Source organism: Jiangella mangrovi (genome assembly GCF_014204975.1).
Taxonomy (GTDB): domain Bacteria; phylum Actinomycetota; class Actinomycetes; order Jiangellales; family Jiangellaceae; genus Jiangella; species Jiangella mangrovi.
Genome location: NZ_JACHMM010000001.1, coordinates 3,133,446 through 3,248,788, shown reverse-complemented (window position 1 = coordinate 3,248,788; position 115,343 = coordinate 3,133,446). Strand labels below are relative to the sequence as shown.

Sequence of the window (115,343 nt, the reverse complement as noted above, 5' to 3'; positions counted from 1 at the left end):
TCGCCGCTGTCGCCGAGCTCGTCGAACACCCCCGCGAGGCGCCGCGAGAAGCTCGGGTACGACGTGAACGGCGCCACCGCGGCGATGCGGTGCACGCCCTTGCGGGCCCGGACCACCGCGCGCTCCTTGGGCACGAAGCCGAGGTCGTCGGCGACCTGCAGCACCCGTTCCAGCGTCGACCGTTTGAGCCGCCCCGGGTGGTTCAGGGCGAGGGACACCGTCGAGATGCTCACGTGCGCGCGTTCGGCGACGTCGTAGATGGTCACGTCCTCCACGGACCAGAGCCTAGCTCATCGAAGTGCTTTATCGAAGTGCTTGACAAAGTGCTTCGATCGGGACGACCGTAGGGCCCGTCACCGACATCGAGGTCGAGGAGAGCGCCATGAGGACGCCCCAGAGCCACGCCCGGACGCTCGCCGCCACCGTCGCCGTCATCGCCGTCACGACGGTGTCCGCCTGCGGTTCCCCGGGCACGGACGCGCCCGAGTCGGCGCCGGACGACGCGGGCACCGACCTGGGCGAGGACGCCGTCGTCGTCGACATCACCGTCGACACCACGCAGGTCGACGGCCTGCGCGTCATCACCGACGCGTTCACCGCGGCCCACCCGAACGTCACCTTCGACATCACCGGCGAGCAGTTCGACGCGCTGCAGCAGAACGCGCCGCGGCTGATGACCGGCGACGACCCGCCGGACCTGATCAGCCTGCCCACGCCCGGCAACACCGTCGAGGACGGGCTGGTCCGCAACCTCGACGAGTACGCCGACGCCTACGGCTGGACCGACTTCCCGGCGTCGCAGCTCAACCAATGGCGGGTCGGCGACGACGGCGTGCGCGGCACCGGCTCGCTCTACGGCATGGGCATCGGGTTCACGCTGACCGGCGTCTACTACAACAAGGCCCTCGCCGAGCAGGCCGGCATCGACGGCCCGCCGGCCTCGGTCGCGGAGTTCGAGCAGGACCTCGCCGCGGCGGCGACCACCGGCGCCACGCCGCTGATCACGTCCGGCAAGGACGGGCTGGTGTTCTTCCCGTACCAGTCGCTGCTGCTGGCCCACGGCACCGCGCAGCCCATGACCGAATGGGTGTTCAACGCGCCCGGCGCGACCATCGACACCCCGGAGGCGGTCGAGGCGGCGCGCACGCTCCAGGACTGGGCCGCGGCCGGCTACCTCGCGCCGGACGTCGCCGCCGTCGACGCCAGCACCGCCGCCGCGCAGTTCGCCGAGGGCGACGGCGTCTACTTCGTCAGCGGCAACTGGCAGGCGGCCACGCTGGGGCAGCAGCTCGGCGACGACGTCGGGTTCTTCCTGTTCCCCGCCGCGGACGACCACCCGCGGGCGGCGATGTCGGACCCGGCGAACTTCGTCATCCCGGCGGGCGCCTCCGACGCCGACGCCGCGGCCGCGTTCCTCGACTTCACCTTCACCGACGAGGGCCGCGAGCTCGTCGTCACCATCAAGGGCCTGGTCCCCGGCGGTCCCGCCGACGCCCCCGTGCCCACATCCGACGTCGCCGTCGTCGCCGACACCTCGCAGGCGTTCACCGAGCTCAGCGCCGACGACGGCATCGTCCCGTTCATGGGCAACGCGACCGCGTCGTTCTTCTCCGCCACGCTGACGCCGCAGCTGCAGCTGCTGCTGGCCGGCCGGGTGACGCCGGAGGACTTCGCCGCGACCCTGCAGGCCGACTACGAGAGCCAGCTCGCCCGGTGAGGGCTCGCTACGGCGCCTCGGGCTGGTGGTGGGTGCTGCCGGCGCTCGCGCTGTACGGCGCGTTCGTGCTCTACCCGCTGAGCCAGACCGTGCGGTACTCGTTCTACGACTGGGACGGGTTCGGGCCGGCCACCTGGGTCGGCCTGGACAACTACCGGTCCGTGGTGACGGACGAGCGGCTGCTGGACTCCCTCGGCCACGCGCTGGTGCTGATCGCGTTCTTCACGGTGCTGCCGATCACGCTGGGGCTGGCGCTGGCCGCCGTCGTCGCCGACCTGCGCTCGGCCGGCGCCCGCGCCGCCGCCCGGGCCGTGCTGTTCCTGCCGCAGGTGGTGCCGCTGGCCGGCGCCGCCATCGCGTGGTCGTGGATGTACTCGCCCGACGGCGTCATCAACCAGTCGCTGCGCGCCGTGGGCTTGGACGCGCTGGCCCGGCCCTGGCTGGCGGACTTCGGGACGGCGCTGCCTGCGGTCGGGCTGATCGGCACCTGGGTCGCCACCGGCCTGTGCACGCTGCTGTTCACGGCTGGGCTGCTGCGGATCGACCCGGCGCTGCACGAGGCGGCCGCGCTGGACGGCGCCGGGCGGGTGCGCCGGTTCACCGCGATCACGCTGCCGGCGCTGCGCCGCGAGATCGTGGTGGCCGCGACGATCCTCACCATCGCGGCGCTGGCCAGCTTCGACATCGTCTACGTGGCCACCGCGGGCGGGCCGGGGTACTCCACCATGGTGCCTGGCGTGCTGATCTTCCGGCTGGTCTTCACCGACCAGGCGGTCGGGCTCGCGTCGGCGCTGGCGGTGGTGCTGGTCGTGCTGGTGCTGGCGATCATCGCGCCGCTGCAGCGACTGGGGCGGGACGAGTGACGCGGCGACGGGTGGCGGGGCGCAGCCCCGTCGGCGTGCTGGTGCTGACGCTGGCCGCCGTCGGCACCGTCCTGCCGCTGGTCAGCATGGCCCTGACGGCGTTGCAGCCGCGCGGCTCGGCCCCGGCCGGGCTCAGCGTGCCGGCCGACCCGCAGTGGGGCAACTTCGTGGACGCGTGGGACGCCGCCGTCATGGGCGAACTGCTGCGCTCCAGCGCTCTGATCGTGCTGGTGGTGGTGCCGTCGGCGCTGCTGCTGGCGACGCTGGCCGGCTACGGGCTGGCGCTCGTGCCGTTCCGCGGGGCGGCGCTGGTCTACGCCGCGTTCCTGGCCGGGCTCGCGCTGCCGTACGAGGCGCTGATCGCGCCGCTGTACCTGCAGATCGGCGACCTCGGCCTGCTCAACACCCGCTGGGCGATCATCGTGCCGCTGACGGCGCTGTTCATGCCGTTCAGCGTGTTCTGGATGCGCGCGCACTTCTTGGGGCTGCCGGCCGAGCTGCTCGACTCCGCGCGGGTCGACGGCGCCAGCATGCGGCAGGCGTTCCGGCACGTCATGCTGCCGCTGGCGGCGCCGGCGTGGTCGGCGCTGGCGATCCTGCTGTTCCTGTGGACGTGGAACCAGTTCCTGCTCGCCGTCACCCTGGTCGACGAGCCCACGCGGCGGACCATGGCCGGTGCGCTGGGCGCCTACCAGGGGCAGTACGGGACGGACATCGTGCTGCTGTGCGCCGGGTCGCTGCTCATCATCGTGCCGACCATCGCGGTGTTCCTGATCTTCCAGCGCGGCTTCGTGGCCGCCATCCTGCAGGGGGCGGGCCGATGATCGACGGTGTCGACGGCGTCTGGGCGGCGGAGTTCGCGCCGGTGGCCGAGGTGCTGGCGGAACTGCTGGCCGAGGACCCGGCCGCGGGTGCCGCCGTCGCCGTCCATGCCGGAGGGCGCCCGGTGGTCGACGCGTGGGGCGGGCTCGCCGACCCGCGGACCGGCGCACCCTGGACCGGGCGGACGCTCGCGCTGACGTTCTCGTGCACCAAGGGCCTGCTGGCCGCGTGCGCCGTCCTGGCCGCACAGGAGGGACGGCTGGACCTCGACGCGCCGGTGGCCGACGTGTGGCCCGCGTTCGGCGCGCACGGGAAGGACGCCGTCTCGACCCGCATGGTGCTGTCGCACTCGGCCGGGCTGCCAGCCCTGGACGCCGACCTGAGCCGCGCCGACGCGCTGGCCGGCACGCCCGTGGTCGCCGCCCTGGAGGCGCAGCGCCCGCTCTGGACGCCCGGCACCGGGCACGCCTACCACGCGATGACCTACGGCTGGCTGGTCGCGGAGATCCTGCGCCGCGCCACCGGCGAGCCGCTGTCCGCGCACGTCGCGCGGCTGGCCGGCGGGCCGGACCTCTGGCTCGGGCTCCCGGCCGCGGCGACGGCGCGTCTGGCGGCGGCCGGGTGGGACCGGGCGCGGTCGCAGCTGACCTTCCCCGCCGACGCGCCGACGACGCCGTGGCGGCCGCGGACGATCACCCGCGCGATCACGCTCGGCGGGGCGTTCGGCCCGGAGCTGGTCGGCGACGGCGCCGGGCTCGACGACCCCGCCGTCCTGGCCGCCGGCCTCCCCGCCGTCGGCGTCGTGAGCACCGCCCGGGCGCTGGCCCGTACCTGGTCGCGCGTCGCCGTCGCGACCGAGGGCGAGCCCGCCCTGCTGAAGCCGGACGCCGTCGCCGATGCCACCCGCCCCCAGGCCGAGGGCCCGGGCGTGCTGGACCTCCCGCCGCCGCACGCCCGCTGGGCCACCGGGTTCATGCTGCGCTCGCCGATCGCGCCGATGCTGGCCGAGTCCTCCTTCGGCCACGACGGCGCCGGCGGTCAGCTCGCGTTCGCCGACCCCGTCGCCGGCGTCGGGTTCGCCTACCTGACCAACCGGCTGCGCAACCACGGCGACGACCGTGCGGACCGCCTCGTCACCGCTCTCCGCACGGTCCTGCGCTGACGGCGGCGGAGGTGTGGCACGATCAGGAACCATGCCCGCACCCCCAGGCGCCCGCACCGTCGACGTCCTCGACGTCTCGGACCTCCGCTTCCCCGGCGGCACGTCGCACAGCATCGCCGAGGAGATCACCGCGCAGGCCCGCGCCGGTTACACCACCGGCCTGATCAGCCTCAACGGGCCGCTGGTCGCCAAGGTGTCGCCGGTCAACCGCCTCATCCGCGCGGCGGTCGAGGCCGGCCGGGCCCACCTGTTCGTGGGCCGGACGCCGGTCCGGGCGAAGGTCGTCGTGGTCCGCCACCCGGCGGTCCTGCAGCACGCGGCGGAGCAGCTGCCGCCGGTCGAGGCCGACCACGTCGTCATCGTCGCCAACGCCGCCCCGTTCGACATCGACGGGCACGAGCACTACCGGCCCGAGGCGGTCCACGAGATCGCGCGGCACCGGTTCGGCCGCGAGCCGGTCTGGGCGCCCATCGGCCCGCTGGTCCGTGCCTCCGTCGAGGGCCGGGTGCCGGCGCACACGCTGGCCGAGACCGACTGGGTCAACATCATCGACGTCGACGCCTGGGCGGTCGACCGCGACGCGCACGCCGCCCAGCGGGACGCTCGCCCCGTCGTCGGCCGGCACAGCCGGTCGTCGCCGCAGAAGTGGCCGGCCGACGCCGCCACCCTGCGCGCCGTCTACCCCGTCGACGGGTCGTGGACGGTGCGCGTGCTCGGCGGCGCGGGTCCGGTCGAGCACCTGCTCGGGGACCTGCCGGAGAGCTGGGAGGTGTTCGAGTTCGGCGCCATGCCGCCGCGCGACTTCCTCGCCTCGCTCGACTTCTTCGTCTACTTCCACAACCCGCGCTGGGTCGAGGCGTTCGGCCGGACCATCCTCGAGGCGCTCGCCACCGGCGTGCCCGCCGTCCTGCCGCCGCACTTCGAGCCGGTCTTCGGCGACGCCGCCGTCTACGCCGAGCCGCACGACGTCCGCCGCGTCGTCGACGGCCTCTACGCCGACCGTGCCGCCTACGACGCCCAGGTCGAGCGGGCGCAGCGCACCGCACGCGAGCGGTACGGCCACGAGGCCCACATCGCGCGGCTCGAGCGGCTCATCGGCGCGCCCAGCGGCACCCCCGCGGAACCGCAGCGGACGCCGTCGTCGATCACCACGACCACCGGCCGGGCGCCGCGGGCGCTGTTCGTCACCAGCAACGGCGCGGGCATGGGTCACCTGACCCGGCTGCTGGCCTTCGCCGAGCGGTGCACGCCTGAGCTCGAGCCGCACTTCTTCTCGCTGTCACAGGCCGCACCCGTGGTCGGGCGGTTCGGGCATCCTTACGAGTACCTGCCGTCGGCGACGGCGACGGGGTTCGAGCCGGCCCGCTGGCACCGCTACTTCGCCGCCCGGCTGTCGGCGACCATCGAGCGGATCCACCCGTCGGTGGTCGTGTTCGACGGCACCTGGCCGTACGAGGGGCTGGGGCTGGTCCGCCGCGCCTACCCGGGCATCCGCTGGGTCTGGTCGCGACGGGGCATGTGGCGGCCGGGCATGAACCGCGACCAGCTCGCCAAGTCGAGCTGGTTCGACCTGGTCATCGAGCCGGGCGAGTTCGCCGGACCGGCCGACCAGGGCGTCACGGCGACGGCCGAGGCCAGCCGCGTCGGCCCGGTGACGCTGCTCGACCCCGACGACCTCGACACCCGTGCCGACGCCCGGGCGTTGCTCGGCCTGGACCCGTCGGCCCCGCTCGCGCTGGTCTCGCTGGGCGCCGGCAACATCAACGACACCAGCGGCGACCTCGGCGCCGTCGTCGCCGCGCTGCGCGACCTCGGGGTCGAGGTGTGCGTGACGCAGCCCGAGATCGCCTCCGGCCAGGGCCGTCTCGACGACGTCCACGTGGTGCGCGACTTCCCGCTGTCGCGGCGCTACCGCGCGTTCGACCTCGCTGTCAGCGCCACCGGCTACAACAGCTACCACGAGCTGCTGCGCTTCGGCGTCCCGTCGCTGTTCGTGCCGAACCGCTCCACCGCGCTCGACGACCAGGAGGCCCGGGCCAAGTACGCGGCGTCGCGGGGCTGGGCGCACGCTCTCGAGGTCGTCACCGTCGACCAGGCCAAGCCGCTGCTGGCCGACCTGCTGGACCGCGGCGAGCCGATGGTCAAGCACGTGGCCGACGCCGACCCCGGGAACGGCGCCGTCGACGCCGCCCGCATCCTCACCGGCCTCGTTCTGGAAGGGCAGGCCTGATCGTGGCCGACCGCCGCAAACCCCGCCGCGTCATGCGCCACGTGCGCCGCATCCCCGGCTACCGCTACGCCCGCCGCACCGTCGTCCCGCGCATCCGCGACAGCGCCACCGCCCGCGCCGTCGTGCACCGCCTCTTCGCCGTCGACTCCAAGCAGCACACGCCGCTCGACGTCACCGCCGGCCGGCTGCTCGCGGGCGTCGGCACCGAGCGACTCCCCGTCGTCGTCGTGCTGTGTCTGGGGCTGCCTGCCACGCAGGTACGGGACGTGGTCGACGAGCTCGCCGAGCTGCAGGTGCTGACCGCCGGCTTCCGCCCGGTGGTCGTCATGGACGTCGCCGAGCTGGCGACGGCGCGCGCCTACGGCTACCCCGCCGAGCTGCTGTTGCCGGAGGCGGAGTGGACGCACGCGACCCAGACCTGGGACGACTACCTGCGGGCGACCCTGGCGACGATCTTCGCGAGCTACCGCAGCACCGCGTCGGTGACGGTGGGCCCCGAAGGCCTCACCCCCACCGACAAGCTGCTGCTCGGCGCGCTCGCCCCGCGGGCCTGAGCCGTCGCCGTCAGGGCATCAGCGACGGACCCGGCGGCGGCACCGGCTCGGGGTAGCGGTCGCGGCGCTGCACGAACGGGCTGCCGCTGCCGCCGGGCGGGGCGATCACGAACCGGTACAGCGCCCAGGCCAGGATGCCGCCGATGACCGGCCCGGCGAGCCAGGCCGCGAGGCCGTCCCACTGACCGCTGACCACGGCGGGACCGAAGCCCTTCGCCGGGTTCAGCGCGCTTCCCGTGAGCGAGTCGGTGGCGAACGCACCGACGGCGACGGTGAGACCGATGCCGAACGGGTACGCGGACAGCGGTGCACGGTCGTCGACGACGGCCCCGAACACGACCAGCACGATGGCCATGGTGAAGATCGCCTCGAGGGCGATGGCCCCGCCCACGCTCATGCCGCTGGCGATGACGGGTGTACCGAGCTCGACGATTTCGCGGTCGGTGGTCAGCATCACGGCGACGGCGCCGAGTGTGGCGCCGGCGAACTGGGCCAGCCAGTAGGCCACCGCCGCGAGCACGTCGATCTTCTTGTCGAGCAGCATGGCCAGCGTGACGGCGGGGTTGAAGTGGCCGCCCGAGACGTGCCCGAGGGCGACCACCAGGCCCACGACGACGAACCCGTACGCCAGCGCCCGCGGGGTCGCGCCCGCGTCGAAGACGAGCAACGTGGCGCTGACGAGTATGAACACCCCAACCGCTTCGGCGACCGCGTTGCGGATCCATGCGTCAGTCATCGACGACACCACTCCTGTCGAACTCGCTCAGCTTCGGCCCGCGGCCGTGTCCACCCACGCGGTGATTGTCGAACGCCACCCTGTCAGGAGGACCCTATCGCGACCGCGCGCCTCGGCGGGTCAGTGCACAGGAGTCGCGGAGCCGGCCAGGATCTCGGTGTACGCGGCCTCGACCGCCATGCCGATCGCGTCGCGGCCCCGCTCGCGCACGACCCACTCGCGAGCCGCGCTGCCGAGCCGCCGGCGCTGCTCGGGGTCGTCCAGTAGCTGCTCCAGAACGCCGCGCAGGTCGTCGGCGTCGCCCTGGTGCGATACGCGCCCCGTGACACCGTCCTGCACGACCTCAGCCAGTACCGCGACGTCGGAGACGATGACCGCCCTGCCCGTGGCCATCGACTCGAGGAGCGCGATCGGAGCGATCAGCTCGCCGGCCGGAAGCGGCAGGCGCGGGAACGGCGCGATGTCGATGAGGGACAGGTAGCGCGCCACCTGCTCCTGAGGCACCCGGCCGGTGAACGTGACGATGTCGCCCAGCCGCAGGCGCTCGGCCTGCGCGCGCACCGTTCGCTCCGAGGGGCCGTCGCCGACGACGATCACGCGGACGTCGTCGCGTGTCTGCTTCAGGCTCGCGACGGCGTCCAGCAGGACGTCCAGGCCCTCGTGATCGACGAGGCCTCCGACGTAGCCGATGACGGTCCTGCCGGCCAGATCGAGTTCGGCCTCGAGCGCGCGATCGCGTTCGGCCGGCCGGAACCGGTCGACGTCGACGCCGTCGGGCACGACGACGATGCGGTCCTCGGACACGCCGCGGCGAGCCATCTCGTGGCCCAGGGCCTCGCTCGTGACGAAACAGCGGTCGGCCTCGAGGGCGACGCCGGTCTCGAGCCGGCTGAGGAAGCGGTACCGGTCGGAGCCCTCGAAGGCGGGATCGCGCGAGACCTCCGTCAGCTCCGCGAGCCCACGCATCTCGTAGACGAACGGCAGCCCGAGCCGACGGGCGGCGGTGAGCCCGGCCATGCCCGCGAGGTGGGAGCTCGACGCCTGGATCAGGCTCGCCCGGTGCTGGACGGCGAGGTCACGGACCCCGCTCTCGAACCGCTCGAGGTACGACGCCAGCGGGTACCGGGGGTACTGCCGGACGCCGTCGTCGAGCAGCCGGTGGTACGCGATGCCGTCGACGTGGTCGACATCGGGAACCGTCGTCGGGTCCGACGCCTTCCAGCCGTCATAGGGAAAGCCCCACCGGGTGACCGCGTGTGGGCGCCAGCCCTGCTCGGCCAGCGCCGTGAGGACGCCGTGCGCACGGGCGTCGTACCCGTTGGAGCTGTGGGGCGGCGACTGCGAGAGCACGGCCAGCATCGCGCGCGGCGCCGGCTCGTACGGCGTCGCCTCGGCCGGTGCGGGGAACGTCCAGCCCTTCCGGGCGATGGTCAGCTGGTCGCGTGCGTCGTCGAAGGTGGCGCGAAGGCCGGCGTTGTCAGGACGGACGACCAACGCCTTGGCCGCCATGATGGACGCGGCGGTGGCGTGGCCGGCGGCGAGCGCCAGCGACGCGGCCTTGCCGACCTCGGCCAGAGGGAACCCGGCTCGGGCGCCACGCGGGCCGATCTGCGGACTGTTGTGCGGTGTGGTCGCGACGAACACGGCCACGTCGTGCCAGGCCCGCCGACGCACCAGCGCCTGGATGACAGTGCGCAGCGGCCGGCCGCTGGTGGCCAGGACCCGCGCCAGCTCGGGCTTGAACCCGTGCGGTCCGGCCTCGTGCGCCCGGACCAGCCGGGCCTCGTCGAGCAGCTCGTCGAACCTCTCGCGGCTGGCCTCGCGCAGCTTTGGCAGCGCCGAGACCATGGCGTCGTAGCGCTCCAGCAGGTCGAGGTCGGCGCCGGCCAGTGCGTCGACGGCGCGGCCGAACTCCTTGACGCTGCGGGGCGGAGTGTCGAGGAGCAGTTGCCGAGACTCCTCGGCGTCGTCGGCGCGCTCGAGCCGCAGCGCCAGCCGTCGCCGCATCACCAGTGTGGTGACGGTCCGCTCACCGGCGTCGATGGCGCGTTCCACGGCCTCGAACGCACCGGTGTCGTCGCCGGTGCGTTGCCGTGCCACCGCGACGAACCGCCACGTCGCGCCGCCGTCGGACGCCCGCTCGGCCACCGGCTCGACCAGCCGGAGCATGCGGGCGGGGTCGCTCTCGACGAGAGCGCCGGCCGTGCGCAGGCGGGTGCGCACGACGAAACCGACCCACCGCGACGGACCCAGGGTCGGCGGAACGACCAGGGCCACCCGGCGGGCCAACCTGCGCGCCACGCCCCCGCGGCGGTGGAACTGCGTGCTCACGTACGAATCCCCGGTTCTGCCGATGCGTCGGCGACGATGATACCGAACGACGATGACAGCATCTGACAGATCGATTTACACGTCGACATGCGCGCGCGGATCACCGTAGAACGCAACCTGCGCGCCACCGATCATCAACTCTGTGTCGGTGACCTTCCAGGTGTGCGCCTCGCGGTCGGTGCCCCGGATGCTGACGAAATTGAAGCGATCGGACGAATAGGTCTTCACGCCCGATGCCCAGGCCCGGTTCAGGAAGTCCGTGTCGACCGCCCGGGGGATATCGCTGAACCGGAGATCCTTTGCGAGCTCGGTGTCGGCCATGATCGATCCCCCTTGGACGAGCCGGTGATACCGGTGCTGATATCCGGCGTATCGAAGCACGACCGCATTGACCGAACGCAACCAGATGTAGTGAGCCCACTTACCGACGATGCCGGCCCCGGTGCTCGAGAACGCGTTCACGAGATCGGTGAGATAGTGCCGGCCGTAGAAGTTGTCGTCGTCCATCTTCGCCGTATAGCGCCCACTCGCGGCGTCGACGCCGAGATTCATCATGGTGCCCAGGGGCGCGGACGCGTCGGCATCGATCACCTGGAAGCGCTCGACGCCGTGCTCCTTGGCCCGCGCGTGCAGATCGGCGTGGTCCAGCGGCAGCCCGTGCAGCACGAGGATGAGCTCGTGATCGCGGTGCGCCTGCCGGGCCACGTTGGCGAAGACGTTGTCCAGCTCGTGCTCGCGGTTCGTCGGCACGACGATCGACACCGAGCGGTCCTCGGTCGCCGGGCGCCGCCCGAGGGCAGCCAGCACCGTGTCGACCCGGTGGCCCAGGGTGTGACCGGCGAGCACGGCCCGGTGCAGTTGCAGTACCTCTCGGTCCCGCAGCTCCTGCTGGGCGACGCGGGCGATGATCTCGCGCTCGAACGCCGCGGGTTGAGGGGCGCTCGCGACGTGGGGTCGCAGGTCGGCCGGCAGCGCCGCGTGGTACTCGGGCAGGGTCACGACTGCCGTCTGTGCCGCCGCCGCGTCGAGCAGCGCCCACGTCGACTCCGGAGCGTTCCGTGCTGCATCGATCAGCACCCTGTAGTGGTCGACGACCGGCCTCGACAGTTCCGGGACGGTCGATTCGACGGCGATCGGCCTCACCGCCGCAGGCCACGGAGTGTCGGCGCCGACGGTGCCGCGCGCGCCGCCCGCGCGCCAGGTGTGCAGCTCGGGGAGCGCCCGCCTGCCGACGGCCGGCGCGACGAACGACTCGAGCCCACGAACGGACACAGGGTCGAGTGCACCTTGATCGGACACGACGGCGGCCGCGCCGGGGCGGCGGTCCGAACCGCCGGCGGTGACGGGAGAGTGCGCCATCGGCGCGGTGGCCGGTGCGAGCGGGGCCACCACGGTGCCGGGCCAGCGGGACTGCCAGCTCTCGGCCGCGGCCGCATCGGCGACGAAGACCACGTCAGCCGCCTCGGGCAGGGTACCGGCGGCCTCGGTATCGGCCGAGCCGCTCGTCACCCACACCACGACGGGCAGCCCGAGATCGCGGGCAGCGCCGACCAACCGGGCGGGCTCGCCGTCGACCGGCCCCCAGCCCGGCAGGTGGCCTGACTGGATCTCGAGGAGCAGGAGCTCGGCCTGCGCCGGTTCCAACCGCTCGGCCCACTCGGCTGGGTCGAGGACGATCTGCTCCCACTCCCACGCCAGACCATCGGCCAGCCGAGGTGCGGCTGCCACCGCCACCCGCAGACCGGGACGCGCCGGAACCGCTTCGGCGGGAAGCAGCTCGCCCAGCATGTCGCGGATCTGGCGGACCTGCGGATGACGATCGACGGGCGCCGCGGCCGCGACCGCGGCCGGTTCCGGGACGGGCCGCGGCGTCCCCCGGAGCTCGCGGGCGGCTCGACGCAGGCGCCCGGCAGCGCCCCGTGCAGTACGGATCATTGGACGATCTCCTCCAGCGCCGCCGCCAGGCGGGGAGCCAGTGTGTTCACATAGGTGACGGTGAGATGTGACCCCTGCCGGTAGACGAGCACGTTCCCGATGACGGGGGCGCACGAGTCGGCGGGGCAGATGTAATTGTTCAGGTTGATCCAGGTCGCGTCGCCGAACTCCTCGACGGCTCGGCTCTGGGTCTCGGCCGCACTGTCCTCGATGGCGGTGCTGCGGTCGAACGCGCACTTGGTCAGCTCGTCGGGGCGCTTGGCGACGCATTCGTACACGTCCCTGTTGGGCTGCGGGGTGTCGGCCAGGACGGCGACCTCGATGCCGGCGTCGACGAGTTGGCCCCACCGTTCGACCAGGCCGTCGACCATGGGCGCGACGGCCTCGCCCTCGCCGGGATCGTCCGGATCCCGGAGCGCGCGCTTTCGTCCTTGTGAGGTCAGGACGAGATCCGGCGCGTCATCGCGCAACTGGTCCAGCAAGGACTCGTTCCAGGCGCTGCACGAGTCGAACACGCCGCCGTCGGCACTCAGCGTGGCGGTCGTGAACGAGCAGGTCGACTTCGTGTAAGTGACGACCCGCCAGCCGTTCTCCTGGCCGATGGTGTCCAGCGCCGTGATCCATTGAAGCGCCTTCGAGTCACCGACCAGGGCGATGGTGACGTCACCGTCCGGGTCGCCGTACTCGCAGGCGACGACCTCCGACGAGTCGATGTCGACCTGGCAGCCGTCGTCGTAGGCGTCCGGGACGTCCTCCGGCGCGGACAGCGGGTCGGGGGTGATCCACTCGGATTCGTCGACGGGAACGCCGTCGGGGTCGGTGCGCGGGTCGGTCGCGTCGAGGACAGCCGCTCCTGGGGCGGCCTGAGCCGCCACCGGCGGCGCCGCAGCCTGCGGAACCGACGCCGTCAGCACCAGCCCCGCCACCACGCCGGCCAGCGTGAGATTGGCGCCCATGCTCAGCGCGAACCGCGAGGAGCGCACCATGGACCGCGCGTGCCGGACCGGGTTCTCGACGTACTTGTACGCCAGCCACGCCGGAATGAACGAGAACGCTATGACCAGCAACCCCTGCCAGGCCCGCAGCTCACCCCAGTGCGCTGTCGCCAGCACGATCAGCGGCCAGTGCCAGAGGTACAGCGAGTACGAGAGCCCGCCGATCCATACGAACAACGGGATGCCCAGCAGTACCAGCGGCCCGCGGCGACCGGCCGCAGCTCCACCCGCGATCACCGCGGCGGTGCCGGCCACGGGCAGCAGCGCCGCCGATCCGGGCCAGGCCGTGTCGGCGGTGATGAGGAACGCCGACAGCCCGACCGCGCCGAGTCCCGCCCAGGCACCCCAGGCGGCGATCGTCTGTGGCAGTCGCGCGAGCACGGGCATGCCCAGCGCTACGCCGGCGCCCACGGCCAGCTCCCACAACCGCGTCGTCGACACGAAGAACGCCGTCGACGGGTTCGTCGACGTGAGGTAGATCGACCAGGCGAACGACGGCACGGCGACCGCCGCGAGGCCGACCCCCATCCAGGCCCGCGGCGGCTCGTTGTTGCGGCGCACCCACAGAGCGATGAGCAGGATGAACAGCGGCCAGACCAGATAGAACTGCTCTTCGACAGCCAACGACCAGAAGTGCTGGACCGGGGACGGGCCGACGTCCTCGGCGAGGTAGTCGACCGAGCGGTCGGCCAACCGCCAGTTGACGAAGTACAGGGCGGCCGCGGCGATGTCACCGCCGAAGGCCCGCCGGTCGATGGTCGGTGCGATCAGGAAGGTCAGCAGCGCCGTGACGCAGAGCACCAGCGCCGCCGCCGGCAGCAGTCGCTTGGCGCGGCGCGCGTAGAACTGTGCCAGCGACACCGTCCCCGTCTGCTCGACCTCGCGGATGAGCATGCCGGTGATGAGGAATCCGGAGATGACGAAGAAGACGTCCACTCCGACGAAGCCGCCGGGGACGAAACCGACACCCGCGTGGTAGATCAGCACCATGCCGACGGCGACGGCCCGCATGCCCTCGACGTCGGGACGGAACCGCGGTGGCGGCGGGCGCTCGGCGACCCGCCGCCGGGCCGGCTGGTAGGTGGCGGCGCTAGTCACGACCCTCCCCAGCGGCCCCCTTGCCGTGGACGTATGCCTCGATGACCTCCGCGATGCGCTCGCCGGCCCGGCCGTCCCACAGCGGCGGGACCGGCCAGTCGGCCGCTCGTCCTGCGGACAGCACCTGACTGGCGACGAAGCCGAGCTCGGCCCTCGTCACCAGGCGGTTCGTCCCGTGCGTGATGGTCACCGGGCGTTCGGTGTTGGCCCGCAGGGTCAGGCACGGCACCCCGAGGATGGTCGTCTCCTCTTGAACGCCGCCGGAGTCGGTGACCACCGCGTTGGCGCCACGGACGAGGCCGAGGAACTCGACGTAACCGAGCGGGTCGATGACCCGCAGACGATCGTGCGAGAACAGTCCGGCCGCCTCCAGTCGAGCCCGTCCGCGCGGATGCAGCGGCACGACGACCTCGGCGATGTCGGCCACCGAGTGCATGGCTTTGACCAGCTCCGCGGCATCGTCGGGATCGTCGACGTTGCTCGGGCGGTGCAGCGTGGCGACCACGTAGTCCCCGTTCAGCCCGTGGTCACGGCGGGCCTGGTCGGCGTCGAACCGGTCGAGGTTGGCCAGCAGCGTGTCGATCATCGGGTTGCCGACGAAGTGCACCTTGCCGGCTCGCACGCCCTCGTTGCCCAAGTGGGTCAGCGCGTCGGGGCTGGTGGCGAAGAGCAGGTCGGCCAGTTGGTCCGTGACCACACGATTGATCTCTTCGGGCATCGTCCGGTCGAAGCTGCGCAGTCCGGCCTCGACGTGGGCGATGGCGATGCCGAGCTTGGCCGCGACGATCGCCGCCCCCACGGTCGAGTTGACGTCCCCGTAGACCACCACGAGCGCTGGACGGCGTGCGAGGAACAACTCCTCGAGGCCGGTCATGATCGCCGCGGTCTGTCGGGCGTGCGAGCCCGAACCCACGCCGAGGTCGACGTCGGGCTGCGGCAGTGCGAGCTGGCGGAAGAACACCTTCGCCATGGCGTCGTCGTAGTGCTGACCCGTGTGCACGAGCTCCTGCGCCACGCCCCGGGCCCCGAGTGCCCGGATGACGGGTGCGGCCTTGGGGAAGTTGGGGCGCGCGCCGGTGACGTGAATGACGAGTTCGCTGGACAATGGGGCCTTCCATGTCTTGTGACCGAATAACACAGCGCGCTTGCGAGGTCCGCGCACAGGGTATCCTCCCCAACCATGGCCCCGGACGGGAACAATGGCGAGTCGCCGACGCACGCCGCGGCGAGACTGCAGGTCGCCGACGGCTCTCTCGCGCAGATCCGCGCGCTCCACAGTCAGGTCGCTCGCCTGACGGCCACCGTCGAACGGTCCCGGCCGCTCCCGCAGCGGATCTCCCGCGGGGTGGCCCGGGCGCGCCGCAACGGGTGGAGGCTGCACACGTATCCGCGCGCGTTTTGGCGTGGCTTCCGAGCGACCGGCACCGGCAAACTCGCGGGCGCCGACCTCGACACCTTGCGGACCCTGAGCGACCAGGGCGCCCACGACCAGGCCATGGCCTTCGCCGCGGCCCTACTGCCTCTGAAGTCCGGCGACGCCGAGTTCCTCGACGTCGCCCGGCACGCGTTCGCCCGGCCCGGAGCGCTGAGCCTGCAGCTCCAGGCCACCGAGGCGCTGGTGCGTGTGGACGACTCGCCCTCCAGGCAGTCCCAGCTGCGCAACGTCGTCGGCCGCATCCGCGAGACCGAGCCGGACTGGTTGCCCGCGGTTCCCACCTCCTCTGCCCCGGCCGACCCGGTCCGCGGCCGGGTGGTGCACCTGTTGAAGGCCGCGATGCCCTATCGCCAGAGCGGCTACACGATGCGCAGCCAGTACATCGTCGACAGCCAGCGGGCCGCGGGGCTCGACCCCGTCGTCATCACCGCGTTGGGCTTCCCTGGTGACAGCGACACCACAGTCCCCGACGTCGAGGTCATCGCGGGCAGCCCGCACCACCACCTCGGCAACGCGACGAAGCGCCTGCTCAAGGGGCCGCCCGATCTGTACCTCGACGCCTACGCCGAGGCGGCGGCCGCCCGCGTGGCCGAGGTGTCGCCGTCGATCATCCACGTGCACTCGGGGCACCGCGGGTACGAGCCGGCGCTGGTCGGCCTGGCCCTGGCCCGTGAGTTCGACCTGCCGCTGGTCTACGAGGTGCGCGGCTTCTTCGAGTCGCTCTGGAGCCGTGAGGCGGCGTGGAACGAGCGCGGCGAGCTGTACGAGCGTCGCATCGCCACCGAGATCCGCTGCATGCGTGCGGCCGACGCCGTCGTGACCCTCAGCGAGTCCATGCGCGCCGAGATCATGTCCCGGGGCATCGACGGCGCCAAGGTCCACGTGGTGCCCAACGGCGTCGACGTGTCGGCGTTCCACCCCGGGCAGCGGGACGCGGACCTCGTCGCCGAGCTCGGTCTGCAGGACCGGTTCGTCTTCGGCTACGTCAGCAACCTCGACCACCGGCGCGAGGGTCACGAGACGCTGATCCGTGCGGCGGCCCGGTTGCGGGCGAACGGGGTTCCCGCGGTCGCGCTGATCGTCGGCGACGGCAACCGTCGCGCCGAGCTGGAGCAGCTGGCCGCAGCCGAAGGAGCCGGCGACTCGGTCCTGTTCGCCGGCCGGGTCCCGCACGATCGCGTGCTCGACTACTACCGGCTGCTCGACGTCTTCGTGGTCCCGCGGATCGCGGAGCGAGCGGCCCGTCTGGTCACTCCGCTCAAGCCGTTCGAAGCCATGGCCGCCGGCATTCCCGTGGTCGCGTCCGAGCTCGCTCCGCTGCTGGAGATCGTCGGCGACGGCGAGCGAGGGCGGTCGTTCCCGCCCGGGGACGCTGATGCGCTCACCGAGGTCCTCACCGAGCTGCGGCACGACGAGGACGCCCGGAACGAGATGGCCAAGCGAGCGCGCGACTGGGTGGTCGCTGAGCGGCAGTGGTCGAGCAACGCCGCACGGTACGCCGCCATCTACGCCGCCGTCACCGGCGGCGGAGAAGGGTGACGCCGCGCACGGGCATGACCACCGACACCGCCTTCCTCGACCAGCTCGGCGACCGGCTCCGGGGCAGTACGACGCCCACCACGCTGGCCACCGCCGTCACCCGCATCGACAGCCCGCAGGCGGCCGAGATCGTCGCGCGGCTGGCCGGTGCCCGATCGGGACGCGCGGAGCTGTACGACCAGCTCCGCGCGGGCACCGCCCCCGCCAGCCTCGACCCGGCCTGGCTGCTGGCCATCGCCAGGATCGCCGCGCTGGGTCGTGGCATGGCCGACCCGGACGTCGCGGTGTCGGCCTTCGGCCTGGTCCGCGACCGGCAAGGTACGGCGGTCTTCGATTCTGCGTCCGCCGATCTCTACGCTCAGCTGCTCCTGCGACACGCGCCGGACCGCCTGGCCGACCTGCTCGGGGAGCTCGAGCTGACGGATCCGGTGCTGTGGGCGCTGCAGACCGACGCCGTCAACCCGTTCACCGGCGCCGGCCGGTCGGCGGACGAGTGGGCGGCTCGGCTCACGATCCCCTTCACGGACGCCGGCCTCGATCCGGTCGGCGTCACCGGCGACGCCGCGGTTCCGTTCGAACGGCTGACCGCGACGCCGGCGACCACTGTCGAAGACGCGGGCACGGTCACCGTGGTCATGTCCGCCTACCGCCCGGACCGGGGCATCTTCGCGGCGGCCGCGTCGATCCTGAACCAGAGCTGGCGCGACCTCGAACTGCTCGTCGTCGACGACGCATCGCCGCCGGACTACACCGAACTCCTCGACGAGGTCGCCGCCCTGGACGACCGCGTCCGGGTACTCCGCGCGCCGGTCAACGGCGGCACCTACCTGGTGCGCAACCTGGCCCTGGACCATGCCCGCGGCGACTTCGTCACGTTCCAGGACTTCGACGACTGGTCCCATCCGCGCCGACTGGAGCGGCAGCTCGAGCCGTTGCTCGCCGACCCGCGTCTCCTGGCCACCCGGAGCCGCGCCCTGCGGGCGTTCCCCGATCTCAGCTTCACCTACCCCGGCTACCCGCCCGGACGTCTCAACGCGTCGTCACTGCTGTTCCGCCGACGTGAGGCACTCGAGCTGGCCGGGTACTTCGACGCCGTGCGCAAGTCGGCCGACGTCGAGTTCCCCCAACGACTGGCCGCGGCAGCCCCGGGCTCGTTGCTCGACCTGCCCGAGTCGCTGCCGCTCGCCGTCACCCAGCTGCGGACCGACTCGCTGTCGCGCGGGCACATCTCGCCCGGATGGCTGCACTGGACCCGAATCCTGTACCGCGACGCCTTCCGGTATCGCAATCGCCTGATCCGCGCCGGGTCGGTGCCGGCCCGCTACGACGGCAATCCCGGCGCACGGGTGTTGCCGCTTCCGGACCCGTCCTGGTCGGCACTGCCTTCCGCACCGTCCGAGCCGCGGTACGACGTCGTCGTCGTCAACGACTGGCGGCAGAAGAAGCGCAATCCGGACGGCGTCATCGCGGATCTTCGCATGGCCATCGGTGCCGGTCTGAGCGTGGCGGTCGCTCATGGCGAGACCTTCGATCCAGCACCGCGGCCCGGCGCTCACGAGGCCATGGACTCGCGGATCCTGGAGCTCTTCACCACCGGCGAACTGGCCGTTTCGCACCTCACTCAGCGCGCCCGGGCCGGCCTGGTGCTGGTTCACGATCCGGCGGCGCTGCAGTTCGTCCCCGATACCGGCGGATCGGGGCTGACGGCCGAGCGGGTGGCCGTCGTGGTCGATGAGGCGTCCGGGCAGGACGAGGGACGCAGCTATCGGGCCGCCGACGTCGCGGCGAACGCGAAGCGGCTGTTCGGCACGGAGCCCGTCTGGGTGCCACGGACTGCCCGCGCCCGTGCCCGCCTCGAGGCGGGCGGGTTCGGCGAGGTCTCCGCCCACACCCTCGTCAACGCCTTCGCCCCGTTCGGCTTGACAGTGCACATCCTGCGTCCGGGCCCGGGCCGGCCCGTCATCGGCCGTCACGTCCCGGACCATGCCAGCCACTGGCCGGCGACCTCAGCGGACCTCCTGGCCGCCTATCCCGACCACGACGACATCGACGTCCGCTTGCTCGGTGGTCACCGGACACCGGCTCGCGCCCTGGGCGGCGCCGCTCTGCCGCCCAACTGGCTGACCTACGACGACGACCAGATGGACGTCCGCACCTTCCTGGCCCAGCTCGACTTCTTCGTCTACTTCGACCGTGACGGTGCTGCCGTGCCCGGAGCCGCCGTCCTCGAGGCTGTGGCCAGCGGCTGTGTGGTCGTGCTGTCGCCGCAGCTGAAGCCGGTCTACGGCGACGGTGCGGTGTACTGCGCCCCCGCAGAGGTTCGCGACGTCGTCACCAGGCTGCACGGCTCGCCGGACGCCTTCGCCCAGCAGCAGCACCGCGCCCGCAGGTGGGCCGACGAGCACCACGGTGCGAGCGCCTTTCTGACGGCCCTAAGCGGACTCGCCGGCGGCTGACCGGTTCAGGACGAGAACCTTGAGGGCGTCGCCCGGCGGCACCGCCCACTCGTCCAACCCGTCGACCTCCTTGCACCAGCGGTGCCAGACCTCGCGCTCGTCCGGCCGCGTGGCGTCGTCGAGGGCGACCACTGCGTTGTCGCGCAGCTGGTCGGCCAGCTTCGGCACGGCAGGGTAGCGCGCCATCGGGCCCGTCGCCTTCGGCGGGCCGTCGACGACGAGCAGGTCGATGTCGCGGAGATCGGCCATGGCGGCGTGGTCGTACCAGAATGTCTCGTGCTCGGGCAGGCCCGGATCGGTGAGCCCCGCGACCCGCACCTCGACGACGTCGCCGAGGCCGTGTGCGGCCACATGGGCGCGAGTCAGCTCCGCGAAGCGTTCCTCGTGGTCCATGGCGACGACCCTGCCGGAGCCCAGCTGCTGCAACACGTATCCGAGCCAGAGTGTCGACGTGCCGGAGCCGAGTTCGACCACCAGCTCGGGGCGGCGCTGCCGGACGACCTCCAGGAGTGTGAGCACGCCGGTGGGGTCCAGCGCCCAGCCACCGGACGACGGCATGGCGGCTCGTGGCTGCACACGTTCGTAGAGCTGGATGAGCGCCTCGGTCTGCCGGATGTGCCGGGCGAGCTCGGCTGCCTGCCGCTTGTCCAGCGCCCGGCGGTCGCGCTCGGCCCCGTCCAGTGCGGCGCTGACCCGCTGCCCGGTCTCGGCGAGACCGGACCGAACCGCGGCGAGCTCGCCATGCCAGTCGCCCAGCTGCGCGTCGACACGAGCGCGATGTGCGTCGACGCCGGCGGCGACGTCGGAGAGCTCCTTCTGCAGGCTCGCCTCGGCGACGCGCCTCTCGTCCAGCGCATGCCCGATGGAGGCCAGCCCGTCCGCGGTCTCGACGCGGCCCTTCTCGGCGGCGGCCACCATGCGCGTGCCCAGGTTGCCGAGCTGCCGGTGCGTCCTGTCCACCGACACGGCGACCTTGCGGACCTCGTTGGAACGTGCCATGCGGCCCCGGATGTCCACCAGCAGGACGACACCCGCCACCTGGACGGCCGCGACGATCGTCAGGGCCACCTGCCACCAGCCCAGCGCTGCCGACACACCGACGACGACCACAGCGATGCCCGCGACGATCATGGCCGCACGCTGCTTCGTCAGCCTCATCGGAACCTCCAGGAGACTACGCTCGCCGAACCTCACCCCCCGAACCTTAAGCCCCAGGTCGGGCAGACCGAACATCGACGACGAGCGCAGTCGTCAGGACGAGACCTGGACATCGATCTGATCGACATCCATCGTTGCGGCCGGTTGGCGCTCAGAACCCGCTCCCGAGCACCACGGCTCGCAAGGTACGTTCGAGCCAGTCGCGGTAGTCCTGTTGGGTCCAGCCGGCGTCGAGGACGAAGTGTTCGTGGGTCTCGGGCGCCACGAGGTAGGTGTAGGTCTCGACCAGCACCTCTCGTTGCGCCGAGCTCTTCACCATCCCCCGTGCGGCCAGCGCGTCGATGGCATGCCCGCAGTCCGCCCGCCGCCGCTCCATGTGTTCGCGCAGCGCCTCCCCCAGCGCGGGGTCGGAGTTCGCGGCGCTCGTGAACGCCCGCCACAGCCGGCTCGAGGCGGCATTCGCGGCCGCGAGGAAGTCGACCAGGGCGGCGAGGAACTCGTCACCGTCCGAGATGGAGAGCAGCTCGAGCCCGACGTCCTTCTCGGCGATCAGGTCGCGACTGTCCGACCCGGTGAAGGCCTGGTGGAACGCGGACAACAAGAGATCGCGCTTCGGGCCGACCGCCTTGACGGTCTCGACGGAGACGCCGGCCTCGCGGGCGATGTCGGTCAGTGACGTGCCCGCGTAGCCCTGCGAGCTGAAGCAGGTCCCCGCGGCCGCCAGCACGGCCCGGCGGGTCGCCGCAGCCTGCCTCGCGCGCAGCTCCGAGTGGTAGGCCCGCCTGCCTTCCGCCGAACCTGCCAATTTGACTTGCCTCCTGAGGTAGTCAATACTCTCCAACGAATCCAAACATACGCCGGGGGGACGTCGCCGCATGCTGTCCGTGCTCATCTGCTCCACCCCGATCCACGGGCATGTCGTCCCGCTGCTGGCTGTGACCAGGCATCTCGTCGAACAGGGACACCGGGTGCGGTTCCTGACCGGCGAGCGCTGGCGGGCCGCCGTCGAGGACGCGGGAGCTCAGCACCTCGCCCTCCCGGCGGAAGCCGACTACGACGACCGGGACATGAACGGGGCGTTCCCCGGCCGGGCCGCGCTGTCCGGGCCGAAGGCGATGCGGTTCGACATGACGAAGGTGTTCCTGGCCCCGCTCGCAGCCCAGCTCGACGCCGTCGACGCCGCCTTGAGCACCCAACACACCGACGCCGTCCTCGCCGAGAGCCTGTTCCTCGCCGCCGGCGCGTTCGCCACCCGCCCACGAGCCACCAGGCCGCCGCTCGTCTACCTCGGCATCGTCCCGCTGCCGCAGAAGAGCCGGAACACCGCGCCGTACGGCCTCGGTCTCCCACCCCGCAACGGCCTCACCGGCAGAATCCGCAACGCCGCCCTCCACGCCCTCGCCGAGAAGGTCGTCTTCGCGCCGGTCCAGAAGGACTGGACGCGGCGTAGCGCGAGTCGCGAGTTCGTCATGAACTGGCCGGTCCCGGCCGACGCGATCGTGCAGTTCAGCGTCCCGGCCTTCGAGTATCCCCGCGACCCCGCGCCGAAGAACCTGCACTTCGTCGGGCCGGTCTCACGACCCATCGCAGGCGAGCAGCCGAAGCCCGGCTGGTGGGACGAGCTCGACGGCGGCCGGCCGGTCGTGCACGTCACCCAGGGGACCCTCGCCAACCAGGACTTCAACGAGCTCGTCGGGCCGGCCCTCGCCGGGCTGCAGCACGAGGACGTGTTCGTCGTCGTCAGCGCCGGCGGCCGCGATCCGCAGACCCTCCCGCCGCTGCCCGCCAACGCCCGCGCCGCGAGCTACCTGCCGTACGACGAGCTGCTCCCGCGCACCGATGTCATGGTGACGAACGGAGGCTACGGCGGCGTCCACTACGCCATGGCCTACGGCGTCCCGCTCGTGGTCGCGGGCAAGACGGAGGACAAGATCGAGGTGACGGCGCGGGTGGCGTGGTCCGGCGCCGGAGTGGACCTGCGGACGAACCAGCCGGACTCGAAGCGGATCGTCGACGCCGTCCGCACCGTCCTGGCCGACCCCCGTTACCGGGCCGCCAGCGCCGTCGTCGGCGAGCAGATCGCGGCGGCACCCGGAGTCGCGGCGCTCGAGCGCATCATCGCCGATCTGGTGGACGGCGACCCGACCGGCACGAGCGGCTCCGGCGGCGACCCGACCGGACTCGCGGTCACCCCCTGAACCCGCATGGTGTCCCGCGACGGGGGGCCGGGACACCATGCGGCACGAACTCGCTGCCGGATGCCGGCAGCTCCGGCGGCTGAATATCGACAATTCAGCCCGGCAGCTGTGGCGATCATCCATTGGAGATCAACGTCTCATGAAGCTCACTTTGTGCTGCTGTAGGATCCACGGGAAGCGCCGCCTGGGGCGGCCGACGGCCTCGGAGGGTGCCCGAGGTCCGACGGTGACGCGGTGCAACCGCACCAGTAGGTAGCGGCGTCATCTTCATGTGACGGCGTGGATGGGAATTCGGGGACCAAGGTGGGCGAACGACTCGAAGTCAGCGGGCGGGCCGGCTAGCGGCATGCGCGTTCTCGTCCTCACCGTCGTCCACGACCCGGAAGACGCACGCATCAGGCATCGCCAGATCGTCGCCCTCCGCGACGCGGGGCACGAGGTGACACTGGCGGCGCCGTTCACCGACTACGGCCGCGCCATCCCGCCGGACCTGGCCGTCGTCGACATTCCGCGCTCGCAGGGCCGGCACCGGTTCCTCGCGGTCCGCACGGCCCGCCGCCTGCTGAAGCGGCACGGCCGCGACTACGACATCGTCCTCATGCACGACCCCGAGCTGGTGCTGGCCACCGTCGGCCTCGACGTGCCGGGTCTGGTGTGGGACGTGCACGAGGACACAGCCGCCGCGCTACGCATGAAGCCGTGGCTGCCGCGGTTCACCCGGCCCGCGGGGGCGGCGCTGATCCGGGCCATCGAGCGCAGCGCGGAGCGGCGCATGCCGCTGCTGCTCGCCGAGGAGTCCTACGCCGGCCGCTTCCGCAAGGAGCACACCGTCGTCCGTAACAGCGTCGCCATCCCCGACGACGTCAGCGTGCCCGTCGACGACCGCGTCGTCTACCTCGGCCGGCTGACGGCGGCCCGCGGCGCCCTCGACCTCGTCGAGCTGGGCCGGCGGCTGGCGCCGGAGATCCAGGTGCACCTGGTCGGGCCGGCCGACGCCGACTGCGCCGCCGTCATCGAGGCCGCCCAGGCCGACGGCGCCGTCGTCTGGCACGGGTTCGTCCCCAACGACGAGGCCCTGACGATGCTGCCGGGCGCGCTCGCGGGGCTCAGCCTGCTGCACGAGCAACCGAACTACGCGCACTCCCGTCCCACCAAGATCGTCGAGTACATGGCGCACGGGCTGCCGGTCGTCAGCACGCCCAACCCGGCGTCGGCGGAGCTGATCATGCGGCACCGCTGCGGCACCGTCGTCCCGTTCGGCGACGTCGACGCCGCCGAGGCGGCCGTGCGCGAGCTCCAAGCCAACCCCGCGGAACGACGGCGCATGACCGAGGCCGGGCGCGCGGCCGTCATCGCGCACTACAGCTGGGACGCCGACGCCGACCTGTTCGTCCACTCGCTGGAGAAGCTGGCCCACGCGACCTCGCGCTGAGCCGCCGCGTCGGTACAGTTTCACCTTCCGGACACCACCTACCACGGAGATTCGATGCACCGGGCGATTCGCGCGCTTCTCGGCTCCCGCTGGCCCCTGCTCGGCTTGGCCGGGGCGGTGGCGGCGGTCGTCGTCGCCGTGGTCATCGTCGCCGACGGCGGCAGCCTCGCCCAGGCGGCAATCGCCCTGCTGCTCGGCCTGGCCCTCGTCGGGCTGGTCGTCGTCGGGGCCAGTGCGCGCGAGTCCGAGCAGCGCGCCCGCAAGCTCGAGAAGCAGCTCAAGGAGCTGAGCGCCGCCACCCGGACCATCGCGACCACCGTCGAGGCCATCGCGACCCGGCAGAACGACCCGTCGGGCGGGCCACTCGCCGCCATCATCGGCGCCCAGCGGGTCGACGCCGCCGTCCGGCACGACGAGCTGATCTCGCTGCACGACGAGCTCCGCACCGACCTGCACGCCACCCTGACCGAGCGCCAGCTCGGCGAGTTGTCGGCGCTGGCCAACCTCTACGCGATGTTCGGCGCCGACGACGAGGTCCCGGTGTTCGGCGGGTTCGCCGCCTCGCCGCAGACCGTGCTCCGGCTGGCGTCCCTGGTGCGCCGGCTCCCGCAGGACGCGCTGATCGTCGAGTGCGGCAGCGGCGGTTCGACGGTCTGGCTGGCGCTGGCCTGCAAGCGCGCCGGCCGCGGCCGCGTCGTCGCACTCGAGCACCACGAGCGCTATGCCGCCCGCACCCGCGACGCACTGGCCCGGCACGGACTCGACGGCGTCGCCGAGGTGCGGGAAGCGCCGCTCGAGCCGGTCACCGTCGGCGGCGAGAAGCACGACTGGTACGCGGCGTCTGCGTGGTCCGACCTGCGCGGCATCGACCTGCTCTTCGTCGACGGCCCGCCCGGCAGCGTGGGTCCGCGTTCCCGCTATCCCGCGCTGCCGCTGCTGGCGTCCGCGCTCGACGACGGCGCCCTGGTCGCCCTCGACGACGTGGAGCGGCCCGACGAGGCCGAGGTCGCCGCCGACTGGCTGGCCGAGGGGGCCGACGGGGTCCGGCTCACCGACGACGGGCTGGTCGGCCGGACCCGCTTCTTCACCGCGACGCGCGACTGAGCGCTCGCGCGGGGCCGCGCCCCTCCGTCAGCCCGCGATGGACCCGTCGCGGAGCATGCCCTGCTGGGTGACGGCGACGACGGCGGGCCGGACGCCGATCTCCGCGCCACTGACCCAGTGCACACCGAACAGCCGCCGCGCGGTCTCGTCCAGACCGTCGGCGCCGGTGTTGCGGCGGGACCGATGCAGTGCGCGGGTGGCCCACAGCTCGACCGGTGGGCCGGGTTCGTCAGAAACCGTCGCCCGCACCAGCCCCACCCCCTCGGAGCCGGACAGCGCGAGCAGGGTACCCACCGCCGACCGGCCGATCGCCGCGCCGGCCGGCACCACCAGCGAGAACGGCGCCGGGAAACCAGTGCGCACGGGGTCGGGAGCGAACCGGACCCGCGCGTCGGCGGCGAAGTAGTCCTCGACCCAGCGCGGCAGCTCCTTGCTGGGCGACACCGTCACGACGAGGTCGGTGTAGGCCGAGGCCAGGATGCTGTCGACGGTGATCTGCACCTCTTCGGGCGTCCCGCTGGTGGCGTCGACGACGGCGTTCACCACCGGCACCCGCCACATGCGCCCGACGTCGGAGGGACGGAAGAGCGGGATCGGCAGGTGGTTGGCGGCCAGGCCGGAGCGCTCACGCTTGATCTCGTCGCCGCGCGTGGCGAAGTTGCGGGCGCCCTGGTGGAAGCTGCGGGCCTCGGGCTCCGGGACGACCACGCCGCCGGCGGTGAAGATGCGATAGCCGAACTCGGTGTCGACGATGCCGCGCAGGCCGAAGGTCGCGAAGCCGCCGCTCTCGCCGTAGAGCGCGCGCGGGGCCGAGACGCTCGCCCCGACGACGGCGATGAATGTGTCGTCCGCGAACGTGGTGAGCCGGTCGGCGTCGCGGATGAAGTCCTCGACCCAGGCATGGCGCCGCTGCTTGCGCCCGTCGAGCAGCTGGTCGAACGTGTCGTCGCGGGTGGCGGCCACGACGTCCTCGGGCGTGATGCCGTCGAAGTCGACGAACGTCTTGTACCCGAGCACGACGGCGTCGGCGACGGCGTGGTGCCGGCGGGCGTGCGCCTCGACGTGCGTGCGTGTGGCGACGATGTCGGCGTCGAGGAACAGCACGATGTCACCAGTCGCGGCCTCGGCCCCGGCGTGCCGCGCGCGGCCGGAGCCGTGTCCGTCGCCGGCCGGCAGTCGCAGGATGCGGGCGCGCTCGGGGCGGATCGCGGGCAGCCGCAGCGGCTCGGCCGACGCGTCGTCGACGACGATGACGTCCATCAGCTCCGCCGGGTACGTCTGCGCCGCCAGCGCCGCGAGGGTGAGGTCGAGCTCGTCCTGGCAGTCCTTCGCCGGAAGCACCACCGTCACGGTCAGGATGGGCGTCCAGGTGCCGAGGCCGGGCACCGCGACGGTGGTCCATTCCTGCCGCGAGACGGCGACCGGCGTCGGGGCCGTGGTCGACATCATTCCTCCGCTGCAGCCGGGTAGGGTGGGGTCGCCGCTCACCGGGCGGCGACACGCTGAGAACCTACCGGGCCCTGTGATGCCGACCAAAACTGACCTCCGACCAGCAGCGATCCCCGACCCGTTCGTCCCGGACTGGGCCGGTCTCGCCGTACTCGACCCGTCTGCGCTGAGTGCGGCGGCGAGCGCCATCGTCGCGGCGCCGCTGCCCGCGGTGAACACCACGCTGGTCTCCCCCGCCGGTTTCGACGCCTTCGAGGATGACGGTGCGGGATCCTCGCCGCGCCGCACAGTGGAGCTGCGGACGCGGCCGTCCGGCGACCTGCGGTTCTATGACGGTCGCACGCGGCTGTTCTCGCTGAACCGGCCGGCCGCGGTGTCGGCCGCTCAGCTGGCCGCGCTGCGCCCGTACGCCGGCGTGCGGGTGCCGTTCGGCGACGCCGCCGGCCCGGTCGAGCTGGCCGGGCTGCTGCGCCAGCTGCTGGTGGGCGGCGTCCCGGTGCTGGCGCCGGACCTGCCGCTCGTCGTCCGGCGACTGCTCGGACCGGCTCTCGGCTCGCTCGTGATGGGCTCGACGCCGTCGATCCTGGCCGACCCGGACCGGCGCGAGCGCTGGTCGGTCGCGGCCCGGCGCGCCGCGTTGCGCTCCGCGACAGCTGCCGCGGGGGTCGCTTCCTCGCCGCCGTCGGTCACCGCCGTCGTTCCCCCCGGCGACGCCGCTCTGCTGCGCGACCTGCGGCACCAGACCTGGCCGGCGCTGACGGTCGTGGTCGCGTCCGATGCGGCTTCGCGGCGGAGAGCACTGGAGACGTGCGCGACGGAGCTGGCGACGCTGCCGTCCCCGGGGTTCGGCTACGCGCCGGAACACATCGAGGACCTCGTGCTCGGGCGCGGCTACGGCCAGCTCCCCGTGAGCGGCGCGGTGGTGCGACGGACCTTCCTGCCGGCGCTGGACGTGACGGTGCGCGCTGACGGCCCGGCCGGCGAGCGGCCCGCGTCGTCGCTGACGGCCGCGACGGTGCTCGGCTCGCCCGCCGACCTGCTGTCGCTGGGCCTGGACTCGTTGGACGGTGCCGCTGCGACCGCCGACGTCGGCGACGACGGGTACGCAATCCACGACCTCGGGGTTCAGCGGGTGGTCCGCGACGCTGCCGGTGTCGAGGCGGCGTTGCGGGCGGGTGGGCGGCAGGTGCCCGGCACCGGCCGAGTCGACCCGGGGTACGCGTCCTACTTCGCCCGCACCGCCTGACGAACCCGGCCCGAGCCGGCTGGGGAGTGTCTGACGGATCGACCCCTTCCTACCTGTTCGTGATCAGGTTCCCTCGCGGTCGCCTCCATGATCAACCGGGATCCGGGGCCGCGGACCCATTGATCCGTCAGACACTCCTAGTGGGCGGCCTCGCGCTCGGCGTGCAGCTTGCGCACCGTCTCGACCAGCTCTTCCGCGCGGGCGTCGAAGGAGTGCTCCCGCCGCACCAGTTCCGACAGCTTCTCGCGAGCCGCCGCCCGCTCGGGCGTCTCGGCCAGCTGCGCGTTCACCGCCGCCGCCAGCTCCTGCGGCGTCGTGTACGTCAGCACGACGTCGCCGAAGACCTCGTCGACGCCCGGAACCACGTCGGTCACGACTCGCGCCCCGCAGGCGGCCAGGTCGAACAGCCGGTTGGACATCAGGCCCTCGGCCTTCATGTCCTCCCAGTGGTCGTTCAGCACGACGCCCGCACCGGCGTAGACGGCTGGGAGGTCCTCGTTGGGGAGGTACTCGCCGAGCCAGGCGCCCTCGGGCAGCAGCCCGCGCCAGCGCACGCCGTAGACCGACGGCACGATGCCTGCCGCCAGCGCCGCGCCCACGGACGCCCGCATGCCGCGCGCGTTGCCCACGAACAGCACGTCGTGGCGGCGGCGGGGGTCGGGCGGCACCGGACGGAAGCGGTGAGCGTCGGTCGCCTGCAGCAGCGGCCGGACCGGCGCGCCGAGGTCGGTGGACATGCGTCGCGCCAGCCGGGTCGAGGCGGCGAAGACGGCGTCGTACGAGGCCAGCTCGCGGCGGGTGACCCGCTCGGGGTGGCTGATGACCCATGACAGGTTGATCTGCTGCGGGTTCACCGTGTAGACGCTGACCCCGCGCAGCACCAGCGCGACGTCGTCGAAGCGGGAGGTCGGGCGGTACCAGGCGCGCTTGGAGTCGATGACGGCCTCGTGTCCCAGCCGCTCCAGCGCCTCCTTGAGACCGATGGCGTAGTGCCAGTCACCCCAGTTGGTGCGCCGGGTGACGTCGGGTGCGCCGATCTTGATCGCCCACCGTAGCGGCCGCTGCGCGCGGTCGCGCACGACGATGGGGTCGAACCCCCAGTGCGTCGGTGCCTCGCCGTCGTAGCCCACGATGGTGTAGCCGTGCCCGCCCCAGACCGCGACGTCGTCCTGGCCGACGGTGTCCTTCCAGCGGCCGGTGAACAGCTCCTGGTTGTCCGTCGCGGTGGTGGTGGCCGATGCCGTCGTGCGGCGCTCCGGGGTCTCGGTCAGCGCGACCAGCGCCCCCGGCTCGTACCTCAGGGGCCGCCCGGTCTGCCGGGCGAGCCGCAGGCTGAGGTCGGCGTTGTCGATGTCGTTGACGAACAGCGGCTCGAAACCGCGGACGGCGGCGAAGTCGGCGGCTCGCACGGCCAGCGCGAGGGGCGACAGGCCCGACGGCGTCGACGGCGCGACCGCCTCGGGGGCGTCGCCGGGGAAGCGGCGGTAGAGGTTGTGGGGGTGGGCGCCCCGCGCGAACGCCACGCCGGCCGACCACACCGTGCCGTCGCGCAGCAGCACCTGCGGCTGGACGGCCGCCGCACCGTCGGCCAGTGCGGCGGTGAGTGGCTCGAGCCAGCCTTCCTCGACCCAGGCGTCCGGCGGGAGGAAGACGATGGTCTCGCCGGTGGCCTGCGCCGCGCCGATGGTCCGCGAAAGCTCCGTCGACAGCCGCTGGGTCTGGCGCAGCACCCGCACGCGCGGGAACCGGATGGGCAGGAACTGCAGCCGCATGGCCTCGGCCTCGGACGCCTTGGCGTCGACGACGACCACCTCGACGTCGCTCTCGGTGACCTCGAGCAGCCGCTCGACGGTGCCCGTGACCTCATGGGCGTCGTTGCCGGCGTGGATGACGACGGAGACCGAGCCGGCCGCGCGCGACGACAGCCCCGCGTCGACGGCATCCCAGTCGATCAGGTGCTTGGCGCGGATGACGAAGCGGTAGCCGAACAGCTCGTTGATGGTGATGCGGTCGCTGCGCTCCTCCCACGCGTCGTAGCGGGTGGCGATGAACGGCGCGAGCTCGAAGTCGGTGACCGCCGACATGCGGATGAACAGGTCCCAGTCGACGTTGCGGCGCAGGTGCTCGTCGAACGTGCCGACCTCGTCGAGCAGCGAGCGCTCGTGCAGGACGACGATGCAGTCGATGAAGTTGCGCTCGACCAGCGCCTCGCGGTTGAACTGCAGCGACCGGTAGCCGGTGCGTCCGTTCTTCTTCTCCTCGACCAGCTCCGAGACGGCGTAGCCGAACCGCAGCGACCGCGACCGCACGAACGCGACCATGACCTCGAGGAAGTCGTGCTCCCATAGGTTGTCGGAGTCGAGGTACGCCACGTAGTCGCCGCGCGCCTGCGCGAGCCCGGCGTTGCGGGCGGCCGACACGCCGCCGGCCTGCTCGCGGCGGATCAGCTCGATGCGCTCGTCGTCCAGCGCTTCGACTGCCTCGGCGGTGCCGTCGGTGCTGCCGTCGTCGACGACGATCAGCTGCCAGGTGCGGTACGACTGCGCGAGGACGGAGTCGATGGCGGCGAGCACGCCCTCGCGACGGTCCTTCGTCGGGATGACGACGGTGACCAGCGGCGGCTCCTCGCGGAGCTGCGCGTACGCGGCGAGCACGTCGCGCTTGAATGCCTGCGCCGCGTCGTGGTCGAAGGTGTCGGCGGTGCGCGGCAGGTGCTCCCAGCCGCGGGTCTCGAGCATGAGTCTGCGGGTGCGGCGGGCGAAGTCGGCCAGCGGCGGACCCTGCACGTCGCCGACGGTGGTGGTGTAGACCTCGACGTCGAAGGCCGCGCTGGGCTGCGCGCCGGTCTTCCAGCCGGTCTCGAGGTAGTGGCCGAGCGGCCCGCCGCGGTGGTCGGCGGCGCCGGGGTGCTGCTCGGTGTAGAACGCGGGGTCGAACAGCGGGTGCGGAGACAGCCCCCGGGCGATGCCGCGGTTCACGTAATGGACGAACGGTGCGACGTCGAGCTTCTTGGGGCTGTCGGGGTGGTCGCGGTACCACTCGCTGACGAAGCACGGGTTCGGCGACACGTCGGTGGCCGAGCCGAGGGTGACGTAGTGGTCGACCGGGTCGACGCCCGGCGGGATCGGCGCATCCAGCTGCTCGCGGTACCAGGCCTCGTCGAAGAGCCCGCTGGCCCGGATGGCCGCGGCGATGCGACGCCGCCGGGCGACATCGTCGAGGTACGCCTGCGGCAGCACCTTCTTGACCAGACGACGAACCCTGCCGACCGGCAGTTTCATGCCACGAACTCCTCGGGAACGATCATGACCCTGGTGCATCAGGCCTTCGGACCCAAGTGCATCGGCCGCGTACGGACCCTCGGTATCTTAGACGGTCGACGACGGCGGGAGGTGCCGCGATGCGGTGGTTGGTCACGGGAGCGGCGGGCATGCTGGGCCGCGACATGGTGGCCGTGCTCGGCGGCGCCGACGTGACGGCGCTGACGCGGGCCGGGCTCGACGTCACCGACGCCGAGGCCGTCGACCGGGCTGTCGCCGGGCATGACGTCGTCGTCAACGCCGCCGCCTGGACCGATGTCGACGGCGCCGAGTCAGCCGAGGCCGCGGCCACCGCGGTCAACGGGACGGGGCCGGCGCACCTGGCCGCGGCCTGCGCCCGGCACGGGGCCCGGCTGGTGCAGATCTCCACCGACTACGTGTTCGACGGCGTCGCCTCTGCCCCGTACGCCGAGGACGCGCCCACCGCGCCCCGGTCGGCGTACGGACGGAGCAAGCTGGCCGGCGAGCAAGCGGTGCTCACCACGCTGCCCGACGCCGGCTGGGTCGTCCGCACGGCCTGGCTCTACGGCGAGCACGGCGGCAACTTCGTGAAGACCATGGCCCGGCTCGCGGCCGAGCGCGACACCCTCGACGTCGTCGACGACCAGCGCGGCCAGCCGACATGGTCGATGGACGTCGCGACGCGGGTGGTCGACCTGGTCCGCGCCGACGCCCCGGCCGGCGTCTACCACGCCACCAGCAGCAGCGAGACCACCTGGTTCGGCCTGGCCAGGGCCGTCTTCACCCACCTCGGCCTCGACCCCGAGCGGGTCCGGCCCACCACGACGGACAAGTTCCCGCGCCCGGCGCCGCGCCCCGCCTACTCCGTCCTGGGCCACGACGGCTGGAAGCTCGCCGGGCTGCCGCCGCTGCGCCCCTGGGACGAGGCGCTGGCCGCAGCTGCCCCCGTCGTCCTCCCCCGCCCCTAGCCCACTAGTGTCGTGAGTCAATAGTTCGTATTTAGTGGGTAGGCTTTGCGGGTGCCGAGTCCGGTTGCCCCTGTTGTGACGTTGACTGATGAGGAGCGGTCGCAGCTGTTGACGTGGTCGCGGCGGCCGACGAGCGCGAATGCGTTGGCGGTGCGGTCGCGGATCGTGCTGGCCGCTGGTGACGGGCTGGGGAACACCGCGATCGCGCAGAAGCTCGGGATCGCGGTGTCGAGTGCGCGTAAGTGGCGCTCGCGGTTCGTCGCCGACCGACTCGATGGCCTGCTTGATGAACCGCGCCCTGGCCGGCCCCGCACGGTTGGTGACGAGCAGGTCGAGGCGGTGATCACCCGGACGCTGGAGACGACGCCGAAGGATGCGACGCACTGGTCGACTCGGTCGCTGGCGGCCGAGCTGGGCCTGTCGCAGTCCGCGGTCTCGCGGATCTGGCGGGCCTTCGGCCTGCAGCCGCACCGGCAGGAGTCGTGGAAGCTGTCCAAGGACCCGCTGTTCGTCGACAAGGTCAAAGACGTCGTGGGTCTCTACCTCGACCCGCCCGAGCGGGCCGTGGTGCTGTGCGTGGACGAGAAGTCCCAGATCCAGGCCCTGGACCGCACGGCCCCGATCCTGCCCATGCTCCCGGGCACCCCGCAGCGCGCCACCCATGACTACAAGCGCTACGGCACGTCCAGCCTCTACGCCGCCCTCGACCTCGCCACCGGCCAGGTCATCGGCTCGCTGCACGCCCGCCACCGAGCGATCGAGTTCAAGAAGTTCCTGGCCAAGATCGACGCCGAGGTGCCCGGAACTCGACGTGCACGTCGTGCTCGACAACGCCTCGACCCACAAGACACCGGCCGTGAAGCGATGGCTGATCGAACACCCCCGCTTCACGCTCCACTTCACCCCGACCAGCTCCTCATGGCTCAACCTGGTCGAACGCTGGTTCGGCGAGCTGACCACGAAGAAACTCCAACGCGGCACCCACCGGTCAGTCCGCGAACTCAACACCGACATCCGCGCCTGGATCGACACCTGGAACGACAACCCCAGGCCCTTCGTGTGGACCAAGACCGCCGACCAGATCCTCGAATCCATCGCCAGATACTGCACCCGAATTAACGACTCAGGACACTAGGACTCCGCGCGCAGCAGCAGGCTGATCGTGCTGTGCTGGGCGAGGCCACCCAGGGCGGCGAGCGCGCGGAACGTCAGCGTGACGTCGACGGTGGCGGGCGCGCCGAAGCGGACCCGGAAGCCGCCCTCCTGGCGCGGCTCGCCGGTGAGCACGTGCACCGGGAGGTCCAGCTCGACGCCGGGCACCGGGTCGCTCTCGATGGCCAGCGGGCCGGTGACGTAGCCGTCGTTGACGATGGTGACGTCGACGGTGTGCCACTCGCCCGGTGCCAGCGCCCCGATCTGGGTCGCGGTGCGGGCGACGCTCACCCGTGCCTCCGGGTTGATGGTGACCGCGATCGGGGCCGTGGTGTCGACGGGTGCGCAGCAGTGCTCCATCACTCAGCCTCGCACTCGTCCCTCAGGCCCAGGTAGACGGCCTGCGCGGCGTCGTACGCCGCCCTCGCCTCGCCCCGCTCACCCGGGCGGATGAACCCGGACTTGGCCGCCCACAGCGCGTCGACGGAGTCGTGCAGCCACTGCGCGCTGCGCCGGGACGCGCGGATCGGGCGGCCGCCGGCCTCGACGAAGATCGGCTGGGTGTGCACGCTGTGCAGGATGCGCAGCGCGACCCAGGACGAGCGCTCGAGCGTCACGTCGAAGCCGACCTCGTGCTCGGCGCCGTCGGCGACCAGCTCCTGAGCCGCCACCGCGACGCCGTTGACCACCAGTTCGAGCAGGACGGTGCGGCCGGCGCCGATGCGGGCCCGTTCCAGGTGCCAGCCCACCGGCGCGCTGTACGCCGGCCGGCCCGGCTCCGGCGCCGGTGGCAGGTCCGGCGGCAGCCAGGCCGCGACGGTCGCCGTCACCCGCACCGGTCCCGGCGACGCACGCCGCTGTTCTCGCCCCACCTCGCCGTCGACGGCCAGGTCGAAGACGTGGCTGCGGCCGTCGCCGAAGTAGGACGCGCCGTCCCGAAGACCGGCGATCCACGCCTCGAGCGCCCGCGGCCCCTGCGGCGGCGACGGCAGCCGGACGTAGGTGCGCCCGACGCCCGGGCCGTCGTCGTAGATGCACGGGTAGTCGGTCTCGCCCAGCATCAGCGTGCGGAAGCCGACGTTGAGCAGGTGGTACCAGACGTTCAGCTCGGCCGCGGGCGCCACCTCGGCGCCAGCCTGGAAGTCGGCGGCGCCCAGCGGCACGTCGACGATGATCTCGTTGGACCCGATGGAGTGGAACCCGGGGACGACGTGGTTGGGCAGCTCGTCGGTGCCGACCGCCAGCCCGAGCCCGCAGTGCGCGTAGCCGACCAGCGCGTTCTGGGCCCGGCCCCAGCGCATGATCGGCAGGTTCCAGGACGGCCAGTCCTCGATCAGCGCGGTGCCCGGGTAGTCCTGGTCGGTGAGCCCGAGCAGGATGACGTGCCCGGAGTGGCTGGACGGGAAGCCGGACACCTCGACGTCATAGCGCAGCAGGCTCTCGCCGTCGCGGTCGGTGGGCCGCGGCTCCCAGGTCATGCCCTGCGCGTGCTGCATCGCCGGGTTCTCCAGCAGCGCCGGCGGGCTGATCGACTCGCCGCTGAAGAACTGCTTCTGGTGGTAGTAACAGGGTCCCCAGGTCAGCACGCTGCCGAGCCACAGTCCCTCGCCGCGCACGTGCCGGATCATCGTCTCCGGCGTCACGCCCTCGCTCGGCACGTTGTAGTGCGAGCAGCCGCCGGCGTGGATGTGCGGGTCGCCGGAGTAGTAGCCGTGAGCGGCGGGGTCGACCCAGCGGTCCAGCCGCAGCTCGACGGCATCGGTGCCGGCCTCGACCCGCACGTCGCGGCGGGTCTCGCGGTACTCCGGCCCCCGCCGCGCCGAGATCTCGTAGTCGCCCTCCGGCAGCCGCAGCACCTCGCCGGTCGCGCGGTACACGTGCTCGTGGAAGAACATGTCCGGCGCCAGCCGCATCGCCGTCGACGGGTACGACCGGCCCTGGGCGTCGCGCACCGTGACGGCGGCCATGGAGCTGGCGCCGTCGGGCTCGCGGACGTCGAGCCGGATCTCCCGCGCCGGCGCGCAGTCGAACTCGAACGTCGCGGCGGTGTCGCGGGTGTCCAGCATCGTCCGGCGCCCGGCCAGCGCCAGCGGCGAGCGGGTCAGGCTCCCGGGCGTCTCCTGGACCGCGGCGGCGAACGTCAGCGCCCCGGTGCGCCTGCCGGCGTCGCGGCTGTACACGCTGAGCACTCGGTACTCGACCTCGAGCCCGGACAGCGCCGCGGGCGGTGCGAGCCGGGCCTGCAGCCAGGCCTTCTCGATCCGCGGCACGCTGTCGACGGTGTCGGGCAGCACCGTCCGGGCGGCGTGGCTGTGGTGGTCGAGGACCCCGAGCACCCCGGGGGTCTGGCCGGCCAGCTCGGCCTCGATGCGGTGCGGGTTCTCGATCCGGACCAGGAAACTGCGCCAGCCGTGCTGGACCAGCTCGGGCGGCGCGGTGCCGGGGCTGCTGATCGCCGCGGCGTACTCGTCCAGTCGCACCTCGACCAGCACGAACGGACGCAGCAGGTCCTCGATGTCGCCGACGGTGGTGAGCCCGGCCAGCCGGGCCGTGACACCGTCGGGCAGCGGGTCGCCGAGGTCCCGGAGCGCGCGGACGGCGCGGGTGGCGGAGGCGAGCAGGGGCTGGACAGCGGGCTGGGTTCCGGGCTCGGTCACCGAGTCCTCCAGACGACGGTCTTCGCGAGGGACGTCCGGACGACGCTACCCCGCGGCGAGCGACGCGTAGAGCTCCTTTGTTGCGGCGTAGTCGGGCAGCAGGCCGGCCTCGCGCGCGGCGGCCAGGGACGGCGCCGCACGGTCCTTGTCGGACAGGACCGGGGTGATCGGCCGCCCGTCGCGCCCCGTCGCCGGCCAGTCGATGCCCAGCTCCGGGTCCAGGGGGTCGACGCCGTGCTCGCGGCCGGGTGCGTACGGCGCGGTGCACAGGTACATGACGGCGGAGCCGTCGGCCAGGGACAGGAACGCGTGGCCGAGCCCTTCGGCGACGTAGACGGAGCGGCGGTTGACGTCGTCGAGCAGCACGGAGTCCCAGCGTCCGAACGTCGGCGAGCCGACCCGGATGTCGACGACGACGTCGAGCACCGCGCCGGACACGCAGGTGACGTACTTGGCCTGGCTGGGCGGCACGTCGGCGAAGTGCAGGCCGCGCAGCACGCCGGCCGCCGAGACCGACAGGTTGGTCTGCACGATGTCGGGCCGGTGCCCGAGGTGCGGGGCGAGCAGGTCGCCGCGGAAGGACTCGAGGAAGACGCCGCGGGGGTCGCCGAACTGCTGCGGCGTCACCACGAAGGCGTCGCCGACGGCCAGCGGCTCGATCTTCGGGCTCACGCGGGCGCCCCGTCGAGCAGGCCGATGAGGTACTCGCCGTAGCCGGACTTGCGCAGCCGCTCGCCGCGCTCGCGCAGCTGGTCGTCGTCGATGTGGCCCATGCGCCAGGCCACCTCCTCGGGGCAGCCGATCTTCTGGCCCTGCCGAGCCTCGATGACGCGGACGTACTCGCCGGCGGCCAGGAGGTTGTCGAAGGTGCCGGTGTCGAGCCAGGCGGTGCCGCGGGGCAGCACCTCGACGTGCAGGGCGCCGCGCTCGAGGTAGGTGCGGTTGACGTCGGTGATCTCGAGCTCGCCGCGTGCCGACGGCTTCAGCTCGCGGGCGATCTCGACGACGTCGCTGTCGTAGAAGTAGAGGCCGGGGACGGCGTAGTTGCTGCGCGGGGCGGCAGGCTTCTCCTCCATGCTGACCGCGCGCCCGGCGTCGTCGAACTCGACGACGCCGTAGGCGGTGGGGTCGGCGACGTGGTAGGCGAAGACCAGCCCGCCGTCGACCTCGGTGTACTTGCGCAGCTGGGTGCCGAGGCCGGCGCCGTAGAAGATGTTGTCGCCCAGGACCAGCGCCACGTGGTCCGAGCCCACGAAGTCGGCTCCGATGACGAACGCCTGCGCCAGGCCGTCGGGGCTGGGCTGCTGGGCGTAGGAGACGGAGATGCCCAGGTCGGAGCCGTCGCCGAGCAGCGACTGGAACTGCTCCGCGTCGCGCGGCGTGGTGATGACGAGGATGTCCCTGATGCCGGCCAGCATGAGGGTGGTCAGCGGGTAGTAGATCATGGGCTTGTCGAAGACCGGGAGCATCTGCTTGCTGACCGCCACGGTGAGCGGATGCAGCCGCGTTCCCGAGCCGCCCGCCAGGATGATTCCTCGCATGAGCGCCTACGATAGCCCGCGGAAGTGGTGGTTTCGGGAGGGGTCGACATGCGGTTGCTGGTCACGGGTGGAGCCGGCTTCATCGGCTCGCATTACGTCCGCCAGGCGCTGTCCGGCGCCTACCCCGGCCTCGAGGGCGCCGAGGTCGTCGTGCTGGACAAGCTGACCTACGCCGGCAACCCCGCCAACCTCGAGCCCGTCGCCGACGACCCCCGCTTCAGCTTCGTCAAGGGCGACATCCTCGACACCGGTCTGGTCGACGAGCTGATCGCCGCCGCCGACCAGGTCGTCCACTTCGCCGCCGAGAGCCACGTCGACCGCTCCATCCAGGGCGCGGCCGCGTTCGTGCAGACCAACGTCGTCGGCACGCAGACGCTGCTCGACGCCGCGCGGCGCCACGGCGTCGACCGGTTCGTGCACGTGTCCACCGACGAGGTGTACGGCTCCATCGAGTCCGGGTCGTGGACCGAGGACCACATCCTCGAGCCGAACTCGCCGTACAGCGCCAGCAAGGCCGGCAGCGACCTCGTCGCCCTCGCCTACCACCGCACCCACGGCGTGCCGGTCTCGGTCACCCGCTGCTCGAACAACTACGGGCCGTACCAGTACCCCGAGAAGGTCATCCCGCTGTTCGTCACCAACCTGCTCGACGGCCGCAACGTGCCGCTCTACGGCGACGGTCTCAACGTGCGCGACTGGCTGCACGTCGACGACCACTGCCAGGGCATCGAGCTGGTCCGGGCGGGCGGGGCCGCGGGCCGGGTCTACAACATCGGCGGCGGTCGCGAGCTGACGAACAAGGAGCTCACCGGCCTGCTGCTCGACGCGTGCGGGGCCGGCTGGGACCGCGTCGACCACGTCGAGGACCGCCTCGCGCACGACCGCCGCTACTCCGTCGACGACGGCCGGATCCGCGCCGAGCTCGGCTACGCGCCGCGCCGGGACTTCGCCGACGGACTGGCCCGCACCGTCGCCTGGTACCGCGACCAGCGGTCCTGGTGGGAGCCGCTCAAGAACCGCTGATCGAGGGTTGATCCCCCGCCCGGCCGGGGGATACTCGAAGCACCCTGTGGTCGATCGGGAGGATTCGAGGACTTGCGTCGTGTGGTCGGCATCCTTCTGGCGACGGTGCTGGCGGCGACCCTCCTCACCGGGTGGGCGCCCGGCTGGCTGACCGGACCCGACGGCGCCCGCGACGTCCGCCGTCCGGAGCCCAAGACCGTCGACGTCGGTGAGTTCACCGCCGGCGGCAGCAGCCACGCGACCGCCGTCCAGGCCGCCATCGACGCGTCGTCGCCCGGCCAGACCGTCGTGTTCCCCGCGGGCGTCTACGTGCTCGACCGCCCCATCCGGTTCGCGTCGCGCCGCAACTACGCCGCGGCCGACGGCGCCCGGGTCGTCCTGCGCGCTGCCGGCGCCGACGGCGTCACGATCGAGCAGGACCTGCTCCGCGACGTCACCATCAGCGGGCTCGAGTTCGACAACGTCCGCGTCGCGCTGATCGGCTCCGACGACTACAGCGCGGTCTCCGACGTCACGCTGCGCGACTGCTGGTTCCGCAACGGGCGGACGGGCAGCGAGTGGGGCGTCGCCTACGTGCTGCTCCGCCACACCAGCGGGGTCACCGTCGAGGGCTGTGAGTTCCTGCGCGATCGCGCGCACCCCGGCCGCGGCGTCGTCGCCGACACCACCCGCCTCACCGTCGTCAAGGACTCGTGGTTCGGCACCACCCCGGACCTCGACCCGGCCGTGCCCGACGGCTGGTTCCGCACCGCCGTCAACGTGTGGGGCCACGACCTCGCGACCGGCCGGGGCAACGACGAGGTGGTGGTCGACGGCAACGTCTGGCGGCGCACGCCCGGCATCGGCGCGCCGGCCGGGTGCGCGTTCTGCCAGGACCACGGGCTCTACGCGTGGGGCAGCCGGCGCCTCTCGATCGTCGGCAACCGCGCCGACGGCTGGGACGCCTCGCCGGCCGGCGGCTCGATGAAGCTGCGCAACCAGTACGACACCTTCGTCGTCGGCAACCGCATGCGCTCCTCGGGCATCTACACCTACGTCTACGCCAGCCAGAACATGCCCGAGGTGTTCCGGCGGGTCTCCATCCGTGACAACGGCATCGACATGCGCGGCGCCACCGGGTGCCGGCACTACTGCGGGGTCACGTACTGGCGCGACGCCGAGATCACCGGGCAGCAGGGCCCGCCCGAACGCGACGTGTTCATCGGCGGCAACTCGTTCCTGGACGGCGGCCTCATCTCGGTGTCGAGCAGCCGGGCGCGTGAGTTCTGCGTCCAGGGCAACCCGAGGGCCGTGCTGACCTCGCACCTGGGCAGCGTCCGCACCTCGAACTGCGGCGCGGCGCCGGAGTGGGAGGACCCGTTCGCCGGGCTGCACCGCGGCGACTTCGACGGCGACGGCCGCGACGACTTCGTCCAGCTGGTCCGCCCGCGCGACCGCGACCCGTACTGGCGGGCGCACCTCAGCGCCGGCTCCGGCGTCGACATCCAGCGCTGGCCGGCTCGGCTCGACGGCGCGCAGCTGGCGGCCCGGTTCGGGGTCCAGGTCGGCGACTTCGACGGCGACGGCCATGACGACCTCGCCTGGGCCGGTTCCTGCTCGGGCGAGACGCACTGCTGGCGGGTCGCGCTGGGCGGCGACGACGGCTTCGCGCCGCCGAAGCCGTGGGCCCGGCTCGGACCCATCACGGGTGAGACGACCGACTTCGGCGTCCAGGTCGGCGACTTCGACGGCGACGCCCGCGACGACCTCCTCTACCGCGCTCGCTGCGGCCCGTCGGACGAGCGCTGCTGGCGCATGCTGAGCAGCGACGGCGAATCCTTCCAGGCCGGCTCGTGGGGCGACGGCAGCGCCTGGACCGCCGAGAGCGCCGTGTACGGCCTGCTCGTGGCCGACTTCACCGGCGACGGCCGCGACGACGTCGCCTACCGCGGCGCGTGCGGCAACGACGGCGAGCCCTGCTTCCGGATGCACGTCAGCGGCGATCACGGCTTCCAGGTGCGCTCCTGGGGCGATGACTTCTGGCCGGCCGCCGACGGGTCGACGGCGCACTACGGCCTCTCCGTCGGCGACGTGGACGGCGACGGCGACGCCGACCTCGGCTACCGCGGTCTCTGCGGCGACGGAGAGTCGCAATGGCGGTACCACCTGAGCACGGGGTCGGGCTTCACCGTCACCTGCGCGACGCGGGCGAAGCTCCCGCCCGCGCCGTCGCCCCGGTGAGGTTCTGCCGGGGGTCCGAAGTTCTGCCGGGGTGATGAGGTGGGCTCCCCGTCCCCCTGGTGCCCAGTCTCTTAGCCGCGCACCTGCGCCTCAAGTCGGCGCCCACTGTGGTTACTTCGCCGCTGTGGTCGGGGGCTTCGACTTGACCCGCACGCACGCGGCCAAGAACCTGGCACCTATCAGGGGGACGGGGAGACCCTGGGCACGCCTCGCCGCTCCCGTTCGTCCGGTTCGCCGGGGTGTGGACAGCGATGATCATCAAGGATCGCGTACAGTGACGTCCGGCAGAGTGGTGTACCGATCCCGGTGAGCGTGTCGCTGTAGATGTGGGTGACGGCCACCGGGTGATCCTTCGAGTGATCTCTCACAACCGACTCGAAGAAGGACACCAACGATGACCGTCAGGACCAGTATCGACCCTGCCCGCCTGCTCGAGGAACAGCTGGCCCAGGCCAGCCCGGATCTGTTGCGCGAGTTGCTGCAGACGTTCATCAACACGCTGTTGTCGGCCGAGGCTGACGCGGTGTGTGGTGCGCAGTACGGCACGACCAGCCCGGAGCGGGTGAACCGGCGGAACGGCTACCGGCACCGCGACTTCGACACCCGTGCCGGCACGATCGATGTCGCGGTGCCCAAGCTGCGTCAGGGGTCCTACTTCCCCGAGTGGCTGCTCGAGCGCAGGAAGCGGGCCGAGCGGGCACTCACCTCGGTGGTGGCGACCTGCTACCTGCTCGGGGTGTCCACCCGGCGGATGGACAAGCTGGTGCAGTCGTTGGGCATCACGGCCCTGTCGAAGTCGCAGGTTTCGGAGATGGCCAAGGACCTCGACGCGCACGTGGAGCAGTTCCGCACCCGCTCGCTGGCCGACGCCGGGCCGTTCACGTTCGTCGCCGCCGACGCACTCGTGCTCAAGGTCCGCGAGGGTGGCCGGGTCGTCGCAGTCCACGCGCTGGTCGCGACCGGCGTGAACGCCGACGGGCACCGCGAGATCCTCGGCATCCACGTGACCACCAGCGAGGACGGCGCCGGCTGGCTCGCCTTCTGCAGAGATCTGACCGCCCGCGGCCTCACGGGGGTCAAGCTCGTCACGTCCGATGCCCACCGCGGGCTGACCTCCGCGATCGAGGCGACTCTGCCGGGTGCGGCCTGGCAACGCTGCCGCACCCACTACGCCGCCAACCTCATGTCAGCGACACCGAAGAACTCGTGGGGCTGGGTCAAGGCCCTGCTGCACTCCATCTACGACCAGCCCGACGCCGAGTCGGTGCATGCCCAGTTCGACCGCGTCGTCGACGCCCTGACCGAGAAACTCCCCGCCGTCGCTGACCACCTCGAACACGCTCGCGCCGACATCCTGGCCTTCACCGCGTTCCCCAAGGAGATCTGGCGACAAATCTGGTCGAACAACCCCAACGAGCGCCTCAACCGCGAGATCCGCCGCCGCACCGACGTGGTCGGGATCTTCCCCGACCGGCCCTCGATCATCCGCCTCGTCGGCGCCGTCCTGGCCGAACAGCACGACGAGTGGGCCGAAGGCCGCCGCTACCTCGGACTCGACGTCCTCACCCGCTCCCAGGCCGTCGCAACAGCCGAGCAGGAGGTGACCGACGAGGAGCTGACCCTGCAAGCCATCACGGCCTGAAGCACAACGACGAGGGATCAGACCTCGTACACCACGTCACCGGACTTGACCTCGCGTACATCACCAGGCTTTCTCCCACACCACTAGGCCTGCAGGCCTCATGAGGCACCAGAAACCCTGGTGGGCGGCCCAGAAAACGACGGGAGATCCCACATCGCGGACGCGACTTCACTATGCAGAGCCGACCTGACTAGAGCGTGTCTCCTATATGCGCGCCCATGTGATGCAGGCGGACAGCACGACGGCGGCGCGGTAGGTGATCGCGAGCTTGTCGTAGCGGGTGGCCAGTCCTCGCCATTGCTTGATCAGAGCGAAGGAGCGTTCGACGACGTTGCGCTGCTTGTAGGTCTGCTCGTCCAGGGCCGGAGGTCGCCCGCCGGCCGAGCCCTTGCGTTTGCGGGCGGCGATCTCGTTCTTCTTCTGCGGGATCACGGCCTTGATGTGCCGGGCTGCGAGCATCTGGCGGTTGACGCCGGAGGTGTAGGCGCGGTCGGCGATCACCGCGTCCGGGGTGGTGCGGGCCCGGCCCGGCCCCAGGCGAGGGACGCGGATGTCGGCCAGCACCTCGGTAAGCATCACGCCATCGTTGCGCTGCCCGCCGGTGATGACCGCGGCCAGCGGGCGGCCGTGTCCATCCACCGCAAAGTGGATCTTGCTGGTCAGTCCGCCACGCGACTTGCCGATACCGTGACCTGCAGGTTCACGTTCCCCGCCGATCGGGCTAGGAACGAACCCGTCAGGCTGACTCGTGTGATTCGCCCGCGCCCCCCGTGTCCCGCTCCGGGCGCGTGGTGTTCGTGGCGTGCTGGTGGGCACGGTTGATCGTGGCGTCCACCGACACCGTCCAATCGATCTGACCAGCGGCGTCCGCCTGGGCAAGCAGCCCGGCCAGCACCTTGTCCCAGGTCCCATCCTCGGCGTATCGGCGGTGCCGCTTCCAGACCGTCTTCCACGGCCCGAATGGCTCTCGGGGCAGGTCCCGCCACGGGATCCCGGTCCGGTACCGGTAGACGATCCCCTCCACCACCCGCCGGTTATCCCAGAACGGGTGGCCCCGCCGCCCCGCGTTCGACGGCAGCAACGGCTCGATCTGCTCCCACTGAGCATCGGTCAACGACTCAAACCGAGACGAACTCACACTGCGATCATGCAGCGCGACTCATCACAGATATGGGAGACACACCCTAGCCAGAACCGTCCTCTGCACCCGCACGGCCACGCAGAAGACGGTTCTGCGTAGTGAAGTCGATTGGCGCTAGTGAAGACGACCTCCCACCCGTCGCCAGACTCCCCCCGTCCCCCTGATAGCTGCCGAGTTCTTGGCCGCGGGGACCCGGGTCACGTCCAAGCGCCCCCGGGGCGCGCGGACTCGAGGCGAGTGCACGCGGCTAAGACACTGGGCAGCAGGGGGACGGGGAAACCCAGCGCAACCACACGAACCCAAGAAAAGGTCAGGGGAGCAGGTCGTCGAGCATGCCGAGCAGGAGGTGCATGCGCCGGTCGGCGGCCCTGACGCTGCCCCGTTTGACGGCGCGGAAGTAGCGGTTGCGCCAGCCGCTGAGGAACAGCACCAGCGCGACCGCCACCTGCGGCCGCCACGGGACGGCGCCGGCCGCCGCCAGCGCGGGCCGTAGTGACGCCGGCGCCTCGAGCTCGGCGACCAGGCCGCGCGGGTCGGGCGAGGACATCAGGACCTTGACGACGTCGTGGGCGACCGGCCGGTAGCCGGCGTCCTCCCAGTCGACCAGCGCCAGCCGGCCGTCGGTCAGCCGCAGCACGTTGCCCAGGCCGGGGTCGCCGTGGCTCAGCCCGACGGTGAGCGGACGGCCGTCGTCGAGGAGGGCCCGGACCCGCAGCCAGGTGTGGTGCGGGTCGAGGTCGCCCGGCCAGATGCCCGGCGGCGGGTCCTCGGCGAGGCCGGAGAACGCGCTCAGCGCCCGGGCGCGCTGCTCGCCGCCGAGCCGCTCGTGGGTCAGCCCGAGCCGCTCCCAGGTCTCGGCCAGCAGCGCGAGCAACTCGGGGACCGCGTCGGCGGCGTCGGCGGCCCTGACGGGGGCGCCGTCGAACGCCTCCTCGACCAGCCAGTCGGCGACGGCGTCGCCGTCCAGACCGCGCCGGGCCAACCCGCCGTCGAGCACCCGTGGGACGGCGAACGGCGTGCGGCCGGCCAGCGCTCGCTGGTGCTCGCTGCCGATGACCAGCGGCGTCGGCCTGGCGGGGGCGGAGCGCTGCTGCACGACGAGCGTCCGGTGCACCTCCGTGACGTAGAACGCCCGGAAGCGCAGCTGCTCGGCGGTGCGCATGGCGCCGGCCACGACGACGTCAGCGGCGGCCACCGATCGCACCGTCGGCCGACCGTCCGCCACCAGCACCGACGCGCCCGTGCGGTGGTCGACGAAGACACCACTGGTCGGGAAGGCCGTCGTGGTGTCGAGCCGGGCCGAGAACGCGATGCGGTTGTCGTGGAAGAAGTCGCGTCGCCGCAACCGGGCGACCCCCCGCGCGGCCGGCAGGCTGCCCGTCATCCGCTCGATCGCGGCCGTCCAGTCGAGGGACCGGACCGCGTCGGAGATGTCAGGAGCGTGGGCAGGCATCAGGCATGGTAACCAGCACAACGGCCCTGTTCAGGGCCCTTTGACCCGGAATTGAATGAGAGTGTTCTCATCTTCGGCGGCAACCCCGCCACGACAGCGGGGGTCATGCGTGCGAGGCTGCTGTAAAGTCGTCCGGTCACGTCCGCACGCACATCAGCAGCGGCGTGGCCCTCACGTAGTCGTACGGACGGGAACGAAGCAGTGTCGACAGATGTCGCGGTAGTTGGACTGGGTTACGTGGGCCTGCCCTTGGCGCAAGAGGCGAGCCGCTCCGGCCTGCAGGTCATGGGCTTCGACGTGAGCACCAGGGTCGTCGAGGGTCTGAACGAGGGTCGCTCGCACGTCGACGACCTCTCCGACGCCGACATCGCCGAGATGCGCGCCGCGGGCTTCCGCGCCAGCGCCGACGAGTCCGACCTCGACGGCGCCGACGCCATCGTCATCTGCGTGCCGACGCCGCTCTCCGACGACGGCGGGCCCGACCTCGGCGCCGTCAAGGCCGCCGTTGCCACCGTCGGGCGGCACCTGTCCGCGGGCATGCTGGTGGTGCTCGAGTCCACCACCTACCCCGGCACCACCGATGAGGTCGTCCGGCCCATGCTCGAAGAGGCCTCCGGGCTGGTCGCCGGCCGCGACTTCCACCTCGCCTTCTCGCCCGAGCGCATCGACCCGGGCAACCCGAAGTTCGGCATGCGCAACACCCCCAAGGTCGTCGGCGGCCAGACCCCCGAGTGCACCGAGCGGGCGGCCGCGTTCTACCGCCGCTTCGTCGACACCGTCGTCGAGGCCAAGGGCACCCGCGAGGCCGAGACCGCCAAGCTGCTCGAGAACACCTACCGGCACGTCAACATCGCGCTGGTCAACGAGATGGCGCGGTTCTGCCACGAGCTGGGCATCGACCTCTGGGACGTCATCCGGCTGGCCAAGACCAAGCCGTTCGGGTTCCAGGCGTTCTACCCCGGCCCCGGCGTCGGCGGGCACTGCATCCCCATCGACCCCAACTACCTGAGCCACAACGTGCGGGTCCGCCTGGGCTACCCGTTCCGCTTCGTCGAGCTGGCGCAGGAGATCAACGCCACCATGCCGGCGTACGTGGTCCAGCGCATCCAGAACATCCTCAACCTCGACGGCAAGGCCGTGAACGGCTCGACCGTCCTGCTGCTCGGCGTCACGTACAAGCCCGACATCGCCGACCAGCGCGAGTCGCCCGCCGTTCCGCTGGCCAAGCGGCTGATCTCACTCGGCGCCAACGTCGTCTTCCACGACCCCAAGGTCCCGTCGTGGAAGGTCGACGACACCGTCCTCGACTGCGAGCCCGACCTCGACGCCGCGCTGGCCTCGGCCGACCTCGCCGTCGTCCTGCAGCCGCACGCCGAGTACGACGGCCACCTCATCGCCAAGACCGCGAAGCGGGTCTTCGACACCCGCGGCATCACGCCGCTGGGCGACGGCGTCGAGCACATGTGAGCTGATCGGCGGTGTCCGCCCTGCTGCTCGGGGTCGACCGCGCCGACATCACCCCCGGCCGGCCGCTGCCGCTGGCCGGGTTCGCCTTCCGCGACGGGCTGGGTCCGGCGACGGGCACGGCCGGTCCGCTGCGGCTGCGCACGCTGGCGTTCTCCAGCGGCGACGGCGGCGGCAGCGGCGGCGCCGTCGGCGGCGAGCGGGCGGTGCTCGTCTCCGCCGACCTGCTCGGGTGGGGCTTCGACACCGCCGAGCGGGTGCACGGCGAGCTGACCCGGCGCTACGGGCTGCCGGCTCGCTCGGTGCTGTTGCACGCCACCCACACGCACTCCGCCCCGCAGGTGTCGAGAGGATTCGCCCCGGCCATCGGCGCGGTCGACGACGCCTACGTCGACCAGGTCTGCGAGGCGGTCGTCGACGGCGTCGGGCGGGCGCTGGCGGCACTGCGGCCGGTGACCGTCGACCGGTTCGCCGACCGCGCGGCCCTCGGTCACGACCGGCGGGCGGCCCGCTCCCCGTCGACGCTCCCGCGATCGTCCGTCGACCCCGCCGTCACCGTGCTGCGCTTCACGGGGCCTGACGGCGTGGCCGCCCTGCTGGTGCACTTCGCCTGCCACCCGGTGGTCCACCGCGACAACGTGGTCACGCCGGACTTCGCGGGCGCGGCCATGGACCTGGTGGAGCGCCGCTACCCGGGCACGGTGGCGGTCTACGCGCAGGGCTGCTGCGGCGACATCGACCCGCTGCCGTCGTTCGCGACCGTCGACGCCGCGGCCGGCGAGCTGGCGCTCGCGGTCGCCCGGGCGCTGAGCGGCACCCGCATCGACGTGGGACCGGCCGCGCTCGCGACCGAGCGCACCACCGTCGAGCTGCCACTCCAGGACGGCGCGGACCCGCCGTCGGCGCCCGTCGTCGTCTCGTCCCTGCGGCTCGCGGCGGACCTGCAGCTACTCGGTGTCTCCGGCGAGCCGGTGGGCGCGTACGGGCGGCGGGTGGCGGTGCTGTCCGGCGGGACGACCCTGCCGCTCGGCTACACGAACGGCATGACCGGCTACCTCGTCACTGCCCGGCAGCTGGCCCAGGGCGGGTACGAGGCGGACGAGGCGCCGTACTGGTTCGGGCTGCCCGGCCGGTTCGCGCCGCAGGCCGAGGGCGTGCTGCACCGCGCCCTCGCGGCGGCACTGCGCCCGCGTTAGGTTGTGCGGCATGACCGACGACGCCGAGGTCGTGTGGCGGCCCGACCCCCAGGCCGTAGCCGCCAGCCGGATGAGCGAGTTCCGCGCCTGGCTGCGCGACCAGGGCATCGCCGACACCGCCGACTACGACGAGCTGTGGCGCTGGTCGGTCGCCCAGCCGGGCGCGTTCTGGGGCGCCATCGCGCGGTTCTTCGAGGTCGGCTTCGTCGACCCGCCGACGGACGTGCTGCCCGACGTCGTCATGCCGGGCACCCGCTGGTTCCCCGGCGCGACCCTCAACTACGCCGCGCACGCGCTCCGGCCCGGTCCCGGCAAGGGCGGTGAGGACGTCGCGGTGGTCTTCCGGCGCGAGGACGGCCTGCGCACCGAGCTGACCTACGGCGAGCTGCGCCGGCAGGTCGCCGCCATGCGCGCCGCGCTGGCCGCCCAGGGCGTCGGCCCCGGCGACCGGGTGGCCGCGCTGGTGCCGAACGCGCCGCAGACGCTGGTCGCGTTCCTGGCCACAGCCAGTCTGGGCGCCGTCTGGTCGTCCTGCTCCCCCGACTTCGGCGTCCGCGCGGCGGCCGACCGGTTCGCGCAGATCGAGCCGGTCGTGCTGGTCGCCTGCGACGGCTACGTCTACAACGGCAAGGCGGTCGACGTCCGGCCGACGGTGGCGGCGCTGCGGGCGCAGCTGCCGACGCTGCACGCCGTCGTCGGCATCCCGTTCGGCGGAGAGGAGTTGCCCGACGCGCTGGCGTTCGACGACCTGCTCGAGCGGTACGACGGCGCCCCGCTGGAGTTCGACGCCGTCCCGTTCGATCACCCGCTCTGGGTGCTGTACTCGTCCGGCACCACGGGGCTGCCCAAGGGCATCGTGCAGGGACACGGCGGCATCCTGCTCGAGCACCTCAAGTCCCTGGGGCTGCAGCTGGACCTGAAGCCCGGCGAGCGGTTCTTCTGGTTCACCACCGCCGGCTGGATGATGTGGAACTTCCTCGTCAGCGGCCTGCTGGTGGGGTCGACGGTGGTGCTGTACGACGGCAGCCCGGGTCACCCGTCGCTGGGGTCGCTGTGGGACATGGCGGCCGAGGAGCGCATCGGCGTCTTCGGCACGTCGGCGCCGTTCGTGCAGGCCTGCCTCAAGGACGGCCTCTCGCTGAACCCGTCGGCGCTGTCGTCGCTGCGCGCCGTCGGCAGCACCGGGGCGCCGTTGTCGACCGACGGCTTCCGCTGGCTGGGCCGCAACCTGGGACCGTCCGTGCAGATCGCCAGCCTGTCCGGCGGCACCGACGCCTGCACGGCGTTCGTCGGGCCGGCGCCGGACGTCCCGGTCTGGCTCGGCGAGCTGTCCCGGCCCGCGCTCGGCGCCGCGCTGGCCGCGTTCGACGAGGCCGGTCACCCCGTCATCGGCGAGGTCGGCGAGCTGGTGCTGACCGCGCCGATGCCATCGATGCCGGTGTCGTTCTGGGCCGACCCCGACGGCTCCCGGCTGCGGGCGGCCTATTTCGAGGACTACCCCGGCGTCTGGCGGCACGGCGACTGGATCACCATCACGCGGCACGGGTCGGCGGTCATCCACGGGCGCAGCGACTCCACGCTGAACCGCGGCGGCGTCCGCATGGGCACGGCCGAGTTCTACCGCGTCGTCGAGGGCCACCCCGGCGTCGTCGACTCCCTGGTCATCGACACCTCCGGCGCCGGCGACACCGACGGCGAGCTGCTCTGCTTCCTGGTGCTGGCCGACGGGGTCGAGCTGGACGCCGTCGAGCCCGAGCTGCGCAAGGCGCTGCGCGCCGAGCTCTCGCCGCGGCACGTCCCCGACCGCTTCCTCGTGGTCGACGACGTGCCGCGCACCCTGACGGGCAAGAAGTGCGAGGTCCCGGTGAAGCGGATCCTCGCCGGGGTGGCGGCCGAGAAGGCCGTCAGCCGCGAGGCGCTGCGCAACCCCGCGTCCCTCGACCCCTTCGTCGCGCTGGCCGCCACCCGCTGACGACGGCTACTTGCGGCGGCGACGGCCCTCGGGGAGCGGGAGCGGGTCGACGCTCTGGTCGTTGGCCGTCAGGTCGATGCCGTAGTCGCCGGCGAACACCATGTGCGTCTCGATGTCGACGTCGTCGTCCTGCTGGGTGAGGTTGAAGACGCGGGCGCCGCGCAGACGGTTCCGCTCGGCGCCGCTGAGGCCGTAGGTGCCGAAGCCGGTGTTGCCCGCGTAGCCGAGCATGACGCCGTAGTAGTTGCCGACATAGGTGTTGACGTGGTCGTGGCCGCAGAACACGCCGCGCACGTCACCGCGGTCGAGGATCGCGGAGAACATGCCGGAGTTGAACGGGCCGGGGCACTCGGTCTCGTTGCGCTCGCCGACGATGCCGTGCTTGGCGACGGCGCGCGCGTGGTCGGCGTCGGTGCGGCTGTCGACGCTGGCGAACCACATGAAGCGGTACTCCCAGAGCGGGATGTGGATGAACATCAGCGCCGGGACCTTCTTGCCACCGGCCCGCTTCTCGACCAGCTCGGAGGTCTCGGTGTACCAGTGCACCTGGTTCATCCGCAGCCAGTCCCAGTCCGGGTAGCCGGCGAAGTCCTGCCCGGCGATGGTGTCCGGGGCGTAGCGGCCGCTGTCGAGGAGGAACAGGCCGAAGACCGGCTGCTGGCCGCGGGCGCCGCGGATCAGCAGGTTCATGTTGCCGCTGCCGGTGACGCCGTCCGGGCTGGGCTGGTTCTGGTTGTAGGGGTAGGCCCGGTAGAACTCGAGCATGTCCTCTTCGTCCATGCCGGTCTGGGGCGTGGAGTCCTCGTCGTGGTTGCCGTAGGTGATGACCCACGGGATCTCCCGCGACTCCATCGGCTGGACGATGTTGTTCATCGCCTGCTTCATCTCGGTGGCGTTCGCGCAGCCGCCGGTGATGTTGTCGCCGTTGTGCACGACCAGGTCCGGCTGCTCGGCGTCGAGCACCTCGTTCATCAGCTCGATGGTGCGCCGGTCGATGCGCTCGTCGTCCTGGGTGTCGTTGAACTGGACGATCTTGAACGTGCCGTCGGCCTTGAAGCGCAGCGGCCGGTCGGCCTCGGCCGCGCCGGCCGGCGCCGCGCCCGCGAGCGCGCCGGTGGCGCCGAGCGCGAGGGCGGCGGTGCCCAGGCCGCCCATGCGGACGAAGTCGCGACGGTCCCAGCCGGGGGTGTCCTCGGCGTGCTGCTGGTCGTGCTCGCTCATGGCGGCCTCATCTCCTGTGACGACGGGGGTGGTGCCGGGGACGCTAACGACCGACGGGCACGAACGGCCGTCGCGATGGTGGCGGCCGGATGAAGGGCATCCGAATAGGGTCGTCCGCGTGGAACCGTTCCGCATCGACGTGCCCGAGTCCGAGCTGGACGCCCTCCGCGGCCGGTTGCGTGCCACCCGATGGCCCGAGCCCGCCACCGTCGACGACTGGTCGCAGGGGGTGCCGCTCGACTGGCTGCGCGAGCTCTGCGCCTACTGGTCGACGGGGTACGACTGGCGGCGCGTCGAGGGCTGGCTCAACGGACTGCCGCAGTTCCGGACTGAGGTCGACGGGCTCGGGATCCACGGCCTGCACGTCCGGTCGCCGCACGCCGACGCGCTGCCGCTGGTGCTGACGCACGGCTGGCCGGGCTCGATCCTCGAGTCCCGCAAGGTCATCGGCCCGCTGACCGACCCGCCCGACCCCGCCGACGCGTTCCACGTCGTGGTCCCGTCGCTGCCCGGCTACGGGTTCAGCGACAAGCCCGCCCGCGCCGGCTGGGGCGTCGAGCGCATCGCTGCCGCCTGGGCCACCGTCATGGAGCGGCTGGGCTACGACCGCTACGGCGCCCAGGGCTGCGACTGGGGCACGACGGTGTCGACGTTGCTCGGGGTGGCGCACCCGGACCGCGTCGCCGGGATCCACCTCATGCCGCCGCTGGCGCCGCCCGACCCCGCCACGTTCGACGACCTCACCGAGGCCGAGCGCGCGGCCATCGACAGCCTGCGCGAGGCCGAGGAATGGGGCTCCGGCTACTCACGTCAGCAGGCGACCCGGCCCCAGACCGTCGGCTACGGACTGGTCGACTCGCCGGTGGCGCTGTGTGCCTGGATCGCGGAGAAGTACTGGACCTGGACCGACCACGACGACTCGCTCGACCCCGTCGTCGGCCGCGACGAGCTGCTCGACACCGTGATGCTGTACTGGCTGCCCGCCACGGGCGCCTCTGCGGCGCGGCTCTACTGGGAGAGCATCCGCCAGGTCGACGCCTGGATCTCCGACACCGCCGGCGACCCCGTCGACGTCCCCACGGGCTGCACGGTGTTCCCCCGGGAACTGCAGCGGCCGTCGCGGCGGTGGGCGGAGCGGCGCTTCACGAACATCCTCCACTGGGGCGAGCCCGCCCGCGGCGGCCACTTCGCCGCGCTCGAGCAGCCCGACACCTTCGTCGACGAGCTCAGGACGTTCTTCGCCCTGGTGCGGTGAGGGTCAGTCCTGCGGCTCGGAATCCGGGTCGGGGTCCGTCTCGGCGCTGGGTTCCGAGGGCAGCGGCGCGGCCGCGGGCTGGAAGATGTGCAAGCCCTTGTCCTTGCGCAGCCGCAGCCGCTCGTACCCGGCCAGCTCCTCGGTCCAGCGCGAGCTGACCGCCCACTCGTCGGGGCGGTTGGCGTCGTCGAGGGCGAAGACCGCGTCGCTCGAGGCGTGCGGCAGCAGCGCCGGAACGGCGGGATAGCGGGCCAGCGGGCCGAGGTCGCCGGGCGGGCCGTCGATGAAGACGAGGTCGATGCCCTCGAGGTCCTTGACCGCCTCGATGTCGTACCAGAGCCACTCGCGGTCCTCGCCGTCGCGGCGCCACGGGGTGAGCGGCGCGTAGCGCACCTCGACGACGTCCTCGAGACCGTGGTCGCGCAGCCGGCGCATGGACTCCTCGGCGAAGTTCTTGTCGTGCTCGAGCGCGACGATGCGGCCGGTGCCGAGCTTCTGGACGGCGTAGCCGAGCAGGATGCTGGAGACCCCGCTGCCGCACTCGACGATGAGTGACGGCCGGGTGGCCCAGACCCGCTCGACCAGCCACTGGACGGCGTCGGGCGAGGCGGCCCAGCTGCGCAGGGGCGGCAGCGGCGCACGCGGCTGCAGCAGCTCGCGGAGGTCGAGCAGCGCCTCGACCTGCCAGTAGACCTGGGCGACGTCGCGGCTGCTGACGGCGAAGCCGTCGGTGACCGACTTCTCGAGCCGGCCGGAGCTGTCGCGGACCGACGCCTCGAGCGCGTCGAGCCGGGCCTCGAGGGCGGCCAGGCGCGTGGCCTCGTCGCGATCGTGCGCGGCGCTGCGGCCGGCGGCGTCCTCGACGGAACGGAGCATCCGGTCGACCGCGTCGCCGACCACGCCGACCTGGCTGGCCCGGCGGGCGTCGGCGGCCAGGAGCTTGCCCAGCGCCGGCTGCTGCGCGTGGATGCGCAGGACGGCCGCGCCGATGACGGCCAGCGCGGCGAGGCACAGCACCACACCGGCCAGCACCAGACCGTTCGCCCAGCTCAGGGCGCCACCCGCGGCCGCGGCCAGAACACCTGCGACCCCCGCCGCGGCGGCGAGCGCCGCGGCCGGGATCAGCCTGCGCATCGGCAGAACGCGCATGTGCATCCACCTCGTGCTCGGTGCCGGAATACTCGTGATCCGGGCAAGGTCGGCCTACAGTACACCCTGTTGCGCCGGCAACGGACTCACGGGCGCAGGCGCCACCAGGTGCTCCTGATACCGGTGACGGAGCGGAACTCCTCACCGCTGACGGTGACGGCGCCGGCGCTGCCCCCGATGACTACCCGCCGCACCCGCCCGCCCCAGGCTCCGTTGCCGTCGCGCCTGGTCACCTCGATGGTGCGCAGGCTGCCGATGCTCGGATAGGCCCGCTCCAGCCGGTCCAGCGGCACCAGTGCGGACCAGTGGTGGGCCTGGCTGTCGACCACCCCGTCGTAGGGGTCGGCGAAGGCGCGCAGGTACGGCATCGACCCGGCGGCGGTCCAGCCGCCGTTGGCCGACCCGAACTGCGTGAACGCGGGCCGGCCGTCGTACATGAGCAGCTGCCCGGCGGTCGCGTCGACGGCCTCGTTGCCGCTGGGGTGCTCGTAGGCCGCGACGACGCCGCCCGACGGCGTGAAGTCGGCGACGCCGTCGAAGACCTGGCACGCCGTGGTGTCGCAGGTGTCGTACCAGCGCCCGGCGTTGGCGCGGCGCTCGAACGAGACGTAGGTCCGTGCGGCGACGGCCTGCGCGCGCACCGCCGCCTGCGGCCAGCTGGCCGGCATCTCCTGCGGCACGACCGACCGGAGATAGGACTGCATGGTCGTGATGACGACGGTGGCCAGCCCCGGCGCCGGGCCGACCCCGACGACACGCAGGGCGCCGCGGTACTCGCGATGGGTGCCGCCCAGCACCAGCCGGATCCGTCCGTCGGCGGTGTACAGCGTGGCCGGGCCGTCGTGCACGAGGTTGCCGCCGATGCGCACGTTCTGCCAGCCGCCGGCGATGCGGCCCTGGACCGCGAGCGTGCCGGCCTGCCGGATCACCCGCCAGTGGTCGACGGGGTACCCGCCGATGTCGCCCGGCAGCGCCGCACTGCCCGACGGCACCGTCACCCGCAGCCCGTCCTCGTGCACCACCTCGGTGGTGTCGTCGCTGTCCGCCCGGATGTGCACCCGCAGCAGCGGCTCGCCGCGGCTGCTCAGCGTCGTGCCCGGGTAGTAGTGGGCGAGGATCTGCGCGTGGCTCAGGCCGGAGGTGGCCGCCCCGTACGCGCCCCACTGCGACATGCCGCGCCCGTGCCCGAACCCGAGGCCCTCGAGGGCGAGGTTCCCCGACGCGGGCGCCACCATCCGCTCCACCTGCGACGACGGCGACGACGGCGACGACGGCGCGGACGACGGGGACGGCGTCGCGGCCGGCGCAGCCGACGACGTCGGCACACCGGTCAGGAGTGCGACCGCCGCGGCGAGCACGGCGATCGGCCGCACGTCAGGCCAGCCAATCGAAGATGGACCACCCGGAGGCCAGGACGCTGCTGCCGGAGAACGAGCCGGACCCGTTGCCGGTGTAGATGCGCGCGACGCCGTCGGGGAAGACCGCCACCAGGTCCGGACGGCCGTCGCGGTTCACGTCGCCGGCGCCGGCGACCCGCGCGCCCCGCCAGCCGCTGCCGATGGCACGCACCGCGCCGAACGCACCGGTGCCGGTGCCCGGGTACAGCCATAGCCGCCCGTCCAGGCCGCGGGCCAGCAGGTCGACCTTGCCGTCGCCGTCCCAGTCGCCGGGGCCGACCAGCATGTTCATGATCTGCCAGCCGCTGCCGATGCGCCGGGCCGAGCCCACGCCGCCGTCGGCGCGGCCGGGGTAGAGCCAGAGCGTCTTGTCCGAGCGCTTGCGGGCCAGCAGGTCCGGGAGCCCGTCGCCGTTCCAGTCGCCGACGGCGGTGACCATGTCGACGGTGTCGAAGCCGACGCCGATGCGGCGGGTGGCGAGGAAGCCCGCCGCGCCGTTGCCGGAGTACAGCCACAGCGTGCCGTCGGAGCGCCGCGTTGCGATGACGTCGTCGTTGCCGTCGCGGTCCCAGTCTCCGGGCAGCACGACGGTCGCCATGGTGTCCCAGCCGACACCCAGCTGCCGCGACGACCGGTAGCCGCCGGCCGGGCTGCCCGGGTAGAACCAGAGCGTCCCGTTCGTCCGCCGGGCCACGAGGTCGGGCGCCGTGACGGAGTCGAGGCTGCGGCTCGGCGAGAGGCCCATGAAGGCGGCCACCCCGGCCCTGATGCGGCCCAGCCGGGCGTACAGCTCGTCGCCGGGGCACTCGGTCGCGGCGGCGTCGCGGTGCCCGGCGACCGCCGGCCACCACTCGCCGTCGTAGCGGACGGCGTAGCGCGGATCGACGCCGTGCAGCCGGAACTTCCAGGCGAACAGCCGCTCGTACGCGACGAGGACGGCGTCGCTCGGGACGTTGTTCGAGTAGGTGCCCAGCGCGGACGCGGCGAACGCGTCGTCGTTGTAGCCGGCGGTGTGCGCGCCGATGACGGCCCGCTCCACCCCGCCGTAGCGGCCCTCCCAGATGGTGCCGAAGCGGTCGACGATGAAGTTGTAGCCGATGTCGTTCCAGCCGCGGGAGCGCACGTGGTACGTGTAGATCGACCGGATCATGTTCGGCACGTCGGCCGGCGCGTAGTTGTTCGCGCTGACCGTGTGGTGCACGAACGCGCCGTTGACCTCTCCGAAGTCCGGCGGGTCGGCGCGCAGGCTCTCGTCGGCGCCCCACTGGGCCCGGCTGCGGATGCCCGGGCGGGCGGCGATGCGGCCGGTCTCGGCGGCGTAGGCGGCCGGCGCGGTGACGTCCATGGCGGCGTCGGCTCGGGCCCGCTCGTCCGGGCGGACCAGGTCGAGGCGCAGGTCCTGGGGACTCGCGCCGCCGGCGGTGTCGACGCGCACCTGGACGGCGTCGGCGGTGGTCACCAGCAGCGGGTCGGTCCCGGCGCGCCGCCCGGCCGCGGCGGCGGCCTCGGCGGACCCCGGGTCGGGAGCGTGGTCGTCGCCGTGCGGCAGCTCGTACCACTGCGACCAGGCGCCGTCGGTGCGCAGCCGCACCCACGCGACCACGTCGGCGTCGCCCCGCCAGGTGACGGCGGCCAGGTTGAACGGGCGGACCTGCAGCTGCTCGGTCGAGGCGACGGTCAGGTGGCCGGACCGCGCGGCCGGGGCCCGATCACCGGGTGGCGGGGCGGCCGCCAGGCCGGTCAGCGGGATGGTCTGCAGGATCGAGCCGCTGGACGGTGTCAGCGCTGCCCGGGTCTCGGCGGCCGGCGTGGAGCCGGTCGTCAGGTCGTCGGCGGTGGCGATGCCCGCGACTGCCGTGAGCATCGACAACGCGGCCGCTGCGCTCGTGAGCACGAGCGGCGCGTGGTGAGCGCGTGGTCGTCCCATCCCCCGGTCCCATCGGCCGTGTGATTGAAGTTGCCAATGTGACAACAGTGACGACAGTACGCCTGAATGGCGGTTTCGGCAGTGAGATGGGTGAAACCGTTTGACGGAGAAAGATTCAGCCGAGTGGCGGTGCCGGGACGCGCTCGCCCTCGGTCAGCGAGCCCGCGGCGTCGTCCTCGGGGTGCGCCCAGGGCAGCTCACGACCGAGAAGCTCCTGGTAGAGCGCCCGCAACGACTCCTCCTGCCGCGCCCACGAGTAGCGCTCGCGGAAGGCGGGGTCGTGCACCGCCTTGCGGTAGGTGTCGAGGTCGTCGAGCACCGCCGACACCGCGCGCGCCATGTCGGCGGGGTTCTCGACGGCGAAGACCTCGCCGACACCGTTCTCGCGCACCAGCGCGGCCTGGGCGGTGAGGTCGCTGACGACCAGCGGCAACCCGGCGTAGAGGTACTCGAAGAGCTTGTTCGGCAGCGTCACCTCGTGGCTGCGGAACCGCAGGCCCGGGAAGCAGCCGATGTCGGCCTCGCGCAGGTAGTCGACCACCTGGCCGGGGTGGACGGGGTTGACGAAGTGCACGCGGTGGCCGATGCCGTCGCGCTCGGTGCCGGCCTTGAGCTGGCGGACGAACCACGTGCTGTTGTTGGGCACGCAGACGACGGCCAGGTGGACGTCCTCGGGCAGGTGCGCGAGGGAGTCGATGGCGGTGTGCAGGCCGCGCGCCGTGGTCAGCACGCCGGCGTACACGACCAGCCGCACGTCACTGCCGATGCCGGCCCGCTCGCGCAGGCTGGGTGCCTGCTGGGAGCCGTCGACGACCGGGGTGTTGATGACCACGGCCGGACGGTGCGGCAGGCGGTAGCGCTCGACCAGCGCGTCGGCCATGGTCGGGCTGACGGTGACCATGCGGTCCGCCTCGGCGACGAACTCCTTCTCATGGTCGGCCCAGGCGGCGATGACCCGCTTGGTGCGCGACCCGCTCTGGGAGAGACCCGCCACGAACTCGTGCGCGTCGTAGACGAACCTGACCTCGCGGCCGCGGGCGCGGGCCCGGGCGACCGCGCGGGAGGCGACGCCGAGCATGTCGACGTCGTGCGCGTGCAGGACGTCGAACTCGAGGGCGTCGAGCACGGGGCCCAGGGCGAGCTCGCGGTCGAGCTGCTCGGGCAGCTCACGCCGCCACCGGATGCCCCACTCGCGGTGCCCGCGGCGCTCGTCGCGCTTCGCCCGCCAGGCCGTGGCCCGGCGGTCGGCCGACGTGCGGAGCCGCACGACCAGCCCGGAGGCCTTCAGCCGCGCCTTGCGGACGGCCAGCGCCGGAGCGGCCGGGCGCGGGCGGCGCAGCGCGTCGGTGGCCAGCTCGGCCCGGCGGAACTTCAGCCGCAGCGCCGCCGCCGTGCGGTCCTGGTCGCTGCGCCAGCCGACCACGGGCGCGGCGGGCACCGCGGCCCGCTTGCGCTGTTCGGTCCGGGCCGCCTTGATCCGGGTCGGGATGGGCACCCGCAGGATCGTGACGTCGCCCATGGCCGCCGTCGTGGTGGCGCCGTCGGTGGCCCAGCCCACCACCGTCACCCGGCAGCCCATGCGCGCGACGGTCAGCGCCTCCTTCTTGACCCGGCTGTCGATCGTGACGTCGTTGGAGACGATCATGACGACGTTCGGGACGGCGGCACCCGCGGCGCCCGGACCGGTGGTCACTGCGCCGCGTCCCGCCCGCGGCCGACGACGATGCGCGTGACGCCCGGCCAGCGCGCCGGGTCGGTGACGTCGCGGCCGTCGACCAGGACCTTGGCGCCCGGCACGGTGTCGGTGTCGAACTCGGCGTACTCGGGGTGGTCGGCCTGGACGACGACGGCGTCGGCCTGCTCGCCCGGGTGGTAGGGCGTGAAGCCGTACGCGCTCAGCTCGTCGTCGGTGTACATGGGGTCGTGGACCAGCACGTCGGCGCCGCGGGAGCGCAGCTCGGCGACCACCGGGAAGACCCCGGAGAACGCGGTCTCCTTGACCTTGCCGCGGTAGGAGGCGCCGAGGACGACGACCCGGGCCCCGGCCAGCGAGCCGTAGGCGGCCTCGACCAGGCCGACGGTGTAGGACGGCATGCCCATGTTGGCCTCGCGGGCCGCCCGCACGATGGTGGCGTCGGGGTCGGTCCACAGGTAGAGCCGCGGGTACACCGGGATGCAGTGGCCGCCGACGGCGACACCAGGCCGGTGGATGTGGCTGTACGGCTGCGAGTTCGACGCCTCGATGACGGAGTAGACGTCGATGTCGTGCGACGCGGCGAACCGGGCGAACTGGTTGGCCAGGCCGATGTTGACGTCGCGGTAGGTGGTCTCGGCGAGCTTGGCCATCTCAGAGGCCTCGGCGCTGCCGAGGTCCCAGACGCCGTTGCCGCGCTCGAGGTCGGGCCGCTCGTCGAAGTCGAGCACGGCCTGGTAGAACTCCACGGCCTTCGCGGCGCCGTCGGCGGAGAGCCCGCCCACCAGCTTCGGGTAGCGGCGCAGGTCGGCGAAGACGCGTCCGGTGAGCACCCGCTCGGGCGAGAAGACGAGGTGGAAGTCCTGGCCCTCGGTGAGCCCGGACACCTCTTCGATGAGCGGTTTCCAGCGCGTGCGCGTGGTGCCGACGGGGAGCGTGGTCTCGTACGAGACCAGCGTGCCCGGGGTCAGGTGCTCGGCGAGCGAGCGGGTGGCGGCGTCCATCCAGCCGAAGTCGGGCTGCCAGGTGTCGTCGTCGACGAACAGGGGCACGACCACGACCACGGCGTCGCTGCCGGGGACGGCGTCGGCATAGTCGGTGGTGGCCCGCAACCGGCCGGCCGGGACCAGCTCGGCGAGCTTCTCGCCCAGGTGGGCCTCGCCGGGGAAGGGCTCGCGGCCCTGGTTGACGACATCGACCAGTGCCTGGTTGATGTCGACCCCGATGACTTCATGGCCCTTGCCGGCGAACTGCACGGCCAACGGCAGGCCGATCTTCCCCAGGGCGACGACGGTGATGCGCACGGATGACCTCGGTCGCGATCGTAGGATGACGAACGCCGTATAGGGTACCTGCGTCAGCGCGTACGGCCATCCGCCGACGCCGGTTCCCCGTCATCACAGGTGGTACCCACCATGAAGATCCTCAGTATCGTCGGCGCGCGCCCGCAGTTCGTGAAGCTCGCGCCCGTCGCTGAGGCCCTCGCGGCGACCACCCACACCCACGTCATCGTGCACACCGGCCAGCACTACGACGCCGCCATGTCCGACGTGTTCTTCGCCGACCTGCGCATCCCCGCGCCCGACGTGCACCTGGCCATCGGCTCGGGCAGCCACGGCGTGCAGACCGGCACCATGCTGGCGGCGCTGGACCCCGTGCTCGACCGCGAGCGGCCCGACTGGGTGCTCGTCTACGGCGACACCAACTCGACGCTCGCCGGCACCATCGCCGCCGTCAAGCTGCACCTGCCGGTCGCCCACCTCGAGGCCGGGCTGCGCTCGTTCAACCGGGCCATGCCCGAGGAGCACAACCGCATCCTCACCGACCACGCCGCCGACCTCCTGCTCGCGCCCACCGAGGTCGCCGTCAAGCACCTGGCCGCCGAGGGCCTGGGCGAGCGGACGGTGCTCATCGGCGACGTCATGACCGACGTCTGCTTCCGCGTCCGCGACGCCGTCCGCGACGAGCCGCCGCACCTGCCGGAGGGGCTGACCCCGGGCGAGTACGTCGTCGCCACCATCCACCGGGCCGAGAACACCGACGACGCCGGACGGCTGGGCGCCATCGTCGCCGCCCTGGCCGGGCTGCCGGTGCCGGTGCTGCTGCTGGCCCACCCGCGGTTGCGCGCCCGCTGCCAGGAGTTCGGCATCGCGCTGGACCGGCCGGGCTCGTCGCTGGTCACCGCCGAGCCGCTGCCCTACCCCGACATGGTCCGGGCCGTGCTGCACTCGCGCGGCGTCGTCACCGACTCCGGCGGGCTGCAGAAGGAGGCCTTCCTGCTGGGCCGGCTCTGCACCACGCTGCGCACCGAGACCGAGTGGGTCGAGACCCTCGACGACGGCTGGAACGTGCTGGTCACCGATCTCGACCGGCTCGCCGGCGCCGTCGAGCGCGCCGTCCCCCGCAACCCGCAGGGGACGCCGTACGGCGACGGTCACGCGGCCGAGCAGGTGGTGTCCGTCCTGGAGTCACGACGCCGCTGAGCGGTCGGTCCGCTCCGCGTTCTCCGGCGGTGCGGTGACCTCGGCAACCGGCGCGGCGGCCTCGGTGACGGGCGTGGCGGCCTCGGCACGCCGGGCCTTGCGTGCCTCGCGCCGCGCGATCCAGCGTCGCTGCAGGCTGCGCAGGTACTTCTCGACCGGGTGCTCGACGAGCGTGTAGCAGACGGCGGCCAGCGCGATGGCCGCGGCGGCGTAGGCCAGCAGGATCCAGATGCTGGAGTTGGCCGCGGGCTGCACGCCGTAGCGCTGCAGCAGGAAGTGCAGCAACGTGGCGTGGGTGAGGTAGAGCGCGTACGACCACTCACCCAGCTTGATCAGCGGCCGGGTGCGCCAGATGGAGCGTCTGCCGTCGAGGTCGCGCTGCGCCGCCGCACCGATGATCATGACGAAGAGCAGTGGGCTGACGACCCACCAGGTGGTGTTGAGCAGCTCCTGGCCGGTCGAGGACAGCCGTGGCCGGGTGTCGCTGAGGATGACGACCCAGAGCGCGAGCAGCGCCACCGCCGTCCCCATGGACCACGGCGGCCGCCAGCCGCGGCTGATGGCGGTGGCCAGCAGCATGCCGAGGATGAACTCGACCACCCGGAACGCCGGGTTGATGTAGAGCGGCCATTGCACGCGATCGGTGACGGAGTTGATCCAGATGCTGAACGCCAGCGCCAGCAGCACCAGCGACACGCCGATGACCAGCAGGGTGCGCAGCCTGCGGTGGCTGAACCGGAGCACCACGAACGGGAAGACCGCGTAGAAGAACGCCTCGCACGACAGCGACCACGCCGCCGGGTTGCCGGCCAGGTAGATCGAGGACTCGGGGAACCAGGCCTGCAGCAGCAGCACCGACAGCAGCACGCCCGTGACGTTCACGTCGATGTCGCGGCCCTGGTAGAACACCGGGACGGCGAGCACTGTCGCCACGGCCAGCATCGGCCAGATGCGCGCGAACCGCCGCCAGTAGAAGCGGCCCGCGGTGTCGCCCTGCCGCCGCGACCACACCAGCACGAAGCCGGAGAGCACGAAGAAGAACGAGACGCCGAGCTGCCCCCACTGCGTGTACGGCCGGATCGCCGGGATCGTCACCAGGTTCGGCGAGTGGTGCAGCAGGACCGCGAACGCCGCGGCGAAGCGCAGGCCGGTGAGGGAGTCCAGCCGGGGCAGCGAGGGGCGCGACGGCGCCGCCGCGGCGGCGTTCGTCGTGGCGGTGTCGGCGACCGGCGTCGAGGTCATCGCCCCGCCAGCCGCTTCCGGAGCTTGGTCAGGCGCCAGCCGACCGCACGCTTGGCCCGGCCGACCGGGTTGGCGCGCCACGACGGTGCCGGCGCCCGCGGGACGGGCGTGCCGACCGGGCGGAACTCGAGGACCTCGGCCGGCTCGGCGGAGCGCGCGAGCTCGGTGATCAGCCCGGCCAGCCGCTCCTCGTTGGAGGGCCAGACGAACTCGGCGTAACGGTCGGCGATGCGCTGCGGCATCTGCTCGTCGCGCAGGACGGCCTCGACGGCGGCCGCCATCTGGGTGGCGTCGCCGTCGGCGAACGTGGCGCCGAGCTGCTCCTTCTCGACGTAGTCGGCCGCGGCGGTGCCCTCGGTCGCGACGACCGGCAGACCGGCGGCGAGCGCGTCGAACAGCTTGTTCGGCATGGCCAGGCGCAGGTTGGCCGACGTCTTCGGGGAGTACATGATGAGCGAGGCGTCGGCGTCGCGCAGGAAGCTGACCAGCTCGTTGCCGGGCACCGGCGGGACGAAGTGCAGGCGGTCGCGCACCCCCAGCGGCTCGGCCAGCTCGTAGAGCTTCTCGTCCTGCTGCTGGCGGACCTCGCCGACGAACGCGACGTGCAGCTGCGGCGACTTCGCCAGCAGCTCGACCGCGAGCTCGGGCCGGCGGTTCGCCGGGACGTTGCCGACGTGGACCGCCAGCGGCGTCAGCTCCGGCAGGCCGAGCTCCCGGCGGATGCTGGTGGGCGACGGGTCGCCCGGCACCGCGAGGTTCGGGACGACCTCGACCCGGCGGGCGCCGTACCGGTCGCTCAGGATGTCGGCGATGCCGTCGCACACGGTCAGGACGAGGTCGGCCTTCGGGATGAAGGTGCGGGCGATCTCGTCCCAGTCGCCCAGTTGGGCGGGGTCGAGGTAGTCGAGCTCGGTGAACAGCTCGTGCGCGTCGAAGACCAGCCGGCTGCCCTCGTTGACCTCAGCGGCCCAGACGGCGGCCGGCAGCGCGTCGAGGTCGGCCGCCCAGTAGACGTGCGCGGGGCGGGCGACCAGCGCCTCGGCCGCGGCCACCCACTCGTAGGCGAGGATGTTGAGGTCGGCCGAGCGGGCCTGGAGCTGCGGCGTGGGCTGCTCGAGCACGGTGAGCCAGAGCTTGCTCTGCCGCTCGCCCAGGGGGTCCTCGCCGGCCCGGCGGATCTTGCGCTGCAGTGCGGTGCGCAGCGGGTGCTTGTTGCCGACGGCGGCCGGGATGCCCTCCATGCCCAGGCCCGTGACGGCGCCCGCGCGCGCGGGCTGGTGCACCGCGGCCACCTCGAAGCCGGCCCGCCGCAGGGAGTCCATCTCGCGTGCCGACCGCGTGGTCGGCACGGGGACCTCGTACAGCGAGATCGACAACGGACGCTCAGACACGCGCATTCACCAACTGTTCCAACCCGGCCACCGCGGGCGCCAACTGGGCGGACCGCTCGAACATCAGAGCATGATCGCGGCACTTGAGCCACACGTCCGGGTCGGACGCGTGCCCCGAGTGCACCGCCTCGGCCGCGGCGGTGATGGCTGCGGCGATGTCCTCGGCGGAGAGGCTGGCCGCCGGGAACCACAACGGGTACCCGTCGAGCACGTCGCGGACCGCGTTCTCGGGACCGTGCACCGAGACGATGGGCCGGCCGGTCGCCATGTACTCGAAGACCTTGCCGGACGTGATGAACCGGGTGCCACCGAAGACGAGCAGCAGCGCGTCGAGGGTGTTGTAGACCTCGCCGACCGCGGCCTTGGGCACCGACCCCTCGTAGGACACCCCGGTGTCGCCCGCCTTGGCCAGCGCGTTCGACATGGCCCAGTTGGGGGTGGTGTAGAAGCCGAGGTAGCCGTAGAACTGCGCGGTGGCCTCGGCGACCACCGGGTCGGTCTCGCCGGCCAGCCGCCAGCCGGCCAGGAACTCGTCGAGCGGGACGGCCCGCGTGACGGTGCCGAGGAAGCCGAACCGGACCGGGCCGTCGTGGCGGACCGGGGCCTGCACGGCGGCGACGGGCTCGCGGTCGAAGCCGTTCATGACGATGCGGGTGCGGCCGGTGATCTCGGGGAACACCTCTTCGTACCACTGCCGGATGGGCTCGTTGACGAACCACACCTCGGCCGCCTCGGCGAGGATCTCGCGCTCGGTGCGCTCGCCGCGCGACCCGGGCGGGTTGTTCCGCTCGCCGGTGAACTGCTGCAGCGTCCACATGTCGCGGTGGTCGATGACGTAGGGCACCCGGTGCTTGCGGAACAGCCGCCGGGCCGCTGTGAAGGTGACGAACGGGCCGCCGGACGCCACGGTGAGGTCGACCGCGTGCTCGCGGTGGATGCGCTCGACCGCCCGCGCGAGCGGCTTCTCCCAGCCGGCGTAGACGTTCTCGGGGAACTGCCAGCGCTTGGCGAAGTCGCGCCAGCGGGTCCACAGCTTGGGTGCCCGCACGCGCAGCGACGAGTAGCGGTGCAGGTCGGTCTCGGCCGCACCGAGGTCGAACGGCACCCGGACGACCTCGACCCGCGGGTCGATGAGGTCGGCCAGCGACTCGTCGACTCCGGTGTAGCGGCCCAGGTCGTCGACGTCGCAGGCGACGACCGTGACCTTCCAGCCGGCCGCGGCGAGCGTATTGGCGGTGGTCATCATGCGGTAGGCGCCACCGCCGCGCGCCGGCGGGAAGCCCCACGCGACGTACAAGCAGTGTCGTCGGCCCGTCGTCTCGACCATGGTCAGAAGCTGACCTTCACCGTCTCGTTGGTGTCGGCCGAGAGAAGCACGGCCTCGGCCACCGACACCGTCGCGAGCCCCTGGCGCATGGTGACGATGTCGGCCTCCTTGCCGAGGACGGCGTCGCGGAAGGCCTCGTGCTCGGTGCGCAGCGGCTCCGGCTTGGCGATGGCGTACCGCACGACGTCGCCCTCGCTGACCCCGCGGAACTGGGCGAGATCGGACCACGCCGTGGGCATGGAGCCGTTGGCGTGGAAGGTGAGGTCGGCGTGCAGGGTGTCGGCGACGAACGTTCCGCGGTCACCGGTGACGATGGTGACCCGCTCCTTCATCGGCGACAGCCAGTTGACCAGGTGGCTCGTGATGGTGCCGTTGGCCAGGCGGCCCGTGACCGCCACCAGGTCCTCGTGCTCGCGGCCGCTCTTGTACGCGGTGTGCGCCGAGACGGTGGTGTAGGCGTGCCCGACCACCCAGGCCGTGAGGTCGATGTCGTGCGTGGCGAGGTCCTTGACGACGCCGACGTCGGCGATGCGGGACGGGAACGGCCCCTGCCGCCGTGTGGTGATCTGGTAGATCTCGCCGATCTCGCCGTCGGCCAGCCGGGACCGCAGGTTCTGCAGCGCCGGGTTGTAGCGCTCGATGTGCCCGACCGCGCCGACGAGGCCGGCGGACTCGAACGCCTCGGCCAGCTTGCGGGCACCCTGGGTGTCCTTGGCCAGCGGCTTCTCGATGAGCGCGTGCACGCCGGCGGCGGCGAGCGCCAGCCCGAGCTCCTCGTGGTAGGCCGTGGGAGTGGCCACCGTGCAGTAGTCGAGGCCCTCGCCGAGCAGGCCGTCGATGTCGCTGTGCAGCGGCAGGCCGGTGGCGACGCCATGCGGGTCGCCCGCGGCGTCGGCCACGGCGACGAGGTCGACGCCCGGCAGGGAGCGCAGCACCCGGGCGTGGTGCCGGCCCATCATGCCCAGGCCGATGAGCCCGGCGCGGAGGTTCGCCATCATGCACCCGCCTTCGCGATCGAGTTCACGGCCAGGATGATGCGGTCGAGGTCGTCCGCCGACAGCGACGGGTGCACCGGCAGCGAGATGACCTCGGCGGCCGCCTTCTCGGTGGCCGGCAGGTCGAGCTCGCGCTGGAACGACGGCAGCCGGTGGTTGGGGATCGGGTAGTAGACGCCGCAGCCGACGCCGTACTCCGAACGCAGCGCCGTGACGAAGCCGTCGCGGTCGTCGGCGACGCGGATCGTGTACTGGTGGTAGACGTGCGTGGCCTGCTCGGCGACCGGCGGCACGACCACGCCCTCGAGCCCGGCGTCGAGCACCGCGGCGTTGGCCTGCCGCTGCGCCGTCCAGCCGGCCACCTTCGTCAGCTGCACGCGGCCGATGGCGGCGTGCAGGTCGGTCATGCGGTTGTTCAGGCCGACCAGCTCGTTCTCGTACTGGCGCTCCATGCCCTGGTTGCGCAGCAGCCGCAGCCGGCGGGCGAGGTCGTCCTGGCCGGTGCTGACCATGCCGCCCTCGCCGGAGGTCATGTTCTTGGTCGGGTAGAGGCTGAACATCGCGAAGTCGCCGAAGGTGCCGACCTGTGCGCCGTCCCACGTGGCGCCGTGCGCCTGCGCGGCGTCCTCGAAGATGCGCAGGCCGTGACGGGCGGCGATCTCGCCGAGCGCCGTCATGTTCGCCGGGTGGCCGTAGAGGTGGACCGGCATGATGCCCACGGTGCGCTCGGTGACGGCGGCCTCGACGGCGGCGGGGTCGAGGCAGAAGTGGTCGGCCTCGATGTCGGCGAAGACCGGCGTCGCACCGGTCAGCGCGACGGAGTTGGCGGTGGCAGCGAAGGTGAACGACGGCACGATGACCTCGTCGCCGGGGCCGACACCGGCCGCCAGCAGCCCGAGGTGCAGGCCGGAGGTGCCGGAGTTGACGGCGACGCAGGTGCGCCCGCCGACCAGCTCGGCGGCGAACTCGGTCTCGAACGCCGCGACCTCGGGGCCCTGCGCGAGCATTCCGCTGCGCAGCACGCGGTCGACCGCGGCACGCTCCTCGTCGCCGATGATCGGCTTCGCCGCCGGGATCGGGCTGGCGTTCATGCATTCTCCTCGTTGGTGTGGCCGGCCTCGGTCAACCTGCCGTCGCGTTCGATGTACCGTGCGTCGGTCGCCGGGCACCGCCAGCGGCCGTCGCCGTCGTCCTCGAGCGGGACGCCGGCCTTTCCCACCCACTTGATGCGCCGGGCCGGGACCCCGGCCACCAGCGCGAAGTCGGGGACGTCGCGCGTGACGACGGCGCCCGCGGCCACCGTCGCCCAGCGGCCGATGGTGACCGGCGCGACGCAGACCGCCCGCGCCCCGACGGAGCTGCCCTGGCGCAGCGTCACGCCGACGGCCTCCCAGTCGGCGCCGCTCTTGGGCGAGCCGTCGGGGTTGACCGCGCGCGGGAAGGTGTCGTTCGTGAGCACCGCCGCCGGACCGACGAACACGCCGTCCTCGAGCACGGCGGGCTCGTACACCAGCGCGTAGTTCTGGATCTTGCAGTTGTCCCCGATGCGCACACCCGCGCCGATGTAGGCGCCCCGGCCGACGATGCAGTTGACGCCGAGGACCGCCTTCTCGCGGACCTGCGCCAGATGCCAGACGGAGGAACCGTCGCCGATCTGGGAGTGTGCGTCGACGTCGGCGCTGTCGACAACACGCACGTTCACTACCACGACCTCCGGGGACGATGTCGGCCACTGACGGGCCGCCCAACACTCTCATTTGCACGGAGTCGACGCCAACCGGCCGGCTCGGCGCGCTTTCGGCGGCCCTGCCCAGGACGCACGACAGCTTACTTGCCCACGCGGGCGTTCACGGCAGCCATGGGTCAGGAAGTGCGCGCGATCCGGTCCGGACCACCGGCGAGATCGCGGTAGAGCTCGACGAGAGCCGCGGCCGACGCCTGCCAGGAGTACCGGCGCACGAGCTCGGGGTCGGCGACCGCGGCGCGGTAGCGCGGGCCCGCGGCCAGGACGGCCGACGCCGCGGCGGCGAGCGAGCCGGCGTCGTCGGCCTGGTGGACCTCGCCGATGCCGGTAGCGCGGACGAACGCCGCCTGCGCCGGGCAGTCGCTGACCACGACGGGCAGCCCGGCGTGGATGTACTCGAACAGCTTGTTGGTGAGCGCGACGTCGTGGCTCGGGAACCGGCGCAACGGGATGAGCCCGGCGTCGGCGCTGGCGAGGTGGTCGGCGACGGCGTCCGGCGGCACCGGCGCGACGATGTGCAGGCGGTCGGCGACGCCGAGTCCGCGGGCCAGCTCGAGCAGTTCGGGCACCACCGGCGAGTCGGCGGGGACCGGCACCACGGCCAGGTGCACACCGGGCATCAGCGAGAGCGACTCGACCGCGAGGTGCACGCCCCGGGCGGCCGTGACCCCGCCGCTGTACACCAGCAGCGGGACGTCGGGCGGGAGTCCGGTGGCCGCCCGCACGCCGCCGACCGGCCGCCGCGAGGTGGCCGGCGGGGTGTTGAGCACGACGACGGACGGGTGCTCCGGGTAGTAGCGGCGGTCAAGCTCGGTGGCGAGGTCGGGGCTGACGGTGATCAGGCGCAGCGCGCCGGGCGCGAACCGGGTCTCCAGCGACAGCCAGCCGGCGCGATCCAGCTCGTCGCGCCGGGCGTGCAGGGACAGTCCGGCGACGAACTCGTGCGCGTCGTAGACGTAGCCGCGGGCCCGCGGGCTCGCGGCTACGGCGGCGGCCGCCGCGGCCAGCACGTCGACGTCGTGGGCGTGGACGAGGTCGGGGTCGAGCGCGGCCAGCTCGGGCGCGAGGGCCGACTCGTAGGCCGTCGCGGCCGGCACCAGCCAGCGCCAGGCGTCGCGCGGCGGGCGGGTGACGACCCGGCGCCGCCGGGCGCGGTCGAGCCGCCGCTGCAGCCCGCGGGCCACCCGCACCACGGCCGCGGCGTGGCGCCACGGCGTCGCCCGCGCGGCCAGCCGGGCCTGCGCGTCCTTGGCGTCGGACTCGGAGCGGTGGCCGACGGCGACCCGCCACCACCAGGGTGCGCCGCGGCCGACGCCTCGCGGCGGGAGGTCGACCGGCACCCGGACGACCCGGACGCCGTCGACGACGAGCTCCTCGCGCCGGCCCGACGGGGACCAGCCCACGACGGTGACGTCGAACCCGGCCTCGCTCAGCGAGGCGGCCGACTTGCGCACCCGCGAGTCGGTGCTGACGTCGTTGCCGACGACCATCGCGACCACGGGCGCCCTCATGCGACGCCGAGCCACGGAGCCAGCACCTGCGCCGAGAGCCGGCCGTCGTGCACCTCGCGGACGAACCGGCGGCCGAGCTCGCCCAGCTCCGGCAGCGCGGCGCGGTCGGCGGCCAGGCCGGCCACGACGTCGGCAAGGGTGTCCGGGTCGGCCTGGACGACCGGCAGCTCCCAGCCGGTGGCCTGCCGCACGTGCTCGCGGACGGCCGGCGCCACGTACGCGGCGACCACCCGGCCGGCGGCCATCGCCTCGCAGGCGGTGACGCTGTACGGCCCCAGCACGAACTGCTCGAGGACGACGTCGACCCCGGCCACGACCTCGGGCATGCGGTGCGGCTCGATGCCCTCGAGCCGCCGGTACTCGACCACGCCCCGGTCGGCCAGGGCGGTCATGGCGGCGTCGACGTGATGGCTGCCCTTGAACCGGGGGTTCGACGGCACGTGCAGCACGACGAGCTTGCGGCCGGCGCCGACGGGGGCGTCGGTGGCCCAGCGATCGGGGTCGACGACGACGGGCAGCCAGCGGGCGCGGGGGACGTCGGCGAGCAGGTCGGGAGTGGAGACGAACGTGGGGCCGTCGTGGCCGTTGATGATGGCGCCGAGCCGCCGGGCCTGCCGCTCCAGCTTCTCGGTCAGCTCGTCGGGCTCGGTGAACGGCGACCACGGCTCGCGTTCGGCGTGCCGGCTGGGCAGCCGCACGTCCGACCCGTGTGCCAGCAGCGCCACGGACAGCCCGGCGCGGCGCAGGACCGGCAGCTCGCTCGCGCAGTCCTCCTTGGTCCTCGGGCCGAGCACCGGGCGCATGGCGTCGATGAGCACGTGGGTGAAGCCGCCGGTGACGTACTCGCGCTGCCGCGCCTGCCAGTACGGGTGCCGATAGACGGTCCGCGGGACGCTGTAGTCGGACGGGAACGGCAGCCGGTCGCGCTGCTGGGCGAAGACCACGGCGCCCACGCCGTCGAGGTGCGCCTCCGCGGCCCGCGCCCACGCCCACGCCTGCCCGGCGAAGTTGGCCGGACCCGCCAGCAACCGCACCGGGGTGGCCGGCACGGGCGGGAAGACCGGCGGCTCGGCCAGCGGCCGGTAGCGCTCCACCGTCCGCCGAGCCTGCCGGTACAGCGCCTTGACGGGGCGCAGCACCGCGGCGTCCCTCATCCGTTCCTCCCGTCCCATGATCGTCGCGGCGCCGGAGCGGGTGCCTCCGATGACGTACCCTGATTGCCGCTATGACGACCGACCGACGACCCCACCTGCTCTACGTCGTGTGGGGCTTTCCACCGTGCCGCGCCGGAGGAGTCTACCGAGCGCTCGCGACGGCGAACCGGTTCGCCGCCCAGGGCTGGCGGGTGACGGTGCTGACGGCCGAGCGCGACACCTTCGTGCGCTTCACCGGCGCCGACCCCTCGCTCGAGAGCCGCGTCGCCGAGGGCATCGAGGTCGTGCGCATCCCGTTCGAGTGGCCGGCGCTCGAGTCCGACCTGCACCGCTGGTCGCGGTTCCGGGTCGAGCAGCCGCGGGTGTGGCGCAAGCTCCGGGCCTGGCGCGACCAGCGCACGTTCCCCGAGGTCGGCTACGGGCCCTGGAAGAAGCCGCTCGTGGCGGCCGCCGAGCGCATCCACCGCGCCGACCCCGTCGACCTCGTCGTCGCGACCGCCAACCCGAACGTCGTCTTCGCCGCAGCCGGGCACCTGCACCGGAAGTTCGGCGTCCCCTACGTCATGGACTACCGCGACGCCTGGCTGCTCGACGTCTTCACCGGGGGCCGGCTGCACGCGCCGCGCAGCCGGGCGGCCCGGGCCGAGCGCGAGCTCATGGCGTCGGCGAGCGAGGTCTGGTTCGTCAACGACCCCATCCGCGAGTGGCACCGCGCGCTGTATCCCGCCACCGCCGCACGCATGCACACCGTCGCCAACGGCTTCGACGCCGACCTCGTGCCGGACGCACCGGCCGACCGCGCACCGGGCGAGCCCGGCGGCGAGCTGCGCTTCGGCTACCTCGGCACCGTCACGCCCCGGGTGCCGCTGGCGGAGTTCCTGGCCGGCTGGAAGCGCGCCCGCGAGCTGTCGCCGTCGGTCGCCGCCTCGTCCGCGCACATCCACGGCTACCTGGGCTACTACGCGCAGCCGCGGCCCGAGATGCTGGCCGCCATCGCCGCCGCCGGCGACGACGCCGTCAGCTACGACGGCCCGGTCGGCAAGGGCGACGTCGCCAAGGTCTACGACGGCCTCGACGTGCAGCTGCTCATCCTGGCCGCCGGGCGCTACGTCACCAGCGGCAAGGTCTTCGAGTACCTCGCCACCGGGCTGCCCGTCGTCTCGGTGCACCACCCCGACAACGCCGCCGGCGACGTGCTGCGCGGCCACCCGCTGTGGTTCCCGGCGGCCGACCTCTCCCCCGACGGCATCGCGGCGGCCCTCGTCGCGGCGGCCGAGGCCGTGGCCACCGCCGGGCCCGAGCTGCGGCAGCAGGCGCGCGACTTCGGCGCGCGCTACCGCCGCGACCTGCAACTCGACCCTCGCATCGACGCACTGACCGAGCTGGTCCGGAAGGTGACACCGTGAAGACCGTGATCCTCACCACGAACCCGCGCCTCTCGCCGGCGCTGATCACCGAGACGCGCACCAAGATGGGCGCGGCCGACCTCCCCGTCGACGTCGTGTCGTGGGGTCCGGCCAGCGCCCCGCTCGACGACGTCGCCGGCACCCACCTCGTGGTCGGGCCGCCCAAGCCGGCGCGCCCGACGTCGCTGCCCGGCAAGGTGGTCCGCAAGCTGGACCGCTCGAAGCCGGGCCGGGCGCTGAGCCGCATCGTCCGGGGCGGGCTGTCGCGGCAGTTCTGGGCGCGCATCCGGCGCAGCGACGACGCCCGCCGCCTGCTGAGCGGCGCCGACGTCATCGTGGCCCTCGACGTCGCCTCGATCCGCTCGGCGTGGTCGATCGCCCGGCGCCGTCCCGACGTCGTCGCGGTCTACGGGGCCGCCGCGGCCGCGCAGCACGTGGAGCGCCTCACCGCGGCCGGCTGAACCGGCCGGGCGGGCCGGCCGGGCGGGCCGGACCTCAGCGCACGAGGTCGGCGACGGCGACGGCGAGGCGGTCGTAGGGGCTGTCCTTGAAGTGCTCCTCGGACCACGCGATGGCCTTGTCGCGGTAGACGTCGAGCTCGCCCGGGTCGTCGGCCCAGCGCCGCAGCACGGCGGCGGCGTCGTCGACCCCGTCGATCACGAGGCCCGCCCCGGTGCGCTCGACCATCTCGACCTGCCGCGGCAGCCGCGTGGTGAGCACCGGCAGCCCCGTGGCGAGGTACTCGTAGAGCTTGGTGGGCATGGCCTCGCGGAAGGCGGGGGTCTCGCGCAGGAAGACGAGGCCGGTCCAGGCGCCCGCGGCGCGCCGCCACGACTCCTCGGGCGGGAGGCGGCCGGGCAGGGTGACCCGTTCGGCCAGGCCGGGGTCGGCGCCCAGGCGGCGGTGCAGGGTGTCCTGGTCGGCGGCGGAGACCGGCCCGATGAGGTCGAGGTGCCATCCGGGGGCGGCCGCGACGGCGTCGAGCATGTCGAAGAGCCCGCGGCTGGCCCGGAGGTCGCCGATGTAGATGGCGCGCGGGGTGACGTCGCGCTCGGCCGGCGCCGGCAGCAGGGCTGGGTCGGGCATGTTCTCGACCACCACGCGACGGCGTGCCGACCGCGGCGGGATGTGCTCGTCGGCGACGACGGAGAGGTCGGCGCGGGCCGCGAGCCGGTTACTCAGCCGCACCAGGCCGCCGGCCAGGGCGCCGGTGACGCCGCGGGCCCACGAGCGGTCCGACAGCAGCCGCTGGTAGTCCTCGTGCACGTCGACGACCAGCCGGCGGCGGCGCAGCCTCGTGGCCACGGTGGCCATGGGCACGAGGTCGGGATCGAGGGTGAACACGACGGCGCCGTCGGCGCGCCACGGCAGCGTCAGGGCCCGCCAGGCGCGCCCCGCGAGACCGCCGCGGGCCCGGGTGCTCACGCGGGCGCCCGTGGGGCCGGCGGCGGCGTCGCCGAGGCCGCAGACCTCGACCCGGAGGCCCTGTCGGCGCAGCGCGCCGGTGATCTTGTGCAGGCGGGCGTCGGCCACGTCGTGGCCGGACGAGATGATGACGACGTCAGCGCGTGCCCGCTCCACGGCTCACAAGTCCTCGAGGCTGAAGGCGTCTTCGCCGACCTTGAGGAACTTGTTGTACGCGGCGATGACCTCGTCGGGGTTGCCGCGCATCATCAACCGGCCCTTGTGCATCCACAGGGCATCGTTGCAGAGGTCCTTGACGCTGCTGAGCGCGTGGCTGACGAGGAACATGGTGCGGGCGTTGGTGGCCAGCTCCTTCATCCTCGCCGCGGCCTTCTGCTTGAACTTGGCGTCGCCGGCCGACAGCGCCTCGTCGATGAGCAGGATGTCGGGGTCCATGTGGACGGCGACGGAGAACGCCAGCCGCTGGAACATGCCCGAGGAGTACGTGCGCATGGGCATGTCGATGAACTCGCCGAGCTCGGCGAAGTCGGAGATCTCCTCGTAGCGCTCCTGGATCTCCTTGCGCGACATGCCCGCCGCGAGCCCGCCGAGGACGACGTTCTCTCGCCCGGACAGCTGCGCGTTGAAGCCGACGCCCAGGGCCAGCAGCGTGCTGACGCGGCCGTTGACCTGGATGCGCCCCTTGCTGGGCGGCAGGATGCCGGCGATCATGCGCATCAGCGTCGACTTGCCCGCGCCGTTGGCGCCGATGATGCCGATGGCGTTGCCGTGCGGGACCTCGAAGCTGACGTCCTGGACGGCGTGGACCTCTTTCACCGCCCGCTCGCCACGGCCGAACCGCACGATGGCGGTCTTGAAGGTCGGGACGCGTTCGAACGTCGTCCGGTAGGTCAGCGAGACGTTCTCGACCTGGACGGCGTTCGGGGCGGTACCGGTCGTGGTCACGGCACTCATCTCAGAGACGGACGACAAACTCGCGCTCCCTCGACATGAAGAACAGGCCTCCCAACACGGCCGCCACGACGGCCCAGACGACCCCGGCGATCCACAGCGACAGGTCCGGGATCTGCCCTCGGACGATGAGGTCGGTCCAGCCGCCGAGCAGGGAGTAGAGCGGGTTGAAGATCATGAAGCTCTCGAACCGCTCGGGGGCGTCCTCGGGGAACCAGAGCACCGGCGACAGGTACAGCCACATGCGCACGAAGTACGGCAGGAAGCTGGAGGTGTCGCGGAAGTACACCTGCAGCGTCGCGAAGATCATCGCCATGCCCGCGCCGAACACCGTCAGGAGCAGCAGGAACACCGGCGCCAGCAGCATCTGCCAGCGCAGCGGCTGACCGAACGCGAAGTGGATCGGGAAGTACACGATGAGCGTCGGCAGGAACCGGAAGAACGCCGTGCGCACGGCCGACAGCGGCAGCAGCAGCCGCGGGAACGACATGTTCAGCAGCAGCTTGCCGCCGCTCACCACGCTGGACGCGCCGGTCTGCAGGCAGCCCGAGAAGTAGTAGAAGGCGAACAGGCCCGCGCACAGGTGCACGAACCGCTCGGCCGGGTTGTCGACGCCGCCGCGGTTGAGGATGGTGACCAGCACGTAGTAGACGCAGGCCAGCAGCAGCGGGTTGAGGACCAGCCAGATCTGCCCGAACACCGTGTTGGTGTTGGCGGCGCGGATGCTCGATCGCGACATCTCGGCGGCGAACTGCCTGCGGTGCCACAGGGTGCGGAGGTACGGCCGGAGCCGGGGAAGTCCTGCCCGGTGCGGCTCGTACACGTGCACCGACGAGGTGAAGTCCTCATCGACGCGAGTGGCGTTCATCGAAGGCGTGCCTTTCTACCGACTACCGCGGCCGGGCGCTGGACCGAGTGGATCCGTGGCGGATCGGGTCAAGGGTAGACGACACACAGGCGAAATATCGCACCCGTGGGCGAGACGCGACGATGTCGGCCATCTCACGCCGCCTCCAGGTCCGCGTACGCACCGGCGAGCACGCGGGAGTCGTGTTCCCAGGACAGTTCGGGACGGGCCTTGCGCACCGCCTCGACGTGACCAGTGTAGTCCGCCGCGAGCGCTTCCACGGCCGTGGCCAGCGACGATGCGTCGCCGGGGGTGTAGAGCCGGCCGAGGCCGTAGCGCAGCACGACGGCGTGCAGCTCGGGCAGGTTCGCGGCCACCACGGGGACCCCCGCGCGCACCGCGTGGAAGAGCTTGTTCGGCAGCGCCAGACGGTGGTTCGCACAGGTGTCGGTGAGCGTGACGACCGCCACACCGACGTCCTGGTAGAGCTGGTCGACCTCGGCCAGCGACATCGGCGGCAGCAGCTCGACGCCGGCGGTGTCCAGGTGGTAGCTGGGGTCCGACGGGCCGGCGACGACGGTGCGCAGGGGCGCGAGCCGGGACGCCGCGCCGACGACGGCCTCGAGGTCGCGTCCGGGGCCGATGCGCCCGGCGTAGGCGATGCCGGCCGGTGCGCCGGGCAGGTCCGGCGGCTCGCTGACGCCCATGGGGAACGTGTTGCGCACCACCCGGACGTCGCGCAGGCCACGCCCGCGCAGCCGCGTGGCGATACCCTCGCTGACGGTGAGCACCACCTGGGCGCCGCCGGCCAGCCGGGTCTCCTTGCGCCGGCCGCGCTGCCGGGCCAGGGGCGTGGGCCGGCCGGGCAGCCCGCGGTCGAACCAGAGCTCGTGGCTGTCGTAGACCAGCCGGGCCGACCACCGTCCGGCCAGCGCGGCGCCCAGCTCGAGCGTGTTGAAGTCATGTGCGTGCACCACGTCGGGCGCCGGGTACGCGGCCAGCAGCCGGGCGGCGTCGTCGCGCCAGCGCCGCTCGGTGCGCTCGCGGTGCTCGGGCAGCAGCAGCCAGCGCCCGGCGCGGCGCACCAGCGCCTTGGGGCCGTCCGACGTCGCCAGGGGCACTCCGCGCGGGGTGCCCGGCGGGCGCATGCCGCGCGAGCGGCTGACCGACTCGACGGTGACGCCGTCGCCGGGGTCGAAGCCGTCGGGCACGTCGCGGCCGACGATGTGGACGGTGTGCCCCTCGGCCGTCAGGGTGGCAGCCTCGCGGAGCACGCGCGAGTCGCCGGCGACCGGCGACTGCACGAGCATCAGGACCTTCACGTGGCAGGTCCTCCCGCGGGTGCGGCGCCTGGTGCTTCCGCGGCGCGGCGAGACCGCGCCGCGCCTCGGGACCCGGCGATGAAGCCCGCACCCCAGGTCAGGTGCATGGTCGCGAGCACCGGCGGCAGCCAGGCCCGGGCCTTCGGCGGCAGCCCGCGCCCGGCCAGCGCCGCGGCGCCCACGACGCCCAGCGCGTACCCGGCCGGCGCCAGCCAGCCCGCGAGCAGCCACGACGGCCCCACGAGCCCGGCCAGCCCCGCCACCGTCCCGGCGGCGACGGCGACCGTGACGACCGGCGCGGCGAGATAGCGGACGTTCGCGGTGTCGGGGTAGCGGCGGACCACCTCGCGGCGCCACTGGCCGGTCGTGAAGAACTGCTTGGCCAGCGCGCGCAGGTGCGGCCGCGGCCGGTAGCTGACGACGAGGTCGGGCGTGAACCAGACGCTCTCGCCGGCGGCCCGGATGCGGTAGTTCAGCTCCCAGTCCTGGGCCCGGACGAAGTGCTCGTCGAAGCCGCCGAGGCGCTCGAGGACCTCGCGCCGGAACACGCCCAGATAGACGGTGTCGGCGGGGCCGGCCTGCCCGCCCAGGTGGAACTTCGCGCCGCCCAGGCCGAACGGCGACGTGTACGCCCAGGCGACGGCCCGCTCGAAGTCGGTCTGGCCCTCGGCGTTCATGATGCCGCCGACGTTGGCCGCGCCGGTGCGCTCCAGCTCGGCGACGGCGGTGCGGATGTAGTGGTCGGACAGCACGCCGTGCCCGTCGACCCGCACGACGATGCCGTGCCGGGCTGTGCCGAGCGCGGCGTTGAGGCCCGCGGGCGTGCGGCCGGCCGGGTTGGCCACCAGCCGGATGCGCGGGTCGGCGGCGGCCAGCTCGCGGGCGATGTCGTCGGTGCGGTCGCGGGACGGGCCCAGGGCCAGCACCAGCTCGAGCTCGCCCGGGTACTGCTGGGCGAGCACGCCGGCCACGGCCTCGGCCAGGTGCCGTTCCTCGTCGAGCACGGGCATGATGACCGACACGGCCGGCCACACGCGCTCGTCGGGCGTGGTGGGCCGGCCGGCACGGGTGGGTTCGGCGGCGTTCATGTCGGCGAGCACCTTACCCGGTGCCGGGGCGCCTCAGCTCGTTGATCCACTCATGGACTGCCCGGGCAACCTCATCGCCTGCTCGTGCGTCGTCCTCGTATGACGAACTCTCGGAGGAGATCACGATGACTCGACGCACCCGCCTGCTGGGCCTGCTGCTCGGCCCCGGCCTGCTGGCTCTCGGCCCGCTCACCGGTGCCGCCGCGGCGACGCCGGCGCCCGAGGTCGTGCTGGAGGCGACCCTCGAACCGGAGATCGTCTTCGCGGCGCCGGGCTCGGTGGTCTCGCTCGAGGCGACGGTGACGAACACCGGCACGGCGGAGATGACCGGCGGCAGCGCCGACTTCGAGGTGCCCGGCGACGCTTCCATCGTCGGCGTCGAGCCCGGCGACGGCTGCGAGCAGGTGTCGCCGCAGCGGGTCGAGTGCCAGACCGACGCCACGCTGGCGGCGGGCGAGTCGGCCACCGCGACCTTCGAGGTCCAGTTGCCGGGCAACATGTCCGAGACGATCGTGGGCGACGCCACGCTGCACGTCGCCGGCGACAACGGCGGTGAGGACACCGTCACGTCGCAGCTCGAGGTCGGCCCGCACGAGGGCTACCGGCTGGTCGTCGTACCGCCGGAGGGCGTGTCGGGCGAGGCGGGCGGTACCGCCGCCCTGCCCGTGAGCCTGGCCAACACCGGCAGCGTCGACATCGACGGCGCGAGCCTCGAGGTCGAGGTGCCCGACGGCGCCACGATCGCGGGGGCGACGCCCGACGAGGGCTGCACGGTGGTGACGCCGCAGCGGCTCGAGTGCCACACCGCCGAGACGCTGGTCGCCTACGACGGCTACTACGAGGTCACCGTCCAGGTGCGCTTCGACGACGACGCGCCGGCCGGCGAGCTGGGTGTCGCGACCATCCGCGGCGCGGGCGACGAGGGCGGCGACGACACCGTCGACACCGCCGAGGCCACGCTGACGGTGACGGCGGGCGGCGGCGGCACCGAGACCGGCGACGGCGGCACTGACGGCGGCACCGGCGGCGGGACCGAGCTGCCGAACACCGGCGGCGACGAGCTGGCCGACACCGGTGCGGCCCAGCTGCCGGTCCTGCTGGCCGGTGCGGTGCTGCTGGCCGCCGGCGGCGCGCTGCTGCTGCGCACCCGCCGGATCTGACCTCCGGTTACTCGTAGGAGCAGACGGACGACATCTCGACCGGCTCTGTCTCGTCCGTCTCCTCGTCGTCCGGGTCGTCGGCCTCCTCGGAGGCCGGCGGCTCGGACGGCTCGTCCGCTTCCTCACGGGGCTCCTCGCCGCGCTCCTCGCTGGGCTGCTCCGTGGGCTCCTCGGACGCGGACTCCGACGGGGCCGGCTCCGCGTCGCCGTCGAGCAGCGCGTCGACCTCGTCGTGAATGAGGCCGATGTCGGGGTCGGCCGGCACGATGAGCGGCGGCACGAACTGCAGCGACGTGATGTCCTGGTCCTTCGCCTTCATCGCCAGCCCGACGAGGTTGGCGAGGTCCTGCTGCGGGATGTCGGTGGTGATGACGGACTTCGACGCGTCGGCGAGGTCGATGAAGTTCGCGAGCACGGTCTGCGGGTCGGCCTGGTCGACCAGCGCGCCGATGACGCAGCGCTGCCGGGCCATGCGGGCGTAGTCCGACGAGCTCTCGCGCGACCGGGCGTACCAGAGCGCGTGGTAGCCGTCGAGCTCCTGCACGCCCGGCTCGAGGACGCGGCCCTTGTTGCCGATGGGCAGCTCCTCGTTGACCCGGATGGTCACGCCGCCGATGGCGTCGATGATGTCGCGGAAGCCCTGCAGGTCCACGGCGACGTAGTAGTGCACCGGCACGCCGAGCGTGCCCTCGACCGCCTGCTTGACCGCCGTCGGGCCGGGGCCGGACGGGCCCTCGAACAGCTCCGGGTTCTCCTCGCCGAACGTCCAGGTCGCGTTGAGCATGTAGTCGGACTCGTCGCTGCCGTCCTCGCCGGCGAAGCCGCGCGGGAACTCGTCGTCGGCGGGGGTGCCGTCGGGGAACCGGGCGTTCTCGAGGTTTCGCGGCAGGCTGATCATGGCCGGCTCGCCGGTGCGGACGTCGACGGAGACCAGGTTGATGCTGTCGGGACGGACGCCGACGCGGCCGTCGCCGGCGTCGACGCCGAGCAGCAGGATGTTGAGCCGGCCGTCGCTGGCGGCCGCGACCTCGCCCGACGGGAACATCTCGACGACGGCGTCGTGCGCGGCCGTCGCGTACCGGGCGGCGACGATGAACGGGGTCGACACCATGGCCGCCAGGGCCAGCGTCGCGCCGATCATGATGAGCCGGTGCTTCTGGTTCAGGCCGGGCGGGTGGCCGAGCCGCCAGGCGTCGAGCAGCAGCACCACCCAGGCGGCGGCGATACCGAACGCCAGCAGCTTGAACGTGGTCAGCAGCCAGGGCCGCACGGCGAGCCCGGCGAGGTCCTGCAGCGGCACCAGCCAGAGCACCAGCAGCGTGACGCCGAGCAGGCCGCCGTAGACGCCGAGTGCGATCTTGCCGGTCTTCTTGTGCCCGGCCACGAACTGCGCGCTCCCCGGCGCGACCACCGACATCGCCATCAGCGTCACCGAGCGGCGGAACCGCGCCGCCTCGGCCCGCTGGGCCTTGAGCGCGGCGATGGCCTCGCGACGAGCGCGTACCCGCCGAGGATCCGGCGGCCGGGCCGCTGTCGTCATGCACATCCCCCAAACCGGACGAGCCGGTGAGTCCCCACGCTCACCGCTTCGTCAGTATCACCACAAGGCATCGGGAATTCCCGGGCGGCACGCCGTACCCAAGCGCCTCTTCCGTCACATGAGTCACACGGTTGGGGTGAATGCGTCCATACCGGGTGAAAGTGGGTCGAACCGGTCGTCAGACCTCGGCCGTGCCCTGTTCGCGGGAGCGCAGGATCGCGGCACGGCGGGCGAGCCGGTGGGTGCGGCGGATCTCCGCCTCGGCGAACCGGCGGCGGTCCTCGTCGGTCTCGGGGAGCACCGGCGGCACCTCGCGCGGGGCGCCGTCGGCCCCGAGCGCCACGAACACCAGGTACGCCGTCGCGACCGGCGTGGGCGGCCGGACCTCGTTCCACGGCTCCGCGAGCACCCGCACGCCGACCTCCATGGACGTACGGCCGGTCCAGTTCACCTTCGCGTGCGCGTGGACGAGGTTGCCGACGTGCACCGGCTCGAGGAACGTCATCTCGTCCATGGACGCCGTGACGGCCGGGCCGCCGGCGTGGCGCTGCGCGACGGCGCCGGCGACGTCGTCGACGAGCTTCATGATGACGCCACCGTGCACCGTGCCGAGCAGGTTGGCGTCGAGTGCGGTCATGATGCGCGACAGGCTGGTCTGCGCGGCCGACGCGGGCCGGCCCTCGGGACTCATGACAGTCATCCTCTACGTGTCGGGCCTTGCACGCCAAAGTCCGCTCTCTCCGCCTTGCGCTCTCGACCGCCGACTCGCGGGAGCCTCCGGCCCCCGGTCGTCGCCGGTGTGCAAGGCCCTCCACCGGCACCGTACGGCTTGACCACGTCGAACGCGCGTAGGTACGGTCTGTGACGTGACGCACGGCCAGGCCATGATGCGAATGCTGCACTCCATGTGCGGCCGTTCGATGCTGGCCTGACGCCTCCACCGTCAGCTCACCGGGCTCCCGCACTTCTGCGGGGGCCCCCTTTTTTTGCCCATGACTTGTTGATGCCTGCATCCCGTCCCGAGGGGAACCATGTACGCGCCGATCACCTACCTGACCGACTGTTCGGACACCAACGCGCAGGCCCGGCTGACCACGCGCATGGCCGCGCTGTTCGGCCGGTCGCCGGTGGTACTGCCGCTCGGCGGGCCCGCGCCCCTCGAGGCGGCCGGGCTGACGCTGCTGGACGTGCTGCTGTCCACCCGGCTGCTCGGCGAGGACGGCTTCCCGACGGTGACGCTGGTCAACGTCGCGCCGCGCGACGGCAGCTGGCCCAACGGCGCGCCGTTCGGCTGGTTCCGGCACGGCCGGCACACCGTGTTCTCCACGTACGACCCGGTGCTGCTCGACCCGGTCCGCCGTCACCTCGGCGTCACGACGGTTCAGGTGACGGGCGCGCGGACGGTGCTCGACGCGGCAGGCGGGCCTGGCGGGTGGGCAGCGATCGGCGAGCCGGACGCCGTCGACGTCGCCGCCACGCAGTTCCGCAGCCTCTGGTACCTGCCGCTGCTCGCGAAATGGGTGCTCGACGAGCGACCCGTGCCGTCGTCGCCGGTGGAGCTGCCCGTCCCCGAGCGGCCCGACGGCGTCCGCGTCGCACTGGTCGACAACTTCGGCAACTGCAAGCTCACCGTCACGGCCGCAGGCCTGGGTGTGACGGCGGGTGACCGGGTCGCCGTCGGCACCCGGAAGGTGCCGTTCCAGGACCACCTGTCCGACGTGCCGGCGGGCACGGCTGCGCTGGTCACCGGCAGCTCCGGCCCGGGATTCCTCGAGCTGGTCGTCAACGGCGGCTCGGCGGCGCGCGAGTTCGGCCTGCGCGACGGCGACACCGTCGATCTGCGGACCTGACCCGGGACGACGCGGCGCGCCGATGCCGAGATCGGCAGGTTACAGAGTGGTCTCCCGAAGGTATGGTCGAGCGTGATGCGACCAGACGGCGAAGCAGGCATGGCGGCGCCCGGGGCGGACGGCGGAGCACGCGGGACCGAGATCAAGGTCACCACGTACCAGGCCGGCCACGTCCCCGGCGTCTCCTATCGCGGCGGCATGGCGCACAGCCCCCGCGACGACGAGTCTGCCCAGGCACCGGCCCCCGCGCCCGCCATGGCCGCACCGGCGGGCGGCACCAGCGTCATGCCGTCCGACGCGTACGGCCCGGCCGACACCGACGGCATCGGCGGCCCGCCCGCCACGCCGCCACCCACCCGCCGTCGCCGCGAGGGCGCCGAGCCGCCGGCCCGGCCCAAGAAGCGGCGCTCCGGCGCCGGCCGGTTCTTCCGCTGGCTCCTCATCATCCTGCTGGTCATCGCCGTCGCCCTGGCCGCGCTCGTCTGGTACGTGTGGGGCCGCATCGAGAAGGTCGACGCCATCCCCGAGGACCACGGCTCGGCCGTCTCCGACGGCCGGGTGTTCCTGCTGGTCGGCTCCGACAGCCGCGAGGACCTCTCGCGGGACGAGCAGAGCGAGCTCGGCACCGGCAGCACCGAGGGCCAGCGCACCGACACCATCATGCTGCTGAGCGTCCCAGGCGGCGGCGCCCGCAACGCGCTCATCAGCATCCCGCGCGACTCCGTCGTCGACATCCCCGGCCACGGCGAGAACCGCATCAACGCCGCCTTCGCGTTCGGCGGCGCGCCGCTGCTGGTCGAGACCATCGAGGCGGCCACCGGCGTCGCCATCGACGACTACGTCCAGATCGGCTTCGGCGGCTTCGCCGGCATCGTCGACGCCCTCGGCGGCGTCGAGATGTGCCTCGACGAGGCGGTGCAGGACGAGCAGGCGCACATCGACCTCCCGGCCGGCTGCCAGGTGCTCAACGGCCCCGACGCGCTCGGCTACGCCCGCGCCCGGCACTTCGACCCGACGTCCGACATCGGCCGGGTGCAGCGCCAGCGCGAGCTGATCTCCGCCATCGCCGACAAGGCCCTGTCGCCCGGCACCCTGGTCAACCCCATCGAGCTGACCCGCACGGCGCTGGCCGGCGGCGACGCGCTGGTGCTCGACGAGGACACCGGCCCCATGGACATGTTCGCCTTCGCCCGGGGCATCGGCTCGGTGTCCAGCGGGTCCGGCGACACCATCACCGTCCCGCTCGGCGAGATCGGCAACACCGTCACCTGGGACTCCGAGCTCGCGCCGGAGTTGTGGGCGGCGCTGCAGCAGGGCGACGAGATCCCGCCCGCGGTCCTCGAGGCCCAGCCCTAGAGCCGGCGGGTCTCGGGAGGCGGGCGGTTCTCCATTGTCCGCGAAGCCCTCGAGCGCGCGTCACACCCAGGACGCGCGCCAGACCCGGGAAGGTGTGGCGCGCTGGCTGCGGTGGGCCGACGTCACTACGCCGGCCGACTTCACTGGCGAAAGTCGTCTTCTGTGTGGCCCGGCAGGCACAGAACACGGTTGTGGCCGGTGACGTCGGTTCTGCGTAGTGAAGTGGTGGCGCGAGCGTCGTGGTCTCGCGTCACGTCGTGGTCTGGTGTCACGCGAAACGGCCGGAATCGGCACAACCGCGTGACGAGGGACCAGGACGTGACGGGAGACCAGGACCCGCATGACGGCGGGTGCCGTCAGTCGCCCGCCAGCCGGAGGTAGCCGCGGTTCCTGATGATGCGCTGGATCATCGCACTGATCACTGCAACGTCCGCGGCGAGCTCCGGCCAGGACTCCGCGAGTGCCGTGAGCTCGGCATCCAGTCGATAGAGCTGCGGGATGTTGAACATCGTGTCGCCGACCCGGCCGACGTCCGCCAGCAGTCCGTTCTCCGCAGCCTTGTCCAGCAGCCGTTCCAGCTGTTCGCTGGATTCCCCGCCCACGTAGACCCGGTCGTGGATCTGGTTCTCGGTGTAGACGCTGATGCCCATCGAGCGGGTCCGTCGTGACCGTCAGGGGCGGCCGAGGCCGCGGTAGGTCCAGCCCGCCGCCCGCCACGCCTCGGCGTCGAGGCAGTTGCGCCCGTCGATGACCACCGGGGTCTCGACGATGCCGGCCAGCTCGGCGGGGTCGAGGTCGCGGAACTCCTGCCACTCCGTCAGGTGCAGGACGACGTGCGCGCCGCGGCAGGCGTCGAGCGCGGTCTCGGCGTACGGCAGGGTCGGGAAGATCTTGCGCGCGTTCTCGGTGGCCTTGGGGTCGTACACCGACACGCGCGCGCCCTGCAGGTGCAGCTGGCCGGCGATGTTCAGTGCGGGCGAGTCGCGGACGTCGTCGGAGTGCGGCTTGAAGGCCGCGCCCAGGACGGCGACCCGACGGTTGGCGACGCTGCCGCCGGCCAGCTCGCGGACGAGGTCGACGACCCGCTGACGGCGCCGCAGGTTGATCGCGTCGATCTCGGCCAGGAAGGCCAGCGAGTGCGAGGCACCCAGCTCGCCGGCGCGGGCCATGAACGCGCGGATGTCCTTGGGGAGGCAGCCGCCGCCGAAGCCGATGCCGGCGTTGAGGAACTTGCGGCCGATGCGGGCGTCGTGCCCGATGGCGTCGGCGAGCTTGGTGACGTCGGCGCCGGCGACCTCGCTGATCTCGGCCATGGCGTTGATGAAGGAGATCTTCGTGGCGAGGAAGGCGTTGGCGGAGACCTTGACCAGCTCCGCGGTCGGCAGGTCGGTGACGATGACCGGCGTGCCATCGGCGATGGTCTGCGCGTAGACCTCACGCAGGCGCCGTTCGGCCTCGTCGGACGTGACGCCGAAGACGAGGCGGTCGGGGTGCAGGGTGTCCTCGACGGCGAACCCCTCGCGCAGGAACTCCGGGTTCCAGGCCAGCTCGGCGCCGGCGCCCACCGGGGCGGACTTCGCGAGACGGTCGGCGAGCGCTGCCGCCGTCCCCACCGGCACCGTCGACTTGCCGACGACGAGGCACTCGGTGGTCAGGTACGGGGCCAGCGAGTCGACGGCCCCTTCGACGTAGCGCATGTCGGCGGCCAGGCTGTCGCGGCGCTGCGGGGTGCCGACGCAGATGAAGTGCACGTCGGCGTCGGCGGCCGCGGCGAAGTCGGTGGTGAAGCTGAGCCGTCCGGTGCCGGAGTGCTTGGCCAGCAGCTCGTCGAGCCCGGGCTCGTAGAACGGGGCCTCGCCCCGGGCGAGCGCGGCCACCTTGTCCGCGTCGACGTCGATGCCGACGACGGTGTAGCCGAGCTCGGCCATGCCGACGGCGTGCACCGCGCCCAGGTAGCCGGTGCCGATGACGGAGATGCGCAAGCTCACGATCAGATCCCACCCGTTGTGGCCGGTTCGACGGGTCGAGGCTACAAGTCGGGTGGGACGCCCGCCACGGCGCACTTGCCATGGCCAGGCTACCGACGAGTAGCATCGGGGAATGGATGCCGACTTCGACCTGTACCGGCTCAGCGACGAGCACGAGGCGATCCGCTCCGCGGTGCGCGAGCTCTGCACCGACAAGGTGGCGCCGCACGCGGCCGAGGCCGACGAGACCGGCACGTTCCCGCAGGCTTCCTACGACGCCCTGCGCTCGGCCGACTTCCACGCGCCGCACATCCCCGAGGAGTACGGCGGCGCCGGCGCCGACGCCCTGGCCACCTGCATCGTCATCGAAGAGATCGCCCGCGCCTGCGCCTCGTCGTCGCTCATCCCGGCCGTCAACAAGCTGGGCACCATGCCGCTGCTGCTGGCCGCGTCGCCGTCGGTGCTGCAGAAGTACCTGCCGCCGGTGGCGGCCGGGCAGGCGATGTTCTCCTACGGCCTGTCCGAGCGCGAGGCCGGCTCCGACACCGCATCCATGACCACCCGCGCCGTCCGCGACGGCGACGGCTGGGTGCTGTCGGGCCAGAAGTCCTGGATCACCAACGCCGGGGTCTCGCAGTACTACACCGTCATGGCGGTCACCGACCCCTCCGCGGGATCACGCGGCATCACCGCCTTCGTCGTCGAGTCGACGGACGAGGGATTCTCGTTCGGCGCGCCCGAGCGCAAGCTCGGCATCAAGGGCTCCCCCACGCGCGAGCTGCTGTTCGATCGCTGCTGGATCCCTTCCGACCGCGTGGTGGGCGACCTCGGGCAGGGCCTGAAGATCGCGCTGCGCACCCTCGACCACACCCGCGTCACCATCGGCGCCCAGGCCGTCGGCATCGCCGCCGGCGCGGTCGCGGCCGCTACGGCCTACGTCCAGGAGCGCCAGCAGTTCGGCCGCCCCATCGCCGACTTCCAGGGCGTCCAGTTCATGCTCGCCGACATGGCCATGAAGACCGAGGCGGCGCGTCAGATGGTCTACCGCGCCGCGGCGGCCTCGGAACGTGACGAGTCTTCGCTCGGGTTCCTGGGCGCGGCGGCAAAATGCTTCGCCTCCGACGTCGCCATGCAGGTGACGACGGACGCGGTGCAGCTCTTCGGCGGCTACGGCTACACCCGCGACTACCCCGTCGAGCGCATGATGCGCGACGCGAAGATCACCCAGATCTACGAGGGCACCAACCAGATCCAGCGCATGGTCATGGCAAGACAGCTGCTCAAGGGCACCGTCAGCTTCTAGTGGGTGAAATCGGCCGTTGGTGGCGTCGGGTGGGACTTTTCCTCGCTATAGCGGGGAGAACTCCCTCCTGACACGCGCCCGGCCGACCGATCAGCCCGAGGCGACCCACTGGGCGTAGAAGATGCTGAGCCCGACGGCGACGCAACCGCCGGCGATGATCCAGAAGCGGATCACGATGGTGACCTCGCTCCAGCCCAGGAGCTCGAAGTGGTGGTGGAGCGGCGTCATGCGGAACAGGCGCCGGCCGCCGGTCAGCTTGAAGTAGCCGACCTGCAGTACCACGGACACGGTGATGATGGCGAACAGTCCGCCGAGGACGACGAGGAGGAGCTCGGTGCGGGTGGTGATGGCCAGGCCGGCCATCGCTCCGCCGAGCGCGAGCGCTCCGGTGTCGCCCATGATGATCCTGGCGGGATGCGCGTTCCACCACAGGAACCCGATGCACGCGCCGGCCAGGGCGGCCGCCACCACTGCGAGATCCAGCGGGTCGCGCACGTCGTAGCAGGCCGGTCCCGGAGCGGTGCGGCAGTTCTGGTTGAACTGCCAGATCCCGATCAGCGTGTAGGCGCCGAACACCATGACCGACGCGCCGGTGGCGAGGCCGTCCAGACCGTCGGTCAGGTTCACCGCGTTCGACGTCCCCGAGATGATCAGCAGCGCCCACACCACGAACAGCGCGGCCGGCAGGACGACCGGGGTGTCGCGCAGGAACGACACGGCCTGTGAGGCCGGGGTCAAGCCCCCGTCGTCCTCGAACCGGATGGCGAGGAGCGCGAACGCGAGCGCCACGACCACCTGCCCGGCCATCTTCGCCCGGCTGCGCAGCCCCAGGCTCCGCTGCTTGAAGATCTTGATGTAGTCGTCGAGGAAGCCGACCAGACCGAGCCCGGCCGTCAGGCCGAGAACGAGCATCGCCGAGGCGGTCGGCTCGGTACCGCGGACCAGGTGGGCCATCGCGTAGCCGGCCAGCGCGGCCACGATGATCACCGCCCCGCCCATGGTGGGCGTGCCCCGCTTCACCTGATGGCTCGTCGACAGCTCGTCGCGGATCGGCTGGCCGAACCCGCGCCGGACGAGGCCCCAGATGGCCGCTCGAGTTCCGAAGATCGAGACCAGCAGACCCACGACGCCCGCCGTCAGTACCGCCGTCACCCGCACCTCGTGAACACATCGAAATCGTCGCGATGGAAGCCCCCGACGATAGCGGGCCTCGGACCACTCAGACGTCAGCGACACCCGCCATGGGCGCTGCCTCAGTCGTGGAAGCGGTACGAGTACAGGTCCCCGTCGTCGAGGTGGAAGCGCAGCCGGATGGGTGTCCCGGCCAGGGCGCTGAGGTCGTGGGCGCCGGCCCAGCGGATCCGGTGGTCGGTGCGGTCGCCCATGACCTTGCGGCTCTCCGCCAGGGTGAAGCCGGGGATCGGCTCGCCGTCGGCGTCGAGGATCTCGACCTGCAGGGTGCCGCCGGGTGCCAGGTCGGCGTTCACGCTCAGCTCGCGCCCGTCGAACACCAGCGGCCGGGTGGTGACGACACCGGGGAGGTCGCCGCCGTTGGCGAGTGAGGCGAAGCCGTCGACCCGCCAGGTGGCGAGGCCGATGGAGGCGCCCCGTCCGGGCGAGCCGTCGTGGAACCCGTCCCAGCCGGAGTAGTAGAGCCGTAGCTCCCGCCCGGCACGCACGACCGAGCTGGCGGTGTAGATCATGCCGGCGTCCCACGAGCCGGGGACGCCGCGCGGGATCACGGTGCGGCGGTCGTCGCGGTTCCAGGTGCGCAGATCGTCGCTGAACGCCAGTTGCACGTCGACGGGGCCGGAGCCGGCCATGCCGGGGGTGCCGCCGCCTGGCTGGTAGATCCACGGGAACCCGACCCAGCCGCCCTCGTACGGCACCACCGGGAAGCCGTAGATCTGCGCGTTGGTGTGCCCGCCCGCCGTCGCGGCGGCGTTGTCGCGCTCGTCCGCCGCGAGCACCAGCTCCGGCGCGCTCCACGTCTCGAAGTCGTCGCTGGTGGACAGGAAGGCGTAGCGGATGCCCGGGACCGGCCGCAGGTCCGGCTGCTTCCACGTGACGACGAACTGCCCGGTCTCGGGGTTCTGGGTGACGTTGGCGACGTCGGCACCGGTGCTGACGGGGTTGCAGCCGCAGGCGGTCCAGTGGATGCCGTCGGGGGAGAAATAAACCACGTAGCCCTGGTCGTAGTCCATCGCCATCATCTTGTAGCGGCGGGCCGGGTCGTCCTCGAACGGGTCCTTCAGCGCCGTCGGGCTGTGGATGCCGTCGCCGAGGACGATGTTGTTCGCCGTCGAGCCGTCGAACTCGAAGACGCCGAGCTCGGGCTTGTCCCAGGTGCGCCCGTCGCGGGACGTGGCGTACATGTTCAGGTACTCGCCCAGGTCCCAGTTGTACGAGTGGTACCACATCTTGTAGAGCTGCTCGTCCTCGTCGAAGAGCACGCTGCCGTAGAGGTAGACGTTGTTGGCCTCCCACGGCCGGTCCGGGCGGAGGATCGGCTCGTCGCTGGTCGCGGCCTCATGGACGACGCGGCCGACCTGCGTCATGGTGTCGACCCGGTCCAGGTCGTGGAAGAGCTGCGTCCGCTGGCCGATCTCGGGGTCGTACGGCGGCTCGGGATTCAGCAGCCGCAGCCCCACATCGTCGACGTAGGTCGTGCCGGCCGTGCTGGTGGAGCCGTAGACGAGCAGTTTGATCGACGTCGCGGCCGGAGGCGCGGTGCCCGCGATGGTGACCTGCTGCCACGTCGCCGACGCCGCGGGCGCCACGTGCGTCTCGCTGACCCGGCGGCCGTTCGCGTCGTAGAACTCCAGGTAGAGCCAGGCCGAGACACCCGCCGTCGTCCGCATCCAGGCCGTCGCCTCGTACTCGCCGCCCCGGACGGACTCGACCGGGCTGGACCAGATCGCGATGCCGCCTCCCGTGGGGTCGACCACCTCGAGGCTGCGCTCTCCGCCGTGGGCATCACCATCGACGACGGCGGCCGTCTGGGCCCGCGCGGGGTCCAGTAGCCACCCGACCGCCCAGCCGTCGCCGTCGACCTCCTCGAAGCCGGCGTTCGGAATGGCGACGTCGACCGGCTCGGCAGAGGCGGCAGCCGTTGCCTCACCGAAGGGCGGAGGCGGATCGGCGGTCACCGACCCGGCGGGCTCGAGGGTGAGGGTGAGCGCGGCCCCGACGACGGCAGAGGCGACTGCCAGTGCGGCGGGGGCGGAAAGTCGTCGAGACAGCCTCATCTGATCACTCCACGGGGATCGGACCGACGTCGCGTAGCTGAGAAGGAAGCGCAGAATGACGTTCCATGTCAACGCCGCCGCCCGCTTGGCGAGACGGTGCCCGACGTGCTGTTGACATGGAATCTCATGCCAGGTTGAGTTCTGCCATTGCGTCGGAACAGCTCTCTCGAACGGTCGCCCCGCCCGGCCAGCATCGATAAGGAGCAGTCATGACCAGACGTCCCCGGAACCCCCGCAGGGCCTTGTTCGCCGCCCTGATCGCCGGTTCGGCTCTCGTCCTCAGCGGACTCGCCGGCGCGCCGGCCAGTGCCGGGCCGGACACCCCGACACAGCCCGACGTGCTCATCGCGACGCCCGAGGGCGACCAGAAGCCGTTCTTCCCCGAGATCGCCCCTCTCGACGACGGCCGCCTGGTGACCGTCTTCTACTGGAACAACGAGCACTCCGCCGGCATCCCCGGAGGCGACCACGACGGCGAGGTCCGGTGGACGGAGAGCACGAACGGCGGGTCGACCTGGTCGCAGCCGCGGACCGTGATCGACACGGCGTACGACGACCGCGACGCGCAGATCACGCAGCTGCGCGACGGGACCATCGTGATCACCTGGTTCCAGACCGACTGGACCGGCTATCCCGACCAGGCCGCGATCCTGCGGGGCACCTACGTGGTGCGCTCCGAGGACGGCGGGCAGACGTGGTCCGAGCCGGCCCTGGTGGGGTCGTCGATGAGCTGTGGGTGCGGCCCGCGCAGCGGCGCGTACAACCTGGGCTGGGCCGGCGAGTCCGGCGAGGTCGTCGAACTGGACGACGGCGACCTGCTGATCCCCCTCTACGGGACGCGCCCCGACTCCACACTCGGCCGCGCCAGCGTCGTGCGCAGCACCGACGGCGGACGGACCTGGCCGCTGGAGAACGAGGTGATGCTCCCCGCGGAGCCCGGCGTCGCCCTCTCCGAGACCGAGCTGGCCGTCCTTCCCGGCGGGCACGTGACCGCGGTGATCCGCCCCGGGTTCGTCAGCGACTCCTACGACGGCGGCCGGACGTGGACCACCGCGAGCAAGGTCCCGTGGAGCATGCAGGCGCCGGACCTGATGACGCTGCCGGGCGGCAGGGCACTGCTCACCTACGGCGGGCGGGACTACGGCTCGAACGAGCCGGTCATCGGCCGGCTCAAGCGCCGCGACCAGGCCTGGACCGACACCAGCCCCGTTCTGCTGTACATGTCGCAGCAGAACGTGGACCAGGGCGACCCGAGCACCGCGGTCGTGCGGGGCGGCCGGTTCCTCACCGTCAGCTACGACACGAACCTGCACGCCGTCGTCGGCACCTTCAGCTCCCTCGGCGACTATGTCGGCATCCAGCCGCCGGAGGCCGAGGCGCCCGCGGCGGACGCCGTCCTGGACCTTCCCGCCCTGGTCGCCGCCGGCGAGGCCACCTACCAGACCGACCTGACCAGCAGGCATCAGAACCACCCCACCGCCCAGCCGGGCGGAGCGGTCGACGGCGTGGCGGAGTACTGGTACTCCTCGCTCGGCCCCGTCGCCACACCGGCGGCGCCGCGACAGTTCACCCTCAGCTTCGCCGAGCCGCAGCGGATCTCGTGGATCGGGCTGAACCTCAAGCCCGGCTACGCCGAGACCGCCTCGGTCTACCTCTCGGCCGACGGCGTGAGCTGGGGTGACGCCGTCGACGTGCGCACCGGCCACGTCGCCGTCGCCGGCGAGATCGCGTGGGCCGAGATCGATCGCACGACCGCGCAGCACGTCAAGGTCGTCATCACCCAGTCCGACGGAGCCTCGATGCTGGCCGAGCTGAGCCTCGCCCGCTGAGCCTCGCCCGCCGGGTCAGCTCCAGATCGGCTCGGCCAGCCGGCGGGCCGCCGCGGCAGGATGGGTCTCGGGCCGGGTGGCACCGACCGCCAGGACGCCGTCGATCAGCAGCAGGAGCTGGTCGGCGGCGTCCGCGGGCTGCGGATGGTCGAGGTCGCGCAACTCCCGCTCGAGGAGTTCGTGCAGGCCCTCGCGGTACCGGCGGGCGACGGCGTGCGCCGGGTGGTCCGGGTCGGCCAGCGCGAGGTCGGCGCCGAGGTAGCGGCAGCCACGGAAGTCCGGCGCGTCGATGACCTCGCCGAGCCAGTCGAAGATCGCCGGCAGGCGGCGGCGCGGGTCGTCTCCGGCCGCCTCCATGACCCGCCGGTACGCGGCGACGTCCTCGTCGGCGGTCAGCCGCAGGACCTCAGCGATCAGGCCGTCCTTGCCACCGAAGTGCTCGTAGAGCGAGCGCCGGGCGACGTTCGCGGCCTTCAGCAGCGCGTCGACGCCGACCCCCACGCCCTGCGAGTAGGTCAAGTCCTTGGCCGCCGCGAGCAGGCGGTCCCGCGGTCCCGGCATGGCACGTGTGGTCACGGCACCGAGTGTACTTGACGAGTAGATCGACCGGTCTATATGGTGAGTAGACCGAATGGTCTATCTACGAAGGAGCCCGCCATGACCACGCGAACGACTGCCGAGACGATCGAGCTCTTCAACCGCGTCTTCATCGACCACGACCCGGCGCCGCTCCCCGAGCTGATCGGGGCCGACTGCGTCATGGAGGCCATCCAGCCGGCCCCCGACGGCACCCGCGTCGAGGGCTACGACGCCTGCCTGGCGTTCTGGCAGGCGCTCGCGGAGGACCGCACCAGCCAGTTCGAGCCCGGGGAGGTCATCGTCGACGGCGAGCGGGCGACCATCCACTGGCGGCTCCGCTTCGGCGACGGCATGACCGAATCGCTGCGCGGGGTCTCGCTCGTGCGGCTGCGCGACGGCCGCATCGTCGAGCTCCTCGGCTACAGCAAGACCGGCGGCGTCCCCCTGGCGGCCGAGACCGACGAGGCCGACGGCGCCGCAGCGGACGCCGTCGCCGCCGGGAGGTCGACCCGAGAGGTCCTGGACCAGTACAACGAGGCCTTCCGCCTGCACGATCCCAGCCTGCTGACCGACCTGATCGCCGACGACTGCGTCATCGACGACTCGGGCCCGGCGCCGGACGGGGTGCTCCGCGTCGGCCGCGAGGCGAGCCTCGCCCGCTGGTCCGAGCTCGCGGCGAACCATGATCTGACCTTCACGCCGGAGCTTGCCGAGATCCACGGCGACCTCGCCGTCCAGCCGTGGCACCTGCAGTGGGGCGAGGGCGAGCAGGACCGCGTCCGCGGCGTGAACCTCATCCGGATCCGCGACGGCCGGATCGTCGAAGCGCGTGGCTATGTGAAGGCGTGACGAGGGCCCCTCTAGCCTTGGCCCCGTGGACTGGGAGATCTTCGGACAGATCGTCGTCGCCCTGCTCGCCATCGGGGCGGCACTGCTCCAGTACCAACGCAACCGCGGCGGGCCACGTGACGAGATCCGGCAGGACGCGGAGCTGCTGAAGGTCCTCCCCGAGGGTGAGGCCAGGGCGCGGCTGCTCGCCCACGTCGAGGCGTCGGTGGAGAAGTTGATCACTCGCGAGAGCGAGCTGCGCCGCGATCCGCCCGGCATCGTGCTGGGGGTCTTCTCCCTCTCGGTGGCGATCGTGATCGGCTACTTCGCCGCCACGGGCAGCCTCCCCTGGACCGTCCTCCTCTGGCCGGCAGCGGCGGGCGTCGGGCTCTTCGGCGCCATCGGGTTCGTCGACGCCCTGCAGCGGAGCAAGCGGAACGCGCAGGGCCGGCCCGTCGCCTGAGCCGGCGTGTCGCCTGAGCCGGGGCGTCCCTCAGCCGCAGTGGGCGGCGAAGGTGAAGTCGTTGGTGACGACGCGCTGGCCGCGGTCCTTCAGCGCGTGGTCGGCGTCGATCTCGAAGACGTCGAGCAGCGGGTTGGTGTTGAGGTCGAACTGGAGCCGCTCGATGTCCGTCGTCCAGGAGAAGTCGCCGTACCGGCCGTCGCTCACCTCGACCAGGCGGACGTCGTCGAGGTACTCGCGGCCGGTCGGGGACGCCATGGTGAACGTGCGGCTGACGCGGGTGCCGTCGGCCAGCGTCAGGTCGACCGTCGTGCCCCGGTCCTTGGACGGCAGGACGTAGTGCAGGCCACTCGTGTGGGCGCGCAGCTGCCCGTCCTCGACGGTGAACACCGCGTCCATGAACAGCGGCTCGTCGCCGGCTCCCGGCTCGACCAGGTCGTAGGCGCCGCCGACCATCCGCACGCGCACCTCGTCGCCGTCCATCGCCACCGTGACGTTCTCGATGACGTGCGTCTCGGGCTCGAGGATCGGGTAGAGCAGCGGCGTCGTCGAGCCCCAGAACTGGCCCTCCATGGGGCCGCACCCGGTGTCGGGCGCGATCCCGGCGGCGTGCCGGTCATCGCTCGGGTCGTCGTAGTCGATCGCGAGGGTGATCCCGCTCGGGACGTGGGTCGCGAGGATCGCGTTCCCGGCCCGGTCGAACTCCGTCAGCTGCCACTCCGACCGGGCCTGCCGCGAGTACGTCAGCTGCGCGGGCGCCGCATCGACGACGATCGGGCGAGGCGCCACCGCGGTGGGCGAGATGCGACGGTCCAGCGGACCGGCCTCCGCGGGGACGGTGACCGCCGTGGCCGCCACGACGCCCAGGGCACAGAGGGTGATCAGCGTCACGCGAGGCTTCATGAGCGTCACGCTAGGACGGCCCGGCAAACGCCGGGCGGACGCCGGGACAACGTCGCGGATCGCCCGGGCGGATCCTTCCCGGGTGCCGGCGACGGCGACACGAGCCCGCCTCAACCCGGCCACAACCCGCCCGCGGCACGCCGAACGGGTGGCATCCCGGCGATTCGCCCGCATCACGCCAGCTCATGCGTCACACTTGTCCGCCATGACCGACCCGACCAGCGAGGCGCTCGAGACGAGCCCCTTCGTCGCCACCATCGTGGTGACCAGCCGCGGGCCGAAGGGGCAGCACGTGCTGCTCCTGCACCCGGCGGACATCGAGACCCTCGAGGGCGAGTGGGCCTGGGTGCCACCCGGCGGGGTCCGGCAGCCGGGCGAGAAGATCGCCGACTGCGCGGCCCGTGAGCTGCGGGAAGAGACCGGGATCGTCGCCACGCCGGAGCCCGTCCGCGTCGACGAGTCCGAGGAGGTCGGCGTCTACCGGCTCGAAGTCCCGTGGGGGACGGCCGTGACGCTCAGCGCCGAGCACACCGCGTCCGAGTGGATCCCCGTCGAGCAGGTGGCCGGCCGCTGCCAGCCGGCCGACCTGCTCGACACCGTGCGGATCGGCCTCAGCGGCTGACCCCGTAGCCGCCCGGGAACGGCAGGCCCGGCACCGGCCAGCCCGGCGTCCATCTCACCGGGCGCCGGCTCGGCTCGGTCAGGCAGGGGTCGTAGCGCACGACCGGGGCGAGCTGCCCGTTCACGGCGCCGCTCTGCTCGGTCGCCGTCACGAACTCGCGCTGCACCGCTTCCTCGTCGGTGTCCCAGGTCCAGTAGAACCAGCCGCCGAAGCCGGCCCTGCAGGTCGCCACCTGCAGGTCGCGCATCGCGACGGCGGCCGCGCGCACGTCACCGCCGTGGTAGCTGCGCCGGGTGCCGTACTCGCCGACGACGACCGGGCCGGTCACCGAGGGCCACTCGACGGAGGCGAGGTTCTGGTCCAGGGTCTTGCCGGGCTCCGGGTAGAGGTGCAGTTCGAGGAACGAGAGGTCCGACCGGGCCGAGAGCGCGGCCGGACGCGGCGGGTACCAGTAGTGCCAGGCGTCCTTGCAGGAGTTCCCCGCGACGGTGCGGTCGCAGCGCACCCCGAACCCGTCGATCGTCTTGTTCACGGCGAGGTAGGTGAACATCCCGGTGGTGACCATCAGGTCCGGGTCGACCTCGTGGACGGCGGCGACCAGCGAGTTCGCGTACTCGACCATGCCGTTGTCGCCCAGTGCCTGGCGCTCCGCGGGGACGGCGAGGTCGTAGGTGCGCCCGTCCGGGCCGGTCACCCGGCCCGTCGTCAGCGAGAACGGCTTCTGGTCGGCCTCGAAGATCGCCTCGTTGTCGGTCTCGAGCGCCAGCAGCGTCGTCATCAGCGGCGCGCCGACCCGCTCGCGCAGCTCGAGCACGACGTTCTGCAGGTAGGCCGCCTTGGCGTTGATGCGGGAGCGCTGCAGGTAGAACGCGTTCCAGCCGGCGAGGTTCGGCTGCTGCGGCGCACTGGTCGCGGCGATGTCCGCGTAGTACGCGTTGAACGGGTAGTAGTCCATGGCCGGCAGGACGTAGATGCCGCGCGCGGCCGCCCGCACCAGGAAGTCGGCGAGGTTGTCGAGGTACGCCGCGTTGCCGACCGTGTGGTCGTCGTTCCCGTGGCCGAGCCCGTGCGGCTGCCCGTCCACGTTGTGCTGCGGATGCCCGGGGTCGAGGAAGATCCGCACGACGTTGTAGCCGCTGTTGCCCATGTAGGTCAGCGCGGCCTCGACGCGGGCCGGGTCGTACTCACCCGGCTCGAACGTCGCGTGGTGGTGCCAGTCGGCGACCTGTGCGAGCCGGACGTAATTGTTGCCGCGCGGGATGAACCGCGCCCCCGTCTCGGAGTCGACGAGGTGCCGGCTCGCGGGATCGTCGGAGACGGTGATGCGCGGCAGTGGGTCGACGGCGGCGGCTGCGGTCCCGCTCGCGGCGACCGCTGGGGTGACGGCGTCAGCTGTGGCCGCGCCGCCGGTCAGGGCGGCCGCGGCGAACGCCAGGACGCCGAGGACTCCCGTGAGTGGGTTCGATCGTTTCACGCCACGCATCCTCGAGCGACGTGCTTCAGATCGGCTTCATCGCTCAGGAGCCGTAGAGCTCGACCTCGTTGAGGAAGGCCTCCAGGGTGTTGGTGATGGGGTTGGGGTCGCTGATCCGCACGTACTGCGCCGTCACCGGACTCGCGAACGGACGGAGGTAGCCGTCGCGTGCCGCCCTCGCCGGGGTGCTGAAGTCGACCCCGTTCGTCGACACCTGGATGCGGGCGTCGTCATCGCCCTGCAGGTTCATGTGCAGGCCGACGCCGGTGAGCTGGTACGCCCGCGGCAGCCGCAGCGTCACGGAGCGGTTCGGGGTGACCAGGCTGGTGTCGGAGCGGATGTCGCCGTCGAACGCGAACGCCGCGTACGACTGCCGGCAGCCGGCGATGCCCTCGGGGCACAGCCCGTACCGGCTGAAGGACGTCTCCACCACGGTCAGCTGGTCGTTCCGGAACATCGCGGGCAGGTCGAGCCGGCCGGCGCGACCGTTGTTCACGGTGACGGTGGTCTTCCACAACCCGTGAGTGGTGCCGCGGGCGTAGCCGCCGGCGCGTTGCGGGCACATCCACCCGGCGCCCCACGGGCAGGGGCACCCCCAGCCGGACCCGCAGTTGTCGCCGATGACGAAGGCCTGGGTGCCGGAGATCGCCTCGACCCCCATCGTGCCGCTGGAGCCGAGGTGGCGCATCGGCCGGTAGAGGCAGCAGCCGGACGAGTCCGGGTCGTAGCGATACCAGCCGGCGAACTCACCGGAGGTCTCGCCGCCGGTCGTCGGGTAGTTGGTCCACGGCCGGAACGGCCCGTCCCAGGTCGTGCCACGGCCGTCGTAGGAGAACCGGAGCTGGTTGTCGGTGCGCCCCGACGCCAGTACCAGCGAGCCGTTGCCCAGCAGTTCCACGGACGGCGAGTTGCCGCCGTCGGCGGAGATCCGGACCGGCTCTCCCCAGTTCTCGCCCCAGGTCTCGTCCGTCTGCGGCGCCGAGAGCACGGTGTAGAGGGCGATGTTCGACGGGATGGCGCGGCTCTTGAAGTTCTTCATGTCAACGCGGCCGGCGCGGCCGGTGCAACGGCGGCCGCGCTCCGTGCATCGAGGCCTGCCTGACGGTCAGGAGGCCACCGGGTAGTCGGTGTAGCCGACCGGGCCGGGCGTGTAGAGGTGCGCCTCGTCCAGAGGGTTCCACGTGAGGTCATGGCGCAGCCGGTGCGGCAGGTCGGGGTTGACCAGGAAGCCGCGGCCGAACGAGACCGCGTCGGCCAGCCCGGCCTCCAGCGCGCGCACCGCAGCGCACGCCGTCGTCGGCTCCCGGTTCTCGCCGACGTTCGCGATCAGCGTCCCGGACCAGCGCGGCCGCAGGTCGGCGAGCGCCGGGTACGCGTCGTCGTCGGTGAGGTGCAGGTACGCCAGGCCCAGCCGGTCCAGCTCGGCGAGCAGGGCGCGGTACACGGGCGCGGGGTCGCGCTCGACCATCTCGAACTGCGGGTTGCCCGGCGAGAGCCGGATCGCGGTCCGATCGGCGCCGACGGTGTCCGCGACGGCCCGGGCGACGCGCAGCGGGAACCGGATCCGCCCGGCGACGTCGCCGCCGTAGTCGTCGGTGCGCAGGTTGGTGTTGTCGGCGAGGAACTGGTGCGGCAGGTAGCTGTTCGCGGCGTGGATCTCGACGCCGTCGAACCCAGCGGCCAGCGCGTTCGCCGCCGCGTTCTCGTACGAGCCGACGACGCGGTCGATGTCGGCGACGGTCATGGCCCGCGGCGCGGGCGGCGCGGCCTTGGACCCGTCGGGCAGGTGCACCGGCTCGGTCTTCGCGACGGCTGACGGCCCAGCCGGCACCGTCCCGTCGTAGCGCGCCCCGGGATGACCGTTGCGCCCGCCGTGCATGAGCTGCGCGACGACGGTGCCGCCCGCAGCATGGATCGCGGCGGTGACACGGCGCCAGCCGTCGACGTGCCGGCCGTCGGACAGGCCCGGGACCCGCCACTCGCTCTGCCCGGCGGGCTCGGGCCAGATGCCCTCGGTGACGATGAGCCCGGCGCTCGCGCGCTGGGCGTAGTAGACGGCCATCTCCGCCGTCGGGGTGCCGTCGTCGGTGGCGCGCAGCCGCGTCATGGGCGCCATCACGATCCGGTTCGGCAACTGGAGCCGGCCGGCCCGCACCGGCCTGAACAGGGCGTTGGTCGTCATGACGCTACCGTAGAATCTGACATTGATGTCAGATTCAACCCTTCGGAGGCCGGCGATGCGGATCGGTGAGCTCGCGCGACTGACCGCCGTCAGCGAGCGGTCACTGCGCTACTACGAACAGCAGGACCTGCTGGTGTCCACCCGCACGCCGGGCGGGCACCGCGAGTACGCCCCCGCCTGCGTCGACCGCGTCATCCGCATCCAGGAGCTGTACGCCGCCGGCCTCAACTCCGCCGTCATCGCCGAGCTCCTCCCCTGCATGCGCGACGTCGACGGCGGCCCGGGCGACAACGCGACGCCCTGGCTCGAGCAGGAGCTGGTCGCCCAGCGTGACAAGCTCGATCGCGCCATCGGCGACCTCGAGCGCTCCCGCCAGGTCCTCGACGAGGTCATCAAGGCCGCCACCGGCCGGTGAACCGCGTCAGGCAGCGGCCGGCTCTGCCGCCTCGTCGGCGACGGTGTTCAGTTTGAGCTGGTAGTAGGCGACGTGCAGGCCGAGCACGAACATGAGCAGGAGCCCCACCCATGGCCGGCAGCTCGGCTCCACGCCGGCGGCACGCTGGGCGATCCGGATGCGGCGGCCGGTGTTGTAGGTGCTGACGAACGGCGGGACGACGATCAACCCGCCGATGGTCACCGCCGCCACCGCGCCGAGTGGGTTCACCTCGACGTCCGGGAAGTCGTCGGACATCTCGCGGTTGACGAGGTAGTACCAGAACAGGAAATAGATGCCGAGCGTGATGATCGACAGCGCCCAGGCGATGCCGGGATCCCTGCGCTTGACGGCTCGATCATCCATGGCGCCCCCTCGACGCGTTGACCGGCGGCACCGTACCCACAGGGCCGGACACTTCACCTCCGCGACCGAAGTTGATCATGGAGAAGAGGGGGTTCCGAGGCGACCGGAAGCCGCTCTTCTCCATGATCAACTTCGGTCGCGGAGGCGAGAGGCGGCACCGCAGCGCGGCGCGGGACGAGATCAGTCGTCGGCGGTGAGGATGGTGAGCAGGCGGATCAGCTCGGCCTGCTCGTCGGCCGTCAGCCGGTCGAGCAGCTCGGCGAGTCCGGCGGCCCGGCGGTCGCGCAAGGCACGCAGGACCTCTCCGCCCGACGGCGTCAGGGCGACCAGGGTGGCGCGCCGGTCGTCGGGGTCGGGGCGGCGCTCGACGAGGCCCCGCGACTCGAGCAGGTCGACCACTGACGTCGCCGAGCGCGGGATGACGTCGAGGCGGCGGGCCAGCTCGCTCACACGCAGCGGCGACCCCACACCGGCCAGCACCCGCAACACGCGCAGCTGCGACGGCGTCACCCCGGTCGCGTCGAGCGAGGGGCCGGACGCACGCCGCAGCCGGCGGTTCGTCCTGGTCAGCAGGTCGGCGATGCGCGCCGCGGACTCCGTCTCCACAGCGCCACGCTACCACAAATTTGCGCTGCAGCCTCTTAAAGAGGTAACCTCTGTATCGACACGGAGAGCAAGACTCAGGAGGGTCACACATGGATGACTCCACTCGCGGGCGAGGCGCCCGCTCCTTCACCAAGGACCGTTCGGTCACCGCCCACAAGCTCGCGCCCGGCACGTTCCGGCGCATCGCCGGCTTCGCTCGCCCCTACAAGAAGCAGCTCGCCGTCTTCCTCAGCCTGATCCTGGTCGACGCGCTGCTCGGGGCCGCGCAGCCCATGCTGTTCAAGCTGATCATCGACGAGGGCGTCCTCAAGGGCGACCGCGGCCTGGTCATCGGACTGGCCATGGCGGTCGCCGGTCTCGCCGTCGTCACGTCGGCCATCGGGCTCACGCAGCGCTACGTCTCGGCCAAGATCGGCCAGGGGCTGGTGCACGACCTGCGCAGCCAGGTCTTCGCGCACGTCCAGCGCATGCCCATCGCGTTCTTCAGCCGCACCCAGACCGGCGCGCTCGTCAGCCGGCTCAACGGCGACGTGCAGGGCGCCCAGCAGGCGTTCACGTCCACGCTGTCGACGGTGGTCGGCAACGTCGCGACGACGGCGGCCGTGCTCGGCGCCATGCTGGCGCTGTCGTGGCAGATCACGCTCGCCGCGCTGGTACTGATCCCGCTGTTCGTCCTGCCGGCCAAGCTGGTCGGCCGCAAGCTCGCCGACATCACCCGCGAGCGTTACGAGCTCACCGCCGACATGGGCCAGACCATGACCGAGCGGTTCAACGTCGCCGGCGCGCTGCTGGTCAAGGTCTTCGGCCGCCCCGACGCCGAGGCCGCCGAGTTCGACCAGCGGGCCGCCCGGGTCCGCGACATCGGCGTGAAGTCCGCCGTCTACTCCCGCGTCCTCATGACCTCGCTCGGTCTGCTCGCGGCATTGGCGACGGCGTTCGTCTACGGCCTCGGCGGGGTGCTGGCCATCGCCGGCTCGCTCGGGGTCGGCACCGTCGTCGCGCTGACGGCGTACCTCGGCCGCCTCTACGGCCCCATCACGTCGCTGTCGAACCTGCAGGTCGACATCATGACCACGCTGGTCAGCTTCGAGCGGGTGCTCGAGGTGCTCGACCTCGAGCCCATGGTCGCCGACGCACCCGGCGCGCGCACCCTGCCCGCCGACGCCGCCTCCGTCGAGTTCGACCACGTCGACTTCGGCTACCCGGCCGCGACGGACGTGTCGCTCGCCTCGCTCGAGTCGGTCGCCGGCCTGTCCGCCGCGCCCGGCGACCAGGTGCTGCACGACATCAGCTTCACCGCCCGCCCGGGCGAGATGATCGCACTGGTCGGCCCCTCGGGCGCCGGCAAGTCGACGGTGACGAGCCTGGTCACGCGCCTCTACGACGTCACCGGCGGCGCCGTCCGCGTCGGCGGCCACGACGTCCGCGACGTCAGCCAGCAGTCCCTGCGCGACGCGATCGGCGTCGTCACCCAGGACGCGCACCTGTTCCACACGACGCTGCGGGCCAACCTGCTCTACGCCCGCCCCGACGCCTCCGAGGCGGAGATCTGGGCGGCCCTCGGCGCGGCGCAGATCGCCCCACTGGTCCAGTCGCTCCCCGACGGTCTCGACACCGTCGTCGGCGAGCGCGGCTACCGGCTCTCCGGCGGCGAGAAGCAGCGGCTGGCCATCGCCCGCCTGCTGCTGAAGGCGCCGCGCGTCGTCGTCCTGGACGAGGCCACCGCCCACCTCGACTCCGAGTCCGAGGCCGCCGTCCAGCGGGCCCTCGAGACCGCACTGGCCGGGCGCACCTCGCTGGTCATCGCGCACCGGCTGTCCACCGTCCGCGACGCCGACCAGATCCTCGTGGTCGACGCCGGCCGCATCGTCGAGCGCGGCACCCACGACGAGCTGCTCGCCGCGGGTGGCGCCTACGCCGACCTCTACCGCACCCAGTTCCGCTCGCAGGAGACGACAGCGCTCGCTCCGGCCGCCGCCTGAACTGCGGAAACATCGAGTTGTCCACAGGTACGGATTCGACCCAGGACAACCGGTCGAGGACGTGACAGACTGAAGCGACCGGCCGCCCGACGATGAAGGAGATGCACTGTGACCGCCACCAGCAGCGACCACCCGGCATACTCCGCGGGGCCGGCCGCGAGCGTTGCCGAGCTGTTCCGCGATGTGCCCGTCGTGACCTCCGCGGACGACCTCGCTCAAGACGGCGTCTTCGACGACGGCGAGGTCGAACTGTTCCTCGCCCATCTCGCGACGATGCGGCGCGCCGGCTTCGCGTGAGCCCGAGCCGCACGACCATCCTGGATACCGACGTCGCCTCCCTGAACATCAAGAACGCCTTGCCACCCGCGCTGCTGCGAGAGCTGATCGGTGCCCAGGCCGGCATCACCTTCGTGACCCTCGGCGAGTTGCACTGCTGGGCGGCGATTCGCGGCTGGGGGGCGGGCAAGCGATCGGGACTCAGCGACCCTCAACGTCAAGGACTTCGCCGATTTCGCCCGCTACGAGGGACTGCGGATCCTGAGCGCCTGACGGAACCGCCTGACGGCGGCCCGCCGGCCTACGGTCCGAGGACGATGTCCTGCTTGGTGACGACGTCGAACAGCCGGCCGTCGCGGTAGCGGCGGAAGACCGCGTCGAACGGCTCGCCGAGCGGGAGGTCGCGGGTCGGCACCAGCCGCCACTGCCACGAACCGCCGTCGGCCCGGCCGACCTGCTCGCCGCCGACCGTCAGCGTGACGACGTCGTCGCCCTGGTAGCCGCGGAACTCCGGTCGTGCCTTGACCCGTTCCGCCGCGGTCAGCGGGAACACGACCAGGGCGGGCACCCGGACCTGGTTGACCCCGCACGGGTTGGGCCGGATGCGCGGTGAGAGCGCGCTGCCGATGACGCCGCCCGCCTCGGCGCCGGTGAAGAACAACCGCTGCGTCGGGTCCTCGTCGGTGTCCCAGGTCCAGTACAGCCAGCCGCTGATGCCGTAGGAGCAGGTCGCCACCTGGTGCTCGACCAGCGCCTGGCGGCCGCGCTGGATGTCGTTGCCGAACCACTTGCGCTCGGTGCCGAACTCGCCGTTGATCACCGGGCCGACGACCCGCGACCACTCCATCGAGTCCAGCTGCGCCTTCAGGGTGCGCCCGGTCATCAGGTACAGGTGGATGTCGAAGAAGTCGAGGCCGGACTCGCGGGTGAGCACCGACGCCCGCACCGGGTACCGCACGTCGCCGCAGCGCACGCCGCCGCACAGTCCGGACAGCCCGTCGAACGCCTTGCCGACGGCCAGGTTGGTGAACGCGCCCATGGTGACCATGAGCTCGGGGTCGACGGCCTTCACGGCGGCCACGCCGCGGTCGGCGTAGGCGACGAAGCCGTCGTCGGCGGCGGCCTGGCGCTCGGCCGCAACGGCCATCGAGTAGGTCCGCCCGGCCACGGTCACCGTCCCGCTGAACTGGTGGAACGGCGCCTGGGTGTGGTCGAGGTAGGCCTCGTTGTCCAGCTGCAGCGCCAGGAACGTGCTCATGAGATCGCCCAGCCGTGCCTGCATCTCGCTGGTGAAGACCCGCAGGTACTCCTCCTTCGCCCGGATGTACCCCTCGTAGAGGAAGGACCGGTTGCGCCCCTCGATGTTCACCGGCTGCGGGCTGTTCACGATGATGTCGCGGTAGTAGCCGTTCTGCGGGAACGCGTCCAGCGACGGCAGCACGTACAGGCCGTACGACGCGGCCCGGCGGACGAAGTCGGCCAGGTTGTCGAGGTACGCCGCGTTCGCCGGGCTCCGGTCCGCGTCGCCGTGCCCGAGCCCGTGCGGCCGCCCGACGAGGTTGTCCTGCCCGTTCCCGGGGTCGACGAACACGCGGACGGTGTCGTACCCCTTCACGGTGAGGTCGGCGAGCATCTGGTCGGCGCGCGCGGCGTCGTACGTCCCCGGCTCGAACGTCGAGTGGTACGGGTTGGCCGGGGCGGACGGCATCGGCGTCAGCCGCACGTAGTTGAAGCCGCGCGGCCGGAACTGCTCGCCGGTCTCGGTGTTCACCAGGGTCCGGCCGGGTCCGGCGGCGATCCGCGGCAACGGTGCGACCGGATCGACGACGGCGTCAGCCTGCGATTCCGCGCGGGTACCGGCCGAGGCGGCCGGAGCGGCCAGCGACACGGAAGCGACGGCGACGACGACGGCGAGCGCGGCGGCCAGCCGGGTGGTGCGTTTCACGGACGGGCTCCCCTGGTTCGGACGGTCAGCGGAATCGAGTGCCCGTCCGATGCCGCTCTGCGAGGGGAAACCCTACAGCCGCCGTCAGGTGAAGACGGCGCGATCGGTGAGGTGCGCCTCGATGTAGTCCCAGTCGTAGCTCACGCCGAGCCCGGGCCCGGCCGGCACGCCGACGCAGCCGTCCGGGCCGAGCGCCGTCACGTCCTCGGCGTAGTCGTCGGTGTAGACCGGCGGGTGCAGCGGGTTGCCGGTCTCGGGGTCGAGCAGGCCGAGCTCGTAGTAGTTGGTGTTGCGGATCGCCGCCATGCAGTGCCGTTGCGCCGGCCCGGAGGCGTGCACCTCGAGGTCGATGCCCAGCGCCTCCGCGGCGTGCGCCGTCTTCATGACGCCGGTGATGCCCATATCGAGTTCAGGGTCCGAGCGCAGGAAGTCGGTGCCGCCCTCCAGCGCGACGGCGACCCGCTGCTCCAGGCCGCGGACGAACTCGGTCATGAGCAGCGGCGTGCGCACCCGCTGGCGCAGGATCCGGTGGCCGAACGCGGCATCGTCGCGCATGGGGTCCTCCCACCAGTACGCGCCGACGTCGTCGCAGGCCCGGCCCAGCGACAGGGCGTCGGCGAGCGTGCGCAGCGACTTGCCCGGGTCGGTCATGACGTCCATCCGCCCGGCCGCGCCCTCGGCGCTCGCCTCGAGGGCCGCGATCTCGGCGCGCACCCCCGTCCCGGGCCCGTGGATCTTGTAGGCGAGGAATCCGTCCTTCACGCACTGCTCCGCGTACGCGCGATAGCTGTCCGCCGACGCCAGCGCGCCCAGTCCGTGCCCGCCGCCGACGGTGCTGCAGTACGCCGGCAGCCGGTCGCGGTAGCGGCCCAGCAGGTCGGCGATCGGTACCCCGGCCGCCCGCCCCGCCGCGTCCCACAGCGCGATGTCGATCGCGCCGACGCCGATCCGGTCGGTCTTCCCGAGCATCCGGTTGGCGCGGTCCCAGATCAGCTCCCGCTGGGCGACGTCCATGCCGACCAGCGAGCCGGCCAGTGCGGTGACCTGCCGGACGGCGTACGGCGGCGCGCTCCACAGCACGACGTAGGCGCCCTCGACGCCGTCGGAGCACCGCAGCCGGACGGCGAACCGCTGGGTCGTCCGCGTCGGCACCACGTCGTCACGCAGGCGGACGCCGTCGCCGTCGTACCGGAACGACACGGTGTGCTCGTACTCCAGGACCTCGACCTGCTCGATGGTCGGCATGGGTCTCCTCACTTGAGTCCGGTCGTGGCGATGCCGCGGGTCAGGGCCTTCTGCGCGATGAGGAAGACGGCGAACACCGGGAGCAGCGTCACCACCGACATGGCGAACAGCGCGCCGTAGTTCGTCAGGCCCGTGGCGTCCTGGAACGTGCTCAGCCCGATGACGGCCGTGTACTTGTCCGGCGAGGTCAGGTACAGCAGCGGCGTGAAGAAGTCGTTCCAGGTCCAGATGAACGTGAACACCGCGGTGACCGCGATGGCGGGCAGGCACAGCGGCAGGATCACGCTCCAGAACGTGCGCAGCTGACCGGCCCCGTCCAGCGCCGCGGCGTCGTCGAGCGTGCGCGGCAGCCCGCGGATGAACTGCACCATGAGGAAGACGAAGAACGACTCGACGGCCAGGAACTTCGGCAGGATCAGCGGCACGTAGGTGTCGATCAGCCCGAGCTGGTGGAACACGATGTACTGCGGCACGACGGTCACATGGAACGGCAGCATGATCGTCGCCAGCATGAGCGCGAACATCGGGCCGCGGAACCGGAACTCCAGCCGGGCGAACGCGTACGCCGCCAGCGTGCACGACACCAGGTTGCCGACGATGCTCAGCGCGGCCACGAGGAACGAGTTCGCCATGAACCGCCCGAACGAGATGCCCAGCGCCGACCACCCGTCCAGGTAGTTGTCCAGCGTGAACCCGCCCTCGCCGGCCCGGCCCATGACGGCGTCGTTGGGCGTGAACGACTGGGTGAACATCCACACCAGCGGGTAGAGCATGACGAACCCGAACGCGATGAGCAGCAGGTGCTTCCAGCCCTGGCCGGTGAGCCAGGCGACGGCGCGCCGAGGCGCCGGCCTGCGGAGCGCGGTTCTAGTCGCCATAGTGCACCCAGTACCGGGACGCGGCGAAGTTCAGTGCGGTGAAGGCGCCGATGACGACGAACAGCCCCCACGCCATCGCGCTCGCGTAGCCCATGTCGAAGGCCTGGAAGCCGGACTGGAACAGGTACAGCGTGTAGAACAGCGTCGAGTCGGCCGGGCCGCCGGTGCCGGCGCTGACGATGTACGCCGGCGTGAACGCCTGGAACGCGCCGATCATCTGCAGGATGAGGTTGAAGAACACCACCGGCGTGAGCAGCGGGAACACCACCCGGAAGAACCGCTGCACCGCGCCGGCGCCGTCGACCTTCGCGGCCTCGACCAGCTCGTCCGGGATCTGCCGCAGCCCGGCCAGGAAGATCACCATCGGCGACCCGAACGTCCACACGTTCAGCACCAGCAGGGTGTCCAGCGCCCGCTCCGGGTCGGAGATCCAGCCGCCGCTCATCTGGATGCCGACCCAGCCGGCGACGTCGACCACCAGCCCGTCGCTGGAGAACAGCCGCCGCCACAGCACCGCGACCGCCACGCTCGATCCCAGCAGCGACGGCAGGTAGTACACCGACCGGTAGATCGCCAGCCCGCGCACGCCGCGGTCGAGGAACACCGCGATGGCCAGGGCGAACGCCAGCTGCAGCGGCACCGACAGCAGCACGTACTTCGCCGTCACCCAGACCGACGACCAGTACCGCGGGTCGTCGGTGAACATCCGCTGGTAGTTCGCCAGCCCGACCCACGACGGCGCGCCGCTGAGCCGGTAGTCGGTGAACGACAGGTACAGCGACGCCAGCATCGGGCCGAGTGTGAGCCCGAGGACGCCGAGGATCCACGGCGCCAGGAACAGGTACGCCACCCGGCTGCGGCGCCGGCCGCGGGCGGCGGCCAGGTCGCGCGCCGCGGCCCCGGTCGGCCCGGCGGCGCCGGCGGCTCCGGTCACGACGGCCATGGGGTCAGCGGGCCGGTTCCAGCGGCAGCGCCGGCTCGACGCCCGGGAGCGGCTGCCAGTCCTCGACCTGGCCCTCCCAGCGGCGCAGGCCGATGCGGACCGCGTCGAGACGCTCCATCGTCGCGCCGTCGTAGTGGCCGAGCGAGAGGCCGTCGCAGCCGGAGTCGACGGCGGCCTTCACACTCTGCGTCAGCGACTCGGTCGTCGCGTTCGGGCGGACGCCCAGCGCGGCGATCAGCCGCTGGTCCTCGCGCAGCGCCCGGCGGGCCTTCATCAGCTTGGCCCGCTTGATGGCGACGCCCTCGGCGGTGCCGTGCTGGTCGGAGTAGTCGGACTCGCGGACGGAGTCGACGTGGGCGAACGCCGACCTGAAGTCGAGCCCGGCCCGCTCCGGGACGGCCATGTAGGTGTTGTAGCGGAACTCGACGTCGCGGCCGGACGACGTCAACGCCGAGCGGACGTCCGCGAACAGCGAGTTCACCGAGTCCTTCCGGAACCGCAGCCAGGCGGCGAACGCGTCGTTCTCGAGCAGCAGCGTCGACTCGCGGTAGCTGGCCTCGTCGAGCAGCTGGCGCTCGTGCAGCTCGGCCAGCCCGGTCCTCGTCGAGAGGCGGGCCAGGTGGCCGACCTCGTCGACGATCGCGTCCCAGTCCAGCCCCTGCGAGCGGGCCAGCCGCTCGCACTCGGAGCAGAAGCAGCCGCCGGTCGCCGTCTGCAGCAGCCCCTGCCAGGAGCGCCCGCCGTCGCCGAGCGTGCCGCCGTCGCCGCCGCCGGATCCGAACAGCACCAGGCAGGTCTGCACGTAGTCGACGTCGTAGTGGGTGGCGAGGTCGCGGAACAGCCCGGTGAGATACGTGCGCACCTCGGGGTGGTTGAGGCACGGCAGCGCCCGCTGCGCCTCGACGGCCTCGAACGGACCGACGATCTGCCCGAACACGTTGCGCTGCAGCACGTCGGGGAACTGTTCGCGGGCGACGGCGGCGTCGAGGACGGTGTGCGAGATCTCGCAGCCGGTGCGCATCCCCCGCGCCCGCGCCGCGTCGATGAGCACCTGCAGCCAGTCGGTGCCCTTGAGGAAGTCGCGCTCGCTGGTCAGCGGCTGGATCCGGCCCGGGTACATCGCCGGGTCCGGGCGCCAGTACACCCGGCTGTCCTCCGGGACGTAGAAACGGCGCACCGGGTTGTGCGGGTAGAACCGCGCGTGCAGCGGCCGCTTCTCCTTGTGCATCACCCCGACCAGGTAGGCCGAGTTGACGGTGGACCGGCTGGCCAGCACGTCGAGGGCGTGGTCGGCGGTCTCGTCGGCGAGGTCCCAGGCGTACAGGCTGGCGGCGATCTCGGTCAGCGGCATGGTCTTCCTCTCGGTGGGGGACGAGCGGACGGGTGCGCGGGGCTCAGCCGGTGAGCGTCTGACGCAGGTCGCCGAAGACCTGCTCGACCGCGTCGTCGATGCTGATGCGGCCGTAGGCGAGCTCCTCCATGGCGAGGTTGACGCCGTCCTGGAAGGCGCCGGCGGTGTCCGGGGCGGGCGGGATCGGGTCGATCGGCGCGGTGGCCTCGAAGTCGATGTACTCGATGAACTCCGCCTCGGGCTCGCTCAGCGTCGGCAGGATGTGCTCGCGCATCGCCTGCGTGGCCGGCGCGCCGATGGTGGTTCCGATGACCTCGGCCCGCTTGGGGTCGTTGAGGAGGAAGTTCACGAACTCGACGGCGGCGTCGACGTTCGAGCTGTCCGCGGAGATGCCGAGGATGTTCGGGTCGATGCCGATGGACGAGGCGCCGTCGCCGCCGTTGCCGGGGCACGGCATCAGCGTGAGGTCGTCCTCGCTCAGGCCCTGCAGCTCCAGCAGCTGGTTGGAGTTGCGCATGTGGAACGCCGACAGCCCGCGGATCATCGGCGCGCCCTCGAAGAACGGGTTCTGCTCCAGCGCCAGCTGCGGCGGGACGGCGGCGCCGGAGTCGCGCATCTCCTGCCAGTACTCCAGCCAGGAGCGCAGCGTGTCCTCGGTGAAGCCGAGGTCGCCGCCGTCGTCGTACAGGTTCTCGCCGCGCTGCCGGGCCCAGGCGCGGAAGAAGTGCGGGGCGCCGGCGTACGTGGGCTCGTCGGTGCCGTAGAACAGGTCACCCTTGGCCTCGCGGATCTGCCGGCAGACGTCGGCGTACTCGTCCCAGCTGAACGACTCGGGGTACTTGCGGGCCTCGATGCCGACCTCGTCGAGGACGCGCTGGTTGGCGAAGAGCCCGATGGACTGCAGCCCGTGCGGCAGCGCGTACTGGACGCCGTCGACCTGCCCGGACAGCAGGAGCGAGTCCTCGAACCCGTCGCCGTCGATGCCGTTGCCGATGACGGTGGAGAGGTCGACGAGGTGGCCGTCGCGGCCGAGCTGCGGGAGCAGCGGGCCGACGATCCAGAACACGTCTGGCAGGTTCCCGCCGGCCATCGCGACCGTCGTCTTCGTCTCGATCGCGTCGATGGCGCCGAACTCGGGCTCGACGCGGATGCTGCTGTGCTCGGTGTGGAAGTGGTCGACGGCCTCCTGGAAGCGCTTGACGCGGTCGTCGGAGCCCCAGAACGCGAACCGGATGGTGGCCGGGCCGCCACCGCCGCCGCTGCTGCTGGAGCCGCCGTCGTCGCCGCAGCCGGCCAGCAGGCCGGACCCGGCCAGCCCGGCGCCCACCGCGGCGCTGGCCTGGAGGAACGTGCGCCGCGAGAGCGCACCGTCGTGAGCAGCCATGGGGGTGTCCTTTCGACGTCGGACCGCGGCCCCAGGTGGTGGGACACGCTAGATTGGTCCAACCACCCAGCCAGTCCGAGACTAGGAGTGACCCACGCCACTGTCAACAGGTCGGTCATGTGCGGAATGTCCGGCGGTCACGCGGCGGCGCTCATCCGCCGGACCCGGCGACACCGGTACTGACCTGTGCGTTCACCCGTCCACATCGGCGTAGGACGAGGGCTACAGTGGCCACACGAAGACGAGAGGATCGACATCAGGTGGTTCAACCAGACGGCCCCGCGTTCCACGCGGTCGAACGGTCGAAGGTCTACTCCTCGGTCGTCGACCAGATCCTCGCGAGCATCCGCGACGGGCGGCTGCCACCGGGCAGCGCACTGCCGGCCGAGCGGATCCTCGCCAACCAGCTGCAGGTGAGCCGCGGATCGCTGCGCGAGGCGATCCGGGTGCTCGAGCACGCCGGCGTCCTCGACGTCCGGGTCGGCAGCGGCACCTACGTCAGCCTCGACAGCGGCTCCGACACCACCATCCTGCGCGCCCAGGCGGCCCTGATCGGCGAGCACAGCCCGCTCGACCTCATCGTCGCCCGGGCCGCCATCGAGCCGGTCTGCGCCGAGCACGCCGCGCGCTCGCACCACCCCAGTGACCTGCAGGCCATCGAGGACGCCGTCACCGAGCAGGCCCAGGTCACGCACGCCGGCGGCGACCCCAGCGAGGCCGACGCCGCCTTCCACCTGGCCGTCGCGGTGGCCTCGCACAACGGCGTCCTGGTGGCGCTGCAGCGCACGCTCAACGACCTCATGCACGAGCACACGTGGAGCGACCTCAAGCACCGGTCGCGGTCCCGGTCGCACGCCTCCGAGGACTACCTCGAGCACCACCGGCTGGTGCTCGAGGCCATCCGGCATCGCGACCCGCGGCGGGCCGGCCAGCTCATGGTCATGCACATGAGCGCCATCGAGACCGGTCTGCTGGCCGAGGTCGAGCGCGCTGGTTGACAGCGCTGTCACGACGCTTCTATGGTCGAATCGGCCGAGTGGTTCGACCAATCTACGGCGGGCCACCACCTACGACGGGATTGTGATGCCTGAGCCGCGACTCGCCGTCAACTGCTCGATCCTGCTGACCGACCTGCCGCTGCGCGAACGGCTCGACGCCGTGCGCGCCGCCGGCTTCGAGGCGGTGGAGTTCTGGTGGCCGTTCCCCACCGCCACTCCGGCCGACGCCGAGGTCGAGGCGTTCGTCGACGCCGTGCGGGCGTCCGGGCTGCGGCTGGTCGCACTGAACCTGTTCGCCGGCGACCTCCCGGCCGGCGAGCGCGGCCTCGTGTCCTGGCCCGGCCGCGAGGACGAGCTGCTGGCCAGCGTCCGGGTCGCGACGTACATCGGCGGCGAGCTGGGCTGTCGCCGCTTCAACGCGCTGTACGGCAACCGGCTCCCGGGCCGCGACCCCGCGGAACAGGACGCCGTCGCCGTCGGGACCCTCATGGCGGCCGCCACCGGACTGGGCGTCATCGACGCGACCGTGCTGCTCGAGCCGGTCAGCGGCATCGACGCCTATCCGCTGCGTACGGCGGCGCAGGTCGTCGCCGTCGCCGACCGAGTCGCCGCCGAGACCGGCCGCACCAACATCGGGCTGCTGCTCGACGTCTACCACCTCTCCGTCAACGGCGACGACGTGCCGGCGGCCATCGAGCTGTACCGCGACCGCATCGCGCACGTCCAGCTGGCCGACGCCCCGGGCCGTGGCGCGCCCGGCACCGGTTCGCTGCCGCTCTCCGACTGGATCGACGACCTCGCCGCCGGCGGATACGACGGCTGGATGGCACTGGAACACGTGAGCGCCGACGCGGACCCGTTCGCGTGGCGCACGGAAGGGAGCTGGCGATGACGGCCATCGGCTTCATCGGCCTGGGGGTCATGGGCGGCCCCATGGCGGCGAACCTGGTGAAGGCCGGGTTCGACGTGACGGGGTTCAACCGCAGCCCGGCGAAGGTCGAGCGGCTCGTCGCCGCGGGCGGGCGCGGGGCGACGTCGGCGGCCGAGGCCGTCGAGGGCGCCGACGTCGTCGTCACCATGCTCCCCGACTCCCCCGACATCGAGGCCGTGCTGCTGGGCGGGTCCGGCAAGGGTGACGACGGCGTCCTGGCGCGGCTGGCGCCCGGCACCGTCGTCGTCGACATGAGCACCATCCGCCCGGACGTGGCGCGGTCGCTGGCCGCAGCGGGTGCCGAGCGCGGCATCGGCGTGCTCGATGCCCCGGTCAGCGGTGGCGAGCAGGGCGCCGTCGACGCGACGCTCTCGGTCATGGTCGGCGGCGAGGCAGCGACGTTCGACACCGCGCGGCCGGTGCTCGACGCCGTCGGCCGCACCATCGTCCACGTCGGCCCGGCCGGCGCGGGCCAGACCGTCAAGGCGGCCAACCAGCTCATCGTCGGCGGCACGCTGCAGCTGGTCTCCGAGGCGCTGGTCTTCCTCGACGCCCACGGGGTGGACCGGTCGCGGGCGGTCGAGGTGCTGGCCGGCGGTCTGGCCGGCAGCGCCGTCCTCGACCGCAAGGCGCCGGCCATGCTCGCCCGCAACTTCGACCCCGGCTTCCGGGTCGACCTGCACCACAAGGACCTCGGCATCGTCACCGCCGCCGCCCGAGAGGCGGGGGTCGCCATTCCGCTCGGCGCGCTGGTGGCGACGCTCATGGCCTCGCTGCGCGCCCAGGGCCACGGCGACCTCGACCACGGCGCCCTGCTCCTGCAGGTCGAGCAGCTCTCCGGCCGCGCGGACGACTAGACCGCGCCGGTGTAGGTGAGGACGAACGTCACGCTCGGCACCAGGAACAGCGTGGCGACGGCGATGATGCCGCGGAAGGTCTGCTCGGCCCGGACCAGCCGCCGGTAGGCCACCACCAGCAGCGGCACCAGCACGATCTCCATCGGCAGCATCGACCGCGGGATCACCACGTCGGCCGCCGACATGACCAGCGACAGCAGCCCGGCCGCCAGCCAGAGCGCCAGCCCCAGCAGGTACGTGCGCCGTGCCCCGAGCGCCACCGCCACCGTCGTGTAGCCGCTGATCCGGTCCGCCTGCAGGTCGGCGAGCGTCGTCGGCACGTACAGTGCGGCGCCGACCAGCGTGCCGAGCACCGCCATGGGCCAGGGGAACTCCGACAGCGGCCGGAGCAGCGACCACCCGGCCAGCTGCCCGGCGGCGCCGATGGCCAGGGCGTTGACGGTGACGTCGAAGCCGGGGCGAGCCTTGAGCCGCAGCGGCGGCGCGCTGTACGCCCAGCCGACCAGCAGCACGACCGCCGTCCCGAGTGCGAACAGCGGCCCCACGACCAGCGACGCCGCCACGGCCAGCACCGCCGCCCCGGCCGACACCCCGAGGGCGGCCGACGGCGTCAGCCTGCCGCTGACCAGCGGCGACGTGGCTTTGCGGGGGTTGAGCCGGTCGCCGCGCAGGTCGTACGCGTCGTTCACGGCCAGCACCGAGAGCCAGACCAGCGGGCCGATCACGACGGCGCCGAGCGCCAGCACCGGCCAGTCGTCCACCGGCGGCACGATGCTGCGCGTGGCCAGCACCACCCCCAGGTAGTACGGCACCAGCGAGACGAACCAGAACCAGGGCCGGCCGATCGCCAGCACGTCGCCGGCCAGCTGCCGGACGCCGGGCCGGGTGCGCGTCATCGTCATGCCGACGATGCTCCCGGCCCGGCCCACCGCCCGGCCTCCCCCGCACGGGGGAACGGACGGGCGCGGCTACCCCGGGGGAGTTAGCGGAGGACGGGCAGCAGCAACCGCGACGACGAGTACACGGTGTTGACGGTGTCGTCCCCGACGGGCGTGTGCGTGAAGTTCAGCATCGCGTGTGCGTTGCGGCTGGTGTCGTCGCTGGTGAGGGCGAGCCGGATGCGGTGACCCCGGCCGAAGCGGCGGGCGGCCGGGACCAGCGGGATCCGGTAGCGGACGGGCCGGTCCGGCGGGACGGGGACGGAGCGGCGCTGCGGCAGCACTGGCCGCCCGAGCGTGCTGGCGGCCTCGTCCACCTCGCGCAGCCCGGCCCGCAGCCAGCCCTGAGTGACGTCCGACACCGACCCGTCCGGCGCCACGTCCTGCAGCAGGGCGATCCAGGCCGTGTCGGTGGCACTGCTGCTCGCGGTGAGCTGCAGCTCGCCGTGGCCGACGACGTCGACATCGGCGGTCAGCGGCCCGGTGGTCCAGGCGATGACGTCCGGCAGGCCCGGCGCCGCCAGGTCGGGCGTGGCGTAGCTCCGGGCGCCCTGGTGCTCGGCCCCGCCCAGGCTGGCGTCCGCGTTGAGGGCGAGCTCGGTGTGGTCGGCCGGCGGCGGCCAGACGTCGCTGGTCCGCCACCCGCCGGCGCCGTCGGAACCGTCGATACCGTCGGCGCCGGGCAGCCGGTACCGGATCGGCGGGCCGTCCAGGATCCCGGTCTCGCGGCCCTTGAGCCAGAGGTCGAACCAGGCGAGGGCCTCGAGGTGCATGCTCTCCCACGGCCAGGGCAGCCCGTGCTCGCCGAGGATGCTCAGCCGCACGTGCGGGTTGCTTGACAGCGCGTCCCAGGCGGCGAAGGCGCCCGGCAGGTGCAGGGGCACGTTGCTCCACTCCGACCCGAGGTAGACGGGGATGTCCACGCCGGCGAGCAACGGCGTCAGGTCCCGCTCGGCCCACCACACGTCGCGGGTCGGGTGATCGACCGCCACGGCGTTCCAGAGGTCGTTCCACGGCCGGCCGGCATGGGGCAGACGGCCGGTCAGGCGCAGCGCCCGCACGACCGCCGCGCCGCCGGTCGTGGCGAACCGGCGGTGCACGGCGGGGGCGGCGAACACCCGGCGCAGCAGGTTCGCCACCGGGCCGCGGTACACCCGGTCGCCGTGGGCGGAGAGCACGCCGACCGTGTTCAGCCACGGGCCGATGAA

At 72.4% G+C, this 115,343-nt stretch carries 93 protein-coding genes and 1 pseudogene (2 of these 94 cut by a window edge); 38 read left to right on the top strand and 56 right to left on the bottom strand.

Going from position 1 to position 115,343, the window contains the following annotated elements; genetic code table 11:
• Positions 1-275, bottom strand: partial view of a substrate-binding domain-containing protein gene (locus HD601_RS35720; RefSeq protein WP_184823147.1) — the start only. 727 nt of this gene lie to the left of the window's left edge; only the first 275 of its 1,002 coding nucleotides appear in the window; the start codon lies at positions 273-275; the stop codon falls past the left edge of the window.
• 107 nt (positions 276-382) lie between these two features.
• Between HD601_RS35720 and HD601_RS15125 the strand changes: the two genes are divergently transcribed.
• Genes HD601_RS15125 through HD601_RS15100 form a run of 6 tightly spaced genes read left to right on the top strand, consistent with a single transcriptional unit; the run spans position 383 to position 7,348 of the window.
• Positions 383-1,717 (top strand): ABC transporter substrate-binding protein, encoded by a 1,335-nt coding sequence (locus tag HD601_RS15125; protein ID WP_184823145.1) that lies wholly within the window; start codon positions 383-385, stop codon positions 1,715-1,717.
• The gene (locus HD601_RS15120) at positions 1,714-2,580 is read left to right on the top strand and encodes an ABC transporter permease subunit (protein WP_184823143.1); all 867 of its coding nucleotides are present in this window, start codon (positions 1,714-1,716) and stop codon (positions 2,578-2,580) included. The genes HD601_RS15125 and HD601_RS15120 overlap by 4 nt, the downstream gene beginning before the upstream one ends.
• Positions 2,577-3,404, top strand: coding sequence for an ABC transporter permease subunit (locus tag HD601_RS15115; RefSeq protein ID WP_221441003.1), 828 nt, complete (start codon positions 2,577-2,579; stop codon positions 3,402-3,404). The genes HD601_RS15120 and HD601_RS15115 overlap by 4 nt, the downstream gene beginning before the upstream one ends.
• A complete protein-coding gene (locus HD601_RS15110) occupies positions 3,401-4,564 on the top strand; it encodes a serine hydrolase domain-containing protein (protein ID WP_184823141.1) in 1,164 nt (387 codons plus the stop codon). The genes HD601_RS15115 and HD601_RS15110 overlap by 4 nt, the downstream gene beginning before the upstream one ends.
• Before the next feature lie 31 nt (positions 4,565-4,595).
• On the top strand, positions 4,596-6,794 hold the full coding sequence (locus HD601_RS33110) for a glycosyltransferase (RefSeq protein ID WP_221441002.1): 2,199 nt from the start codon (positions 4,596-4,598) through the stop codon (positions 6,792-6,794).
• Between the two features lie 2 nt (positions 6,795-6,796).
• Positions 6,797-7,348: a hypothetical protein gene (locus tag HD601_RS15100; protein WP_184823139.1), complete on the top strand. Its 552-nt coding sequence runs from the start codon at positions 6,797-6,799 to the stop codon at positions 7,346-7,348.
• Between the two features lie 10 nt (positions 7,349-7,358).
• On the opposite strand, the gene HD601_RS15095 is transcribed toward HD601_RS15100, so the two are convergent.
• The 5 genes from HD601_RS15095 to wecB (HD601_RS15075) all read right to left on the bottom strand — a co-directional run bounded on the left by HD601_RS15095 (position 7,359) and on the right by wecB (HD601_RS15075) (position 15,548).
• Complete coding sequence (locus HD601_RS15095) at positions 7,359-8,084, bottom strand: MIP/aquaporin family protein (protein WP_184823137.1); 726 nt, start codon at positions 8,082-8,084, stop codon at positions 7,359-7,361.
• 120 nt (positions 8,085-8,204) lie between these two features.
• Entirely contained in the window at positions 8,205-10,415 is a 2,211-nt protein-coding gene (locus HD601_RS35715) for a glycosyltransferase (RefSeq protein WP_184823135.1), read from the bottom strand.
• Positions 10,416-10,490: 75 nt separating this feature from the next.
• A complete protein-coding gene (locus HD601_RS15085) occupies positions 10,491-12,350 on the bottom strand; it encodes a glycosyltransferase (protein ID WP_184823133.1) in 1,860 nt (619 codons plus the stop codon).
• On the bottom strand, positions 12,347-14,443 hold the full coding sequence (locus tag HD601_RS15080; protein ID WP_184823132.1) for an acyltransferase family protein: 2,097 nt from the start codon (positions 14,441-14,443) through the stop codon (positions 12,347-12,349). The genes HD601_RS15085 and HD601_RS15080 overlap by 4 nt, the downstream gene beginning before the upstream one ends.
• The gene (gene wecB / locus HD601_RS15075; protein ID WP_184823130.1) at positions 14,436-15,548 is read right to left on the bottom strand and encodes a non-hydrolyzing UDP-N-acetylglucosamine 2-epimerase; all 1,113 of its coding nucleotides are present in this window, start codon (positions 15,546-15,548) and stop codon (positions 14,436-14,438) included. The genes HD601_RS15080 and wecB (HD601_RS15075) overlap by 8 nt, the downstream gene beginning before the upstream one ends.
• 75 nt (positions 15,549-15,623) lie before the next feature.
• Between wecB (HD601_RS15075) and HD601_RS15070 the strand changes: the two genes are divergently transcribed.
• A complete protein-coding gene (locus HD601_RS15070; RefSeq protein ID WP_184823128.1) occupies positions 15,624-17,417 on the top strand; it encodes a glycosyltransferase family 4 protein in 1,794 nt (597 codons plus the stop codon).
• Entirely contained in the window at positions 17,414-19,873 is a 2,460-nt protein-coding gene (locus HD601_RS15065) for a glycosyltransferase (protein ID WP_184823126.1), read from the top strand. The genes HD601_RS15070 and HD601_RS15065 overlap by 4 nt, the downstream gene beginning before the upstream one ends.
• Here HD601_RS15065 and HD601_RS15060 read toward each other — a convergent pair.
• Both HD601_RS15060 and HD601_RS15055 read right to left on the bottom strand, forming a co-directional pair.
• Positions 19,850-21,031 carry a class I SAM-dependent methyltransferase gene (locus tag HD601_RS15060; protein WP_184823124.1) on the bottom strand — a complete coding sequence of 394 codons (1,182 nt, stop codon included), beginning with the start codon at positions 21,029-21,031 and terminating at the stop codon, positions 19,850-19,852. The two genes, HD601_RS15065 and HD601_RS15060, sit on opposite strands and share 24 nt — an antisense overlap.
• 151 nt (positions 21,032-21,182) lie before the next feature.
• On the bottom strand, positions 21,183-21,836 hold the full coding sequence (locus tag HD601_RS15055) for a TetR/AcrR family transcriptional regulator (RefSeq protein ID WP_184823122.1): 654 nt from the start codon (positions 21,834-21,836) through the stop codon (positions 21,183-21,185).
• Between the two features lie 70 nt (positions 21,837-21,906).
• Here HD601_RS15055 and HD601_RS15050 point away from each other — a divergent pair, with 70 nt between their 5' ends.
• The 3 genes from HD601_RS15050 to HD601_RS15040 all read left to right on the top strand — a co-directional run bounded on the left by HD601_RS15050 (position 21,907) and on the right by HD601_RS15040 (position 25,765).
• Entirely contained in the window at positions 21,907-23,229 is a 1,323-nt protein-coding gene (locus HD601_RS15050; protein WP_184823120.1) for a glycosyltransferase, read from the top strand.
• A gap of 346 nt (positions 23,230-23,575) precedes the next feature.
• A complete protein-coding gene (locus HD601_RS15045; protein ID WP_184823118.1) occupies positions 23,576-24,661 on the top strand; it encodes a glycosyltransferase in 1,086 nt (361 codons plus the stop codon).
• A 54-nt stretch (positions 24,662-24,715) separates the two neighbouring features.
• Positions 24,716-25,765 (top strand): class I SAM-dependent methyltransferase, encoded by a 1,050-nt coding sequence (locus tag HD601_RS15040; RefSeq protein WP_184823116.1) that lies wholly within the window; start codon positions 24,716-24,718, stop codon positions 25,763-25,765.
• A gap of 27 nt (positions 25,766-25,792) precedes the next feature.
• Here HD601_RS15040 and HD601_RS15035 read toward each other — a convergent pair whose 3' ends face one another.
• A complete protein-coding gene (locus HD601_RS15035; RefSeq protein WP_184823114.1) occupies positions 25,793-27,211 on the bottom strand; it encodes a glycosyltransferase family 2 protein in 1,419 nt (472 codons plus the stop codon).
• A gap of 79 nt (positions 27,212-27,290) precedes the next feature.
• Here HD601_RS15035 and HD601_RS15030 point away from each other — a divergent pair, with 79 nt between their 5' ends.
• Positions 27,291-28,460 (top strand): hypothetical protein, encoded by a 1,170-nt coding sequence (locus HD601_RS15030; protein WP_184823112.1) that lies wholly within the window; start codon positions 27,291-27,293, stop codon positions 28,458-28,460.
• A gap of 137 nt (positions 28,461-28,597) precedes the next feature.
• Here the strand turns inward: HD601_RS15030 and HD601_RS15025 are convergent, their stop codons facing one another.
• Positions 28,598-31,741: a glycosyltransferase gene (locus HD601_RS15025; RefSeq protein WP_184823110.1), complete on the bottom strand. Its 3,144-nt coding sequence runs from the start codon at positions 31,739-31,741 to the stop codon at positions 28,598-28,600.
• Positions 31,742-31,860: 119 nt separating this feature from the next.
• On the opposite strand from HD601_RS15025, the gene rfbD reads away from it, so the two are divergent.
• Positions 31,861-32,709, top strand: coding sequence for a dTDP-4-dehydrorhamnose reductase (gene rfbD, locus HD601_RS15020; protein WP_184823108.1), 849 nt, complete (start codon positions 31,861-31,863; stop codon positions 32,707-32,709).
• A gap of 51 nt (positions 32,710-32,760) precedes the next feature.
• A pseudogene (locus HD601_RS15015) lies at positions 32,761-33,844 on the top strand (IS630 family transposase).
• Here the strand turns inward: HD601_RS15015 and HD601_RS15010 are convergent.
• The 4 genes from HD601_RS15010 to rfbA are packed head-to-tail and all read right to left on the bottom strand — an operon-like array spanning position 33,841 to position 38,059.
• Positions 33,841-34,221 carry a COG1361 family protein gene (locus HD601_RS15010; protein ID WP_184823106.1) on the bottom strand — a complete coding sequence of 127 codons (381 nt, stop codon included), beginning with the start codon at positions 34,219-34,221 and terminating at the stop codon, positions 33,841-33,843. The pseudogene HD601_RS15015 and the gene HD601_RS15010 overlap by 4 nt on opposite strands.
• Positions 34,221-36,518, bottom strand: a complete 2,298-nt coding sequence (locus HD601_RS15005; RefSeq protein ID WP_184823104.1) for a CehA/McbA family metallohydrolase — start codon at positions 36,516-36,518, stop codon at positions 34,221-34,223. The genes HD601_RS15010 and HD601_RS15005 overlap by 1 nt, the downstream gene beginning before the upstream one ends.
• 45 nt (positions 36,519-36,563) lie before the next feature.
• Positions 36,564-37,190, bottom strand: a complete 627-nt coding sequence (rfbC, locus tag HD601_RS15000; protein ID WP_184823102.1) for a dTDP-4-dehydrorhamnose 3,5-epimerase — start codon at positions 37,188-37,190, stop codon at positions 36,564-36,566.
• Positions 37,187-38,059: a glucose-1-phosphate thymidylyltransferase RfbA gene (gene rfbA / locus HD601_RS14995; RefSeq protein ID WP_184823100.1), complete on the bottom strand. Its 873-nt coding sequence runs from the start codon at positions 38,057-38,059 to the stop codon at positions 37,187-37,189. The genes rfbC and rfbA overlap by 4 nt, the downstream gene beginning before the upstream one ends.
• A 48-nt stretch (positions 38,060-38,107) precedes the next feature.
• On the opposite strand from rfbA, the gene rfbB reads away from it, so the two are divergent.
• The 3 genes from rfbB (at position 38,108) to HD601_RS14980 (ending at position 42,944) form a co-directional block, all read left to right on the top strand.
• Positions 38,108-39,082: a dTDP-glucose 4,6-dehydratase gene (gene rfbB, locus HD601_RS14990; protein ID WP_184823098.1), complete on the top strand. Its 975-nt coding sequence runs from the start codon at positions 38,108-38,110 to the stop codon at positions 39,080-39,082.
• A gap of 81 nt (positions 39,083-39,163) precedes the next feature.
• Complete coding sequence (locus HD601_RS35710) at positions 39,164-41,302, top strand: FG-GAP-like repeat-containing protein (protein WP_184823096.1); 2,139 nt, start codon at positions 39,164-39,166, stop codon at positions 41,300-41,302.
• A 394-nt stretch (positions 41,303-41,696) separates the two neighbouring features.
• A complete protein-coding gene (locus tag HD601_RS14980) occupies positions 41,697-42,944 on the top strand; it encodes an IS256 family transposase (RefSeq protein ID WP_184818915.1) in 1,248 nt (415 codons plus the stop codon).
• A gap of 204 nt (positions 42,945-43,148) precedes the next feature.
• Here HD601_RS14980 and HD601_RS14975 read toward each other — a convergent pair.
• Both HD601_RS14975 and HD601_RS14970 read right to left on the bottom strand, forming a co-directional pair.
• Positions 43,149-44,082 (bottom strand): IS5 family transposase gene (locus HD601_RS14975; RefSeq protein WP_425503369.1). Its coding sequence is split into 2 segments (ribosomal slippage): positions 43,149-43,701 and positions 43,700-44,082, totalling 936 coding nucleotides; the frame shifts between segments, so codons are not numbered across the junction.
• A 313-nt stretch (positions 44,083-44,395) separates the two neighbouring features.
• Entirely contained in the window at positions 44,396-45,538 is a 1,143-nt protein-coding gene (locus HD601_RS14970) for an aminoglycoside phosphotransferase family protein (protein ID WP_184823094.1), read from the bottom strand.
• A 201-nt stretch (positions 45,539-45,739) separates the two neighbouring features.
• Here HD601_RS14970 and HD601_RS14965 point away from each other — a divergent pair, with 201 nt between their 5' ends.
• The 3 genes from HD601_RS14965 to HD601_RS14955 are packed head-to-tail and all read left to right on the top strand — an operon-like array spanning position 45,740 to position 50,170.
• The gene (locus HD601_RS14965; protein ID WP_184823092.1) at positions 45,740-47,005 is read left to right on the top strand and encodes a nucleotide sugar dehydrogenase; all 1,266 of its coding nucleotides are present in this window, start codon (positions 45,740-45,742) and stop codon (positions 47,003-47,005) included.
• 11 nt (positions 47,006-47,016) lie between these two features.
• Entirely contained in the window at positions 47,017-48,198 is a 1,182-nt protein-coding gene (locus tag HD601_RS14960; RefSeq protein WP_184823090.1) for a neutral/alkaline non-lysosomal ceramidase N-terminal domain-containing protein, read from the top strand.
• A 10-nt stretch (positions 48,199-48,208) separates the two neighbouring features.
• The gene (locus tag HD601_RS14955) at positions 48,209-50,170 is read left to right on the top strand and encodes an acetoacetate--CoA ligase (RefSeq protein WP_184823088.1); all 1,962 of its coding nucleotides are present in this window, start codon (positions 48,209-48,211) and stop codon (positions 50,168-50,170) included.
• Positions 50,171-50,176: 6 nt separating this feature from the next.
• Here HD601_RS14955 and HD601_RS14950 read toward each other — a convergent pair whose 3' ends face one another.
• On the bottom strand, positions 50,177-51,391 hold the full coding sequence (locus HD601_RS14950; protein ID WP_184823086.1) for a metallophosphoesterase family protein: 1,215 nt from the start codon (positions 51,389-51,391) through the stop codon (positions 50,177-50,179).
• Positions 51,392-51,509: 118 nt separating this feature from the next.
• On the opposite strand from HD601_RS14950, the gene HD601_RS14945 reads away from it, so the two are divergent.
• A complete protein-coding gene (locus tag HD601_RS14945) occupies positions 51,510-52,646 on the top strand; it encodes an alpha/beta fold hydrolase (RefSeq protein ID WP_221441000.1) in 1,137 nt (378 codons plus the stop codon).
• A 3-nt stretch (positions 52,647-52,649) separates the two neighbouring features.
• Here the strand turns inward: HD601_RS14945 and HD601_RS14940 are convergent, their stop codons facing one another.
• From HD601_RS14940 to HD601_RS14920, 5 genes are all read right to left on the bottom strand, one after another.
• Positions 52,650-53,795, bottom strand: a complete 1,146-nt coding sequence (locus tag HD601_RS14940; protein ID WP_184823082.1) for a class I SAM-dependent methyltransferase — start codon at positions 53,793-53,795, stop codon at positions 52,650-52,652.
• Between the two features lie 86 nt (positions 53,796-53,881).
• Positions 53,882-55,168 carry a SpoIID/LytB domain-containing protein gene (locus HD601_RS34820; RefSeq protein ID WP_184823080.1) on the bottom strand — a complete coding sequence of 429 codons (1,287 nt, stop codon included), beginning with the start codon at positions 55,166-55,168 and terminating at the stop codon, positions 53,882-53,884.
• Position 55,169: 1 nt separating this feature from the next.
• On the bottom strand, positions 55,170-57,086 hold the full coding sequence (locus tag HD601_RS14930; RefSeq protein ID WP_184823078.1) for an FG-GAP-like repeat-containing protein: 1,917 nt from the start codon (positions 57,084-57,086) through the stop codon (positions 55,170-55,172).
• Positions 57,087-57,234: 148 nt separating this feature from the next.
• Positions 57,235-58,812, bottom strand: a complete 1,578-nt coding sequence (locus HD601_RS14925) for a glycosyltransferase (protein ID WP_184823076.1) — start codon at positions 58,810-58,812, stop codon at positions 57,235-57,237.
• The gene (locus tag HD601_RS14920; RefSeq protein ID WP_184823074.1) at positions 58,809-60,116 is read right to left on the bottom strand and encodes a nucleotide sugar dehydrogenase; all 1,308 of its coding nucleotides are present in this window, start codon (positions 60,114-60,116) and stop codon (positions 58,809-58,811) included. The genes HD601_RS14925 and HD601_RS14920 overlap by 4 nt, the downstream gene beginning before the upstream one ends.
• A gap of 111 nt (positions 60,117-60,227) precedes the next feature.
• Here HD601_RS14920 and wecB (HD601_RS14915) point away from each other — a divergent pair, with 111 nt between their 5' ends.
• Positions 60,228-61,295, top strand: a complete 1,068-nt coding sequence (wecB, locus tag HD601_RS14915) for a non-hydrolyzing UDP-N-acetylglucosamine 2-epimerase (RefSeq protein WP_184823072.1) — start codon at positions 60,228-60,230, stop codon at positions 61,293-61,295.
• On the opposite strand, the gene HD601_RS14910 is transcribed toward wecB (HD601_RS14915), so the two are convergent.
• The 8 genes from HD601_RS14910 to HD601_RS14875 form a co-directional block, all read right to left on the bottom strand.
• Positions 61,281-62,537 (bottom strand): acyltransferase family protein, encoded by a 1,257-nt coding sequence (locus HD601_RS14910; RefSeq protein WP_184823070.1) that lies wholly within the window; start codon positions 62,535-62,537, stop codon positions 61,281-61,283. The genes wecB (HD601_RS14915) and HD601_RS14910 overlap by 15 nt on opposite strands.
• A complete protein-coding gene (locus tag HD601_RS14905; RefSeq protein WP_184823068.1) occupies positions 62,534-63,928 on the bottom strand; it encodes a glycosyltransferase in 1,395 nt (464 codons plus the stop codon). The genes HD601_RS14910 and HD601_RS14905 overlap by 4 nt, the downstream gene beginning before the upstream one ends.
• Positions 63,921-65,255 (bottom strand): glycosyltransferase, encoded by a 1,335-nt coding sequence (locus HD601_RS14900; RefSeq protein WP_184823066.1) that lies wholly within the window; start codon positions 65,253-65,255, stop codon positions 63,921-63,923. Before HD601_RS14900 ends, HD601_RS14905 begins: the two co-directional genes overlap by 8 nt.
• Positions 65,256-65,257: 2 nt before the next feature.
• Positions 65,258-66,250, bottom strand: a complete 993-nt coding sequence (locus HD601_RS14895) for a Gfo/Idh/MocA family oxidoreductase (RefSeq protein ID WP_184829889.1) — start codon at positions 66,248-66,250, stop codon at positions 65,258-65,260.
• Complete coding sequence (locus HD601_RS14890) at positions 66,250-67,341, bottom strand: DegT/DnrJ/EryC1/StrS family aminotransferase (RefSeq protein ID WP_184823064.1); 1,092 nt, start codon at positions 67,339-67,341, stop codon at positions 66,250-66,252. Before HD601_RS14890 ends, HD601_RS14895 begins: the two co-directional genes overlap by 1 nt.
• Complete coding sequence (locus HD601_RS35705; RefSeq protein WP_184823062.1) at positions 67,338-67,952, bottom strand: DapH/DapD/GlmU-related protein; 615 nt, start codon at positions 67,950-67,952, stop codon at positions 67,338-67,340. Before HD601_RS35705 ends, HD601_RS14890 begins: the two co-directional genes overlap by 4 nt.
• Positions 67,953-68,113: 161 nt before the next feature.
• Complete coding sequence (locus HD601_RS14880) at positions 68,114-69,505, bottom strand: glycosyltransferase family 4 protein (RefSeq protein WP_184823060.1); 1,392 nt, start codon at positions 69,503-69,505, stop codon at positions 68,114-68,116.
• The gene (locus HD601_RS14875) at positions 69,502-70,659 is read right to left on the bottom strand and encodes a glycosyltransferase family protein (protein WP_184823058.1); all 1,158 of its coding nucleotides are present in this window, start codon (positions 70,657-70,659) and stop codon (positions 69,502-69,504) included. The genes HD601_RS14880 and HD601_RS14875 overlap by 4 nt, the downstream gene beginning before the upstream one ends.
• Before the next feature lie 71 nt (positions 70,660-70,730).
• On the opposite strand from HD601_RS14875, the gene HD601_RS14870 reads away from it, so the two are divergent.
• Both HD601_RS14870 and HD601_RS14865 read left to right on the top strand, forming a co-directional pair.
• Positions 70,731-72,065, top strand: a complete 1,335-nt coding sequence (locus HD601_RS14870; protein ID WP_184823056.1) for a glycosyltransferase family protein — start codon at positions 70,731-70,733, stop codon at positions 72,063-72,065.
• A complete protein-coding gene (locus HD601_RS14865; RefSeq protein WP_184823054.1) occupies positions 72,062-72,526 on the top strand; it encodes a hypothetical protein in 465 nt (154 codons plus the stop codon). The genes HD601_RS14870 and HD601_RS14865 overlap by 4 nt, the downstream gene beginning before the upstream one ends.
• Positions 72,527-72,560: 34 nt before the next feature.
• Here HD601_RS14865 and HD601_RS35700 read toward each other — a convergent pair whose 3' ends face one another.
• The 5 genes from HD601_RS35700 to HD601_RS14840 all read right to left on the bottom strand — a co-directional run bounded on the left by HD601_RS35700 (position 72,561) and on the right by HD601_RS14840 (position 77,698).
• Complete coding sequence (locus HD601_RS35700) at positions 72,561-73,646, bottom strand: glycosyltransferase (RefSeq protein ID WP_184823052.1); 1,086 nt, start codon at positions 73,644-73,646, stop codon at positions 72,561-72,563.
• 3 nt (positions 73,647-73,649) lie between these two features.
• On the bottom strand, positions 73,650-74,435 hold the full coding sequence (locus HD601_RS14855) for an ABC transporter ATP-binding protein (protein WP_221440998.1): 786 nt from the start codon (positions 74,433-74,435) through the stop codon (positions 73,650-73,652).
• Positions 74,436-74,445: 10 nt separating this feature from the next.
• The gene (locus tag HD601_RS14850; RefSeq protein ID WP_184823048.1) at positions 74,446-75,309 is read right to left on the bottom strand and encodes an ABC transporter permease; all 864 of its coding nucleotides are present in this window, start codon (positions 75,307-75,309) and stop codon (positions 74,446-74,448) included.
• Positions 75,310-75,443: 134 nt separating this feature from the next.
• Complete coding sequence (locus HD601_RS14845) at positions 75,444-76,610, bottom strand: glycosyltransferase (protein WP_184823046.1); 1,167 nt, start codon at positions 76,608-76,610, stop codon at positions 75,444-75,446.
• On the bottom strand, positions 76,607-77,698 hold the full coding sequence (locus HD601_RS14840) for a glycosyltransferase family 2 protein (RefSeq protein WP_184823044.1): 1,092 nt from the start codon (positions 77,696-77,698) through the stop codon (positions 76,607-76,609). Before HD601_RS14840 ends, HD601_RS14845 begins: the two co-directional genes overlap by 4 nt.
• 125 nt (positions 77,699-77,823) lie before the next feature.
• On the opposite strand from HD601_RS14840, the gene HD601_RS14835 reads away from it, so the two are divergent.
• The gene (locus tag HD601_RS14835; protein ID WP_184823042.1) at positions 77,824-78,858 is read left to right on the top strand and encodes a COG1361 family protein; all 1,035 of its coding nucleotides are present in this window, start codon (positions 77,824-77,826) and stop codon (positions 78,856-78,858) included.
• Positions 78,859-78,865: 7 nt separating this feature from the next.
• On the opposite strand, the gene HD601_RS14830 is transcribed toward HD601_RS14835, so the two are convergent.
• Complete coding sequence (locus tag HD601_RS14830) at positions 78,866-80,398, bottom strand: LCP family protein (RefSeq protein WP_184823040.1); 1,533 nt, start codon at positions 80,396-80,398, stop codon at positions 78,866-78,868.
• A gap of 178 nt (positions 80,399-80,576) precedes the next feature.
• Positions 80,577-81,089: an acyl-CoA thioesterase gene (locus HD601_RS14825; protein WP_221440997.1), complete on the bottom strand. Its 513-nt coding sequence runs from the start codon at positions 81,087-81,089 to the stop codon at positions 80,577-80,579.
• 340 nt (positions 81,090-81,429) lie between these two features.
• Here HD601_RS14825 and HD601_RS14820 point away from each other — a divergent pair, with 340 nt between their 5' ends.
• Entirely contained in the window at positions 81,430-82,248 is an 819-nt protein-coding gene (locus tag HD601_RS14820; protein WP_184823037.1) for an SAM hydroxide adenosyltransferase, read from the top strand.
• 75 nt (positions 82,249-82,323) lie between these two features.
• Positions 82,324-83,604, top strand: coding sequence for an LCP family protein (locus tag HD601_RS14815; protein WP_221440996.1), 1,281 nt, complete (start codon positions 82,324-82,326; stop codon positions 83,602-83,604).
• Positions 83,605-83,960: 356 nt separating this feature from the next.
• Here the strand turns inward: HD601_RS14815 and HD601_RS14810 are convergent, their stop codons facing one another.
• Positions 83,961-84,254 carry a hypothetical protein gene (locus HD601_RS14810; protein ID WP_184823035.1) on the bottom strand — a complete coding sequence of 98 codons (294 nt, stop codon included), beginning with the start codon at positions 84,252-84,254 and terminating at the stop codon, positions 83,961-83,963.
• A 21-nt stretch (positions 84,255-84,275) separates the two neighbouring features.
• Positions 84,276-85,592: a nucleotide sugar dehydrogenase gene (locus tag HD601_RS14805; RefSeq protein ID WP_184823033.1), complete on the bottom strand. Its 1,317-nt coding sequence runs from the start codon at positions 85,590-85,592 to the stop codon at positions 84,276-84,278.
• A 112-nt stretch (positions 85,593-85,704) separates the two neighbouring features.
• On the opposite strand from HD601_RS14805, the gene HD601_RS14800 reads away from it, so the two are divergent.
• On the top strand, positions 85,705-86,874 hold the full coding sequence (locus HD601_RS14800) for an acyl-CoA dehydrogenase family protein (protein ID WP_184823031.1): 1,170 nt from the start codon (positions 85,705-85,707) through the stop codon (positions 86,872-86,874).
• Positions 86,875-86,964: 90 nt separating this feature from the next.
• On the opposite strand, the gene mraY is transcribed toward HD601_RS14800, so the two are convergent.
• Positions 86,965-88,026, bottom strand: coding sequence for a phospho-N-acetylmuramoyl-pentapeptide-transferase (gene mraY / locus HD601_RS14795; protein WP_184823029.1), 1,062 nt, complete (start codon positions 88,024-88,026; stop codon positions 86,965-86,967).
• A gap of 101 nt (positions 88,027-88,127) precedes the next feature.
• Entirely contained in the window at positions 88,128-90,122 is a 1,995-nt protein-coding gene (locus tag HD601_RS14790; RefSeq protein ID WP_184823027.1) for a hypothetical protein, read from the bottom strand.
• 209 nt (positions 90,123-90,331) lie between these two features.
• Here HD601_RS14790 and HD601_RS14785 point away from each other — a divergent pair, with 209 nt between their 5' ends.
• Entirely contained in the window at positions 90,332-91,951 is a 1,620-nt protein-coding gene (locus HD601_RS14785; RefSeq protein WP_184823025.1) for a sialidase family protein, read from the top strand.
• Positions 91,952-91,966: 15 nt separating this feature from the next.
• Here the strand turns inward: HD601_RS14785 and HD601_RS14780 are convergent, their stop codons facing one another.
• On the bottom strand, positions 91,967-92,527 hold the full coding sequence (locus HD601_RS14780) for a TetR family transcriptional regulator (protein ID WP_221440995.1): 561 nt from the start codon (positions 92,525-92,527) through the stop codon (positions 91,967-91,969).
• A gap of 81 nt (positions 92,528-92,608) precedes the next feature.
• On the opposite strand from HD601_RS14780, the gene HD601_RS33105 reads away from it, so the two are divergent.
• Together HD601_RS33105 and HD601_RS14770 are read left to right on the top strand one after the other, a co-directional pair.
• Positions 92,609-93,379, top strand: coding sequence for a nuclear transport factor 2 family protein (locus tag HD601_RS33105; protein WP_221440994.1), 771 nt, complete (start codon positions 92,609-92,611; stop codon positions 93,377-93,379).
• A gap of 25 nt (positions 93,380-93,404) precedes the next feature.
• Entirely contained in the window at positions 93,405-93,821 is a 417-nt protein-coding gene (locus HD601_RS14770) for a hypothetical protein (protein WP_184823023.1), read from the top strand.
• Between the two features lie 30 nt (positions 93,822-93,851).
• On the opposite strand, the gene HD601_RS14765 is transcribed toward HD601_RS14770, so the two are convergent.
• Complete coding sequence (locus tag HD601_RS14765) at positions 93,852-94,724, bottom strand: hypothetical protein (protein ID WP_184823021.1); 873 nt, start codon at positions 94,722-94,724, stop codon at positions 93,852-93,854.
• Positions 94,725-94,929: 205 nt separating this feature from the next.
• Between HD601_RS14765 and HD601_RS14760 the strand changes: the two genes are divergently transcribed.
• On the top strand, positions 94,930-95,346 hold the full coding sequence (locus HD601_RS14760; RefSeq protein ID WP_184823019.1) for an NUDIX hydrolase: 417 nt from the start codon (positions 94,930-94,932) through the stop codon (positions 95,344-95,346).
• Here HD601_RS14760 and HD601_RS14755 read toward each other — a convergent pair.
• From HD601_RS14755 to HD601_RS14745, 3 genes are all read right to left on the bottom strand, one after another.
• Positions 95,336-96,820 (bottom strand): hypothetical protein, encoded by a 1,485-nt coding sequence (locus HD601_RS14755; protein WP_184823017.1) that lies wholly within the window; start codon positions 96,818-96,820, stop codon positions 95,336-95,338. The genes HD601_RS14760 and HD601_RS14755 overlap by 11 nt on opposite strands.
• Positions 96,821-96,863: 43 nt before the next feature.
• On the bottom strand, positions 96,864-97,859 hold the full coding sequence (locus HD601_RS14750) for a discoidin/SUN/FTP domain-containing protein (protein ID WP_184823015.1): 996 nt from the start codon (positions 97,857-97,859) through the stop codon (positions 96,864-96,866).
• 66 nt (positions 97,860-97,925) lie between these two features.
• Positions 97,926-99,002, bottom strand: coding sequence for an alkene reductase (locus HD601_RS14745; RefSeq protein ID WP_184823013.1), 1,077 nt, complete (start codon positions 99,000-99,002; stop codon positions 97,926-97,928).
• A gap of 55 nt (positions 99,003-99,057) precedes the next feature.
• On the opposite strand from HD601_RS14745, the gene HD601_RS14740 reads away from it, so the two are divergent.
• Positions 99,058-99,417, top strand: a complete 360-nt coding sequence (locus HD601_RS14740) for a MerR family transcriptional regulator (protein ID WP_184823011.1) — start codon at positions 99,058-99,060, stop codon at positions 99,415-99,417.
• 6 nt (positions 99,418-99,423) lie between these two features.
• Here HD601_RS14740 and HD601_RS14735 read toward each other — a convergent pair whose 3' ends face one another.
• Complete coding sequence (locus tag HD601_RS14735) at positions 99,424-99,801, bottom strand: DUF4234 domain-containing protein (RefSeq protein WP_184823009.1); 378 nt, start codon at positions 99,799-99,801, stop codon at positions 99,424-99,426.
• Between the two features lie 180 nt (positions 99,802-99,981).
• Positions 99,982-100,407, bottom strand: a complete 426-nt coding sequence (locus HD601_RS14730) for a MarR family transcriptional regulator (RefSeq protein WP_184823007.1) — start codon at positions 100,405-100,407, stop codon at positions 99,982-99,984.
• Between the two features lie 89 nt (positions 100,408-100,496).
• Between HD601_RS14730 and HD601_RS14725 the strand changes: the two genes are divergently transcribed.
• Positions 100,497-102,389 (top strand): ABC transporter ATP-binding protein, encoded by a 1,893-nt coding sequence (locus HD601_RS14725; protein ID WP_184823005.1) that lies wholly within the window; start codon positions 100,497-100,499, stop codon positions 102,387-102,389.
• A gap of 108 nt (positions 102,390-102,497) precedes the next feature.
• Positions 102,498-102,686: a hypothetical protein gene (locus tag HD601_RS14720; RefSeq protein WP_184823003.1), complete on the top strand. Its 189-nt coding sequence runs from the start codon at positions 102,498-102,500 to the stop codon at positions 102,684-102,686.
• Between the two features lie 280 nt (positions 102,687-102,966).
• On the opposite strand, the gene HD601_RS14715 is transcribed toward HD601_RS14720, so the two are convergent.
• The 6 genes from HD601_RS14715 to HD601_RS14690 all read right to left on the bottom strand — a co-directional run bounded on the left by HD601_RS14715 (position 102,967) and on the right by HD601_RS14690 (position 110,411).
• Positions 102,967-104,610, bottom strand: coding sequence for a hypothetical protein (locus HD601_RS14715; protein ID WP_184823001.1), 1,644 nt, complete (start codon positions 104,608-104,610; stop codon positions 102,967-102,969).
• A gap of 84 nt (positions 104,611-104,694) precedes the next feature.
• The gene (locus tag HD601_RS14710) at positions 104,695-105,855 is read right to left on the bottom strand and encodes an enolase C-terminal domain-like protein (protein ID WP_184822999.1); all 1,161 of its coding nucleotides are present in this window, start codon (positions 105,853-105,855) and stop codon (positions 104,695-104,697) included.
• Positions 105,856-105,863: 8 nt separating this feature from the next.
• Entirely contained in the window at positions 105,864-106,733 is an 870-nt protein-coding gene (locus tag HD601_RS14705; protein ID WP_184822997.1) for a carbohydrate ABC transporter permease, read from the bottom strand.
• Complete coding sequence (locus HD601_RS14700; protein WP_184822995.1) at positions 106,723-107,676, bottom strand: carbohydrate ABC transporter permease; 954 nt, start codon at positions 107,674-107,676, stop codon at positions 106,723-106,725. The genes HD601_RS14705 and HD601_RS14700 overlap by 11 nt, the downstream gene beginning before the upstream one ends.
• Before the next feature lie 4 nt (positions 107,677-107,680).
• Positions 107,681-109,027: an alpha-amylase family protein gene (locus HD601_RS14695; protein WP_184822993.1), complete on the bottom strand. Its 1,347-nt coding sequence runs from the start codon at positions 109,025-109,027 to the stop codon at positions 107,681-107,683.
• Positions 109,028-109,070: 43 nt separating this feature from the next.
• A complete protein-coding gene (locus HD601_RS14690) occupies positions 109,071-110,411 on the bottom strand; it encodes an ABC transporter substrate-binding protein (RefSeq protein WP_184822991.1) in 1,341 nt (446 codons plus the stop codon).
• Between the two features lie 260 nt (positions 110,412-110,671).
• Between HD601_RS14690 and HD601_RS14685 the strand changes: the two genes are divergently transcribed.
• The 3 genes from HD601_RS14685 to HD601_RS14675 all read left to right on the top strand — a co-directional run bounded on the left by HD601_RS14685 (position 110,672) and on the right by HD601_RS14675 (position 113,197).
• Positions 110,672-111,409, top strand: coding sequence for an FCD domain-containing protein (locus HD601_RS14685; RefSeq protein WP_184822989.1), 738 nt, complete (start codon positions 110,672-110,674; stop codon positions 111,407-111,409).
• An 85-nt stretch (positions 111,410-111,494) separates the two neighbouring features.
• The gene (locus tag HD601_RS14680) at positions 111,495-112,301 is read left to right on the top strand and encodes a hydroxypyruvate isomerase family protein (protein ID WP_184822986.1); all 807 of its coding nucleotides are present in this window, start codon (positions 111,495-111,497) and stop codon (positions 112,299-112,301) included.
• A complete protein-coding gene (locus HD601_RS14675; protein ID WP_221440993.1) occupies positions 112,298-113,197 on the top strand; it encodes a 2-hydroxy-3-oxopropionate reductase in 900 nt (299 codons plus the stop codon). The genes HD601_RS14680 and HD601_RS14675 overlap by 4 nt, the downstream gene beginning before the upstream one ends.
• Here HD601_RS14675 and HD601_RS14670 read toward each other — a convergent pair.
• Together HD601_RS14670 and HD601_RS14665 are read right to left on the bottom strand one after the other, a co-directional pair.
• Positions 113,194-114,099 carry a UbiA family prenyltransferase gene (locus HD601_RS14670; protein WP_221440992.1) on the bottom strand — a complete coding sequence of 302 codons (906 nt, stop codon included), beginning with the start codon at positions 114,097-114,099 and terminating at the stop codon, positions 113,194-113,196. The genes HD601_RS14675 and HD601_RS14670 overlap by 4 nt on opposite strands.
• Before the next feature lie 80 nt (positions 114,100-114,179).
• Positions 114,180-115,343, bottom strand: partial view of a CocE/NonD family hydrolase gene (locus HD601_RS14665; protein ID WP_221440991.1) — the 3' portion only. Its footprint extends 582 nt past the window's final position; only the last 1,164 of its 1,746 coding nucleotides appear in the window; its start codon lies off the right edge, out of view; the stop codon is at positions 114,180-114,182.

What these genes read in the sequence shown, in the direction of transcription:
- wecB (WP_184823072.1), top strand. Translation starts at nt 60,228, where the DNA reads ATGAAGATCCTCAGTATCGTCGGCGCGCGCCCGCAGTTCGTGAAGCTC.
- HD601_RS15050 (WP_184823120.1), top strand. Translation starts at nt 21,907, where the DNA reads ATGCTGTCCGTGCTCATCTGCTCCACCCCGATCCACGGGCATGTCGTC.
- HD601_RS15040 (WP_184823116.1), top strand. Translation starts at nt 24,716, where the DNA reads ATGCACCGGGCGATTCGCGCGCTTCTCGGCTCCCGCTGGCCCCTGCTC.
- rfbD (WP_184823108.1), top strand. Translation starts at nt 31,861, where the DNA reads ATGCGGTGGTTGGTCACGGGAGCGGCGGGCATGCTGGGCCGCGACATG.
- HD601_RS15060 (WP_184823124.1), bottom strand. Translation starts at nt 21,031, where the DNA reads ATGAGGCTGACGAAGCAGCGTGCGGCCATGATCGTCGCGGGCATCGCT.
- HD601_RS14745 (WP_184823013.1), bottom strand. Translation starts at nt 99,002, where the DNA reads ATGACGACCAACGCCCTGTTCAGGCCGGTGCGGGCCGGCCGGCTCCAG.
- HD601_RS14875 (WP_184823058.1), bottom strand. Translation starts at nt 70,659, where the DNA reads ATGAGGGACGCCGCGGTGCTGCGCCCCGTCAAGGCGCTGTACCGGCAG.
- HD601_RS14725 (WP_184823005.1), top strand. Translation starts at nt 100,497, where the DNA reads ATGGATGACTCCACTCGCGGGCGAGGCGCCCGCTCCTTCACCAAGGAC.
- HD601_RS14800 (WP_184823031.1), top strand. Translation starts at nt 85,705, where the DNA reads ATGGATGCCGACTTCGACCTGTACCGGCTCAGCGACGAGCACGAGGCG.
- HD601_RS14735 (WP_184823009.1), bottom strand. Translation starts at nt 99,801, where the DNA reads ATGGATGATCGAGCCGTCAAGCGCAGGGATCCCGGCATCGCCTGGGCG.
- HD601_RS14825 (WP_221440997.1), bottom strand. Translation starts at nt 81,089, where the DNA reads ATGAGTCCCGAGGGCCGGCCCGCGTCGGCCGCGCAGACCAGCCTGTCG.
- rfbA (WP_184823100.1), bottom strand. Translation starts at nt 38,059, where the DNA reads ATGCGAGGAATCATCCTGGCGGGCGGCTCGGGAACGCGGCTGCATCCG.
- HD601_RS33105 (WP_221440994.1), top strand. Translation starts at nt 92,609, where the DNA reads ATGACCACGCGAACGACTGCCGAGACGATCGAGCTCTTCAACCGCGTC.
- HD601_RS14895 (WP_184829889.1), bottom strand. Translation starts at nt 66,250, where the DNA reads ATGGCGAACCTCCGCGCCGGGCTCATCGGCCTGGGCATGATGGGCCGG.
- HD601_RS14940 (WP_184823082.1), bottom strand. Translation starts at nt 53,795, where the DNA reads ATGCGCGTTCTGCCGATGCGCAGGCTGATCCCGGCCGCGGCGCTCGCC.
- HD601_RS15125 (WP_184823145.1), top strand. Translation starts at nt 383, where the DNA reads ATGAGGACGCCCCAGAGCCACGCCCGGACGCTCGCCGCCACCGTCGCC.
- HD601_RS15035 (WP_184823114.1), bottom strand. Translation starts at nt 27,211, where the DNA reads ATGTCGACCACGGCCCCGACGCCGGTCGCCGTCTCGCGGCAGGAATGG.
- HD601_RS15030 (WP_184823112.1), top strand. Translation starts at nt 27,291, where the DNA reads ATGCCGACCAAAACTGACCTCCGACCAGCAGCGATCCCCGACCCGTTC.
- HD601_RS14695 (WP_184822993.1), bottom strand. Translation starts at nt 109,027, where the DNA reads ATGCCGCTGACCGAGATCGCCGCCAGCCTGTACGCCTGGGACCTCGCC.
- HD601_RS14750 (WP_184823015.1), bottom strand. Translation starts at nt 97,859, where the DNA reads ATGAAGAACTTCAAGAGCCGCGCCATCCCGTCGAACATCGCCCTCTAC.
- HD601_RS14840 (WP_184823044.1), bottom strand. Translation starts at nt 77,698, where the DNA reads ATGAACGCCGCCGAACCCACCCGTGCCGGCCGGCCCACCACGCCCGAC.
- HD601_RS14980 (WP_184818915.1), top strand. Translation starts at nt 41,697, where the DNA reads ATGACCGTCAGGACCAGTATCGACCCTGCCCGCCTGCTCGAGGAACAG.
- HD601_RS14835 (WP_184823042.1), top strand. Translation starts at nt 77,824, where the DNA reads ATGACTCGACGCACCCGCCTGCTGGGCCTGCTGCTCGGCCCCGGCCTG.
- HD601_RS14810 (WP_184823035.1), bottom strand. Translation starts at nt 84,254, where the DNA reads ATGGGCATCAGCGTCTACACCGAGAACCAGATCCACGACCGGGTCTAC.
- HD601_RS14900 (WP_184823066.1), bottom strand. Translation starts at nt 65,255, where the DNA reads ATGGTCGAGACGACGGGCCGACGACACTGCTTGTACGTCGCGTGGGGC.
- HD601_RS14710 (WP_184822999.1), bottom strand. Translation starts at nt 105,855, where the DNA reads ATGCCGACCATCGAGCAGGTCGAGGTCCTGGAGTACGAGCACACCGTG.
- HD601_RS14820 (WP_184823037.1), top strand. Translation starts at nt 81,430, where the DNA reads ATGTACGCGCCGATCACCTACCTGACCGACTGTTCGGACACCAACGCG.
- HD601_RS14955 (WP_184823088.1), top strand. Translation starts at nt 48,209, where the DNA reads ATGACCGACGACGCCGAGGTCGTGTGGCGGCCCGACCCCCAGGCCGTA.
- HD601_RS14830 (WP_184823040.1), bottom strand. Translation starts at nt 80,398, where the DNA reads ATGACGACAGCGGCCCGGCCGCCGGATCCTCGGCGGGTACGCGCTCGT.
- rfbB (WP_184823098.1), top strand. Translation starts at nt 38,108, where the DNA reads ATGCGGTTGCTGGTCACGGGTGGAGCCGGCTTCATCGGCTCGCATTAC.
- HD601_RS14760 (WP_184823019.1), top strand. Translation starts at nt 94,930, where the DNA reads ATGACCGACCCGACCAGCGAGGCGCTCGAGACGAGCCCCTTCGTCGCC.
- HD601_RS14675 (WP_221440993.1), top strand. Translation starts at nt 112,298, where the DNA reads ATGACGGCCATCGGCTTCATCGGCCTGGGGGTCATGGGCGGCCCCATG.
- HD601_RS14740 (WP_184823011.1), top strand. Translation starts at nt 99,058, where the DNA reads ATGCGGATCGGTGAGCTCGCGCGACTGACCGCCGTCAGCGAGCGGTCA.
- HD601_RS15070 (WP_184823128.1), top strand. Translation starts at nt 15,624, where the DNA reads ATGGCCCCGGACGGGAACAATGGCGAGTCGCCGACGCACGCCGCGGCG.
- HD601_RS14970 (WP_184823094.1), bottom strand. Translation starts at nt 45,538, where the DNA reads ATGCCTGCCCACGCTCCTGACATCTCCGACGCGGTCCGGTCCCTCGAC.
- HD601_RS15085 (WP_184823133.1), bottom strand. Translation starts at nt 12,350, where the DNA reads ATGATCCGTACTGCACGGGGCGCTGCCGGGCGCCTGCGTCGAGCCGCC.
- HD601_RS14700 (WP_184822995.1), bottom strand. Translation starts at nt 107,676, where the DNA reads ATGGCCGTCGTGACCGGAGCCGCCGGCGCCGCCGGGCCGACCGGGGCC.
- HD601_RS14785 (WP_184823025.1), top strand. Translation starts at nt 90,332, where the DNA reads ATGACCAGACGTCCCCGGAACCCCCGCAGGGCCTTGTTCGCCGCCCTG.
- HD601_RS14765 (WP_184823021.1), bottom strand. Translation starts at nt 94,724, where the DNA reads ATGAAGCCTCGCGTGACGCTGATCACCCTCTGTGCCCTGGGCGTCGTG.
- HD601_RS14910 (WP_184823070.1), bottom strand. Translation starts at nt 62,537, where the DNA reads ATGACCTCGACGCCGGTCGCCGACACCGCCACGACGAACGCCGCCGCG.
- HD601_RS15095 (WP_184823137.1), bottom strand. Translation starts at nt 8,084, where the DNA reads ATGACTGACGCATGGATCCGCAACGCGGTCGCCGAAGCGGTTGGGGTG.
- HD601_RS15025 (WP_184823110.1), bottom strand. Translation starts at nt 31,741, where the DNA reads ATGAAACTGCCGGTCGGCAGGGTTCGTCGTCTGGTCAAGAAGGTGCTG.
- HD601_RS33110 (WP_221441002.1), top strand. Translation starts at nt 4,596, where the DNA reads ATGCCCGCACCCCCAGGCGCCCGCACCGTCGACGTCCTCGACGTCTCG.
- HD601_RS14870 (WP_184823056.1), top strand. Translation starts at nt 70,731, where the DNA reads ATGACGACCGACCGACGACCCCACCTGCTCTACGTCGTGTGGGGCTTT.
- HD601_RS14850 (WP_184823048.1), bottom strand. Translation starts at nt 75,309, where the DNA reads ATGAACGCCACTCGCGTCGATGAGGACTTCACCTCGTCGGTGCACGTG.
- HD601_RS15045 (WP_184823118.1), top strand. Translation starts at nt 23,576, where the DNA reads ATGCGCGTTCTCGTCCTCACCGTCGTCCACGACCCGGAAGACGCACGC.
- HD601_RS14880 (WP_184823060.1), bottom strand. Translation starts at nt 69,505, where the DNA reads ATGAGGGCGCCCGTGGTCGCGATGGTCGTCGGCAACGACGTCAGCACC.
- HD601_RS14690 (WP_184822991.1), bottom strand. Translation starts at nt 110,411, where the DNA reads ATGGCTGCTCACGACGGTGCGCTCTCGCGGCGCACGTTCCTCCAGGCC.
- HD601_RS15010 (WP_184823106.1), bottom strand. Translation starts at nt 34,221, where the DNA reads ATGGAGCACTGCTGCGCACCCGTCGACACCACGGCCCCGATCGCGGTC.
- HD601_RS14815 (WP_221440996.1), top strand. Translation starts at nt 82,324, where the DNA reads ATGCGACCAGACGGCGAAGCAGGCATGGCGGCGCCCGGGGCGGACGGC.
- HD601_RS15110 (WP_184823141.1), top strand. Translation starts at nt 3,401, where the DNA reads ATGATCGACGGTGTCGACGGCGTCTGGGCGGCGGAGTTCGCGCCGGTG.
- HD601_RS14950 (WP_184823086.1), bottom strand. Translation starts at nt 51,391, where the DNA reads ATGAGCGAGCACGACCAGCAGCACGCCGAGGACACCCCCGGCTGGGAC.
- HD601_RS14670 (WP_221440992.1), bottom strand. Translation starts at nt 114,099, where the DNA reads ATGACGATGACGCGCACCCGGCCCGGCGTCCGGCAGCTGGCCGGCGAC.
- HD601_RS14890 (WP_184823064.1), bottom strand. Translation starts at nt 67,341, where the DNA reads ATGAACGCCAGCCCGATCCCGGCGGCGAAGCCGATCATCGGCGACGAG.
- HD601_RS14680 (WP_184822986.1), top strand. Translation starts at nt 111,495, where the DNA reads ATGCCTGAGCCGCGACTCGCCGTCAACTGCTCGATCCTGCTGACCGAC.
- HD601_RS14705 (WP_184822997.1), bottom strand. Translation starts at nt 106,733, where the DNA reads ATGGCGACTAGAACCGCGCTCCGCAGGCCGGCGCCTCGGCGCGCCGTC.
- HD601_RS14790 (WP_184823027.1), bottom strand. Translation starts at nt 90,122, where the DNA reads ATGAGGCTGTCTCGACGACTTTCCGCCCCCGCCGCACTGGCAGTCGCC.